This window comes from Bradyrhizobium lupini, assembly GCF_040939785.1.
Taxonomy (GTDB): domain Bacteria; phylum Pseudomonadota; class Alphaproteobacteria; order Rhizobiales; family Xanthobacteraceae; genus Bradyrhizobium; species Bradyrhizobium canariense_D.
In genome coordinates this window covers 7314586-7426602 of sequence record NZ_CP162553.1, presented here as the reverse complement: position 1 = coordinate 7426602, position 112017 = coordinate 7314586, and the positions used below count along the sequence as shown (strand labels likewise).

The 112017-nt window shown below is 64.1% G+C and carries 105 protein-coding genes, 2 tRNA genes and 8 pseudogenes (2 of these 115 cut by a window edge); 37 read left to right on the top strand and 78 right to left on the bottom strand.

The window, feature by feature from the left end:
• Window positions 1–391: the 5' portion of a hypothetical protein gene (locus tag AB3L03_RS35775; protein ID WP_204511360.1), read on the bottom strand. It extends 314 nt beyond the left edge of the window; only the first 391 of its 705 coding nucleotides appear in the window; the start codon lies at window positions 389–391; the stop codon falls past the left edge of the window.
• 136 nt (window positions 392–527) lie between these two features.
• Between AB3L03_RS35775 and AB3L03_RS35770 the strand changes: the two genes are divergently transcribed.
• Window positions 528–1664 (top strand): AI-2E family transporter, encoded by a 1137-nt coding sequence (locus AB3L03_RS35770; RefSeq protein ID WP_039799329.1) that lies wholly within the window; start codon window positions 528–530, stop codon window positions 1662–1664.
• A gap of 6 nt (window positions 1665–1670) precedes the next feature.
• Here AB3L03_RS35770 and AB3L03_RS35765 read toward each other — a convergent pair whose 3' ends face one another.
• From AB3L03_RS35765 to AB3L03_RS35740, 6 genes are all read right to left on the bottom strand, one after another.
• Entirely contained in the window at window positions 1671–1967 is a 297-nt protein-coding gene (locus tag AB3L03_RS35765) for an antibiotic biosynthesis monooxygenase (protein ID WP_085362109.1), read from the bottom strand.
• A gap of 100 nt (window positions 1968–2067) precedes the next feature.
• Complete coding sequence (locus tag AB3L03_RS35760) at window positions 2068–2304, bottom strand: hypothetical protein (protein WP_085362108.1); 237 nt, start codon at window positions 2302–2304, stop codon at window positions 2068–2070.
• A gap of 57 nt (window positions 2305–2361) precedes the next feature.
• Window positions 2362–3594: a diguanylate cyclase gene (locus AB3L03_RS35755; RefSeq protein ID WP_085362107.1), complete on the bottom strand. Its 1233-nt coding sequence runs from the start codon at window positions 3592–3594 to the stop codon at window positions 2362–2364.
• Window positions 3595–3823: 229 nt separating this feature from the next.
• Entirely contained in the window at window positions 3824–4303 is a 480-nt protein-coding gene (gene rpsI / locus AB3L03_RS35750; protein WP_007603485.1) for a 30S ribosomal protein S9, read from the bottom strand.
• A 1-nt stretch (window position 4304) separates the two neighbouring features.
• Window positions 4305–4769 (bottom strand): 50S ribosomal protein L13, encoded by a 465-nt coding sequence (rplM, locus tag AB3L03_RS35745; protein ID WP_018455120.1) that lies wholly within the window; start codon window positions 4767–4769, stop codon window positions 4305–4307.
• A gap of 157 nt (window positions 4770–4926) precedes the next feature.
• A complete protein-coding gene (locus tag AB3L03_RS35740) occupies window positions 4927–5355 on the bottom strand; it encodes a PaaI family thioesterase (RefSeq protein WP_007603483.1) in 429 nt (142 codons plus the stop codon).
• A gap of 86 nt (window positions 5356–5441) precedes the next feature.
• Here AB3L03_RS35740 and AB3L03_RS35735 point away from each other — a divergent pair, with 86 nt between their 5' ends.
• From AB3L03_RS35735 to AB3L03_RS35720, 4 genes and pseudogenes are all read left to right on the top strand, one after another.
• The gene (locus AB3L03_RS35735; RefSeq protein ID WP_204511362.1) at window positions 5442–6266 is read left to right on the top strand and encodes an enoyl-CoA hydratase; all 825 of its coding nucleotides are present in this window, start codon (window positions 5442–5444) and stop codon (window positions 6264–6266) included.
• A gap of 117 nt (window positions 6267–6383) precedes the next feature.
• On the top strand, window positions 6384–6968 hold the full coding sequence (locus tag AB3L03_RS35730; protein WP_085384765.1) for a CoA-binding protein: 585 nt from the start codon (window positions 6384–6386) through the stop codon (window positions 6966–6968).
• Window positions 6969–7106: 138 nt separating this feature from the next.
• Window positions 7107–8388 (top strand): annotated as a pseudogene (locus tag AB3L03_RS35725) (O-acetylhomoserine aminocarboxypropyltransferase).
• Between the two features lie 118 nt (window positions 8389–8506).
• Window positions 8507–8851, top strand: a complete 345-nt coding sequence (locus AB3L03_RS35720; RefSeq protein WP_085362104.1) for a hypothetical protein — start codon at window positions 8507–8509, stop codon at window positions 8849–8851.
• Window positions 8852–8864: 13 nt separating this feature from the next.
• On the opposite strand, the gene AB3L03_RS35715 is transcribed toward AB3L03_RS35720, so the two are convergent.
• Window positions 8865–9947 carry a COX15/CtaA family protein gene (locus tag AB3L03_RS35715; RefSeq protein ID WP_085362103.1) on the bottom strand — a complete coding sequence of 361 codons (1083 nt, stop codon included), beginning with the start codon at window positions 9945–9947 and terminating at the stop codon, window positions 8865–8867.
• Window positions 9948–10040: 93 nt separating this feature from the next.
• Between AB3L03_RS35715 and AB3L03_RS35710 the strand changes: the two genes are divergently transcribed.
• Window positions 10041–10262, top strand: a complete 222-nt coding sequence (locus AB3L03_RS35710) for a DUF2842 domain-containing protein (RefSeq protein WP_007603477.1) — start codon at window positions 10041–10043, stop codon at window positions 10260–10262.
• 21 nt (window positions 10263–10283) lie between these two features.
• Here AB3L03_RS35710 and AB3L03_RS35705 read toward each other — a convergent pair whose 3' ends face one another.
• Entirely contained in the window at window positions 10284–11327 is a 1044-nt protein-coding gene (locus AB3L03_RS35705; RefSeq protein WP_204511363.1) for a polysaccharide deacetylase family protein, read from the bottom strand.
• A 126-nt stretch (window positions 11328–11453) separates the two neighbouring features.
• Between AB3L03_RS35705 and AB3L03_RS35700 the strand changes: the two genes are divergently transcribed.
• Window positions 11454–12635 carry a GNAT family N-acetyltransferase gene (locus AB3L03_RS35700; protein ID WP_085353381.1) on the top strand — a complete coding sequence of 394 codons (1182 nt, stop codon included), beginning with the start codon at window positions 11454–11456 and terminating at the stop codon, window positions 12633–12635.
• 187 nt (window positions 12636–12822) lie between these two features.
• Here AB3L03_RS35700 and AB3L03_RS35695 read toward each other — a convergent pair.
• A pseudogene (locus tag AB3L03_RS35695) lies at window positions 12823–15097 on the bottom strand (GumC family protein); the annotation flags it as partial.
• Window positions 15098–15300: 203 nt separating this feature from the next.
• Here AB3L03_RS35695 and AB3L03_RS35690 point away from each other — a divergent pair.
• The 3 genes from AB3L03_RS35690 to AB3L03_RS35680 all read left to right on the top strand — a co-directional run bounded on the left by AB3L03_RS35690 (window position 15301) and on the right by AB3L03_RS35680 (window position 19542).
• A complete protein-coding gene (locus AB3L03_RS35690) occupies window positions 15301–16434 on the top strand; it encodes a glycosyltransferase family 4 protein (RefSeq protein WP_204511365.1) in 1134 nt (377 codons plus the stop codon).
• A 120-nt stretch (window positions 16435–16554) separates the two neighbouring features.
• Entirely contained in the window at window positions 16555–18105 is a 1551-nt protein-coding gene (locus AB3L03_RS35685) for an undecaprenyl-phosphate glucose phosphotransferase (RefSeq protein WP_368507972.1), read from the top strand.
• A gap of 180 nt (window positions 18106–18285) precedes the next feature.
• Window positions 18286–19542, top strand: a complete 1257-nt coding sequence (locus tag AB3L03_RS35680) for an O-antigen ligase (protein ID WP_247369842.1) — start codon at window positions 18286–18288, stop codon at window positions 19540–19542.
• Here AB3L03_RS35680 and AB3L03_RS35675 read toward each other — a convergent pair.
• A complete protein-coding gene (locus tag AB3L03_RS35675; RefSeq protein WP_051462695.1) occupies window positions 19511–19987 on the bottom strand; it encodes a MarR family winged helix-turn-helix transcriptional regulator in 477 nt (158 codons plus the stop codon). The genes AB3L03_RS35680 and AB3L03_RS35675 overlap by 32 nt on opposite strands.
• Window positions 19988–20133: 146 nt before the next feature.
• Between AB3L03_RS35675 and AB3L03_RS35670 the strand changes: the two genes are divergently transcribed.
• Window positions 20134–21330 (top strand): FAD-dependent monooxygenase, encoded by a 1197-nt coding sequence (locus tag AB3L03_RS35670; RefSeq protein ID WP_368507971.1) that lies wholly within the window; start codon window positions 20134–20136, stop codon window positions 21328–21330.
• A gap of 158 nt (window positions 21331–21488) precedes the next feature.
• Here the strand turns inward: AB3L03_RS35670 and AB3L03_RS35665 are convergent, their stop codons facing one another.
• The 3 genes from AB3L03_RS35665 to AB3L03_RS35655 are packed head-to-tail and all read right to left on the bottom strand — an operon-like array spanning window position 21489 to window position 24271.
• A complete protein-coding gene (locus AB3L03_RS35665) occupies window positions 21489–22667 on the bottom strand; it encodes a trans-acting enoyl reductase family protein (RefSeq protein ID WP_204511369.1) in 1179 nt (392 codons plus the stop codon).
• A 14-nt stretch (window positions 22668–22681) separates the two neighbouring features.
• Complete coding sequence (locus AB3L03_RS35660; protein ID WP_219682248.1) at window positions 22682–23464, bottom strand: DUF169 domain-containing protein; 783 nt, start codon at window positions 23462–23464, stop codon at window positions 22682–22684.
• A gap of 57 nt (window positions 23465–23521) precedes the next feature.
• Window positions 23522–24271: a YdcF family protein gene (locus AB3L03_RS35655; protein WP_245288410.1), complete on the bottom strand. Its 750-nt coding sequence runs from the start codon at window positions 24269–24271 to the stop codon at window positions 23522–23524.
• A gap of 182 nt (window positions 24272–24453) precedes the next feature.
• Between AB3L03_RS35655 and AB3L03_RS35650 the strand changes: the two genes are divergently transcribed.
• From AB3L03_RS35650 to AB3L03_RS35640, 3 genes are all read left to right on the top strand, one after another.
• Window positions 24454–25395: an acetamidase/formamidase family protein gene (locus AB3L03_RS35650; RefSeq protein WP_368507970.1), complete on the top strand. Its 942-nt coding sequence runs from the start codon at window positions 24454–24456 to the stop codon at window positions 25393–25395.
• A gap of 200 nt (window positions 25396–25595) precedes the next feature.
• On the top strand, window positions 25596–25793 hold the full coding sequence (locus AB3L03_RS35645; RefSeq protein ID WP_007603456.1) for a hypothetical protein: 198 nt from the start codon (window positions 25596–25598) through the stop codon (window positions 25791–25793).
• Between the two features lie 73 nt (window positions 25794–25866).
• The gene (locus tag AB3L03_RS35640; RefSeq protein WP_018455139.1) at window positions 25867–26346 is read left to right on the top strand and encodes a GcrA family cell cycle regulator; all 480 of its coding nucleotides are present in this window, start codon (window positions 25867–25869) and stop codon (window positions 26344–26346) included.
• Between the two features lie 335 nt (window positions 26347–26681).
• Here AB3L03_RS35640 and AB3L03_RS35635 read toward each other — a convergent pair whose 3' ends face one another.
• The gene (locus tag AB3L03_RS35635) at window positions 26682–28238 is read right to left on the bottom strand and encodes a porin (protein WP_368507969.1); all 1557 of its coding nucleotides are present in this window, start codon (window positions 28236–28238) and stop codon (window positions 26682–26684) included.
• A gap of 406 nt (window positions 28239–28644) precedes the next feature.
• Between AB3L03_RS35635 and AB3L03_RS35630 the strand changes: the two are divergent.
• Window positions 28645–29152, top strand: a pseudogene (locus tag AB3L03_RS35630) (MarR family winged helix-turn-helix transcriptional regulator).
• A 10-nt stretch (window positions 29153–29162) separates the two neighbouring features.
• On the opposite strand, the gene AB3L03_RS35625 reads toward AB3L03_RS35630, so the two are convergent.
• From AB3L03_RS35625 to AB3L03_RS35615, 3 genes are all read right to left on the bottom strand, one after another.
• Window positions 29163–30281, bottom strand: a complete 1119-nt coding sequence (locus AB3L03_RS35625; protein ID WP_018455141.1) for a S9 family peptidase — start codon at window positions 30279–30281, stop codon at window positions 29163–29165.
• A gap of 275 nt (window positions 30282–30556) precedes the next feature.
• Window positions 30557–31528 (bottom strand): SDR family oxidoreductase, encoded by a 972-nt coding sequence (locus AB3L03_RS35620; protein WP_085353399.1) that lies wholly within the window; start codon window positions 31526–31528, stop codon window positions 30557–30559.
• Between the two features lie 142 nt (window positions 31529–31670).
• A complete protein-coding gene (locus AB3L03_RS35615; protein ID WP_085384798.1) occupies window positions 31671–32579 on the bottom strand; it encodes a dihydrodipicolinate synthase family protein in 909 nt (302 codons plus the stop codon).
• A 330-nt stretch (window positions 32580–32909) separates the two neighbouring features.
• Here AB3L03_RS35615 and AB3L03_RS35610 point away from each other — a divergent pair, with 330 nt between their 5' ends.
• Window positions 32910–33149, top strand: coding sequence for a hypothetical protein (locus AB3L03_RS35610; RefSeq protein ID WP_162496319.1), 240 nt, complete (start codon window positions 32910–32912; stop codon window positions 33147–33149).
• Between the two features lie 284 nt (window positions 33150–33433).
• Here the strand turns inward: AB3L03_RS35610 and AB3L03_RS35605 are convergent, their stop codons facing one another.
• From AB3L03_RS35605 to AB3L03_RS35595, 3 genes are all read right to left on the bottom strand, one after another.
• On the bottom strand, window positions 33434–33883 hold the full coding sequence (locus tag AB3L03_RS35605) for a hypothetical protein (protein WP_368507968.1): 450 nt from the start codon (window positions 33881–33883) through the stop codon (window positions 33434–33436).
• A 234-nt stretch (window positions 33884–34117) separates the two neighbouring features.
• On the bottom strand, window positions 34118–34465 hold the full coding sequence (locus AB3L03_RS35600; protein ID WP_018455146.1) for a hypothetical protein: 348 nt from the start codon (window positions 34463–34465) through the stop codon (window positions 34118–34120).
• A 666-nt stretch (window positions 34466–35131) separates the two neighbouring features.
• Window positions 35132–35377 carry a hypothetical protein gene (locus AB3L03_RS35595; RefSeq protein ID WP_085364696.1) on the bottom strand — a complete coding sequence of 82 codons (246 nt, stop codon included), beginning with the start codon at window positions 35375–35377 and terminating at the stop codon, window positions 35132–35134.
• 263 nt (window positions 35378–35640) lie between these two features.
• Between AB3L03_RS35595 and AB3L03_RS35590 the strand changes: the two genes are divergently transcribed.
• Entirely contained in the window at window positions 35641–36069 is a 429-nt protein-coding gene (locus AB3L03_RS35590; protein WP_368507967.1) for a hypothetical protein, read from the top strand.
• Window positions 36070–36130: 61 nt separating this feature from the next.
• Here the strand turns inward: AB3L03_RS35590 and AB3L03_RS35585 are convergent.
• The 7 genes from AB3L03_RS35585 to AB3L03_RS35555 all read right to left on the bottom strand — a co-directional run bounded on the left by AB3L03_RS35585 (window position 36131) and on the right by AB3L03_RS35555 (window position 40847).
• Window positions 36131–36208 (bottom strand) — tRNA-Pro (locus AB3L03_RS35585).
• A gap of 110 nt (window positions 36209–36318) precedes the next feature.
• Window positions 36319–36897: a MerR family transcriptional regulator gene (locus AB3L03_RS35580; protein WP_007611070.1), complete on the bottom strand. Its 579-nt coding sequence runs from the start codon at window positions 36895–36897 to the stop codon at window positions 36319–36321.
• Between the two features lie 27 nt (window positions 36898–36924).
• Complete coding sequence (locus AB3L03_RS35575) at window positions 36925–37266, bottom strand: integration host factor subunit alpha (protein WP_018456841.1); 342 nt, start codon at window positions 37264–37266, stop codon at window positions 36925–36927.
• Between the two features lie 133 nt (window positions 37267–37399).
• Window positions 37400–38380: a beta-ketoacyl-ACP synthase III gene (locus AB3L03_RS35570; RefSeq protein WP_026233249.1), complete on the bottom strand. Its 981-nt coding sequence runs from the start codon at window positions 38378–38380 to the stop codon at window positions 37400–37402.
• Complete coding sequence (gene plsX / locus AB3L03_RS35565; protein WP_018456843.1) at window positions 38377–39438, bottom strand: phosphate acyltransferase PlsX; 1062 nt, start codon at window positions 39436–39438, stop codon at window positions 38377–38379. Before plsX ends, AB3L03_RS35570 begins: the two co-directional genes overlap by 4 nt.
• A gap of 297 nt (window positions 39439–39735) precedes the next feature.
• The gene (locus AB3L03_RS35560) at window positions 39736–40299 is read right to left on the bottom strand and encodes a DUF177 domain-containing protein (RefSeq protein WP_085353405.1); all 564 of its coding nucleotides are present in this window, start codon (window positions 40297–40299) and stop codon (window positions 39736–39738) included.
• A complete protein-coding gene (locus AB3L03_RS35555) occupies window positions 40296–40847 on the bottom strand; it encodes a ubiquinol-cytochrome C chaperone family protein (RefSeq protein ID WP_026233251.1) in 552 nt (183 codons plus the stop codon). The genes AB3L03_RS35560 and AB3L03_RS35555 overlap by 4 nt, the downstream gene beginning before the upstream one ends.
• A 98-nt stretch (window positions 40848–40945) precedes the next feature.
• Here AB3L03_RS35555 and AB3L03_RS35550 point away from each other — a divergent pair, with 98 nt between their 5' ends.
• Window positions 40946–41431 carry an outer membrane protein assembly factor BamE gene (locus tag AB3L03_RS35550; protein ID WP_018456846.1) on the top strand — a complete coding sequence of 162 codons (486 nt, stop codon included), beginning with the start codon at window positions 40946–40948 and terminating at the stop codon, window positions 41429–41431.
• Window positions 41432–41516: 85 nt separating this feature from the next.
• Window positions 41517–42518, top strand: coding sequence for a tripartite tricarboxylate transporter substrate binding protein (locus tag AB3L03_RS35545; RefSeq protein ID WP_026233252.1), 1002 nt, complete (start codon window positions 41517–41519; stop codon window positions 42516–42518).
• Window positions 42519–42590: 72 nt separating this feature from the next.
• On the opposite strand, the gene AB3L03_RS35540 is transcribed toward AB3L03_RS35545, so the two are convergent.
• The 16 genes and pseudogenes from AB3L03_RS35540 to AB3L03_RS35465 all read right to left on the bottom strand — a co-directional run bounded on the left by AB3L03_RS35540 (window position 42591) and on the right by AB3L03_RS35465 (window position 58022).
• The gene (locus AB3L03_RS35540) at window positions 42591–42863 is read right to left on the bottom strand and encodes an acyl carrier protein (RefSeq protein ID WP_368507966.1); all 273 of its coding nucleotides are present in this window, start codon (window positions 42861–42863) and stop codon (window positions 42591–42593) included.
• The gene (locus AB3L03_RS35535; protein ID WP_368507965.1) at window positions 42860–44338 is read right to left on the bottom strand and encodes a hypothetical protein; all 1479 of its coding nucleotides are present in this window, start codon (window positions 44336–44338) and stop codon (window positions 42860–42862) included. The genes AB3L03_RS35540 and AB3L03_RS35535 overlap by 4 nt, the downstream gene beginning before the upstream one ends.
• Window positions 44339–44373: 35 nt before the next feature.
• Window positions 44374–45924, bottom strand: coding sequence for an amino acid adenylation domain-containing protein (locus tag AB3L03_RS35530; RefSeq protein WP_368507964.1), 1551 nt, complete (start codon window positions 45922–45924; stop codon window positions 44374–44376).
• Window positions 45921–47090 carry a class I SAM-dependent methyltransferase gene (locus AB3L03_RS35525; protein ID WP_368507963.1) on the bottom strand — a complete coding sequence of 390 codons (1170 nt, stop codon included), beginning with the start codon at window positions 47088–47090 and terminating at the stop codon, window positions 45921–45923. The genes AB3L03_RS35530 and AB3L03_RS35525 overlap by 4 nt, the downstream gene beginning before the upstream one ends.
• 391 nt (window positions 47091–47481) lie before the next feature.
• A pseudogene (locus tag AB3L03_RS35520) lies at window positions 47482–49601 on the bottom strand (sodium-translocating pyrophosphatase).
• Window positions 49602–49836: 235 nt separating this feature from the next.
• Window positions 49837–50834: pseudogene (thiL, locus tag AB3L03_RS35515) on the bottom strand (thiamine-phosphate kinase).
• 176 nt (window positions 50835–51010) lie between these two features.
• Complete coding sequence (gene nusB, locus AB3L03_RS35510; protein WP_007611091.1) at window positions 51011–51508, bottom strand: transcription antitermination factor NusB; 498 nt, start codon at window positions 51506–51508, stop codon at window positions 51011–51013.
• A gap of 2 nt (window positions 51509–51510) precedes the next feature.
• Entirely contained in the window at window positions 51511–52002 is a 492-nt protein-coding gene (gene ribH, locus AB3L03_RS35505) for a 6,7-dimethyl-8-ribityllumazine synthase (RefSeq protein ID WP_018456854.1), read from the bottom strand.
• Window positions 52003–52074: 72 nt separating this feature from the next.
• On the bottom strand, window positions 52075–52698 hold the full coding sequence (locus tag AB3L03_RS35500; protein ID WP_368507962.1) for a riboflavin synthase: 624 nt from the start codon (window positions 52696–52698) through the stop codon (window positions 52075–52077).
• Window positions 52698–53846, bottom strand: a complete 1149-nt coding sequence (gene ribD, locus AB3L03_RS35495; protein WP_085357405.1) for a bifunctional diaminohydroxyphosphoribosylaminopyrimidine deaminase/5-amino-6-(5-phosphoribosylamino)uracil reductase RibD — start codon at window positions 53844–53846, stop codon at window positions 52698–52700. The genes AB3L03_RS35500 and ribD overlap by 1 nt, the downstream gene beginning before the upstream one ends.
• Window positions 53843–54325: a transcriptional regulator NrdR gene (gene nrdR / locus AB3L03_RS35490; RefSeq protein WP_007603426.1), complete on the bottom strand. Its 483-nt coding sequence runs from the start codon at window positions 54323–54325 to the stop codon at window positions 53843–53845. Before nrdR ends, ribD begins: the two co-directional genes overlap by 4 nt.
• Before the next feature lie 30 nt (window positions 54326–54355).
• Window positions 54356–55654 carry a serine hydroxymethyltransferase gene (gene glyA, locus AB3L03_RS35485; protein WP_368507961.1) on the bottom strand — a complete coding sequence of 433 codons (1299 nt, stop codon included), beginning with the start codon at window positions 55652–55654 and terminating at the stop codon, window positions 54356–54358.
• 247 nt (window positions 55655–55901) lie between these two features.
• On the bottom strand, window positions 55902–56123 hold the full coding sequence (locus AB3L03_RS35480; protein WP_018456859.1) for a hypothetical protein: 222 nt from the start codon (window positions 56121–56123) through the stop codon (window positions 55902–55904).
• A gap of 37 nt (window positions 56124–56160) precedes the next feature.
• Window positions 56161–56397 (bottom strand): hypothetical protein, encoded by a 237-nt coding sequence (locus tag AB3L03_RS35475; RefSeq protein WP_026233256.1) that lies wholly within the window; start codon window positions 56395–56397, stop codon window positions 56161–56163.
• Window positions 56398–56599: 202 nt separating this feature from the next.
• Window positions 56600–57118 carry a MarR family winged helix-turn-helix transcriptional regulator gene (locus tag AB3L03_RS35470; protein ID WP_018456861.1) on the bottom strand — a complete coding sequence of 173 codons (519 nt, stop codon included), beginning with the start codon at window positions 57116–57118 and terminating at the stop codon, window positions 56600–56602.
• A gap of 406 nt (window positions 57119–57524) precedes the next feature.
• Complete coding sequence (locus AB3L03_RS35465; protein WP_007611119.1) at window positions 57525–58022, bottom strand: DUF6163 family protein; 498 nt, start codon at window positions 58020–58022, stop codon at window positions 57525–57527.
• Window positions 58023–58144: 122 nt separating this feature from the next.
• Here AB3L03_RS35465 and hemB point away from each other — a divergent pair, with 122 nt between their 5' ends.
• From hemB to AB3L03_RS35450, 3 genes are all read left to right on the top strand, one after another.
• Window positions 58145–59206 (top strand): porphobilinogen synthase, encoded by a 1062-nt coding sequence (gene hemB / locus AB3L03_RS35460; protein WP_018456862.1) that lies wholly within the window; start codon window positions 58145–58147, stop codon window positions 59204–59206.
• A gap of 344 nt (window positions 59207–59550) precedes the next feature.
• The gene (locus tag AB3L03_RS35455) at window positions 59551–60090 is read left to right on the top strand and encodes an RDD family protein (protein WP_007611123.1); all 540 of its coding nucleotides are present in this window, start codon (window positions 59551–59553) and stop codon (window positions 60088–60090) included.
• 163 nt (window positions 60091–60253) lie between these two features.
• A complete protein-coding gene (locus AB3L03_RS35450) occupies window positions 60254–61030 on the top strand; it encodes an arginyltransferase (protein WP_018458387.1) in 777 nt (258 codons plus the stop codon).
• Window positions 61031–61151: 121 nt separating this feature from the next.
• Here AB3L03_RS35450 and AB3L03_RS35445 read toward each other — a convergent pair whose 3' ends face one another.
• A complete protein-coding gene (locus tag AB3L03_RS35445; RefSeq protein WP_018458388.1) occupies window positions 61152–62504 on the bottom strand; it encodes an Nramp family divalent metal transporter in 1353 nt (450 codons plus the stop codon).
• A gap of 167 nt (window positions 62505–62671) precedes the next feature.
• Here AB3L03_RS35445 and AB3L03_RS35440 point away from each other — a divergent pair, with 167 nt between their 5' ends.
• Window positions 62672–63916: an MFS transporter gene (locus tag AB3L03_RS35440; RefSeq protein ID WP_368507960.1), complete on the top strand. Its 1245-nt coding sequence runs from the start codon at window positions 62672–62674 to the stop codon at window positions 63914–63916.
• A 113-nt stretch (window positions 63917–64029) separates the two neighbouring features.
• On the opposite strand, the gene AB3L03_RS35435 is transcribed toward AB3L03_RS35440, so the two are convergent.
• The gene (locus AB3L03_RS35435) at window positions 64030–65289 is read right to left on the bottom strand and encodes an adenylate/guanylate cyclase domain-containing protein (protein WP_368507959.1); all 1260 of its coding nucleotides are present in this window, start codon (window positions 65287–65289) and stop codon (window positions 64030–64032) included.
• Between the two features lie 184 nt (window positions 65290–65473).
• Here AB3L03_RS35435 and AB3L03_RS35430 point away from each other — a divergent pair, with 184 nt between their 5' ends.
• Together AB3L03_RS35430 and AB3L03_RS35425 are read left to right on the top strand one after the other, a co-directional pair.
• On the top strand, window positions 65474–66631 hold the full coding sequence (locus tag AB3L03_RS35430) for an MFS transporter (RefSeq protein ID WP_368507958.1): 1158 nt from the start codon (window positions 65474–65476) through the stop codon (window positions 66629–66631).
• A gap of 31 nt (window positions 66632–66662) precedes the next feature.
• Window positions 66663–66854: a hypothetical protein gene (locus tag AB3L03_RS35425; RefSeq protein WP_085353412.1), complete on the top strand. Its 192-nt coding sequence runs from the start codon at window positions 66663–66665 to the stop codon at window positions 66852–66854.
• Here the strand turns inward: AB3L03_RS35425 and AB3L03_RS35420 are convergent.
• The 3 genes from AB3L03_RS35420 to dmeF form a co-directional block, all read right to left on the bottom strand.
• Entirely contained in the window at window positions 66851–67729 is an 879-nt protein-coding gene (locus AB3L03_RS35420; protein ID WP_085353414.1) for a DMT family transporter, read from the bottom strand. The genes AB3L03_RS35425 and AB3L03_RS35420 overlap by 4 nt on opposite strands.
• Before the next feature lie 83 nt (window positions 67730–67812).
• Entirely contained in the window at window positions 67813–68652 is an 840-nt protein-coding gene (locus tag AB3L03_RS35415) for an N-acyl homoserine lactonase family protein (RefSeq protein ID WP_085353415.1), read from the bottom strand.
• A gap of 89 nt (window positions 68653–68741) precedes the next feature.
• The gene (gene dmeF, locus AB3L03_RS35410; RefSeq protein WP_085357530.1) at window positions 68742–69686 is read right to left on the bottom strand and encodes a CDF family Co(II)/Ni(II) efflux transporter DmeF; all 945 of its coding nucleotides are present in this window, start codon (window positions 69684–69686) and stop codon (window positions 68742–68744) included.
• A 194-nt stretch (window positions 69687–69880) separates the two neighbouring features.
• On the opposite strand from dmeF, the gene AB3L03_RS35405 reads away from it, so the two are divergent.
• From AB3L03_RS35405 to AB3L03_RS35395, 3 genes and pseudogenes are all read left to right on the top strand, one after another.
• Window positions 69881–70699 (top strand): chromate resistance protein ChrB domain-containing protein, encoded by an 819-nt coding sequence (locus AB3L03_RS35405; RefSeq protein WP_026233570.1) that lies wholly within the window; start codon window positions 69881–69883, stop codon window positions 70697–70699.
• A complete protein-coding gene (gene chrA, locus AB3L03_RS35400) occupies window positions 70699–72084 on the top strand; it encodes a chromate efflux transporter (protein ID WP_247369758.1) in 1386 nt (461 codons plus the stop codon). Before AB3L03_RS35405 ends, chrA begins: the two co-directional genes overlap by 1 nt.
• Before the next feature lie 278 nt (window positions 72085–72362).
• Window positions 72363–73057 (top strand): annotated as a pseudogene (locus AB3L03_RS35395) (DUF899 family protein).
• A 196-nt stretch (window positions 73058–73253) separates the two neighbouring features.
• Here AB3L03_RS35395 and AB3L03_RS35390 read toward each other — a convergent pair.
• Window positions 73254–73643, bottom strand: coding sequence for a nuclear transport factor 2 family protein (locus AB3L03_RS35390; RefSeq protein WP_247298205.1), 390 nt, complete (start codon window positions 73641–73643; stop codon window positions 73254–73256).
• A gap of 1256 nt (window positions 73644–74899) precedes the next feature.
• Here AB3L03_RS35390 and AB3L03_RS35385 point away from each other — a divergent pair.
• Window positions 74900–76114: a YeeE/YedE family protein gene (locus AB3L03_RS35385; RefSeq protein WP_085353423.1), complete on the top strand. Its 1215-nt coding sequence runs from the start codon at window positions 74900–74902 to the stop codon at window positions 76112–76114.
• A 53-nt stretch (window positions 76115–76167) separates the two neighbouring features.
• Here AB3L03_RS35385 and AB3L03_RS35380 read toward each other — a convergent pair.
• From AB3L03_RS35380 to rpoZ, 12 genes and pseudogenes are all read right to left on the bottom strand, one after another.
• Window positions 76168–77711: pseudogene (locus AB3L03_RS35380) on the bottom strand (GMC family oxidoreductase).
• A gap of 84 nt (window positions 77712–77795) precedes the next feature.
• Window positions 77796–80054 (bottom strand): DNA topoisomerase IV subunit A, encoded by a 2259-nt coding sequence (gene parC / locus AB3L03_RS35375; RefSeq protein WP_018458402.1) that lies wholly within the window; start codon window positions 80052–80054, stop codon window positions 77796–77798.
• Between the two features lie 60 nt (window positions 80055–80114).
• On the bottom strand, window positions 80115–80399 hold the full coding sequence (locus AB3L03_RS35370; protein ID WP_018458403.1) for a hypothetical protein: 285 nt from the start codon (window positions 80397–80399) through the stop codon (window positions 80115–80117).
• A 100-nt stretch (window positions 80400–80499) separates the two neighbouring features.
• Window positions 80500–81252, bottom strand: coding sequence for a DNA repair protein RecO (gene recO / locus AB3L03_RS35365; RefSeq protein WP_368507957.1), 753 nt, complete (start codon window positions 81250–81252; stop codon window positions 80500–80502).
• Window positions 81253–81374: 122 nt separating this feature from the next.
• Entirely contained in the window at window positions 81375–81755 is a 381-nt protein-coding gene (locus tag AB3L03_RS35360; protein WP_018458405.1) for a hypothetical protein, read from the bottom strand.
• Window positions 81756–81776: 21 nt separating this feature from the next.
• Entirely contained in the window at window positions 81777–82703 is a 927-nt protein-coding gene (era, locus tag AB3L03_RS35355; RefSeq protein ID WP_018458406.1) for a GTPase Era, read from the bottom strand.
• Window positions 82693–83559: a ribonuclease III gene (gene rnc / locus AB3L03_RS35350; protein WP_085353426.1), complete on the bottom strand. Its 867-nt coding sequence runs from the start codon at window positions 83557–83559 to the stop codon at window positions 82693–82695. Before rnc ends, era begins: the two co-directional genes overlap by 11 nt.
• Window positions 83556–84320 carry a signal peptidase I gene (gene lepB, locus AB3L03_RS35345; protein ID WP_018458408.1) on the bottom strand — a complete coding sequence of 255 codons (765 nt, stop codon included), beginning with the start codon at window positions 84318–84320 and terminating at the stop codon, window positions 83556–83558. Before lepB ends, rnc begins: the two co-directional genes overlap by 4 nt.
• 248 nt (window positions 84321–84568) lie before the next feature.
• Window positions 84569–84988 carry a holo-ACP synthase gene (gene acpS, locus AB3L03_RS35340; protein WP_007611179.1) on the bottom strand — a complete coding sequence of 140 codons (420 nt, stop codon included), beginning with the start codon at window positions 84986–84988 and terminating at the stop codon, window positions 84569–84571.
• Complete coding sequence (locus AB3L03_RS35335; RefSeq protein WP_026233571.1) at window positions 84985–85737, bottom strand: pyridoxine 5'-phosphate synthase; 753 nt, start codon at window positions 85735–85737, stop codon at window positions 84985–84987. Before AB3L03_RS35335 ends, acpS begins: the two co-directional genes overlap by 4 nt.
• 45 nt (window positions 85738–85782) lie before the next feature.
• The gene (locus tag AB3L03_RS35330; protein ID WP_026233572.1) at window positions 85783–88068 is read right to left on the bottom strand and encodes a bifunctional (p)ppGpp synthetase/guanosine-3',5'-bis(diphosphate) 3'-pyrophosphohydrolase; all 2286 of its coding nucleotides are present in this window, start codon (window positions 88066–88068) and stop codon (window positions 85783–85785) included.
• Window positions 88069–88277: 209 nt separating this feature from the next.
• Window positions 88278–88670 (bottom strand): DNA-directed RNA polymerase subunit omega, encoded by a 393-nt coding sequence (gene rpoZ, locus AB3L03_RS35325; RefSeq protein ID WP_007603391.1) that lies wholly within the window; start codon window positions 88668–88670, stop codon window positions 88278–88280.
• A 329-nt stretch (window positions 88671–88999) separates the two neighbouring features.
• Between rpoZ and AB3L03_RS35320 the strand changes: the two genes are divergently transcribed.
• Window positions 89000–89647 (top strand): NYN domain-containing protein, encoded by a 648-nt coding sequence (locus AB3L03_RS35320; protein ID WP_007603390.1) that lies wholly within the window; start codon window positions 89000–89002, stop codon window positions 89645–89647.
• On the top strand, window positions 89628–90302 hold the full coding sequence (locus AB3L03_RS35315) for a uracil-DNA glycosylase (RefSeq protein WP_026233573.1): 675 nt from the start codon (window positions 89628–89630) through the stop codon (window positions 90300–90302). Before AB3L03_RS35320 ends, AB3L03_RS35315 begins: the two co-directional genes overlap by 20 nt.
• Here the strand turns inward: AB3L03_RS35315 and AB3L03_RS35310 are convergent.
• From AB3L03_RS35310 to dapA, 4 genes are read right to left on the bottom strand one after another with little or no spacing between them, the layout of a single operon-like run.
• Window positions 90299–90892, bottom strand: a complete 594-nt coding sequence (locus AB3L03_RS35310) for a peroxiredoxin (protein ID WP_317246347.1) — start codon at window positions 90890–90892, stop codon at window positions 90299–90301. The two genes, AB3L03_RS35315 and AB3L03_RS35310, sit on opposite strands and share 4 nt — an antisense overlap.
• Window positions 90893–90896: 4 nt before the next feature.
• Window positions 90897–91370 (bottom strand): SsrA-binding protein SmpB, encoded by a 474-nt coding sequence (gene smpB, locus AB3L03_RS35305; protein WP_368507956.1) that lies wholly within the window; start codon window positions 91368–91370, stop codon window positions 90897–90899.
• A gap of 59 nt (window positions 91371–91429) precedes the next feature.
• The gene (mscL, locus tag AB3L03_RS35300) at window positions 91430–91873 is read right to left on the bottom strand and encodes a large conductance mechanosensitive channel protein MscL (RefSeq protein ID WP_085351428.1); all 444 of its coding nucleotides are present in this window, start codon (window positions 91871–91873) and stop codon (window positions 91430–91432) included.
• Window positions 91874–91898: 25 nt separating this feature from the next.
• Window positions 91899–92789 carry a 4-hydroxy-tetrahydrodipicolinate synthase gene (dapA, locus tag AB3L03_RS35295; protein WP_368507955.1) on the bottom strand — a complete coding sequence of 297 codons (891 nt, stop codon included), beginning with the start codon at window positions 92787–92789 and terminating at the stop codon, window positions 91899–91901.
• Between the two features lie 294 nt (window positions 92790–93083).
• Here dapA and AB3L03_RS35290 point away from each other — a divergent pair, with 294 nt between their 5' ends.
• Both AB3L03_RS35290 and AB3L03_RS35285 read left to right on the top strand, forming a co-directional pair.
• Window positions 93084–95477: a transglycosylase SLT domain-containing protein gene (locus AB3L03_RS35290; protein ID WP_368509113.1), complete on the top strand. Its 2394-nt coding sequence runs from the start codon at window positions 93084–93086 to the stop codon at window positions 95475–95477.
• Between the two features lie 201 nt (window positions 95478–95678).
• Complete coding sequence (locus AB3L03_RS35285; protein ID WP_026233575.1) at window positions 95679–96497, top strand: YkgJ family cysteine cluster protein; 819 nt, start codon at window positions 95679–95681, stop codon at window positions 96495–96497.
• A 317-nt stretch (window positions 96498–96814) separates the two neighbouring features.
• On the opposite strand, the gene AB3L03_RS35280 is transcribed toward AB3L03_RS35285, so the two are convergent.
• Window positions 96815–98386, bottom strand: coding sequence for a porin (locus AB3L03_RS35280; RefSeq protein ID WP_085357377.1), 1572 nt, complete (start codon window positions 98384–98386; stop codon window positions 96815–96817).
• A gap of 1327 nt (window positions 98387–99713) precedes the next feature.
• Between AB3L03_RS35280 and AB3L03_RS35275 the strand changes: the two genes are divergently transcribed.
• Window positions 99714–99806, top strand: a tRNA-Ser gene (locus AB3L03_RS35275).
• Window positions 99807–100096: 290 nt separating this feature from the next.
• On the opposite strand, the gene AB3L03_RS35270 is transcribed toward AB3L03_RS35275, so the two are convergent.
• The 8 genes from AB3L03_RS35270 to AB3L03_RS35235 form a co-directional block, all read right to left on the bottom strand.
• Window positions 100097–100363 (bottom strand): hypothetical protein, encoded by a 267-nt coding sequence (locus AB3L03_RS35270; protein WP_085351418.1) that lies wholly within the window; start codon window positions 100361–100363, stop codon window positions 100097–100099.
• Window positions 100364–102067: 1704 nt separating this feature from the next.
• A complete protein-coding gene (gene gatB / locus AB3L03_RS35265; RefSeq protein ID WP_204511383.1) occupies window positions 102068–103552 on the bottom strand; it encodes an Asp-tRNA(Asn)/Glu-tRNA(Gln) amidotransferase subunit GatB in 1485 nt (494 codons plus the stop codon).
• Entirely contained in the window at window positions 103549–103851 is a 303-nt protein-coding gene (locus AB3L03_RS35260) for a hypothetical protein (protein WP_085383246.1), read from the bottom strand. Before AB3L03_RS35260 ends, gatB begins: the two co-directional genes overlap by 4 nt.
• Window positions 103842–105317, bottom strand: coding sequence for an Asp-tRNA(Asn)/Glu-tRNA(Gln) amidotransferase subunit GatA (gatA, locus tag AB3L03_RS35255; RefSeq protein ID WP_085351415.1), 1476 nt, complete (start codon window positions 105315–105317; stop codon window positions 103842–103844). The genes AB3L03_RS35260 and gatA overlap by 10 nt, the downstream gene beginning before the upstream one ends.
• Window positions 105314–105526 (bottom strand): hypothetical protein, encoded by a 213-nt coding sequence (locus tag AB3L03_RS35250; RefSeq protein ID WP_085351414.1) that lies wholly within the window; start codon window positions 105524–105526, stop codon window positions 105314–105316. The genes gatA and AB3L03_RS35250 overlap by 4 nt, the downstream gene beginning before the upstream one ends.
• Before the next feature lie 79 nt (window positions 105527–105605).
• Window positions 105606–105893, bottom strand: a complete 288-nt coding sequence (gatC, locus tag AB3L03_RS35245; protein WP_007611211.1) for an Asp-tRNA(Asn)/Glu-tRNA(Gln) amidotransferase subunit GatC — start codon at window positions 105891–105893, stop codon at window positions 105606–105608.
• Between the two features lie 178 nt (window positions 105894–106071).
• On the bottom strand, window positions 106072–107148 hold the full coding sequence (locus AB3L03_RS35240; RefSeq protein WP_085351413.1) for a nitronate monooxygenase family protein: 1077 nt from the start codon (window positions 107146–107148) through the stop codon (window positions 106072–106074).
• 17 nt (window positions 107149–107165) lie between these two features.
• Window positions 107166–108140 carry an NAD(P)H-dependent flavin oxidoreductase gene (locus AB3L03_RS35235; protein ID WP_368507954.1) on the bottom strand — a complete coding sequence of 325 codons (975 nt, stop codon included), beginning with the start codon at window positions 108138–108140 and terminating at the stop codon, window positions 107166–107168.
• 95 nt (window positions 108141–108235) lie between these two features.
• Between AB3L03_RS35235 and AB3L03_RS35230 the strand changes: the two genes are divergently transcribed.
• Entirely contained in the window at window positions 108236–109126 is an 891-nt protein-coding gene (locus tag AB3L03_RS35230) for a LysR family transcriptional regulator (RefSeq protein WP_085351411.1), read from the top strand.
• On the opposite strand, the gene AB3L03_RS35225 is transcribed toward AB3L03_RS35230, so the two are convergent.
• The gene (locus AB3L03_RS35225; protein WP_247338487.1) at window positions 109113–109328 is read right to left on the bottom strand and encodes a hypothetical protein; all 216 of its coding nucleotides are present in this window, start codon (window positions 109326–109328) and stop codon (window positions 109113–109115) included. The genes AB3L03_RS35230 and AB3L03_RS35225 overlap by 14 nt on opposite strands.
• A 46-nt stretch (window positions 109329–109374) precedes the next feature.
• Here AB3L03_RS35225 and ruvX point away from each other — a divergent pair, with 46 nt between their 5' ends.
• Together ruvX and AB3L03_RS35215 are read left to right on the top strand one after the other, a co-directional pair.
• Window positions 109375–109866, top strand: a complete 492-nt coding sequence (ruvX, locus tag AB3L03_RS35220; protein WP_007603328.1) for a Holliday junction resolvase RuvX — start codon at window positions 109375–109377, stop codon at window positions 109864–109866.
• Between the two features lie 3 nt (window positions 109867–109869).
• Entirely contained in the window at window positions 109870–110793 is a 924-nt protein-coding gene (locus AB3L03_RS35215) for an AEC family transporter (protein WP_247338486.1), read from the top strand.
• Here the strand turns inward: AB3L03_RS35215 and AB3L03_RS35210 are convergent.
• Together AB3L03_RS35210 and AB3L03_RS35205 are read right to left on the bottom strand one after the other, a co-directional pair.
• Window positions 110790–111056 (bottom strand): lysostaphin resistance A-like protein, encoded by a 267-nt coding sequence (locus tag AB3L03_RS35210; RefSeq protein WP_368509112.1) that lies wholly within the window; start codon window positions 111054–111056, stop codon window positions 110790–110792. The genes AB3L03_RS35215 and AB3L03_RS35210 overlap by 4 nt on opposite strands.
• A gap of 521 nt (window positions 111057–111577) precedes the next feature.
• A pseudogene (locus AB3L03_RS35205) lies at window positions 111578–112017 on the bottom strand (acyl-CoA dehydrogenase family protein) (it continues 1202 nt past the right edge of the window).

Here is a 112017-nt window from a genome sequence, read left to right as displayed (position 1 = left end):
CCTGCACCGCGACGACGCCGGTCTGCCGGTTGAGCTCGTTGAACGAGACGCGGTTGCCTCGCGCAGCGCCATAAGCGCGGAGCGCGACATAGTTGATGTCGTCGAGATCGAGCTTCGCGCCCTGCTGATGCGCGAGCAATGCCATCACATTCTTTCCCCGGCCGAGGTCGACGAACACGGCCTCGCCGCGCATCGTGGTGCGGCCGCCCCGGCTATTGCCGCGATCGGGCACGACGGACAGAATGCCCGACCCGGTCTTGATCCCGTCAGGCGTCGTCACCTCGACCGCGAGGCGATATTTGTGACCGGGCCGATTGATCCGGATCTGGTCGCCAATCACGAGCACAGCCAGAAGCCCGAGCAGACCCACCCATTTGCTGATGAAACTCAAGCGCGCCCCACCTGTTCTCTCCTCGTCGGTCTGCACCGTTCATACGGCAGCGTCAAACAAGCGCGTTGACGCGGTCTTGATCAAAAGCGTGTTTGTCGAAAGAGTGCCCCCCGGTCCACCTAAAGGACATTGCGTGATCACATTCCCGAATGAACGACCCCCGACCCGTTTTGATCTGGCTTGGGGCATTTCGGTCGGCGGCATCGGTGTGGTGCTGTTCGCCGTGCTGCTCGCTTTCTCCTGGTACTTCGCGACCACCCTGCTCCTGATCTTCGCCGGGGTGCTGCTGGGCCTTGGGCTCAACGCGCTGACCAACGCGCTTGGCCGGCACGCGCGTCTTCCGCATACGCTGCGGCTCGCGATCGTCTGCTTGGCCCTCGCGCTGATGCTCGCGGGCATCGCATATCTCGGCGGCGCCACCATCGCCGATCAGGCGGCGGGACTCAGCAAAACCATCAAATCCCAGATTGGCAACGTCAAATCATTCCTGGACAATCACGGCATCGACACCAGCTTCTTCGATTTCGGGAGCTCCGGACCCGGTTCGTCTCCCGACGCGCAACCGGAGCCGACGCCGTCGGCCGGCACGGCGTCGCGCGGGGCAATACCCGGCGCAGGCGCCCTTGCCTCCAGCGGCGGGGCGATCGTGAGCCAGACGTTCAAGCTGCTGCTTGGCACCATCCACGGCGTGGGAAACATCTTCATCGTGCTGTTTCTGGGAGTCGCCTTCGCCGCCCAACCCAGCGTCTATCGCGAGGGATTGCTGTTCATCGCGCCTGCAAAACATCGCGCGCGCACGGCCGTCATCATCGACCGCGTCAGCGAGACACTTGAACGATGGCTGATCGCACAGATGATCGTCATGCTCGCGGTCGGCGCGGTAACCTGGATCGGGCTTCTCATCATCGGCATCCCGGGCTCCTTCATTCTCGGGATTCAGGCGGGACTGCTCGGCTTCATTCCGACCGTCGGCGCCATCATAGCCGGCGTCGTGGTCGTGCTGGCGAGCCTCGCCTCAGGATGGATTCCGGCGCTGTCGGCGTTTCTCCTCTTCATGGGCGTCCACGCCATGGAGAGCTACGTGCTGACGCCCCTGCTGCAGCGGCAGGCACTGGACATTCCGCCGGCCACGCTGTTCGCGTTCCAGATCCTGCTCGGCGTCGTGTTCGGGATCTGGGGCCTGGCGCTGGCGCTGCCACTCGTCGCCATCGCCAAAGTCGTGATCGACCATTTCAAGACGTATGAAGCGCCGCCTCTGGCGGAGGCGGCCTGAGCCGCCTCAGGTGATGAGCACGGTTTCGGTGTGCTCGACCTCAGGGGGTGCCGCAAAATACTGGCCGACGAGCCCGCGCCATTCGGTAAAATTCTCGGAGCCGCGAAAATCGACGGTATGGTTCTCGAGCGTTTCCCACTTCACCATCAGACGATAGCGCTGCGGCTTCTCGATCGACTTGTGCAGCTCGAAACCGTGAAAACCCTTGGAGCGGCCGAAAGCGGCCCTCGCCTTGGCGACGGCGGCCTCAAAATCCTTCTCGCTGCCCGGCTTGACGTCGATTTGCGCGATCTCGGTGATCATCTGCTTCCACCCATTTTGTTCGATGGGCGTGTCTACCGCAGCCCGGGACAAGAAAAAGGCGCCGAAACGGCGCCCTGCCCGGTCCAAAAATGCAGATCACTCAGGCGAGCAGCAGAACGGTGCCAGCCACCATCAGCGCACAACCGGCGAACAGCGCGAGCGGCCAGTAATTGCGGCCTTGCGTGTAACGCCCCTGGGCGCGGCGCTCGGTGATCAGCGCGCTCTCGTATTCGTCCGCGGTCGAGAACAGGCACGCGAAGCCGCCGCGTGCCGAAGTCGCCGCGGCTTCGAGCGACATCAAGGCGGTCTGCGGGTTCTGTCGACGGATCGATTCCATGACCGCAATGGTAGGGATCGAATGGTAAACAGGGGATTACCGCGAGGCCTCCTTTGCCTAGGCGGTCGCCGGCTGCGCTTTGGACTGCGTGTTGGGCACGCCGATCCGCGCGGCGCTCTGGCGGCGCCAGTTCTCCAGCGAAAGTGGCAGCTCCTCCGCCGACTCGACGCGGTTTCGGCCGCCGCGCTTGGCCTGGTAGAGCGCGGTGTCGGCCGAGGCCAGCAGCACTTCGAGCTCGGTGCCGGCCGGACCGCCGGCGACGCCGATGCTGACGGTGGTGTCGACCGGGCCCTCGTCGACGACGACCCCGGAGGTCTCGAAGGCCTCGCGCACGCGCTCAGCGACCAGCACGCCCTCCTCGAGCGAACACGGCAGGAGGGCGGCGAACTCCTCGCCGCCGATGCGACCCGACATGTCGCTGATGCGCAGATTGCTGACGACGACGGTCGAGAACAGTTTCAGCATCTCGTCGCCGGCGGGATGGCCGAACCGGTCGTTGATCGACTTGAAATGATCGATATCGAAGATCATCACGGTCACGGGACGTCCGGCCTTTGCCTCGCGCTCGATCACGCGCCCGCAGGCTTCCGAGAAGCCGCGGCGGTTGAGCATGCCGGTCAGCGGATCGGTGGAGGCGGCGGTTCGGTGCGCGGTGACGGTGCGATCGGACACCAGCATGAAGATCACGAACACGGTGCCGACGGCATAAAGCACGAGCTCGACCGCGAACACGGTGACCCAGATGCTGCTGGCGAAACCCGCATCGTGCGGACGCAGGAAGCTGCCGAGCACGATCGGCAGCATCAAGACGCAGCCGTGCATCACCGGCACCACGAAGGCCGGCCAGCGCCGTTGCAGGCTCTTGCGTCGCTCGACCCAGAGCTCGCTGGCGGTCAACGCCGCATAGACCGACACGATGCCGGCGCCGACGATCATGCGCAGCATGGACGCGGGGGGATCGAGCAGCGTGGCGGCAGCGACCCAGGCGAGCGCGCCGACCAGGAGACCCGGCCAATTCGGCTTGCGGCCGTGGAAGACGCGCGCCGCATTCCACACCATGCCGCACGCGACGAAGCCGACCGCGTTCAGCGCAAGGTAAAGATGCGGCCCCAATCTGTCGCCCGCCGCCGTCCAGAGCGCGACCGATGCGGCGCCGAGGAGATAGGCGGTGCCCCACCATTTCAGCGCAGCGCTATTCTCCTGCCTTCCGAAAAACACCATCATGGCGCCGAGCAGTGCGGCGACCATGGTGGCGACCAAATAGAGCGTGATGCTATCGAGCGACATCATGTCGGCCCCCTTCTAGACATAGCAGTTACGCGATCGGATCAACCGATTTGCGCGCCCTTCCAAAAGCGACGCTATGTCCCGCGGGTTCCATTCAGGTTTTCATGCGAGCCCAAGTTTTCAGGAAACACGCCATCAATTTGCATACAAACGAACAGCAAAAAGGGCGCTGAAATCAGCGCCCTTTTGCATCTCATTGAAGCCGCTTTCGCGACGAATGCGACCGATGCGATTAACGCTTCGAGAACTGGAAGGACCGGCGGGCCTTGGCCTTGCCGTACTTCTTGCGCTCGACCACCCGGGAGTCGCGGGTGAGGAAGCCGCCCTTTTTGAGCACGGTGCGCAGCTCCGGCTCGAAATAGGTCAGTGCCTTGGAGATGCCGTGACGGACGGCACCGGCCTGGCCGGACAGACCACCGCCGGCGACGGTGCAGATCACGTCATACTGGCCGGACCGCGCGGCCACGGAGAACGGCTGCTCGATCATCATGCGCAGCACGGGACGGGCGAAATAGACCTCGACCTCGCGCGCGTTGACCGTGACCTTGCCGGCGCCTGGCTTGATCCAGACGCGGGCGACCGCGTCCTTGCGCTTGCCGGTGGCATAGGCGCGGTTGAACTTGTCGACTTTCTTCTCGTGCTTGGGCGCGTCGGGCGCGGCCGCCGTCTTGAGCTGCGAGAGCTGGTCGAGCGACTGGATGGATTCGGCCATGTTATGCGGCCCTCGTGTTCTTGCGGTTCAACTTGGCGATGTCGATCTTCTCGGGCGTCTGGGCCTCGTGCGGATGATCGGCGCCGCCATAGACGCGCAGGTTGCCCATCTGGACGCGACCGAGCGGGCCACGCGGGATCATGCGCTCGACGGCCTTCTCCAGCACGCGCTCGGGATGCTTGCCCTCGAGGATCTGGCGCGCGGTGCGCTCCTTGACGTGGCCGACATAGCCGGTGTGCTTGTAATAGGTCTTCTGCTCGCGCTTGCGGCCGGTGAGAACCGCATGCTGCGCGTTGATGATGATGATGTTGTCGCCGCAATCAACGTGCGGGGTGTAGGTCGGGAGGTGCTTGCCGCGCAGGCGCATGGCGACGATGGTGGCGAGACGGCCGACGACCAGACCCTTGGCGTCGATCAGTACCCACTTCTTCGTCACCTCAGCCGGCTTTGCCGAAAAGGTTTTCATGTCAGAGTTTCCGTGAACGGGGAGCATCGGCGCGAACACCGCACCGGACTGGCGGTTTTTTAGAGAACAGAGGCGCCGCGGTCAATGCCCAAAGGCGGAATTTACTTGTTCAATATCAACGACTTAGAAATATGGTATTAAGATACCCGTAAAAAGTTCAAACGTTTGGAATGGAATAGGTCGAGGTGACATGCGCAATCGGATCGGGCGAGGTGCCGGACAATAGCTTCACCTCACCGACTGCGAGGCGCTTGCCGAGCTTGAGCAGCCGCGCCTCCGCCAGCACGTCCTGCCCGGGCTGGCCCTTGCGCAGGAAGTTAATGTTGAGATTGGTGGTCACCGCGAGCCCGATCGGCCCGATCGCGGACAACAGCACCACGTACATCGCGAAATCGGCGAGCGCCATCAGGGTCGGGCCGGACACGGTTCCACCCGGCCGCAGCATCTTTTCGCTATAGCGCTGACGCAAAAGGCAGGCCTGACCGTCCGCGCTCTCGATCGTGATGTCGTCGCCGCTGAAGGCCTGGGGAAACTCGTTGCGGAGGAACTGCTCGAGCTCCGCCACGCTCATTTTCGCTAACGCCATGCTGCCCCTCACCCTCGCTTCACGTCCCCTGTTACATTAAGTTATCTGCGTCATCCAATCGCAATAATCCAACCGGAAACGCTTTGATGTCCGTCCAGGCCGCCCGCGCCCCCTCCCCGCAACTGCCGATCCTGCTGCGCGAGACCGTCGGCCCTATCGCGGTCCTGACCCTGAACCGCCCGGCCGCCCGCAACAGCCTGTCGGCGGCGATGATCGCAAGCCTGCATGCCGAGCTCAACGAGATCCGCGACGACAAGTCCGTCCGCGGCGTCGTGATCGCGGCCAACGGTCCCGCCTTCTCCGCCGGCCACGACATGAAGGAGCTGACCGCGCGTCGCGGCGACCCGGATCGCGGCCGTGCCTTCTTCGCCGAGATGATGACCGCCTGCAGCGCGATGATGCAGGCGATCGTGCACCTGCCCAAGCCCGTGGTCGCATCCGTTCAGGGCATCGCCACTGCCGCCGGCTGCCAGCTCGTGGCCAGCTGCGATCTCGCGATCGCCTCGGAAGCAGCACACTTCGCCACTCCGGGCGTCGACATCGGCCTGTTCTGCTCGACGCCAATGGTGGCGCTGTCGCGCAATGTGCCGCGCAAGCAGGCGATGGAGATGTTGCTGACAGGCGAGCCGATCCCGGCCGCACGCGCTCGCGAGATCGGGCTCGTCAATCGTGTCGTCGCCGCCGGCAGCGAGCGCCATGCCGCCATTGCGCTCGCCGAACAGGTCGCGCTGAAATCCGCCTATACCGTCAAGCTCGGCAAGGAGGCGTTCTACCGCCAGGCCGAGATGAACCTTGCAGATGCCTATCGCTATGCGGCAGAGGTGATGACCGAGAACATGATGGCGCGCGACGCCGAGGAAGGCATTGGCGCCTTCATCGAGAAGCGCACGCCGACATGGCGGGATGAGTAATTCGTCATTGCGAGCGAAGCGAAGCAATCCAGAATCCCTCCTCGGAGACAGACTGGATTGCTTCGTCGCTTCGCTCCTCGCAATGACGGCGAAAGATGAGCCCGAAAAGATGAGCCAATGAACCACGACGCCTATCCCGACAATTACATCCGGGGCATCCTCAACAACGTGAAATCGATCGCGATGGTCGGCGCCTCGCCGGCCAACGTGCGGCCGAGCTATTTCGCGTTCAAATATCTGGCCCAGCGTGGCTACGACATGATCCCGGTCAATCCCGGCCATGTCGGCAAGGAGCTGCTCGGAAAACCCTTCGTCGCCTCGCTGTCCGACATCGGCCGTCCCGTCGACATGATCGACATTTTCCGCAACTCCAGCCACATCATGCCCGTGGTCGAGGAAGCCCTCACGCTCGATCCGCTGCCGATGGTGATCTGGATGCAGTTGGGGGCACGCGACGACGCGGCGGCGCTGAAGGCGGAATCGGTCGGTATCAAGGTGGTGATGAACCGCTGCCCCAAGATCGAATATGGCCGCCTGTCGTCGGAGATCTCGTGGATGGGCGTCAATTCACGCACGCTGAGCTCGAAACGCGCTCCGGTGCCGACGCAGGGCATGCGGCTATCCCTCAATCGGATGAGTGTCGGCGGCGGCGAAACCGCGGCATCGGACCGCGCCGCCAAAAACAAGACCGAGCAAAGCTGACGCAGTTGCGAAGGTTTCATTTCGCGAACGCGACAATGCGTAGCACGATCGTTCCGATGTGAAGCCGCGCCTTGACGGCAGCCGCGGCGCCAATCAGCATGCCGCGCGATTTCAGACCACGACAACAGGACGCCCTCAATGAGCGATCGCCTTCCGGGATTTTCGACCCTCGCCGTGCATGCCGGTGCACAGCCCGATCCCACCACTGGTGCGCGCGCGACCTCCGATCTATCAAACGACGTCGTTCGTCTTCAACGACGCCGACCACGCCGCCTCTCTGTTCGGCCTGCAGGCCTTCGGCAACATCTATACCCGCATCGGCAATCCCACCAACGCGGTGCTGGAAGAGCGCGTCGCAGCACTCGAAGGCGGCACGGCCGCGCTGGCGGTGGCCTCGGGCCATGCCGCGCAGGTCGTGGTGTTGCAGCAATTGCTCCAGCCCGGCGACGAGTTCATCGCCGCGCGAAAGCTCTATGGCGGCTCCATCAACCAGTTCACCCACGCGTTCAAGAGCTTCGGCTGGAACGTGGTGTGGGCCGATCCCGACGACATCGCGAGCTTCGAACGCGCGGTCACGCCGCGCACGAAAGCGATCTTCATCGAGTCCATCGCCAATCCCGCCGGCAGCATCACCGACATCGAGGCGATCTCGACGGTGGCGCGCAAGGCGGGCGTCCCGCTGATCGTCGACAATACGCTGGCCTCGCCCTATCTGATCCGCCCGATCGACCACGGCGCCGACATCGTCGTGCACTCGCTGACGAAATTTCTCGGCGGCCACGGCAATTCGATCGGCGGCATCATCGTCGATGCCGGCACTTTCGACTGGTCGACAGGCGGCAAATATCCGATGCTATCGGAGCCGCGGCCCGAATATCACGGCATCCGGCTCCAGGAGACGTTTGGCAATTTCGCCTTCGCGATCGCCTGCCGCGTGCTCGGCCTGCGCGACCTCGGACCCGCGCTGTCGCCGTTCAACGCCTTCATGATCCTCACCGGCATCGAGACATTGCCGCTGCGCATGCAGAAGCACTGCGACAATGCGAAAGCGGTCGCCGAATTCCTCGCCGGCCATCCGGCGGTGGCCGCGGTGAACTATGCGGGCCTTGCAAGCGACAAGTACAACCAGCTCGCGCGCAAATACGCGCCGAAGGGTGCCGGCGCCGTGTTCACCTTCAGCCTGAAGGGCGGCTACGATGCCGGCGTCAGCCTGGTGTCGAAGTTGCAGCTGTTCTCGCATCTGGCCAATGTCGGCGACACCCGCTCGCTGGTCATCCATCCGGCCTCGACCACGCACAGCCAGCTCGACGACGCCGCTAAGGTCAAGTCCGGCGCCGGCCCCGACGTGGTGCGGCTCTCGATCGGCATCGAGGACAAGGAAGATTTGATCGCCGATCTGGAACAGGCGCTGGGCACGTAGCTGTCCTGGTCATTCCGGGGCGCCTGAGTGCGCCCCGGAATATGGCTCCAGTTAACAGTCATTAACCATATCTGCCGCATACATCGTCACTGGATCGCCCCTTTGATCGGAGCCGACGATGCTGCGCTGGATGGTGCCTGCCCTTGCGGCGATGCTGACGGTCTCAGCTGCGATTGCCGCCGATTTGCCGGCCACGCCAAAGCGGCGGGCGGCCGCTCCGCCACAGGAGCCGCCGCAGGTCTATGTCGAGACCGATCCGGATGCGCTGATCTCGCCGGCCTACGGCATCGGCAGCTACATCCGCAATTTGCCGGGTACGCCACTGCTCCCGGGCTCCCACACGCTGCCGGGCTATTACGGCCGCCCCTGGGACTACGATTACCAGGGCGCGTATTACGGCGGGAAGCAGGTCGATTATTTCTGGCGCCTGCCCTACTCGTGCGGCATCTACGGCTATTGCTGAAGAGCAGATCCGATCAGCCGGCCTGACCGACGGGAACGGCGCGCGGCTGCGCTTCGGTTGCGCCACGCGGCGCGAGCCGCTCTGTCTGCATCACCGCAAGCGTCAGCACCACGATCGCAACTGCCTGATGCGCGAGCGCGAGATCAATCGGCACCTGGTTGAGCAGCGTGAGGATGCCGAGCACGCCTTGCAGGCTGACCGCGCCCAGCAGCAAGAGCGCGCCGCTTGCCGCAGAACCCGCGCGTGAACGGACCGCATCGAACGCGTGCAACGCCGCCAGCGCGAACAGCGCATAGGCCGTCATGCGGTGCTCGAACTGCACCGTCAGCACATTGTCGAACATGTTGCGCCACCACGGCGTCTCGAACCACAGCCGTTCCGCCGAGGGAATGAACGCGCCGTCGATCTGCGGCCAGGTGTTGTAGGCGCGGCCCGCGCGCAGGCCCGCAACCAGAGCACCAAAATAGATCTGGATAAAGGTCACCGCGAGGAGCAAGGCGCTGGTAAAGCGCAGCCGCGACGATGCTGCGATCTGCGGACGCCCGGCGAGCCGCCGCACCGTCCAGACGATGCCGGCGAAGATCACGAGCGCGAGCATAAGATGTGTCGCCAGCCGATATTGCGACACCTCGACGCGTTCGGACAGCCCCGAGGCCACCATCCACCAGCCGACCGCGCCCTGGAGGCCGCCGAGCCCAAACAATAGCCACAGCCGCCGCTTCAACTCACCGGACAGGCCGCCGCGCCAGAGGAAGAACAGGAACGGCAACAGATAGGCGACGCCGATGAAACGGCCGAGCAGCCGATGGCTCCATTCCCACCAGAAGATCTCCTTGAACTCGGACAGGCTCATGCCGGCGTTGAGCTCGCGATATTGCGGGATCGTCTTGTAGGCCTCGAAGGCCGCCGTCCACTGCGCTTCCGAAAGTGGCGGCACGCTGCCCGTGACTGGCTTCCACTCGACGATCGAGAGCCCGGATTCCGTCAGCCGCGTTGCGCCTCCGACCAGTACCATCAGCGCGATCAGCGCAGCCACTGAGATCAGCCACCAGCGCACGGCGCGATACGGCTCGGACGGGGCGGAATTCGTCGTCATTCGAGGCAAAACCAGAGCTTGAACCGGACTGCGTGCCCCTTATAGTCCCCCGCTCCCGCAGCGCAAGTTACGCGAAAGCCGCGATATTCCGTCATGACGATCCGCACTCGCAAGTTCCTCGGCACCATCCTGCTCCTGGTGCTCGCCACCGTCTGGGCACTGCTCGGCATGGCGCTGGCGCAGATGCCGTGGATCGCCGAATCCGGCTGGCGGCAGGCGATCTACTACGTGGTGGTCGGCATGGGCTGGGTGCTGCCGGCGATGCCGATCGTGAGCTGGATGCAGCGGCCGGACCGGGCCAAGTCGAGTTCGTAGCGCTTCCAGTTCGTAGCGCTTCTAGGTCCCAGCAGTGCCAGTCGGCTTCACCGGCGCAAAAGCGACCCCCGACACCAGCACCCGCATCATGCGCAGCGAGCGCACCCGGCCGTCCCAGGAAATGCGCGGCAGCGCGCGCAGATTGGTGCGTCCCTCCGCGTCCACCACGCCCGGGATCGTCGTCACCGCGCTGGCAAAGCCCGCCTCCTCCGCCATGATGACATGGCTGCGCCGGAACGAGGCGCGATCACCGAACGGAAAGGCGAGATGCCGGATGTCGCGATCGAAGGCCGCCTCCGCCACCGCCTTGCCCATCGTCATCTCGCGCAGTGCGACCGCATCCTTCATGTTGGCGAGAACGGGATAGTTCACGGTCGCACTGCCGATTGTCACCAGCGGATCGGCCGAAAGCCTTGCCAGATCCTCCCAATTCATCGATGCCTCGCGTGAGAGCGCGGCAAGGTCGACCCGGTAGCGCGTGCAGAGGTCTGCGATCGCAGCCGACACATCCGCCGGCGGCAGCGAGCGCAGCCAGGCCTCGAGGAACGAAAACAGCGCCTGCTTCTCCGCGTTGCCAGTCACAGTGAAGCGCTGCTCCTTCTCGCCCATCAAGAGACTGACACGGCTCTCGCGCGCGATCACCTGTTCGAGTCCGAGCCACCAGGCCTCACCGACGCCGTCGGGAAACGCCGTGGGCACATAGATCGTGAAGGGCACGGCGTGGCGCGCCAGCACCGGATAGGCAAAGTCGATCAGATCCTTGCCGGCGCCGTCGAAGGTGAGTGCCACGAAGCGCCGCTGTTCCGACAGCGTCACCGCGCGCCGGCAGACCTCGTCCATGCCGACGAAATCATAGTTCCACCGCTTCAGCGCGCGAATGGCGCGATCGAGGAAATGCGGCGTGATCTCGTTCTCGCGCAGCGGCTGAAACCCGCCGCGCCGGCGCGACCGCACATGCGCAAAGCGCAGGATGGCGCCGGCTCCACGACTGCGCAGCGCAGCCTGGCCCGTGAACCAGGTCAGCTCAAGTCGCAGCCGTTCCAGCCATCTGTCGTCGGATGCCAATGTCCCACCTCGCGCCCGTCGGCGGCCGGTCCCCTCTTATAGTCATTACCCTTTGTTGACATTTCTTTGCAAAGGTCGGCCACAGGCCGAATTACGCATATTTTTGATTTCTCGACAGGTTCGCGAATGACCATGGCTGCGGCGATGCAAAGCCGGACGGCAGAATTGCCAGCGCAGTCGAAAGCGGGCCGCATCGCGCATGTCGATATCGTGACCGATCTCGGCGCGGCCGAGGCCGTCTGGCGCGCCTTCGAGCAGCCCGGTCATCTCTTCACGCCCTATCAGCGATTTGATCTGCTCAGTCCCTGGCAGCGTCTGGTCGGCGAGCAGGAACGCGCCCGCCCCTTTATCGTCATTGCCCGCGACTCCGAGCATCGGCCGCTGCTGCTGCTGCCGCTCTCGCTGCGCCAAAGCCACGGCGTGCGCACCGCCTGCTTCATGGGCGGCAAGCATACGACCTTCAACATGGGCTTGTGGAACGCCGAATTTGCAGCGCAGGTCGCCAGCGGTGATCTCGACGCGCTGCTTGCGCCGCTCAACGAACATGCCGACGTGCTCGCACTGACGCAGCAGCCGCTGCACTGGAACGACCAGCAGAACCCGTTCGCGCATTTGCCACGCCAAAGCGCGATCAACGGCTGCCCGCTGCTCACGATGGAACCGGGCGGTCCGCCGGCATCGCGGATCAGCAACTCCTTCCGCCGCCGCCTCAAGAGCAAGGAGAAGAAGCTCCAGGCGCTCGCCGGCTATCGCTATCATTTGGCGACCACCGATGCGGACATCACCCGCCTGCTCGACTGGTTCTTCCGTATCAAGCCGGCTCGGATGGCCGAACAGAAGCTGCCCAACGTCTTCGCAGAGCCCGGCGTCGAGCAATTCGTCCGCAGCGCCTGCCTTGCACCACGCGGCGACGGCCGCGTCATCGACATCCACGCGCTCGAATGCGACGACGAGGTGATCGCAATCTTCGCTGGCGTCGCCGACGGCCAGCGCTTCTCGATGATGTTCAACACCTACACGATGTCCGAGCACGCCCGCTACAGCCCCGGGCTGATCCTGATGCGCTACATCATCGACCGCTGCGCCGAGCGCGGCTACCGCTCGCTCGACCTCGGCATCGGCTCGGACGAGTACAAGCGGATGTTCTGCAAGGACGACCAGGACATCTTCGACAGTTTCGTTCCGCTGACGTCACGCGGAAAGCTCGCGGCCATGGCGATGTCCTCGCTGAGCCACGGCAAGCGGCTGGTGAAACAGAACCAGATGTTGTTCGACCTGGCGCAGCGGCTGCGGCGAGCGTTCGGGTAGCTCTCGCCATTGCACGACTGCCCACCTTCTCCCCTTGTGGGAGAAGGTGGCACGAAGCGCCGGATGAGGGGTTGTATCAGCAAGTCAAAATGCGAGAGGCACGCGCGGAGAGAGACCCCTCACCCGTCTCGCCGCTATCGCGGCGAGCCACCCTCTCCCACAGGGGGAGAGGGTAAGAAAACGCCTGCGCCGCCACGACGCGCGGCGCGTCCCTCGCATCCGACGGCTGCACCGGTCTGTTCAGCATCGTCACTTCATTGAATCCGACGGCGCTGAGCTGCTCGCACATCAGTGCGCGCGCATCCGGCGCCATCGACGCGTCGGGCACGACGACGGCGCGGGCATTCGCCGTCAGGAGCTCCGCAGGAAGGTCGGAGGCACTGCCGGCATCGAGCAGCACGTGGTCGTAGGCGCGCAGCAGCGCGTCGATCGCGAGCGTCACGCGGGGCGACTGCAACAGGCTGCGATCGAAGCCGGGGCGGCCTGCCATGACCAGATGCAGCCGCGAGAGCTTGTCCCGGGTGATGATCTGCGCGAACGACGCCTCGCCCTGCATCAGTTCGGCGAGGCCGGGTGCCGAGGCATCGACGGACACGGCGGCCATGGTCGGCGAGGACGCGGCGAGATCGACCACGACGACCCGCGCATCGCGCGCCAGGTGCCGGGCCAATGTCAGCGTCGACAGCGTGATGGCTTCGCCGCTCGCAGTGCCGAGCACCGTGACCTTCTTCGCCATGGCTCCGGCGGCGCGCAGGCTGTCGGCCAGATGCTCGATCTCCGCGAATTCGGCGACATCGGCATCGGCCGTCATCTCCGGCTGCAGCGGCGCGGGTTCTGCCATGACCGGATCGACGACCGGATCGGCGAAGGGCTCGACGACCTCCGGTTGGACGATTTGTTCCTGGCGAGCCGACGCCCGCATGAGCGTTGGCGTGAACACCGCCACCGCACGGGGCGCGGTCTGGCGCAACAACTCTCCGGTGACGACGACGCCCGACGAGAGCAGCAGTGTCGCGATCGTCGCGATCAGCACGATCGGCAGCTTCTTCGGATAGGCCGGCGTGTTCGAGACGACGGCGCGCGAGATGATGCGGCCATCCGTCGGCGCGGTGTCGATGGTCTCGCGGGTGTTGGCCTCACGGTACTTCGCGAGATAGGTTTCGAGCAGGTCGCGCTGCGCCTTGGCCTCACGCTCGAGGGCACGGAGCTGCACGTCCTGGCCGTTGGTGGCCGTCGCCTGCTTCTTGAGCTGCTCGAGGCTCGCCGACAATTCCTGAACGCGCCCGCTGGCGGCGCGCGCATCGTTTTCGAGCGTGCGGGCGAGCTTGGCGGCCTCGTCGCGGATCTGGGTGTCGAGGTCGGCGAGCTGCGCCTTCAACTCCTTGATGCGCGGATGGTTGCCGAGCAACGTCGACGATTGCTCGGCCAGCTGGGCCCGCAACGCCACGCGCTGCTGCGAAGGCGTGCGCATCGATTCCGAGTTCAAAATTTCCGACGATCTCGATCGGTTTGCCGCTCTGGATCATCTCGCGGATCAGGCGCGCCTTGGACTCGGCATCGGCCTTGAGCGCGCGCGCATTGTTGAGCTGGGTGTTGACCTCGCCCATCTGCTGGTTCGATAGCGTCGTGTTGTTGGTGCCGACGAACAGGCTCGACTTGGAGCGGAAGTCCTCGGCCTTCGCTTCGGCCTCGGAGACATTCCGTCGCAGCTCGTCGATCCTGCCGGCATACCACTGGCTGGCGTTTCGGGCCTGGTCCTGGCGCGCATCCTGCTGGAGCACGAGATAGCCGTCGGCGATCGAATTGGCGACGCGCACGGCGAGATCGGGATCGGCAGACTGGAATTCGATCACGATCACGCGTGACTTGTCGACAGCGTAGGCCTGGAGGCGCTCGTAATAGGCGTCCAGCACCCGCTCTTCCGGCGTCATCGAGAACGGATCGCGGCCCATGCCGACCAGCGCCGCAAGAGACTTCAGCGGCGAAACGCCTTGCAGCACCGGATCGAACTCGGGCCGCTCCGCAAGCTTGTTCTTCCTGATGATCTCGCGCGCGAGATCGCGCGACAGCACGAGCTGCACCTGGCTGGTGACGGCTTCGGCGTCGAGCGCCTGCCGTTCCTCGGCGCGATCGCTATTGGGCCGCAGAAACACGTTCTCACGGCCGTCGATCAGGATACGGGATTCAGACTTGTAGCGCGGCGTGATGAGATTGACGATTGCGATGGATGCGACGAGCGCCAGCACCGTCGGAACGATGATCCAGCCGCGCTTGCGCGCCAATGCCGCGCCGAGCGCGTGCAGGTCGATGTCGCCGGATTCGACTGGCGCCGGCCGCGGAGCAACGGGCGCAGGCTTTGCTTCAATGCTGGACTCGAGTTCAGCCCGCTTGGCTGCTGCCTTCGAGACAGCCCGCTTGACCACCGCCTTGTCCTTGCCGGCACGCCAGAACGCTAAACGCATCGAACACTCCCGCAGGCGCAACGCCACGAACCTACCTCAACCAGGGCGATTACACTCCATTAAGGTTGCCGCTGGGTTAATCGCAGCGTCGGGCGGCTCGCGCAGGTGCGTCCGTCACCGTTTGTTAACCACGAGGCCTCTTAATCCGTCTCGATATTTCGTCAGATTGTTCGAGCATTCGCCGTCGAGCGCTGGTTTTGATCATGCCCCCCTTTCCCGACCAGCCGCTTCGCATCCTGCACGCCGTGCGCGCTCCGGTCGGCGGCATCTTCCGCCACATCCTCGACGTCGCCAACGGCCAGGTCGATCGTGGCCATCATGTCGGCATCCTCGCCGACAGTCTCACCGGCGGTGAGCGCGCCGACAAGGCCCTTGCCGAGCTCGCACCGCGGCTGAAGCTCGGCGTGCACCGGATGGCGATCCGCCGCGAACCGTCGCCCGACGATGTGCTGGTCTGGTTCCGCTTGCGGCGCCTGATCGCCACGCTCAAGCCCGACGTCATGCATGGCCACGGCGCCAAGGCCGGCGCTTTCATCCGCATGCGGCGGCGATCCGACGACACCATCCGCATCTACACCCCGCATGGCGGCTCGCTGCATTATCCCCTCAACACCCTCAAGGGCGAGTTTTACGCGCGGCTCGAGCGTGCGCTGATGGACGCGACCGACCTGTTCCTGTTCGAAAGCGCGTTTGCCCGCGACACCTATCAGCGCATCGTCGGCAAGCCGAAGGGCGTGGTGCATTGCGTCTTCAACGGCGTGACGCCGGAGGAATTCGAACCTGTCGTCATGGCCGACGACGCCACCGACCTCGCTTATGTCGGTGAGTTCAGGCACATCAAGGGCGCCGATCTGCTGGTCGACGCGGTGGCGCGCCTGCACGAGGGCGGTAAGAAGGTCACGCTGACGCTCGGCGGTGACGGCGAGGAGACCGCGGCGCTCAAAGCGCAAGTCGAGAGGCTCGGCCTCTCCAGCGCCATCCGCTTCATCGGTCACGTCAAGGCACGCTACGGCTTTTCCAAGGGGCGGCTGCTGGTCGTTCCCTCGCGTGGCGATTCCATGCCCTATGTCGTGATCGAGGCCGGTGCCGCCGGGATACCGATGATTGCGTCCAAGATCGGCGGCATTCCCGAGATTTTCGGCGCGGAGAACCCGGCTCTGTTTGCGCCGAGCAACGCGGAAGCCATGGCGGAGGCGATCGCGGCCGCGCTCGACAATCCGCTGGGAACAGCGCAGCGCGCCTTGTCGCTTCGCGAGCGCATCTCCGCGCATTTCTCGCAGCAGGCGATGGTCGAGGGCGTGCTCGCGGGCTATCGCGACGCATTTACCAATCACTAACCATTCTTAAGACCCGCTTTAGAGAATCTTCCGATTTGTCCGATAACCCAAGCGCCAGGGGATGCTCGCCCGGGACGCAAGGACGCGGCCCGCGGGTTTTTGGAATGGACGTGGACGCCCGTGGAACCGCTCAACGCACGCTCGATGCTCGATGCCGCGACCAGCGCCGCGGCGAAGCCGGCTGACCGGCCCTTTGTGGAGCGGCGTCAACGGCTCTCGGCCGCCGCGCTCGACGTCGTCAACCAGAAGGTCGCCCGCGCCTATTCGCCGATCGTGATCACCGGCTTCGTGCGCCTCGCCGATTTCGCGCTGCTGAGCCTCGTCGGCATCGTACTCTATCTCGGCTATGTCATGCCGCACGCCGGCTCCTTCAGCTGGATCTATCCCGCGCAGATCATCGCCGTCGCGGTCTCCGCCGTGGTCTGCTTCCAGGCCGCCGATATCTATCAGGTGCAGTTGTTCCGCGGTCAGCTCCGGCAGATGACGCGGATGATCTCGTCCTGGTCGTTCGTCTTCCTGTTGTTCATCGGCATCTCCTTCTTCGCCAAGTTCGGCAGCGAAATATCGCGGCTCTGGCTTGCCGCCTTTTACGTCCTCGGGCTCGCCGCGCTCCTCTGCGAGCGTCTGGTGCTGCGCTCGCTGGTGCGCGCCTGGGGGCGCGAGGGCCGGCTCGACCGCCGCACCATCATCGTCGGCTCCGACCGCAACGGCGAACAATTGGTCGAGGCGCTGAAGCAGCAGGAGGATTCCGACATCCATGTGCTCGGCGTGTTCGACGACCGCAACGACAGCCGCGCGCTCGACACCTGTGCCGGCGCGCGCAAGCTCGGCAAGGTCGACGACATCGTCGAATTCGCCCGCCGCACCCGCGTCGATCTCGTGCTGTTCGCGCTGCCGATCTCCGCCGAGACGCGCATCCTGGAGATGCTGAAGAAGCTCTGGGTGCTGCCGGTGGACATCCGCCTCTCCGCACACACCAACAAGCTGCGCTTCCGCCCCCGCTCCTATTCCTATATCGGCGAGGTGCCGACGCTGGACGTGTTCGAGGCGCCGATCACCGACTGGGACCTGGTGATGAAATGGCTGTTCGACCGCATGGTCGGCACCCTCGCGCTGCTCGTGGCCTTGCCGGTGATGGGATTGGTAGCGCTGGCCGTGAAGCTCGACAGCCCCGGACCCGTGCTGTTCCGCCAAAAGCGCTTCGGCTTCAACAACGAGCGCATCGACGTCTACAAGTTCCGCTCAATGTACCATCATCAGGCCGATCCGACGGCCTCGAAGGTCGTGACCAAGAACGACTCGCGCGTCACCCGCGTCGGCCGCTTCATCCGCAAGACCAGCCTCGACGAGCTGCCGCAGCTCTTCAACGTGGTCTTCTCCGGCGATCTCTCTTTGGTCGGCCCACGTCCGCATGCGGTACAGGGCAAGCTGCAGAGCCGCCTGTTCGACGAAGCCGTCGACGGCTATTTCGCCCGCCACCGGGTCAAGCCCGGCATCACCGGCTGGGCCCAGATCAACGGCTGGCGCGGTGAGATCGACAACGAAGAGAAGATCCAGAAGCGCGTCGAGTTCGACCTCTATTACATCGAGAACTGGTCGGTGCTGTTCGATCTCGTCATTCTGCTGAAGACGCCGATCTCGCTGCTGACCAAGAACGAGAACGCGTATTGAGTTGAATATTTCCGTCATGCCCCTCCTTGTGCGCTGTTGCGCACTGGGGCGGGGCATCCGGTACTCCGCGGCGCCGGCCGTTTCCGCAATAGACGCCGCGGAGTACTGGATCGCCCGGTCAAGCCGGGCGATGACAGCGGTATTTGTGGCGTACCAGTTGCGTAAACGTGTGAGCGTGTGATGGCGTATGCGGCAACAGCCGGGGAGATGAATGCAGCGGTTCGGGCCGCGCCCGGCGTGTTGGCGCTCCAGCGCGCGCTGGTATGGCTGGTCGGCGCCTCCGGCGCGATCGTGTTCATCGAGCCGAGCCCCTACGAGATCGTGACGCTGCTGGCCACCGTCACCTTCTTCGCCACCGGACTGCGTCTGCGGCTCGCTTTGATGCCGCTGGTGCTGATGCTGGTCCTGCTCAATATCGGCTATACGATCAGCGCGATCCCGCTGTTCGAGCAGTCCGAGGTGGTCAGCTGGATTGCGACCTCCTGGTACATGGCGGTGACGGTCGTGTTCTTCGCCATGGTCACGTCGGAGGACACCGCTGCCCGGCTCGACATGCTCCGCCGCGGGCTCGTGATCGGCGCGATGGTCGCCTCGCTGTCGGCGGTCGCCGGCTACTTCCACCTGGTTCCCGGCGGCGACGACCTCCTGACACTGTACGGACGCGCGCGCGGCACCTTCAAGGATCCGAACGTGCTCGGCGCCTTCCTGATCCTGCCGGCGCTGTTCTCGCTGCAGAGCGTCGTCTCCGACAAGTTCGGCAAGGCCCTCCGCAACGTCATCGCCTTCGGCATCATGTCGCTCGCGATCCTGCTCGCGTTCTCCCGGGCCGCCTGGGGCGGGCTGGTGCTGACATCCGCCTTCATGCTGGCGCTGATGGTGCTGACCAGCCGCACCAACGCGCAGCGCTCGCGCATCATCGTCATGGCGATTTTGGCCGCGGTGCTGGGCCTCGCGCTGATCGCGGTGTTGATGTCGTTCGATTCCACCGCCGAAATGTTCAAGCAGCGCGCGAGCTTCGACCAGAGCTACGACGAAGGCAGGTTCGGCCGGTTCGGCCGGCACATCCTGGGAGCGGAGATGGCGCTCGACCTGCCGTTCGGCATCGGCCCGCTGCAATTCCACCGCTTCTTCCCCGAGGACACCCACAACTCTTATCTCAACGCCTTCATGTCGGGCGGCTGGCTGTCCGGCATCTGCTACCCCGCGCTGGTCTTCACGACCGTCATCATGGGCGTCAGGCACATCTTCGTGCCGGTGCCCTGGCAGCGCGCTTATCTGGCGGTGTTCTCCGCCTTCGTCGGCACCGTCGGAGAAAGTTTCGTGATCGACACCGACCACTGGCGGCATTTCTGGATGATGCTGGGCGCGATGTGGGGCATGATCGCGGCTGCGCAGATCTACAAGATCAGGGCTGGCGACGAAGCTTCTTCAGCTTGAGATCGGGGCGTTTCTCGGGCGGCGTGTCGAGCAGGCCTTTCAGCGCCGCGGTCGCCGCCAGCACGCCCTTGTAGCCCTCATTGGCGAAGCGCAGCAGCAGGCGCAATTCCTGGTCGGAATAGCCGCCAAAAACCTTCTCCATCGCCTGCTGCATCGGCACGTAGAACTGGCCGAGCCTTTCGATCGCCTCCGGCACGACCGCAATGAAGACCTTGCGACGATCGGCATCGTCGCGCTCACGACGGACCAGGCCCGCCTTTTCGAGCCGGTCGACCACGCCGGTGATGGCGCCGGTCGTGAGCCCCGTGACTTCGGCGAGCCGGCCGGCGGTGACGCGGCCTTCGAGGTACAGGATGTCCATGCATTCCAGGTCGGAATTGGCGATTCCGGCAACGTTCGCAACGGTCTGGCCATAAAGCACGCCCTGCGCGGACGACCTGCGCATCGCTTCCTCGAGCTCCTGCAGCAGCGCGGCGCGCGCCTTCGTCCTTGACAAGGCAAACCTCATATCTTAGTCGATATATATCTTAGTCACTAAGAGATTTAGCGACTGTAATTCTCCTAGCACCAGGGAAACGTCGGGAGCAAGCCATGTCCTATCGTCCTCGCAAGGCCCTGATCATCGGCGCCGGCATCGCCGGCCCCGTCGCGGCGGTCCTGCTGCGCCGCGCCGGCATCGAGTCCGCGATCTACGAAGGCTGGCCCTATTCGAAAGGCATCGGCGGCGGCCTTCAGATCGCGCCGAACGGCATGCAAGTCATGGACGAGATTGGCCTTTCGAATGAGCTGATCAGCCGCGGCTCGATCGCGGAATCGTTCGACTTCTATTCGCAAGGCGGAGAGAGGCTCGGATCGATCAACCGCGACATGGCGCGACGTTTCGGCCAGCCCGCGGTCAATGTCTGCCGCGCCACGCTGAACGAGATGCTGATCGACAAGGCCTGGTGCGCATGCGTTTCACTTTATTTCGAGAAGCGCCTGATCAAGATCGAGGATCGCGCCGACCAGCCGATCATCGCCTACTTCGCCGACGGTACCACGGCCGAAGGCGACTTCCTGATCGGCGCCGACGGCGTGCATTCGGTGACGCGACGCCAAGTGGTGCCGGACGGGCCGCAGCCGTTCGATACCGGACTGATCGGCTTCGGCGGCTTCGTGCCGCACGCCGTCCTGGATGGCCGGCCGATCGGCCGGCACGTCGAAACCACGTTCGGACAGAGCGGCTTCTTTGGCTACGGCTATTGCAGCCCCGATCCGAACGACGGCGTGATGTGGTGGAGCACGCAACCCGCGCACGGCATGGACGCGGCGATGTTTCGCGCGCTCGACCATGCAACGCTGAAGCAGCACCTGCGCGGCTTCCACCGCGGCTGGCACGATCCGATCCCTGGCATCATCGAGGCAGCCGAGAACATCGTGGTCACCGACACGCTCGACGTCGCCACCCTGCCGACCTGGTCGCGCAAGCGCTCGCTGCTGATCGGCGATGCCGCCCATGCGACCAGCCCCCATGCCGGCCAGGGCGCCTCGCTCGCGCTGGAGGATGCGATGCGCCTCGCCCGGTTGATGCAGCAAGGCCGGGAGCTCGGCGCCACCTTCCAGGCCTTCGAGGCCGAACGGCGCCCGCGCACGGAAAAGATCGTCTCCATGGCCCGCCGCAACGGCAACAACAAGCGCGAGTTCAGCGCCACCGGCGCGTGGATCCGCAATCAGATGATGAAGTGGCTGCTGCCGCTGGGCGCGAAAAGCATGGAGTTCATGTACGCCTACGACGCGCGGGCGGTGTAGTGGCACGAACGCTGTCATGCCCGCCTTGTGCGCACTTGCGCACCGGGGCGGGCATCCAGTACGCCGCGGCCTCTCGATTCAATCGGTGCCGTCTCTGGAATACTGGATCGTCCGGTCGAGCCGGACGATGACACCGTGATTGCGGCAAGTGACCGCCTCTACTTCTCCACCGCGAACGTCAGCCCGGCATTCTCGACCAGCCGCTTGATCAGCTTGTGCTGCATCGCCGCGCCCGGGGTCCAGAAGCCGGCTGCGACGTCAGTCGTGTCCCGCAGCATGCAGATGGCGCATTCGGAGATCATCTTCGAGGTCGAGCCGTAGCCGGGATCGCGGTCGCCGGTGACGCCGGCGCGAACCATGCGGCCATCGGGTGCGATCGCGACATAGAGCAGATCGAACAGACCGTTTTCACGCTCTTCCTTCGACGGCCCCTCGCCCGGCTTCGGTGCGTCGGGGCCGGTCTTGCCCGCATTGGCAGCCATCACGAGCTTGGCGTTGGCCTCGCCCTTCTCGCCGGGACCGGTCAGGACCATCTCGTCGTAGACGAAGTCCTGGCCGTAGGGGAATCCCATCAGCATGTTGGAGCGGTGAACGTTGCGCGTGTTGATCAGCGCCATCGTGAACGGCGCGGCCCAGGATTGCAGATCCTCCTCGAAGGCGGCCCTGTTGCCTTTCGGCTGCTTCGGGCCGGTGAAGCCGGGCGTCAGCGCAAAATGATCGTTGAGAATGGCGACAAGGCTGAGATCCTTGGCCACCGCATCGAAGGTCGCCTTAGCGCTGGCGGCGGTGCCGCCCGAGAGCGTGCCCCGCATGTCGCGCACACGCCCTTTCACCCGCGGGGCCGGCGCGCCGAAGACACGTTTAGCCTCTTCCTGGACGAAGAATGTACCGAGCTCGAACGGCACGGAATCGTAGCCGCACGACAACACGATCCGCGCGCCGCTCTCTTTTGCAGCCGCCTCGTACTTGTCGATCATCTGGCGCATCCAGATCGGCTCGCCGCAGAGATCGAAATAATCCGTGCCCGTGGCCACGCAGGCCGCGAGCAACTCCTCGCCGTAGAGCTGATACGGGCCGACGGTGGTGATCACCGACATGGTCTGCTCCGCCATCGCCTTCAGCGAAGCCGCATCCGACGCATCCGCGACAATCAACGCCGTATTCCCGGGCGCGCCGATCGCATCGCGGACCGATTTCAGCTTGCCGAGGCTGCGGCCTGCCATCGCCCATTTGAGCGCGTGGTCGCTCTTGTAACGCTGGGTCAGGTATTCGGCGACGAGCTGGCCGGTAAAACCGGTCGCGCCATAAACGACGATGTCGAATTTCGCAGAGCTCATGATCCGCCTTTGCTTTACTTCTTCGCGTAGCTCACGCCCATGCCGGCACGGACGTCGCTTTGAATACCATAGGGCGGGATCGGATAACGCAGGCCGTTCTTCGCCAGCGCCTTCATGCCCACAACCGCCTTGGCGAGATGTTCCGGCTTCAGGGCCATCAGCATCTCCTCGTCCGGCACGCCGCCATAGCGCCGTTCGGCGTAGCATGGCAAGGACAGGCTGGGCTCACCGCTCTTGAGCGCCCTGCCCCAGGAATCGGCGCAAGCGGTCTCGCCGACCACGCCCCATTCGAACTTCTTGTAGCCGGTGTATTGCAGCCCGTTGATCAGGATGATCATCTGCCCCGGGGTCGCATAGACGAGACAGATGTCCGGCGGATCGAGCCGGCCGCTCGCCAGCGGACTGACTGCGAGCGCCTGATATTGCCCGAACGGAACCACATCCAGCGCCTCCTGGCGCTTGCGTGCGTCCTCGGCCGTGCCGTGCCAGACCCCGACATAGTTTTCGCCGGCGAGCCATTTCTCGTCCTGCGGTGCAAGGCCGATCACCGCGCGGCATTGCGCGCCGACGAGATCGTCGGCCGTGATGCCCACTGTCCAGCCCAGACGCGCCGCCATGCTGACGATCTGGTCGGTGGTGTGGACCGCGTTCGGCCGCCGGATTTTCGGGATTGCCTCCATGTCCGCGGTCCGCGCGAACAGCTTCATGCCGATCACCGTGGTCTTCAGCCGCAACAGGCTGTTGAGATCGGCGACGAGGCCGGCAAGATCGATGCTGTCTGCACTCTGCTGTTGCATGGCGTCCTCCGGGGCCGGCGACCGTGAGCCGGTGCTGTTATTGCTTCTTGAACGGTTCTAGTCCTTCGCCGGCCCCGGGAGCAACTCGCCAGTCCGGCCCATCAGGCGGTAGGCGACGAGCCCGATCCATTCGCGCACGGCGACCTCGGTTCGGCCGAGCCCGTCCGTGCCGACATTGGTGAAAGAGAAGAGATCGTCACGCCCGCCCATTCGCCAGTCCACGGGATAGGCTTCGACGTCGAATCCCGCCTTGCGAAAGATTCCCATCGAACGCGGCATGTGAAAGGCCGACGTGACCAGGAGCCAGCGTTCGCCCGCCTTCGGCGCCACCAATTGTTTGGTGAAGATGGCATTCTCGTAGGTGTTGCGGGAGTCCCGCTCCAGGATCAGGCGCTGCTTCGCGATGCCCAGATTCTCCAGGATCGGCGCGGAGTAGTCGGCCTCCCGGGAGTCCGTCGAAACCAGGTTCGCGGTGCCCCCGGTGAAGACAATGCGCGTGTTCGGATAGCGGCGCGCGAGCTCGGCCGGCGCAAACAGGCGATCGGCCGCGTGCGCGACGACCGGCGTGCGGTGCGCCGCCGACAGATCGGTGTCGATCGAGCCGCCGAGCACGATGATGCCATCGGGCGCACCGCGCGACGGATCCCACGGCGGAAAACGCGACTCCAGCGGATAGAGCAAGAGGTTGCCGAGCGGCGAAAACGCGGCGAGCGCCAGCAGGATCAGCGTGGCCGCGGCGAGCTTGCGGCCGAAGGCGGCAAAGCGCGTCGCCATCAGGACGACCGAGACGATTCCGAGCTCGATCATCAAGTTGATCGGCAGCACCGCTGCGCCGAGGGTCTTGGACAGGACAAAAAGCAGGGGAGCCTCGCTGGAATGATCGTGCCCGTTGCGCGCGGGCTTGACCCGCCCGTCGATCTTCAGAAAGCTTCTTGGAAGAGGATCGATTGCCTGGTCAAGCCCGGGCCTGTGAAACGGACGGACGCCACATGACCCATCACCACCTGCATTCCAGCCCCGAGACCTGTCATTGGGGCTTCTTCGAGGCTGCGCTCAAGCCCGTCCTCACCATCGCGAGCGGTGACGAGGTCACGGTCGACACCATCAGCGGCGGTCCGGACATGCTGCCCGACCGCAGCAAATTTCACATTCCGCCCGAGATGCACGAGGTTCATGCCAAGAACGAGCGCATGCTGCCCGGCCACATCCTCACCGGCCCGATCGCGGTGGAGCGCGCCGAGCCCGGCGACGTGCTCGCGGTCGAGATCCTCGACGTCCAGCTCCGGCAGGATTGGGGCTGGAACATGATCAAGCCGCTGTCCGGCACCCTGCCCGACGATTTCCACGAGACGCGCATTCTGAACATCCCGCTCGACCGTTCCCGGATGGTCGCCCGCATGCCGTGGGGGCTGGACCTGCCGCTCAAGCCGTTCTTCGGCGTGATGGGCGTTTCGCCGCCGCCGGCCTGGGGCCGCATTTCCTCACTCGTTCCTCGCGCCATGGGTGGCAATCTCGACAACAAGGAGCTTGGCGCCGGCGCGACGTTGTACCTACCGGTGTTCGTCCCGGGCGCGCTGTTCTCCTGCGGCGACGGCCATGGCGTGCAGGGCGACGGCGAGGTTTGCGTCACCGCGATCGAGACAGCACTCCAGGGCCGCTTTCGCCTGACGCTGCGCAAGGACCTCAGGCTCGATTATCCCCGCGGCGAGACGGCGACGCATTACATGACCATGGCGATGGACCCCGATCTGGACCAGTGCGTGGTGCGGGCACTGCGCGACATGATCGTGCTGCTCGGCGAGAGGCGCAATTTGTCGCGCGAGGACGCCTATACGCTGTGCAGCCTGGCGGCCGATCTGCGGGTGACCCAGACCGTCAACGGCTCCAAGGGCATCCATTGCATGATCGAAAAGACGATCGTGCACGGCTGAGCCGACCGGCCCACTCCTGACCGGTCGAAGCCACGCCGCCGCCGGCCTGCCGCGCGGCGTGCCTTGTCATGCCTAAATTTCCCTCGCGATTCCAACGGGCTGACCAGGCGCCGCAGCCTGCATTTGACTTCTGCCTCCAAACCTAAATAGAGTCTTAATCGTAACTTTTATGTACCCGAGTAAGAGGCTAGCGTTCGGCCATGGCCACCGAAAAAGCCGAGACTGACCGCATTCCCGTAACCTTGGCGCTCTCGACCATCACCTATCTGGAGAAGCTGGTGAGACAGGGCACCCACGGCACCAGCGTTCCCGGCGTCGCACGTACCTTGATCGAGGAAGGCATCCGTCTCGCCATCAAGGACGGGCTTTTGTCGATTCGCGACAATGGCAGGACGTGAGCGCGCGCCGAACGTGAGGCGGACGGATCTCGAGAGGCGGATGGCCGACATCTGCAACCTGGGACCGTTACACATGCCTGTTCTCTCACCCACCTGGACCGACGAACGCATCGAACTTCTGAGGCAGCATTTCGAGGCCGGGCTCTCCTGCCGCGAGATCGCCGCCGACATTGGCGTCAGCCGCAACGCCGTGATCGGCAAGCTGTCTCGCCTCAATCTCACGCGCGGCCGAACCATCGACGATCGCAAGGTTCACGACAGGGGCCTGGCGCCGGCGCGCGCGCCGCGGACCGTGCCGCGGCTGCAATATGAGATGCTCGCCACGATCTACGGCGAGACCGGTGCGCCGATGGTCACCGGTCCGATCGACGACGCCAATCGCTGCTCGCTACTCGAGCTTGCCGAGAACCGCTGCCGCTGGCCGATCTCGACACCTGGCGCCGACGATTTCTGCTTCTGCGGCAACTCCGCACCCGACGGCCAGTCCTATTGCGCCGGCCACAGCCGCCTCGCCTACCGGCCGAATTCCCGCGCGCGCGTCATGCGCGGCTAGAGCCAAGTCCTGGAGGCGAGTCCTGGAGCCATGCCCAAAACGAAAAACCTCCGGCAGGGCATTGCCGGAGGTTTCTGGAGGTTTAGCATCAAGTCAGAGCCGCAACTTTCGTCATCGGCTGGAAGTAATATAGCTTAGTAGCTCAGGTAAGTAAATAAATTTGGGCCCATCGATTCGCATGGCTCGTCTTCGCCGCCCGCACGTGCCGCCGGATTTTCCGAAGGCCATCTTCGTAAAAAAAGCTCATCTCAGTAAAAAAGCCCCGGCGGTGTCCCGCCGGGGCTGCGTTCTATCCGAAGACCCAGGTGTGAAGACCCAAGTCCGAGGACCAAGGCTTACCAGTTGCGCTGGGCGCGAACCAACAGGCTGTAGGTGTCCTGGTCCTTTAGCTCATAGGTCGCCGCGGGCTTGGCAACGCTGGTGAGCGCCGGCGTCGTGATCACGCCCGAGTACTTCTGGTCAAGATGGCTGTAGGTGAAGTCAGCCGAGAAGGTCAGGTTCTTGATCGGGGTCCAGCGGGTGATGACACCGATCTGGCCGATGTTGAAGTCCGGGTTGCAGGTGCCGGTCAGGGTCGCGAACGCGGCGCTGCCGCAGATCATGCCCTTGGCGGTGCCGCTGTAGTTGACGGCAGCCCACGCACCATAAAGCGCCGAATTCCAGTACGGGCTCCAGTTGTGAGTGTAGGCACCACGGAAGCCGTAGGTCTTGGTCAGCTCGAGGCCGCTGCCGGGTGCGAACACCGCGTCAGACACGCCGGCGAAGCCGATGCTCTGATACGCGCCGCCCGAACCGCCGAACATCGAGTAGCTGGTCGCTGCCAGCTCCTGGAAGTTGTAGCGGCTCGCGCCGTCGGTGTAGACGCCCGAGATGTTGATCACGTCGCCTGCACCGGTCGGGATGTTCTTGATCGACAGCGCCAGCTGGACGGCCCAGCCCCACTTGTCTTCAGGATGACCGGTAACTTCGCTCGCGCCGTAATAGCCGACGTGGTTGTCGTGCGCAGCGACCGAGGCCTGGAACAGGCCCCAGGCCTGGTCGACGCGGAGCGTGCCGACGAGATCGGGGGAGCGGGTGCCGCCGAGATCGTTGGAGCCGTAGGCACCGCCGAGGACGCCGGCGGTGGACATGCCGGCCGTATTCCAGAGCGCGGTCTGGAACACCTGCGTCTGGTCCTGGGCCGAGACGATCGCCGTCACGCCCTGGCCGAGATCGGCAGTGTAGGTGAACTGGGCAACACCGTTGGTGGTGCCGCTGCCGCCGACGAGCTGGTCGAAGTTGTTGCCGGGATAGTTGATCCAGGGCGCGTCGAACTGCGACACGGCCTTACCCATGGTGAAGCCGGCGAACTGGATGAAGGCGTAGTAGACGCCGAGCGCGCCGCCCGAGATCGTGCCGTCGGTGCCGTTGACGGCGCCGCCGCTGGAGCCGATCAGGCTCGTGCCTGCGGCGTTGAGGCCGAGCGTACCGCTGTACTGGGTCGCACCCGTTCCCGAACCGGCGCCGACATAGTTGCCGGTCGTCCAGGTGAAGACCGCATCGAAATAGGTGCGGACCACGCCGTACTCGGTTGCGGTGCGGGTGTCGATGTTGAGATCTTCACGAGCGCGCATCGAGTAATAGTTGGTCAGGCGGTTGTTGGCCGCGAAGACGTTGTTGTACTGGGCGCTGTAATTGCCGCCGGCATTGAGCGCCACTTCGGCACGCAGATAGCCGCCCAGCTTGATGCAGGTGTCGCTGCCCGGGATGTAATAGAAACCCGCGCCGTAGAGCGAGCAGACCTTCACATACTCGACCGCCTTGGCCTTGACCGGAAGATCAGCCGCCTGAGCTCCACCGATGGCGATCAGACCCGCCGCAGTGCCGAGCAAAAGGCTCTTCACCACTTTCATATTAAAACCTCCAAGTTGCTCATTTTACGAAGACCGGACCGTGAGGCCCCCCAAGATCCCCGTCTTTGAAATCCGCTCGGCCGCTTTGCGCTTCGGACACACCCTCTTTCGACGCGAGGGACGTGAGCAAACCACCTGCAACGGGACGATCGAGTACCCCCCACCGCCACGAAGCAATATGCCTGCGCCTTTCGGTAATCAAAATACCTTATTTAGTCAGCTTTGTTGGTTTTGCTAAACCTGTGCCCCGTTCGCAACACCATTGCGAACCGATTCCGTGAGCTGATCATCTTTGTAGTTTTACTGACAAAATTACCCTGCTCTGCACTTGCGTCAGAGCAGGCTTGCGTGGACTATGGCTTGCACGACACCGGCCGCATACAAATCAGATCACGGGAGTGACGCTGTGTCAGCGACGAGGAAAGAAGGGGCGCGCCTCCGCACCATCGGCAATCTGGATATCATCAGGCGCTTCACCTGGGAGATATCGTCGATCAACATGTATCTGGAGGAGCTGCGTCAGTTCTGGGCGAGAACGCTCGGCATCAGCGGCCCGCAATGGCTGATCCTGATGGCGATCTCCGACCTCGACAAGGACGACGGCATTCCGGTCAACGTCGTCTCGAAACTGCTCCACGTCGATCCGTCGTTCGTCACCACCCAGTCCAAGCTGCTCGAGAAGAAGGGCCTGTTGCGCCGCCGCCCCTCGCCAACCGACGCAAGGGTGGTCCGACTATCACTGACCGAGAAGACGCAAAAGCACCTGGCGAGCCTCAACGAGCAGTACAAGACGATCAAGGAATTCGTCTTCCAGGAGTTCGACGAGAAAGAGCTGACGGAATTCACCACCAAGCTCGCGATGTTGAAGACCCGTCTCGAAAAAGGCCTGCGTCCGCCTGACCCTCGACTTCTGAGGCGACGTCCTCAGATGCGCCCCGCGGCGCCGAGCCGCGATTCCAGCCAATCGAAGATGTATTCATTGGCAAGGCTCGGATTGTCCGCATGGGCCTGCGCCGCGCCAGTTTCGGCCGCGGTGAACACCTTCAACATGACATCCGAACTGCCGAGCCGGGAGGTCTGGACGATCTGACGCGCCCGATCGGCCTTGAGCCAGCCGTCCTCGCCGAGCGTGATCAGCACCGGACAGTCGGCGCTGGAGGCCATCAGCGGAGCATGCGGCACCGGAACGATGCTGACGTCGCTCATCGCGAATCGGCTGGCAAAGAAGGCCCGCTCGTGCAGGTCCCACAGGCCGCCATCGCAGACGGCGGCGGCAAGCCGCGGCTCCTGCAGCACCGCGCGCGCCACGAAGGAAGAGCCCCAGCCATCGGCGACGATCGCGACGCGCTCGAAATCGACCTCGCTGCACGTCTCCAGATAGTCCATGACGCACGGAATCGCACTCTCGAGATCCCGGCGCCGCAACAGCGCGTCGAGATAATCGTCGCGCTGGTCGCCGAACAGGTCCAGCGCCAGCAGCGAAAAGCCGCGCTCGCGCGCGTGCGGCGCGAGCTTGAACAGAAACTCTTCCTTGCGATGGCCGGGCTCGCCGATGCAGATCACGGTCGGGGCTCGCACGCGTCCCAACGGCGCGTGCGCGGGCAGGAAATAGCCCTGCAACGAATGTCCGTCGAGCCAGGGTATCGTCACGACTTCCCCGGCAGGGTCGCGCGCGGCGAGGAAGCGGCGGGCGCAATCCTGCATCGCGAGGACCGCGACCCAGCGGCGCTCGTCCGCCTGATCGAGCGGCATTGCGGCCGCGCTGTAGTAATTCATGGCGCGGAGCCAATTGCGCTGCGCGGTCGCCCTGTGACCTTCCGCGAACGCGGCCTCGGCACGATGGCGATTGGCCTGCGCCAGCTTCTTCCACTCGCGATGCCAGGACTGGTCGTCGCCCCGCTTCAGCTGCCGCGCGATCATCAGGCATTCGGCGATCGTGGCGCCGCCGTCCTGGGCCGCGGTGAGGAGCCGCGTGAACTCAGCGGAGATGTCCTCTCGCTCCGGGCAAAGGATCCAGTCGTCGGAGAGGCATGCGGGTATCATCGGGAGCTACGCTCTGGTCATCGCCTTACACGTGACTGAATAAACTATTTTGGTTCCCTGACCAAGCTGCGGCGCGCCCAATGAGAGCCGTTCGAGATCACCATCGCTTGAACGCAGGGATGTGTCGCATGCGTGACATTCCAATGCGTCAGGAGTGGCCGACACGGCCAAGAAACGCCGGCAGCGAACTGGCAAGAGGTGGCACGTGAAATTGCCTGCGCGCCTCTTGCCATGATGCGCATCATACCTATATCGGCGCGCGCTCGTCGCCTGCGTCAGCCGAGCCGCCAGCCGACCTCCTGCGTGAAACTTTCGTAGAAGGCGCGGTCGTAGGCCTGCTCCGGCGTAGCACGAACGCGCTCGTCAAGGCGCTTTGCATCCTCACCCACGAGAATGCGCCATTGCTCCGCCTTGACCCCGTCGAGGATGATCCTGGCGGCCTGAGCCGCCGTCGTCGGCGCATCCTCGAGGAAGCTGCGGGCGCGCTCGGCGAACGCCGCCTGGATGTCCTCGTCCGACATTTTGTCGGCATCCGGCACGCCGGCCGCGACCATGCGCTTGCGGGTCAGCGCGATCTCGTCGGCGTTGAGCCGCTCCGAGCCGTCGGCGCTCTGCACCTTGCGCGAATTGGAGACGATCGAGGTGCCGATATGGCCGGGCATCACCACCGAGCATTTGACATGCGGCGCGTGCAGGCGGAGGTCGTTGATGAGCGCTTCGGTAAATCCCTTCACGGCGAACTTCGCCGCGCTGTAGGCGGTGTGCGACTGGTTCATGCCGATGGAGGCCCAGAAGCCGTTGACGCTCGCGGTGTTGACGATGTGGGCCTCGTCGGCCGCGACCAGCATCGGCAGGAAGGTGCGGACGCCGAGATAGACGCCGCCCCAGCAGATGTTGAAGGTGCGCTCCCACTGCTCGCGTGTGTTGGTGAACAGGCTGCCGCCGCCGCCGATGCCGGCGTTGTTGAACAGAAGGTGGATCCGGTCGGTCTTCTGCTGCTCGGCGAGCTCGTCGCGGAATCGCTTGAGATGATCCTCGATCGAGACGTCGGCGACATGCGTCGTGACGCGCAAGCCCTGCGGCAGCTTCTCGACCTCGCACAGCCGCTTGGTCTCGGCCATCGCGGCTTCCGAGACGTCGCACATCGCGACATTGCAGCCCTCGGCGACGAGCTGCCGCGCGAGCTCGCGTCCCATTCCCGTACCGCCGCCGGTGATGACGGCGATCTTTCCTGCAAAATCATTCATGGGACTTTCGGCCCCTCCCTTGTCGGTATGTTTCTTCATGGCTACGCCACGCATCGGTGCGCGCGCAAAATGTAGCAGCGCCGCATCCGCAGGTAAAAGCGGATCGGCGCTGCCATGTTCATCAGGGATTTCGGGGCGCGGACTATTCGGCCGCCTCGACGCGCCGCCCGTTCAACGCGCCGAGGCCGTCCAGCGCCTTGCGGATCGCCGCCTGCTGCGCGCTTGAGGGCTCCGGCATCGGCGCGCGCGGGTAAGTCCTGGGCAAGCCCTGCAGCGTCTGCGCATAGCGCGTGCAGGCCGGGAGATTGTCGGCGATGACAGCGTTCCACAGCGTCAACAGCTTCTTGTGCAGATCGAGCGCGCGCGGATGGTCACCCGCCTTCACCGCATCCCACAGCGCGACGGAGGCATGCGGCGCGGCGGTCAGGATCGCGGCGATCGAGCCATGGGCCCCCAATGTGTAGGACGGATACATCAGGGCATCGACCGCGCTGTAGATCAGCTTCTCCGGCGCCATCATCATGAGGTCCGCGAACAGTTTCAGATCGCCCGCACTCTGCTTGACGCCGACCACCAGCGGCACCTCGGTCATGATCCGCGTCAGCAGCGCCGGGGAAAGATAGGACCACGGCACCACGTTGTAGATGATGATGGGCATGCCGGTCTCGTCCGCCATGGCGCGGAAATGCGCCACCATCGCCTCGTCGTCTGGCTTGAACAGATAATGCACCGGCGTGACCTGGAGCGCTGCGACATTCATGTCGCGCACCAGCTTGCCGCGGCGGATCGCATCGCGGGTGGAGTCGACGATGATGCCGGCGATGACGGGAATGCGCCCCTTCACCGCGGCTACCGTCGCCTCCATCAGGTCGCGATATTCCTCGTGATCGAGCGTATGCCCCTCGCCGGTCGAGCCGCCGGCCGCGACGCCGTGTGCGCCGGCGCCGATCATCCAGTCGACCTGGGCTGCTACGAGGGTGTAGTCGATTTCGCCATCCTTCCGGAACGGCGTCGTCATCGGCGGGATTACGCCGGTCGGTCGTGTCTTCATGGTCTGCCCTCGCGTTTCCATATCCCTTGTGGCGGTCCCGATCTTTTGGCGGGTGGCCGCGGTCTGAAAGACTAGCGGTTACAAGCGGCCTGTGAAGCGCCACCGGCGCGGCGCTGCTCCCAGCATTCGACATCCCTGCGGTTATTATTGACCCGGTTCCCCGTATTTGCCCGGCTTCGGTTTAGGGGCAATTTTTTTACAATCCGAATCGTTAAATGGAGTCCGGACGCTGGGTCGAGTCGGCCAGGTCAGCGTGTTGTTTGCGTCACAGGCTCTGGCACTCCGCTTGCATCCTCTTCGTGGTCAGAAACTACCGATGAGGTGACTGGAATGTTCGTGACCGTCGTTGCCGTGCTCTGCCGGCTGAGTGCAGCCAGCTCAGGCAGTTGCATCGAGGAAATCGTGACCGACAGCAACATGACGCCCGAGATGTCGATGATGCAGTGTGCGATCGGCGCACAGGCTCCATTGGCGAAATGGATGGGCGAGCATCCGATCTACCACGCCAACTGGCGGCTCGATCGCTACAAATGCGTTCCGGGTCGCTACGAGGTCAAGGGCCACGCCTAAGGGCCCGCAAAACTACTGATACCAAGACGACGGACCAAGACTAAAAACGAGGAAACGCCCCGGAGGCCGACTGGTCTTTCCGTGCGGGCATCGACAGCGCCAGCCCCCATTGCGGCGGCGCGCTTTGTGACAACGATCACACCTTCCCCTTAAGCCACCGCCCGCAGAATGATCGCACGCGCGCCTCGCCCCTCCGGCGTCGGCATCAGCGCGTAATTGTGCGGCTGGTCACGGAGCAGATGCAGCTCGACCGGCACGCCCGCCGCCCGCGCCCCGGCATCAAACTACAGAGTGGCTGATCCAGGTTTGAGTCGAGGGAGCCCATCAATTACTCGAGCGACGACGCTCAGCATGCTAGTCGCAAAGATTCGAGCCTCGACCAGTCTTTCGTCTTGTTCAAGGTCCAGCTGTAAGACTGACGCTAACCATTCGGCCTTGTTTCTGCGGGAAAAGCTCCTGCAAAAGCCTTCTAGCTCTCCCTCCCTTAAGATCAGAAGACCTTTGGCCTGCGACGCAACACATATCTTCTCGAAGGCATTGATCAAATCTGAATCGGCAAATCCTCGATACCCGTCTTCTTTGATCCTTTGCCAAGGTGAAGCGCTCTTTCCCATCTCAGCTATTTGCTTCCGAGATTGGTCCGCAATGGCTTGGCTATTCCGCAACACAGCAGCGATCCGTTCAAGCTCCAGCGCGACTTCTATGGTTGAAGGCTCCAATCGTTTTGATTTCACTTTGGTTATCCCTATAGGTGAACCAGTGAACCAACGACATGAGTCAACTTGGAAGTGAATTGAAATGGACAGGACACTAATGTGTAGACAGGAAAAAGAGAGAGAAAATAGAGCACAAGAGAGACCGCGCCCAACTGCCCGGGGTACGGCGACGGTGGTAAATGGTAAGGGCGGGGCTACAACGCAACAAATAGAAAGAAATCGCTGCGCCGCCCGACGTAGGCTTCACAATCGTTATCGCCTGGGCCAGCCTATCAAGAAGCCAGTGGCCTTGTTTCTGAAGGTAGAAAGGGTAGGAGCAGCGAGCACACCCCGAAGCGGATCCATAATCGCGATGTAGTCGGTGTTGTCCCGCTGAATCCCATAAGCGACGACTACATGAGCTGGGTTTTTCCCTTCCATTACTATGTAGAGATGGTTCCCGGACGTCCCCGCCAGAGGAAACATCTTTTCGTATACATAGTCGAACGTGAGGTCGGCTCTGTCGATTTCCTCGTAATCCATGTTGATCGAGAGGCTGTTTGCAATCTCACCAAAGTACGCAAGATCGAGCGCATTTCCATTGCAGTACATCTGAAACATTTGGATGATTGAGCTATATGACCAACTGACCCCGCGAGTGGCTTCAAGCCAGGAGCTAAGGGCGCAAGCCCAACACACGGGCAGTGAAACTTCGTCGTCGCCAGTTCCTACCGATGGTTGCTTTACAATTCGGGGTTTCGATAGACGATACGTGACCATCTGATACCCTCATTCCCGACAGCATGATCCCCAGATCAAAGCCCGTACTAATGTGTCTTCATTGTTGCTGCTAAGTTCAAGCGCAGGCAAGAATTGTATTGCGGCCAACCGAAGCCGTTCTTCAATCCGCTCGAAGCCCTCGAAGCCGTCCATTAATCCGCGCGCTCGTTCGCACCGAATCGCAGCGCCCTCGCGCGCTGGATTGCAGCGCCTTAGTTCTGCTGACTAGTGCTCCGTTACGCTGCGTTACGCTAATTGCAGCACTTTTTCATGGATTCGAACCCCTTCTTTTCGAGGGCTTCCAGAGTTGCGTAAATCGTCGCCATCGGAACCGCCTTGCGCACCGCAGAAGGGCATACGTCGCCTGGCCGTTTGCCGTTTAGGGCCGCCTCCAATGCGGCAACCTTTTCCTCAAGCGCCTTCGTCCGATCAGGTATCGTCCCGAGTTCCTTCCATAGCGGTACGTCGTTTAGCCACTTACGGACGTCGTCGATTACTCCGATTGCCCTACCGCCTGGTGTGCGACTTGGAAATCAGATAGGTGAGGAACGATGCGCATGCTCCGATAAAGAAGATCGCGTCAGCTTCATCAACGTCCGCTTCAGCCTCACTTAAGAGCGCATGTCGGATGCCCTTCTCATCGCTCGTATATCCATAGAGTGATAGGAACGCCTTTTTAAGCGCCGGATGGAGAGCAATCCTCTGTTCTAATCCCGACAATGCCTTCGAAAGATCGCCAGTAGGTTCGAGCACGCGCGCAACTGACTCCGCTGCGCTGATACTTTCACGAACGCTTGCTGGGTAATCTCCTTCGGTGAGTTTCGAAGCAGCATTTTTTAAGTGAGTTTTGCGCCACCGAATTGCGAAGCAGATAATGCTGCGTTCGCCTGGATAAGCGCGTCGGCTTCCTCTGTTGAGGCAGTCGGCCAGAACACACCGTCTTCAATGCGGTAAGCCGCGCGGCAGTTCTCTAATACCAACTGAACTGCTGGACCGAGATCAGGCGGACAATTTGGGTGCCGAAGAACAGCCTAAAGCCAACCGTACACCTTGTGGCATTCGGCTTTTTCGAACAAGTCACCGATCTTGGTGACGATCCCGTTCGGATTGAATTTGTCGATGCGAACGTGGTGGTGGTCGACATGCAGATCCTTCAGAATTCTGGACCAGTTTCCACGATAATGGAGAATGTCGGTGTAGGCTCGATCAAGCCTTGCATGAATGCAGGCCCAAAGCTTCGCCCGAAGTTCTCGACTAAGTTCCTTGCGGTCGAGCTGCGCCGGGAGAGGTGCCAAACCCTCGCTTGTTCAAAGGTCAGCGATCTACGATCCGAGGTGCCCATGTGCCTGGCTCCGGGCAGATCAACGCGCGATGGTGGTACGCCCCACGTACACGCGGGCAAGCTGTCGTTGGTTATCCGGGCTATTCACATCCCGGCGACATAAGCCCGTTACCCTATCCGTTACCCTTGAGAAAATCCGGACGCCCTGAAATCCGGCTAAGTTTTGGTCGGAGCGAGAGGATTTGAACCTCCGACCCCTAGTCTCCCAGACTAGTGCGCTAACCGGGCTGCGCCACGCTCCGAACGTCGTTCCATTAGCTAGGATCGCCGCTTTGCGCAAGGCGAGGTGACACCATTTTGCTGTCTCCGCCGAAAGGCCTCGGAACTGGCCCAAAGCCGACGGAGTCCGGCGTCAGGCGTCCTTCAATGCCTGATCCAGCATTTCGCGGCAGGCGATGAGCTCGGCGAGCACCCGTCCGAGGCGCTCCCGGTCGATGGCGCTGGGGCCTGCGGGCGCGGCGGGGGTGCCGCCCTTGCGGAAGGTGGTGAGGATTTCCTCGTCGTCGGTCTCGGAGAAGCGGAAGTCGATGCCCTCCTCCTCCTCGCCCTGGTAGTCGTCATCGTCGCTGTCGCGGGCGCCGCGGACGCCGGTCTCCTCCTCGGGCTCCATCAGGCTGGCGCCTACGGCGTCCTCGATGGCGCCGAACGAGACCGCGGCCGCGCTGTCGGCGAGGCCCTGCACCGATTTGACGCCGTGCTCTTTCAGGATCCGCTGCACCCCGCGGATGGTGTAGCCCTCCCCGTAGAGCAGACGGCGGATGCCCTTGAGCAGGTCGACGTCGTCGGGGCGGTAATAGCGGCGGCCGCCGCTGCGCTTCATCGGCTTGATCTGGGAGAATCGGGTCTCCCAGAACCGCAGCACGTGCTGCGGAATGTCGAGTTCCTGCGCTACTTCGCTGATGGTTCGGAACGCATCCGGCGCCTTGTCCAAATGCCAAATCCTTATCCAGAGGGCGGATTACGCCTCGGGTTGCGCCTTGCTGGCGTCGCCATTGGTGCGGTGCTGGGCGTTGATCCGCTGCTTCAGGATCGCCGACGGCTTGAACACCATGACCCGGCGCGGCGAGATCGGCACCTCGGTGCCGGTCTTCGGGTTGCGACCGATGCGCTGACCCTTCTTGCGGACCATGAAGGAGCCGAACGAGGACAGCTTCACCGTCTCGCCCTTCTCAAGGCAATCGGTGATCTCCTTCAGCACGAGTTCCACGAAGGCAGACGATTCCGTGCGCGACAGCCCCACCTTCTGGTAGACGGCTTCGCACAGATCGACACGCGTTACGGTTTTACTTTGATCGGTCATCGCCCTGCCCCACATCACGGCGAACAATTGTTGTCTGAAATTATGAGCTTACGATACAGCGGTCAACAGCGCTCATCAATGCAGGCGCATCGATAATCCGCGCTGATTCGGGCAAAATTTTACCGAGTGTGGCTTACCAGCGCACCAGCGCGGAGCCCCAGGTGAAGCCGCCGCCCATGGCTTCGAGCAGAACCAGGTCGCCGCGCTTGATGCGGCCGTCCTTGCGCGCCACCGACAGCGCCAGCGGGATCGAGGCCGCCGAGGTGTTGCCGTGAAGGTCCACCGTCAGCACCACCTTCTCCGGCGCGATATGGAGCTTGTGCGCGGACGCATCGATGATTCGCTTGTTGGCCTGGTGCGGCACGAACCAGTCGATGCTGTCGGCATTGAGCCCGGTCGCCTTGAAGGCGTCGACGATCACGTCGGTGATCATGCCGACCGCGTGCTTGAAGACCTCGCGGCCCTCCATGCGCAGATGGCCGACAGTCTGGGTCGAGGACGGGCCGCCGTCGACGAACAGCTTCGCCTTGTGACGGCCGTCGGAGCGCAGATGCGTGGTCACGATCCCGCGGTCGGTCGCGGCATTGCCCGGCTGCTCCTGCGCCTCCAGCACCACCGCGCCGGCACCGTCGCCGAACAGCACGCAGGTGCCGCGATCGGTCCAGTCGAGGATGCGCGAGAAGGTTTCCGCGCCGATCACCAGCGCGCGCTTGAAGGCGCCGGTGCGCAGGAAATTATCGGCGGTGGCGAGCCCGAACACGAAGCCCGAGCACACCGCCTGAAGGTCGAAGGCCGCGCCATGGTTGATGCCGAGCCCGTGCTGCACGGCGACCGCGCTTGCGGGGAAGGTGTTGTCAGGCGTCGAGGTCGCGAGCACGATCAGGTCGATCGACTGCGCGTCCACGCCAGCGTCCGCGAGCGCAGCCTGCGCCGCCTTCAGCGCCAGATGCGAGGTGAACTCGCCCTCGGCCGCGATATGCCGCTCGCGAATGCCGGTGCGTTGCACGATCCACTCGTCGGACGTGTCAATGCGCGCCGCCAATTGGGCGTTGGTCACCACCTGCTCCGGCAAATAAGAGCCGCAGCCCAGCACGACCGAACGAATTTGAGTCACGAAACAGCCTCCTGCGCGGCCTGCACGGAACTGAGTGCACCACCTTCGCGATTGAGCATCTGATTGATCTTGTTGAGGAGATCGAATTTGACCATCTCATAGCCAACATCGATCGCATAGGCAAAGCCTTCGGCAGCGATTCCGCCATGGCTCTTGACCACGATCCCGTTCAACCCCAGCAACACGCCGCCGTTGGATTTGTTCGGATCCATCTTGTTGCGCAGGGCCTGGAAGGCGTTGCGCGCAAAGAGATAGCCGAGCTTTGACAGCCAGCCCCGCTTCATCTCGTCCCGGAGCAATTCCGCCATCTGCCGCGCGGTTCCCTCCGCGGCCTTCAGCGCGATGTTGCCGCTGTAGCCCTCGGTGACGATGACATCCGCCACCCCCTTGCCGATGCCGTCGCCCTCCACGAACCCGAGATAGTCGAGCTCGGGCAGGTTCCTGGCGCGCAGGATTTCGCCGGCCTCGCGAATCTCCTCATGCCCCTTGATCTCCTCGACCCCGATATTGAGCAGGCCGACCGTGGGACGCTTTTTGTTGAACAACACGCTGGCCATCGCCGCGCCCATGATGGCGAGCGACACCAGATGATGCGTATCGCCGCCGATGCTGGCGCCGAGGTCGAGGACGACGGAATCGCCGCGCCTGGTCGGCCACATGCCGGCAATGGCCGGACGGTCGATGCCCGGCAGCGTGCGCAGGTGGAAGCGCGACATCGCCATCAGCGCCCCGGTATTCCCGGCGGAGACCGCAACATCCGCCTCGCCCTTTTTCACCGCATCGATGGCAAGCCACATGGACGAGGTCCTGCGGCCGCGCCGCAGCGCCTGGCTCGGCTTTTCCTCGCCGCTGACCGCGACATCGGTGTGGATGATCTTCGAGGCCGCCTTCAGCGCGGGGTGGCGGTCGAGCTCGGGTTCGATCTTGGCGCGGTCCCCGATCAGCAGGAATTCGATCTCGCGATGCCTTTGGAGCGAGATGGCGGCGCCTGGGATGACCACCGCGGCGCCGGCGTCGCCCCCCATGGCGTCAAGCGCGATGCGAACCTTGCTTGGCATAAAAGTCCTGGAAACCTGGGTCTGGTGCGGTCTTGAACGAGCGGGGCCGCAAATGGGTTCGCCACGAACATGGCGGTCGGTCAAGCGCCACGCCGCACCCGGACCGGGGCGCGACAATAGCGTTTTGTTATCCCGAAACAACCTCTTGCCCCCAGCCTTTTGCATTCGGGAGCATCGGGCTGCGGACGGACTAATTCACAAGAAGTACATCAAAATCAAACGGATAATCGAGCTTTTCAAACCACCGCCGCAAACATCTCGCCCCGTCCCGAAGCGGTCCTCTGGAGAAGGTGGCACCTATTTGTCTTTCTTCCCGTCCTGAAGTGCCTTCAGGACCGCAAAGGGGTGGTCCTCCGGATCGGGGGCGATAACCTCGGGCTCAAACACGACCCCCGGCTTGCGCGGATAGGGATCGACCGCCAGGAACAGGGCATCGGTGGCAAGCCTCCCAAGGTCGATGATGCCATTGACGATCGCCTCCGGCGGGTCGGCGACCTGCTCCTGATCGTCGTGCCCCTCCTCCATCAGGTCGGCCAGGCGGCGGACCTCGGCCTCGGGGGCGAATATCAGGTCCACCTCCTCGTCGATGTCGCTCTCCATCGGGTCAAGCGTGACCACACAGGTCTGGCCGATCCGGGCGCGAACGTGCCCCGTGACCTGGATCCGGTTGCCGCTTTTCGGCACGACATCGAAATCGGCCTGGACCGAGATAACCTCGCGCAAGCCTGCCGTCTCAGCCATGGCCTGCCGCTCGGCGGCCGAGGCCTCGAGCTTGCGATGCAGGCCGGTATCCGGGATCTGTGCAACGATGACGGGCACCCGCCAGGGATCGGGCCCGGATGCTGGTATCGGTCGGGTCATGGCGTCACATCCTCAGGAAGCGCTGGAGGAAACTTGAAGGACGCACCCAGCAGTGCGGCCTCGCCGGTCTGGGCGAGGTTGGCCTCGGCCGCCCTGGCATAGGCTGCGAGCTGCTGCGCCTGGTCCATGCCGGCCCCATTCAAGATATTCTTGCAGATCGCGGATGCCAGCGCCTCGCCGCCGCCTTCCATGGCCTGATCGTAGGCCTGGACCCGGCCGTAAAACGCCTCGCCGAAGGCCCGCATCCGCTTCGGCACGGTCTGGTCGCCTATCCCCATCTCGCGCAGATTGTCGTCCATGTCCTCGCAGAAACGGTCGAACAGCGCCTGCGACAGCTCGGTGGCGCTCTGGACCGTGCGCAGGCGGCGCAGCAGCAGCCAGAGGTGCAGCAGCAACAGATCGAAACGCCCGTTAACGGTATCCGGCACGCCCAAGTCGCGGTAAAACATGGGTTCTCGCGCCTGCGTCACGATCATGCCATAGATGGCTTCAATGGTGCCCGGCGAGGCTAGGCGGGGTTTCCTGAAGTGATTGAACGGCCAAAGCATTGTGGTTTCCGCAAGCGGGCGCGCGCGTGTTGCATTCAGAGCCTCCGCCCGGTACTTCAGCGCCTCGCGCGACGCAAGGGGACGGAATCAGTTCCGCTATGACGATAACGAACCAGACCAGCCTGCGTGCAGACAAGCCGCGCGGCCTTCATGCACGTTGGCGCGGCTTGCGCCTGTTCGCGGCCGCGGCCCTGGTTGGCGCCGCGCTTGCGGGCTGCACCGGCGAGCAGTTCCAGAAGGGTTACATCCTGCCGCCCGGCGCACTGGAGCAGATCCCGATCGGTGCGAGCCAGGACCAGGTGCTGATCGTGATGGGCACCCCCTCCACCGTCGCAACCCTCGACGGCGAGGTGTTCTATTACATCTCCCAGCGCTCCGAGCGCATTGTCGCCTTCATGAACCAGAGGGTGGTCGATCAGCGCGTCATCGCGGTCTATTTCGACAAGAACCGGCGTGTGCGCCGGCTTGCGAATTACGGTCTCCAGGACGGCAAGATCTTCGATTTCATCAGCCGGACGACGCCGACCTCGGGCCAGGAGATGAGCTACCTCACGCCGATCTTCAAGCTGCTCAGCTTTAACTGAGCCTTCAGCCTGCGGCTTCGTGCGGCTTGCCGTTGCGCATACGCTTCCATACGCTCCTGCAAAATAAGATGCAGGGAGTGGATCTGTGCCCAATCAATTGCTGTCCCGCCGTCGCGTGCTCACTGGCGCTGCCGCTATCTCGGCCGCAGCGATCCTGCCGCGATCGAGCTTGGCGGACTGGAAGCCGACCGAAAACGTCCGCCTCGTCGTGCCGGCTGCCGCCGGCGGTTCGACCGACGTGATGGGTCGGCTTCTGGCGGCGCATCTGCAGGCCGCCTGGGGCCAATCGGCCGTGGTGGAAAACCGGTCCGGCGGCGGCGGTACGATCGGCACGGCCGAGGTGGTCCGCGCCAAGCCGGACGGCCACACCATCCTGATCGGCAATCCCGGCCCGAACGCGATCGCCTACAGCATTTTCAAGAACCTCACCTACAAGCCGGACCAGCTCCAGCCGGTCTCCAACATGATCCGGATCCCGAACATCGTCTCGGCGCATCCCAAGACCGGCATCAAGTCGATCGCCGAGCTGGTCGCCTATCTCAAGGCCAATCCGGACAAGCTCAGCTACGCCTCCTCCGGCGTCGGCCAGAGCCCTCACCTCACCGGCGCCTGGTTCCTGCAGCTCACCGGGCTGAAGATGACACACATCCCGTTCCGCGGCGCCGGTCCCGCGCTCCAGGCGGCGCTCGCCGGCGACATCCAGATCCTGTTCGACAACCTCTATCCGAGCCTGCCGCAGGTACAGAACGGCACCCTCACCGGCCTCTGCGTCACCACGACCGAGCGCAGCGACCTCGCGCCGAACCTGCCGACCATGCGCGAGAGCGCGCCGGAGCTTGCGGCTTTCGACGTCTCGTCGTGGTTCTCCGTGTTCCTGCCGAAGGGTGTGCAGCCTGCCGTTCTCGAAGCGCTCAACCTTCAAGTGAAGGCGATGCTCGAGCGCGACGACATCAAGAAGAACATCCTGGCCATGGGCGCCCGCGCCGACTACGGCACGCCCGACCAGTTTGCCGCCTTCGTGGACGCCGAGACGAAGAAGTTCGCCGGCATCATCCAGAAGGAAGGGCTGCAGATGGACGTGCAGTAGCCTTCGCATCCGCGGACCAACATGCAGCGCCGGGCCGCGCTTTCGCGTTGAGTGCGTGGCGACCCTCGGTTGCTATGCAAGCTCGGCCGACGGCTGTCCCACCAAAGCGGCAATCGCCGAAATCGAGTCCAGGCGCGTCAAATCGAAGCCGATGTCGGAGAAGTTGATCCCGTGGTCGGTCTCAATGCTCATGATCAGCTCGACCGCGTCGAGCAGATCGAGGCGGCCGCTGGTGAACAGCAGATCATCGTCACCAAGCGGCGCGCTGTCGCCCTTCATCAGCAGCCGCTGCACGATGTAGCGTCGCATCTGCGATCTGACTTCAGGGCCGGCTTTCGTGGTCATGTCGAGACTCCCAGGAGATAGAACAGGAATTCGGCGCGTTGCCCGAGCGAATGCTCGCGGTCGAGCGGCGCATCGAAGACGTGAATGAGACAAAAGAAGCTCGACACCCACAGGCAAGGCAGCAAGCGGCCACGCAGCCATCCTCGCGGCGCCAGTTGCGGGACGCGGCGCATCTGCGAGAGCCCGACACTGATGGCCAAGACAAACGTGTAGAACGCGTGCGATTGCTGACCGACCACCGCCCGCCAAAGGCCCATTTCGCCGACGAAATGAATATCGCGGATGAAGTGAAACAGCAGGTTGCCGACACAGGCCGCGGCAAAGGTGGCGAAGAACATGCGAAGCCGGCGATGGCCGCGGAGGCAGCGAACAAAGGTGGGGTAGAAGAAATGGTCGACGAGCAGTTCTTTGTAATAGAAATAGTAGCGATTCCAGAATTCCGCGAGCGTCGTTGACTCCAGAGGCCGGTAGGTGTTGCGCAGCAGGCGAAAGCCGGCAAGTCGCGCCGTGGCGATGATGACGCCGCCGAACACGGTCATGCTCAGCAAGTCCTCGACGAAGAAGCTGACGAGGCTCGCCCATCCGACGAAACGCGGCCAGGGATGGCGCGCGAGATATTGCAGCAGGTTGTCGTCGAACATTGGAAGCTGCAAACGTCCGTGGACGATCTCGACGAGACAGACTCTGACGATGGCGAGCACAAGGATCCAGACCGCAAGCTTGACGCCCTTGAGCTGCGTCACTGCAAGCTCCTCGGGTGTCTTGGCCTCGAAGCGGTCGAGATAAGACAGCCCCTTCCCGAACGGCGTCAGCGACGATCCCCAGAAGGGGTGGAAAACGCTCAGGTGCCGCCACACCGGAGATCGCTTCCTGCCCGCATCGGCCAAACCATAGGCAAGAAACCACAAATAGGGCTGGAACGTCATCAGAAACGACCACAGCAGAACACGCGGCAGGCCGGCCATCATCGTGGCCTGCGTCAGCGCGACGAGTGCCAGGAACGCCAGCAACAGGCTGAGCGTCGGGCGGCGGAAGACCACCGTCCCTGGCCCCTGCATGATCAGCAGGCCCGCGAACAGCGCAAACACGACGACCAGCATGACCGCTTCCAGCAGCGGCTGATGGATCCGGTCGCCGACGCCTTCGTCGATCGTCAGCCGTTCGAGAAAACCACGGTCGATCAGGAAGCCGCTGCGATAGAGCAGCAACAAGGTTGCGAGCAAGATCAGGACGCGCCGGTACCGGCCGGCATAGGCGCACACCAGCGCGAGTCCCGCCGCTGAAAAATCGATACCTATCTGCCGAAACAAAACCGCGAGCAGTCCGACCGCGCAGCAGAGCAGCAGGCGGCCACCGATGTCCTGGACCCCCGCCACGAGCCTCGGGTCCCGATCGATCTTGGGGATCAACCGCCACGACGGCTTCGCAGGAAGACCCGATGGCGCGTAGCCGTAGGGCTGGCTTTCAACACTCATCGGACAACGCGCGCGATCACTACGAGCTGTTGCATCTACGAGGCCCTTGTAACAGCTTCGCCGAGCAGTGACGCTACCGAGCGCCGGTCTGCCTTGCCATTGGCATTGACGGGAATGTCTTCCATCCAGATGAACCGGCCCGGCACCATGTAGGCGGGAAGGTGCGCAGTGCAGTGCTGGCGCAGATCGCTTTCCGCCATTCTTGCACCCGAATACGCGGCCAGCAGCCGACTGGCGCCACTGGCGTCGTGCTGCACCACGGCGAGCGCACGGGTTATTCCCCTACACGCCATCAGCGCGTGGTCGATCTCCTCCAGCTCGACCCGATACCCCCGAAGCTTGACCTGATTATCCGCGCGACCGCGGAAACGCAGGATGCCGGTTTCAAGGTCGGCCTCCACGAGGTCGCCGCTCCGATAGAGGATCGACCGATAGCCGTCGATCAGAGGGTCCTGACAGAAACGGCGGGCGGTCTCTTGCGGGTTGTTGATGTAGCCGAGCCCTACCCCAGGGCCTCCCAGCCACAACTCGCCGGCAGTGCCCGCAAGCGCCGGCTTCATCTCTTCGTCCAGGATCCGGTAGCTGAAATTGGGATTGAGCCGCCCCAGTGGCGCCAACCCGTCCTTGGTCTCAAAAACGGATTCGACGATCTCGAAACCGCTGCAAATGCAGCTCGTCTCGGTCGGGCCGTAGCAATTGATCAGCTTCGCCTTGCCGGCAAACGCGTCGTGGAACCGACGAAGCCGGGCCAGCGGAAACCCTTCACCGCCGAACATGAACCGGCTGACGCTCGGCAGCCAATTCGGGCTCAGAAGGTGCATGGAGTCCAGGAACATGAAGAGGGTCGGCACGGCGAAGAAGAACGTGCACTGATGCTTGGTGATCTCCGACACCAGCTCTGCAGGGGGCCGCCCCTTCTGCGCGTCCAGCGCGACGACCGCCGCTCCGTTCAGGAAGCCGGCATAGATGTCGAAGACCGAATTGTCGAAATAGATCGGGTTGACATTCGTCAGCCGGTCACCGGGTCCAATTCCAAGATCGCTCTTCGCCCAGGCGATCAGGTGAAGCACCCCTTGATGGGGGATGACCACGCCCTTCGGTTCGCCCGTCGATCCCGAGGTGAACATGACATAGGCCGGATCGGCCCCGGTGATCAGGGATGTCAGCGGCAGATTGTCGTCTTCAAGCTGCGACAGGGCATGATGCAAGGCAGCCCGGGCAATTGCATCGCCGATCAATGTCCGCGGCCCAGCTCCCTCGCGCACGCTGACGATCAGCGCGGGCCGGCATCGCTCCAGCATCAGCCGGGCACGTTCCTCGGGGGCCGCAGGATCGAGGAAGGCATAGGGTGCTCCGATCTTGATGCAGGCGATCGCGAGCGCATAGGCCTCGGCGATTTTCGGCAATTCAAGGCACACCACGGCGCCCTTGTTGACGCCCCGCGATGTCAACCAACGCGCCAACCGGTTTGCCAACCGGTTGAGCTCCGAAAAGGCAAAGCTGTCGCCTTCGCACAACAGGGCGACGGCGTCCGGCGAGGACGCAACGGTCTCTTCGAAATGCAGCGCCAGATTATGGGCGGTCATACCGACGCCTCGATCAATTCATTGTCGCCGCGATCGCCCGACGCGTTCGACGAGGCCTGTACGATCTCGGCAAAATCTCGCTGGTTGAGCGCGATCACGGCCGCCGGCAATTTCGCCTCCGGAAACTGGGCCTGCAACACGTCCCCCAGCTCCATGCCGAGATGCTGAAGGAACGCGGCGGCCATCGGATCGGTCGCCAGCGGCCTGCCCTCACTTTCCCCTTGCTTCATGTCCGGCACGAGGCTGCTGTTCTCGCTGTCAGCTGAAGCAGCTTCGCCATCGACACGCAGCACCACGTCGTAGCGATAGCGGGTCAGTTCGTAGCTTGATCCGCGCTTGAGCAGGATTTCCGCACCCGATATCCGCGGGATGGATCCGAAAATACCCTGAAAGTAGCGGGGGTCGATCACCAACTCGCGCTCCTGGGCGATCGACAGGAAGATCTTTCGCGCGAGCGCGGCATCCGTGGCTCCCGAAACTTTCGCGGATTGAACTTCGCGATGGAAGACCGGCAGGAGCTCGAGGTTACGAACGTCGCCGACGAAGATGTGCCCCCCAGGAGCCACCAGGCCTGCGGCTTGCTCCAAGACTAAGTGCAGGTATTCGATGCCGGGAAAGTATTGCACGACGGAATTGAGCACCACTGCATCGAACGAATTCAGCGGCAAGCCGCTCAAATCGGCGGCTTCCCGCTCTAGAAACTCGACATGCCGAAGCTCGGGCTTCGGCTGCGCGAACGCACGCAGCCGCTGAACGGCCACCGGCGAGAGGTCGGTCCCGCAATATACGTCACAGCCGGGCGCGAGCTTTTCGACGAGCAAGCCGACGCCGCACCCGATCTCCAACACCCGCCTTGCGCCAAGAGCACGAATTTGCAGGATCGTATGATCGAGCCAATGGACCATATCGGGTTCGGGAATGGGCCTGTTGGTGAAGTTGCTGGTCCAACCGACGAATGACGGCACAACACCGCCGGCGTCATGGCGATATGCTTGATCGAAAGCGCGACGCCATTGCGCAACTCTGCGATCCGACTCGGCCTGGAGACGCTTCGCCTTGCCGGCGCTCAGATGATCGGGGTCAATTGCGACGAAAGCGACCTCGGACTGACCGCCGTGGCCAGGCTCGGCGCTGAGGAAAGCATCCGCCACGCCCGGATGCGCCATCAATGCCCGCTCAATCTCGTTCACAGGCCGTGCAGGCAACGGAACCTCCCTCTCGCGGACGGCGGGCAGCGAACCCCTGAGCATGTCGAGAGCGCGCCGCGCGCGGAGCACCACACGCGTGCTGCGGAGCTCCCTAAGATGCCGCTGACAGTCTCTCGTATTTCTAGAACTCGGCCGGTTAAGCAACCCTAAATGTGCGCACGCGTAGGGTGCACATTTTCGGGCGGCTTACGCCCCCGGCATTGATGGATCGCTCTGATGACCGGATTGTTGCGTTCCGCGTCCCGCCGGGCGGGTTTCATGTTCAGATGATGCGCCGGCCTCCGGCAGCACACGCAAAGAAAGACCCCGCAGGCCTGCGCCGCGGGGTCTTCGTTCAGCAACGTCTACCTCAGTGCGCGAGGACTGCCAGCAGCAGCAACGCCACGATGTTGGTGATCTTGATCATCGGGTTCACCGCCGGGCCGGCCGTGTCCTTGTAGGGATCGCCGACGGTGTCGCCGGTCACGGCCGCCTTGTGGGCGTCACTGCCCTTGCCGCCGAAATGACCGTCTTCGATGTACTTCTTGGCGTTGTCCCAGGCGCCCCCGCCCGAGGTCATCGAGATCGCGACGAACAGGCCCGTCACGATCACGCCGAGCAGCATCGCGCCCACCGCCGAGAACGCCGCCGACTTGCCGGCCGCCCCGCCCCCGCGATCGCATAGATCACGAAGTAGACGAAGATCGGTGACAGCACCGGAAGCAGCGAGGGGATGATCATTTCCTTGATCGCCGCTTTGGTCAGAAGGTCGACCGCCTTGCCGTAATCCGGCTTGTCGGTGCCTTGCATAATGCCCGGCTTCTCGCGGAATTGTCGGCGGACCTCCTCGACGATCGCGCTCGCCGCGCGGCCCACGGCGGTCATGCCCATCGCGCCGAACAGATACGGCAAGAGACCGCCGAACAACAGGCCTACCACGACGTAGGGATTGTTGAGCGAGAAGTCCGGTTTGACGCCGGCGAAGTAGGCGTGGTGCGCGGAGTCCGCAATGAAGAACTTGAGATCCTCGTTGTAGGCCGCGAACAGCACCAGGGCGCCGAGACCGGCGGAGCCGATCGCGTAGCCCTTGGTCACCGCCTTGGTGGTGTTGCCGACTGCATCGAGCGCGTCGGTCGACTTGCGAACCTCCTTCGGCAGGCCCGCCATCTCGGCAATACCGCCGGCGTTGTCGGTCACCGGACCGAACGCGTCGAGCGCGACGACCATGCCGGCGAGCGCCAGCATCGTGGCGGTCGCGATCGCGATGCCGAACAGGCCGGCGAGGCTGTGGGTGACCAGGATGCCGGCGATGATGACGATCGCGGGCAGCGCGGTCGCTTCCATCGAGATGGCGAGGCCCTGGATCACGTTGGTGCCGTGGCCGGTCACCGAGGCCTGGGCGATCGACTTCACCGGACGATAGTCGGTGCCGGTGTAGTATTCGGTGATCCAGATGATCAGCGCGGTGACGGCAAGGCCGACCACGCCGCACTCGAACAGCGCCATGCCGGTATAGTCGACGCCGGCGAGCTTGCCGAAGCCGATCAGGTAATGGATCACACCGGCGATGCCGACCAGCGAGAGGACGCCGGTTGCGATCAGACCCTTGTAAAGCGCGCCCATGATCGACTGGCTCGGCCCGAGCTTCACGAAGAAGGTGCCGATAATCGAGGTGATGATGCAGATGCCGCCGATGGCGAGCGGCAACGTCATCATGTCGGCGAGGATCGGCGTCTTGGCGAAGAAGATCGCCGCCAGGACCATGGTGGCGACCGCGGTCACCGCATAGGTTTCGAACAGGTCGGCGGCCATGCCGGCGCAGTCGCCGACATTGTCGCCCACGTTGTCGGCGATGGTGGCCGGGTTGCGCGGATCGTCCTCGGGGATGCCGGCCTCGACCTTGCCGACGAGGTCGCCGCCGACGTCCGCACCCTTGGTGAAGATGCCGCCGCCGAGACGAGCGAAGATCGAGATCAGCGAGGCGCCGAAGCCGAGCGCCACCATGGCGTCGATGACGACGCGGCTGTCAGGCGCAAGCTTCAGCGAATGGACCAGGAAGCCGAAATAGAGGGTCACGCCAAGCAGCGCGAGACCCGCCACCAGCATGCCGGTGATGGCGCCCGCCTTGAAGGCGAGCTCGAGACCACCCGCGAGCGACGTGGTCGCCGCCTGGGCGGTGCGCACATTGGCGCGGACCGAGACGTTCATGCCGATGAAGCCGGCCGCCCCCGACAGGATCGCGCCGATGGCAAAACCGATCGCGACGTAGAGTCCCAGGAAATAGGCAAGCAGCACGAAGATGACGATGCCGACCATCCCGATCGTGGTGTATTGACGCCGCAGGTAGGCCTGGGCGCCTTCGCGCACCGCTGCCGCGATTTCCTGCATGCGCGGAGACCCCGCATCCGCGCTCAACACCGAAGACGTCGCCCAGATCGCGTAGACGACGGAAAGCACTCCGCAGAGCACAATCAACCATAATGCTGTCATGTGATTTTTTGCCTCAGATCCTTGATGAACGTACCCCCGGCGCCTTTTGTTTTCCGTCGTGCGGTGCGGCGCCTTGATTTTGAAGAAGGCCGCTCCTTGCCCGAAGGCGCGGCCTTAGTCGGTCACGACCTTGCCAAAATCAAATTGAGGGTGCAACGCCAGATAAGGCCGAAAAGCCGATCTCGGCAGGTATTTAGCCTGTCTTGGCAGCCGGGACGCCGGTTTGGAGCAATTCCTAGAAGTGGCTGTAGGAGAGCCGCTTCAAGACCAGCTCCTGGCCCTGCCCGTCCAGGAAGCGCGGCCGCTCATGGCCCGCGACGATCGTGCCGATGGCCGTGACGGCAAGGCCTGCCGCACGCCCCAAGGCAATCAGCGCGTTGGCTTGCGCTGGCGGAGCGGTGCACAGCACCTCGTAATCGTCCCCTCCGGCCAGCAGCGTCTCGACGGAAACGACCTTGCCTGCGATCAGGCCGGCGGCAGCGGCCGAGAGCGGCACGCTCGTCACGTCGATCGTGGCCGAGACGCCTGATGCCGCACAGAGCTTGGTCATATCTCCAGCAAGGCCGTCGGAGACATCCATCGCAGCCGTCGCATGGTCACGCACGGACTGCGCGAGAGCATTGCGCGGCTGCGGCACGCGATAGCGCGAGATCAGCGTCTCGCGCGCGTGCGGATCGGAGGCCAGCGCATTCGCGACCGCGCCGCCCTTGAGCACGTCAAGGCCAAGCGCGGCGTCGCCGATCGTCCCCGTCACCAGGATACGGTCGCCCGGTTGGGCGCCGGTGCGGCCGACCATCCGCCCCTGCGGCACGCGGCCAAAGGCGGTAATCGAGATCATTTGCGGCCCCGGCGTCGACACCGTGTCGCCGCCGAGCAGCGGACAGACGAAGGTTTTCGCATCCTCGCCGAGCGCGTCCGCGAACGGCCTGAGCCAAGCGTCTTCCTTGCTGCGCAGCGCCAATGTCAGCACGAAGCCGGCCGGCACGGCCCCTTGGCGGCGAGATCGGACAGGTTCACCCGCAGCGCCTTGCGCGCGATGGTATCGGGCGGATCGGTGGCAAGATAATGCACGCCCTCGACCACCGCGTCGGTGGTGACGACGATGTCGCTGCCGAGCGCCTGCAGGATGGCGGCATCGTCCACCAGCCCCAAGGCGCCGGGATCAGTCGCCAGCGGCTTGAAATAGCGCGCGATGAGGGAGTCTTCGGCGGAGGGATTGTGCGGGTTTGTCATCAGCGTCAGCCACACACTTCGCTGTCATCGCCGGGCTTGACCGGGCGATCCAGTATTCCAGAGACGATCGTGTGACATCGATAGGCCGCGGCGTACTGGATCACCCGCCTTCGCGGGTGATGACGGCGGAATATGGGGCAGCCACATCGCATCAATTCACCGCCCTGCGCCTCAATTCACCCCCGCCCGAACTCGTCACCGCGAAACTGGCGGCCGATCTGGTCGAGCACCGCGTTGACCATGCCGGTCTCCTCGCGGTCGACGAAGGCATTGGCGACGTCGACATATTCGGACACGACGACGCGGCCCGGCACGTCCTTGCGGTGTTCCAATTCGTAGGCCCCTGCCCGCAGCACCGCGCGCAGGATCGCTTCGATGCGCTTCAATGGCCAGCCCTTCGACAGCGCCTCGTCGATCAGCGGATCGAGTTTCTTCTGGTCGCGCACGACGCCGGAGACGACGTCGCGGAAGAACGCCGCTTCCGCCGGGAGATATGTGTCGCCCTCGACCTCGTTGCCGAGCCAGTGGCTCTCGAACTCCGCAAAAATGTCGTTGATGCCGGCACCGCCGATATCCATCTGGTACAGCGCCTGCACGGCTGCGAGCCGCGCCGCACCGCGCCGGTTCGCCTTCTTCTCCGTGCCGGCCGGCGGCTTCTTGTTGTTATCGGCCATGATCAAGCCCGCGCCAGCCGGCGCTTTATGCGCAGCATCGCAATCGCGGCCCGCGCGGCATCGCCGCCCTTGTTCAGCTCGCTGGCGCGCGCCCGCGCCCAGGCCTGCGCCTCGGTGTTGACGGTGAGGATGCCGTTGCCGAGCGGCAGCTTTCGCGCCACCGCCAGGTCCATCAGCGCGCGCGAGGATTCCTGCGAGACGATCTCGAAATGGATGGTGTCGCCACGGATCACGCAGCCGAGCGCGATCGCGGCATCATAGGGCTTGCCATTGGTCGCCGCGGCGTCAACCGCGATGGCGATCGCCGCAGGAATCTCCAGTGCACCGGGAACCGTGATGACGTCGTGGGTCAGACCGGCCGCCTTCAGCTCGGCCACCGCGCCTTCGAGCATCGCGTCCTGGAGATCGTCATAGAACCGCGCCTCGACGATCAGCGCGCGTGCGCCGGAAACGTCGGTCTGGTCCTTCAGGGGTGCGCGCCGCGCGTCTGCCATCGTCAAATCCGTTCCACAGGGGTTGGCGCTATGTAGTCGCCACCAGCGGGTAAGCCAAGTTTAAAGACGCCGTCACTTCATTTCCGTCAGCCGCGCCGCGCAGCGGGCCATCAGATCGACCTCGATATTGACCTCATCTCCCGCCTTCCAGCCGCCGATCGTCGTGACCGTCAGGGTGTGCGGGATGATCAGCACCGAAAAGGTCACGTCCTTCACCGTATTAACCGTCAGCGAGACGCCGTCGAGCGTGATCGAGCCCTTGGTCGCGATGAACCGCGCCAGCTCCCGCGTCGTGGAGAGCTCGAACCGCGCCATGTCGGGCAGGTCCTCGCGGCTGACGAGGGTCGCGATGCCATCGGCATGGCCGGCGACGATATGCCCGCCAAGCTCGTCGCCGATCTTGAGCGCACGCTCGAGATTGAGCCTGGTGCCGACCCTCCAATGCTTTGCGGTCGTCAGCGCCAACGTCTCGGCCGCGGCATCGACGTCGAACCAGGTCCTTTGAGCAGAGTCCTTGCCGCCTTCGACGCCGGAAGCAACCACCGTCAGGCAGACGCCGTTGCAGGCGATCGAGGCGCCGTCCGCAATGGTGGTCTGCTCGTAGCGGCAGGCGATGCGCAGCCGGTGCAACTGGCCCTGCGCCGTCGGCGTGAAGCCGACGATCTCGCCGATATCGGTGACAATGCCGGTGAACATCACGCGCGCTCGTAGATGGTGAGAGTATCCTGATCGAAGGTCTCGCTAGCATGAACCTTGTAGGCCTGCGACTGCGTGATTTTCGACAGGGGCAATGCAGCGAGCGCATCCACCCCGTCGGCGCCCACCGCTTCCGCGCCGTGGAACAGCCAGATCTCGTCAACGAGGTCCGCGGCGATGAAGGACGCCGCGACGCGGCTGCCGCCCTCGACCATCAGCCGCGTGATGCCCTTGCCGGCCAATGCATGCAGCACGGCCGCAAGATCGAGTCCCGAGGCATTGCCGGGCGGCACGCGGATCACCTGCGCACCGGCCGCACCGAGCCGCGTGGCGGCCGCGGCCTCCGCGAGTTCAGAACCCACCACCCATAGCGGAATCTCGCGCGCGGAGCCCACGAGCCTGCTTGCGCCGGGAATACGCAGATTCTGGTCGAGCACCACCCGCACCGGCGAGCGCACCGCCATGCCCGGCAGGCGGCAGTCGAGCTGCGGATCGTCCGCCAGCACGGTGCCGATGCCGACCAGGATGGCGTCGCTTTGCGCGCGGAGGAGATGCACCCGGTTGCGCGCCGCCTCGCCGGTGATCGCGACCGGCTTGCCGCCGGCCGCGCCGATCTTGCCGTCGGGCGAGACCGCGAGCTTCAGGATCACATGCGGGCGGCGATCCCTGATGCGACGGAAATGCCCGGCGTGATCGAAGGCGGCTTCGCGCGCGCACAGACCCACATCCACCATGATGCCGGCGGCGCGCAGGCGTGCGTGGCCCTGACCGGCGACTTCCGGATTGGGATCCTCGATCGCGGCCACCACGCGTTTGATGCCGGCGGCGATCACGGCGTCCGCGCACGGTGGCGACTTGCCGAAATGCGAGCACGGCTCCAGCGTGACGTAGAGCGTGGCGCCTCGCGCGGCCTCGCCTGCGCGCCGCAGCGCTTCAGGCTCGCCATGCGGCCGTCCGCCAGGTTGGGTCCAACCGCGGCCGACGATCACGCCGTCCTTGACGATGACGGCGCCGACGGCGGGATTGGGCCAGGTACTTCCCTGCCCGCGCCGGCCGAGCGCCAGCGCAAGCTCCATGAAGCGCCGGTCGGCATCCCTGGACTCGCGCGCCTTCTGCGCGAATTGATCCTCCAGGATGCGGAAGATCATTTGCGGATCGCGGCGAGCCGCGCTTCCTCCTCGCCGGAGAGCTCGCCGAGCACGTCGGCGAAATCCTTGGCCTCGCGGAAATTGCGGTAGACCGAGGCGAAGCGGACATAGGCGACGTCGTCGAGCGTGCGCAGATGCTCCATCACGGTCTCGCCGATCACCTCCGAGGAGATTTCAGCCTCGCCCCCCGTCTCGAGCTCGCGCACGATGGTGGAGACCATCTTCTCCACCCGTTCCGGCTCGACCTGCCGCTTGCGCAAGCTGATCGACACCGAGCGCATCAGCTTGTCGCGGTCAAACGGCACGCGGCGGCCGTTGCGCTTGATCACCGTGAGCTCGCGCAGCTGCACGCGCTCGAAGGTGGTGAAGCGGAAATTGCAGGCGACGCACACGCGCCGCCTGCGTATCACGGAAGAGTCCTCGGTCGGACGCGAGTCCTTCACCTGCGTATCGAGACTGTTGCAGTTCGGGCAGCGCATCCGTTGACCTTGACCGGTTTTTCTTGAGCCTTACTGATAGATCGGGAAACGGTCGGTGAGCACCTTGACCCGTTCCTTGATCGCGGCTTCCACCAGCGGCGCCTTGCCGTCGTCGGACTGCGCGATCGCGTTGAGGACTTCGGCGATCATGCCGCCGACCTGCTGGAATTCAGCGACACCAAAGCCGCGCGTGGTCGCAGCCGGCGTGCCCAGACGAATACCGGAGGTGACGAACGGTGACTCGGGATCGAACGGAATGCCGTTCTTGTTGCAAGTGATGGCGGCGCGAACCAGCGCCTTCTCCGAGGCGTTGCCCTTCAGGCCCTTCGGCCGGAGGTCAACCAGCATCAGATGATTATCGGTGCCGCCCGAGACAATGTCGAACCCGTGGCCCTTCATCGCCTCCGCCAGAGCCTTGGCGTTCTCGACGACGTTCTTGGCATAGACCTTGAAGTCCGGCCGCAGCGCCTCGGCGAAGGCGACCGCCTTGGCCGCGATGACATGCATCAGTGGGCCGCCCTGCAGGCCCGGGAAGATCGCCGAGTTGAATCTCTTGGTCAGCGCCTCATCATTCCACAGCATCAGGCCGCCACGCGGACCGCGCAGCGACTTGTGGGTCGTGGTGGTGGTGATGTGCGCGTGAGGCACGGGCGAGGCATGCACGCCGCCGGCGACGAGACCGGCGAAGTGCGCCATGTCGACCAGGAGATACGCGCCGACGCTGTCCGCGATCTCGCGGAAGCGCTTGAAGTCCCAGGCGCGCGAATAAGCCGAGCCGCCGGCCACGATCAGCTTCGGCTTGACCTCCTCGGCCTGCTTGGCGACCGCGTCCATGTCGATGATCTGGTCCTCGCGGCGCACGGTGTAGTGCGCGGCCTTGAACCACTTGCCGCTCATGTTGACCGGGGAGCCGTGGGTGAGATGGCCGCCGGCCGCGAGATCGAGGCCCATGAAGGTGTCGCCGGGCTGAAGCAGCGCCAGAAACACCGCCTGGTTCATCTGGCTGCCGGAGTTCGGCTGCACGTTGGCGAAGTTGGCGCCGAACAGCTTCTTGGCACGATCGATCGCGAGGTTCTCGGCGACGTCGACCCACTCACAACCGCCGTAGTAGCGCGCGCCCGGATAGCCTTCCGCGTATTTGTTGGTCATCACCGAACCCTGCGCTTCCAGCACGGCACGGCTGACGATGTTCTCGGAGGCGATCAGCTCGACCTCGTGGCGCTGGCGGCCGAGCTCGCCCTTGATGGCGGCTGCGATTTCCGGGTCAGCCTGCTCGAGCGAGGCGGTGAAAAACGAATCGGGCGCGGAGGCGGTTTTGGCGAAGGTCATCTTGCGAATATCTCCACCGCCGCAGCCTTTTGGCGGGCTACGGACGGGTCTGGTGTGGCGATCGGAAGCGGCGAGCGCGATCTACCACATCGCCCGCAACAGGCCAAGGGTTTGCGGGTCGGACTTGTGATTTATGCAAGATATGGTGGGATCGGAGGATTTGGATGACGGGGTGGTATCCGGCGTCCATGTCCAGGAAAGGTCCGCTTTGGCCCCGAAAGGCCGCGCGGGTGCGAGCGGCCGGCCTCTACAGCCCGGTATACCCCGCCTTCACGGGATCCACGCTGCCGTCGAGCTGCCGCAGATAGGTCAGGCCGCAAACCGTCAACCTGTGGGTGTCCTTCTCGCCGGCTTCCATCAAGGTGGTGATGTAGTTCGTGACCTTTTCCCGCGCCTCCGCGCTCGCCGCGGACGTGCGGTTGGCGAGCAAATCGTAGGTATGCATGATCCGGTCGATGGCAGCTTCCATGGCACCCTCTGGTTCTTGCCGCGTTTGGGAGTTGAGATCAGGCAACCGCTTTGGCCTCGGACTGCGCCTCGAACCTGACAATGGCCTTGTTGGCCAGCCTGATCTTGTTGAATTCGCCGTGCTGGAGCAACTTGATGACGATCTCGAGCAGGCGCTCGTCGGTGACGAGGGTGTCCCGGATCGCGCCGGAGCGGCGAAGATAGTTCGCGGCGATGGCGTAGGCCTCGCTCACGAGTTCCACGTTCATCACCCCCACGCCACGCTCGACCAGCATCGTCAGCCTCCGATCCGGAGGAGATAAGCATCGAACCGGGAACTCGTTCCCTGGTGTCGGGGATTTTTTTCGCAACCGCGAAATGGAAAAACGCACCGGTCCGGACACAGCCGGGCCGGCGCGCTTGGGGAAGCTCAGGCACGTTCGGGAGGCTTGCCGGTCTTGTTGCGGGCCGGCTTGGCCTTGTCCCGTCGAAAAGAACTCAGAGACGATACAGGATTTGGTCGGTCCAGAACCGCTCGAGGCGGTGCAGCGATTTGTTCAGGGTCGAGAACTCCTCGCCCGAGATGCCGCCGACCTGTTCGACCGTCTTGACGTGCTTCTGGTAGAGCGAGTCGACGATGCGGCGGATTTCCTGGCCCTGCGGCGTCAGGCGGATGCGCACCGAGCGGCGATCGACGCGCGAGCGCTGATGGTCGAGGAAGCCGAGCTCGACGAGCTTCTTCAGATTGTAGGAAACGTTGGAGCCGAGGTAATAACCGCGCGTGCGCAGTTCGCCCGCGGTCAGCTCCTTGTCGCCGATGTTGTAGAGCAGCAGCGCCTGCACCGAGTTGATGTCCGCACGGCCGCGGCGATCGAACTCGTCCTTGATGACGTCGAGCAGCCGGCGATGCAGCCGCTCCACCAGAGTCAAAGCTTCCAGATAGAGCGTCTGCACCGAACCCTGCTGGCCGGAGACGCGCTCTGCGGTATCTGCCGCAGTTGCGACGGCTTTCATCATGACACTTCCCCTGTTGTCGTTTTTATCGACACTCATTCGACGAAACTTGTGTCCCGTCTGATAGGTGCAACTTAAGGGGCTCGTTTGAAGATCGGCTTAAATAAGAGAATAAAGAGATCATGAATTTAAGACAGTGAATTGCGGATTAAGCCTGTCCCACAAGCACTTTACGCAACAGTCTGTTGACTCTCGCAAGGTCCTGTTCACCCTCCGTCCGCCCCGATTGTCGCATTCCAGAACAGCCTCGCCCCGTTTCGAAACGGCCGCGTAAGAGCTGTGGCGGAACACGCTGGTTAGCGAAAACTTACGTCGAATTTTACGCAACCAGCCGTCAACCAAGCGCGACAATCTCGTGTCCCGGACCAGCACAGCGAAGCCGAGCGCAGAGTCGGGGCAAGAGAGTTTGCTATGGCGGTCGTTCGCGTGCGGCCATCCAGGCGAGCGCGAGATAGGCCGCCAGCATGAAGGCTTCGACGCCGACCACGACCAGGCTGCCGCCGTAGATGCCGGGGAACATCAGCTCGATCACCGCCATCGACACCACGGTCGTCAGCCACACCACGGCGCCCCAAGGCGTCGCCAGCCACAGCCCGACCGCGGCAACGAGTTCGATCACGGCGAAGTAAATGGTCGAGGCCTGCCAGGCCATCGACTGGTTCTCGAAGGCCTCGTCCTCGCCGCCCACGAAGCCCGTCACCTGCGCCCAATGATAGAGGCCCTTGAGGATCGAGAGCAGCGCCATCACCCGCAGGAACAGCACGAGCCGGCGCGTCCAGACATTGTCGTCGGATTCAGCCCGCTCCGACGAGATCGCCGCCACCGACATGGCGCTGTCTCTGGCATTGTCTCGGACGGCATCCCTGGTGCTGTCGCGGGCCGCATCGCGGGTGGAGATCTCGGACATGCCCCCTTCTGGCTGCTTTGCCCCGCAAAATCAATCGGCTGCCATCTTTTGCGACAGGTCAACCCGCGGTGACGGGAACCATGCGAGCTGGTATAAGAATAATTCCAGCCGGAGGAAAAGTAATGGCGATCAAATACGGACGTCCGATCGAGTTGCGCGAGGTCTCGCGCCGGGATGGCACTGGGGCCTCCCCTGCCCTCGATCTGACCGTCCGCCCGCGCCGCAACCGCAAGGCCGAATGGGCCCGGCGCATGGTGCGCGAGAACGTGCTCACGACGGACGATCTGATCTGGCCGCTGTTTCTGATCGACGGCAACAACAAGCGCGAGCAGATCGCCTCGATGCCGGGTGTCGAGCGTCTCAGTGTCGACCAGGCCGTGCGCGACGCCGAGCGGGCGATGAAGCTCACCATCCCGTGCCTCGCGTTGTTTCCCTACACCGATCCGTCCCTGCGCGACGAGGAGGGCTCGGAAGCCACCAACCCGAACAATCTGGTCTGCCAGGCGGTGCGCGCGATCAAGAAGGAATTCCCGGAGATCGGCATTCTCTGCGACGTCGCGCTCGATCCCTTCACCAGCCACGGCCATGACGGCCTGATCTCCGACGGCAAGATCCTGAACGACGAGACGGTCGCTGTGCTCGTGCGTCAGGCCCTGGTGCAGGCCGAAGCCGGCTGCGACATCATCGCGCCCTCCGACATGATGGACGGCCGCGTTGCCGCGATCCGCGAGGGCCTGGATCGCACCGGCCTGCTCGACGTGCAGATCATGGCCTATGCCGCAAAATACGCCTCCGCCTTTTACGGCCCGTTCCGCGACGCCATCGGCTCGGCCAAGACGCTCACCGGTGACAAGCGCACTTACCAGATGGACAGCGCCAACACCGACGAGGCGCTCCGCGAGGTCGAGCTCGACATCGCCGAGGGCGCCGACATGGTGATGGTCAAGCCCGGCATGCCCTATCTCGACGTCGTCCGTCGCGTGAAGGACACGTTCGCGATGCCGACCTTCGCCTATCAGGTGTCCGGCGAATACGCGATGATCGCGGCCGCCGCCAACAACGGCTGGCTCGACGGCGACCGCGCCATGATGGAGAGCCTGCTCGCCTTCAAGCGCGCCGGCGCCGACGGTGTGCTGAGTTATTTCGCACCGAAGGCGGCGGAGAAGCTGCGGACGCAGGGGTAGGCCCCAAGGTCGTCCCGGCGAAGGCCGAGCGCCCCTGTCTCTAATCGTCGTCCTGGCGAAAGCCAGGACCCATACCGGGTGATCTAGCGACAGCACGCGGTATCGATACCGGCGAACGTACTAACTTCCAGTTTTCGCCAAGCTTGTCCCTGGGGTAACGGGTCCTGGCTTTCGCCAGGACGACACTGAGGTGTGGCGCCGCGTCCTTTCCTCCCGCCTCCGCCGCCCCCGAATCGCCGGAATATTTCGGCTTGTTAATCTCGGCGCCCTTGGCACGCGGACGGCCTGTTCCCATGTCCTTCCACGGGAGTCCTGCCACGGGAGTTTCCCTCGGGAGAATGGTCATGTCGTATTCGGACTCGGGCAATGCCTGGCGCAATGACGGTGGGGCGCAGCCACATGCCTACGATCCCTATCTGCACCCGGAACTGTTCCGCGGCGTTGCGACGCGGCGGGTCTTCGCCTTCCTGATCGACATGGTTGTGATCTCGGTGCCGGTGATCCTCGGCTACCTCTTCATCGCGGTGTTCGGCGTGGTCACGCTCGGCATCGGCTGGGCGCTGTTCTGGCTGGCCTGGCCGGCCTCCGTGATCTGGGCCATCGTCTATTACGGCGCCTGCATCGGCGGTCCGTCGTCCGCGACCATCGGCATGCGCGTGATGGATCTTGAGTTGCGCACCTGGTACGGCGCGCCCGGCTATTTCGTGCTCGGGGCCACCCACGCCGTGCTGTTCTGGGTGACCGTCTCGTTCCTGTCGCCTTTCGTCGTCCTGGTCGGCCTCTTCAACGGCCGCAGGCGCTTGCTGCAGGATTTCGTGTTGGGGACGGTCGTGATCAACAATTCCGTTCGTGCGCCGGTGCCCCAGGGCGCCAGGACCTACTGATCAGCGACCTTTCGATCAAGGACCTACTCATCAACCAACCTGGATCAAGAACCTATCAACCTGGACCCGCTATGCTGTCCGATCTGACCTGCCGAGTAGACCGATTGACCGGGGGCTTTCGTAGCGCGATGCTGATGCACATTTTGGAGGCCCACGACGTCCCTTGACCCAGCACTCGCGCGACACCCCGCAATTTTACCTCACGGCGCCCTCCCCCTGCCCCTATCTGCCGGGCCGGCACGAGCGCAAGGTGTTTACGCACCTCGTAGGTGAGCGCGCCGGTGACCTCAACGACCTCCTGACCCATGGCGGCTTTCGTCGCAGCCAGTCGATCGCCTACCGTCCCGCCTGCGACCAGTGTCGCGCCTGCGTCTCGGTCCGGGTGATCGCCAACGAGTTCCGCCCCTCCCGCAACTTCCGCAAAGTCATCGCGCGCAACGCCGACATCATCGGCGAGCAGCGCAGCGCGGTGCCGACCTCCGAGCAATATTCGGTGTTCCGCGCCTATCTCGATTCCCGTCACCGCCATGGCGGCATGGCCGACATGACCGTGCTCGACTACGCCATGATGGTCGAGGACAGCCACGTCGAGACCCGTATCATCGAGTACCGCAAGCGCGGTCCCGACAGCGGCATCACCGGCCGCGGCGAGGAGTTGATCGCGGTGGCGCTGACCGACGTGCTCAGCGACGGCCTGTCGATGGTCTATTCGTTCTTCGAGCCGGGCGAAGTCAGCCGCTCGATGGGCACCTTCATGATCCTCGACCACATTGCCCGCGCCCGGCGGCAGGGATTGCCTTACGTCTATCTCGGCTACTGGATCGAGGGCTCCAAGAAGATGGACTACAAGGCCCGCTTCCTGCCGCAGCAGCGCCTCGCGCCGTCAGGTTGGCTGCGCATCGACGCGCAAGGCGATGCGACGTCCGAGCCGCAGGATTAGCTCTCCGTCATGCCCCGCGAAAGCGGGGCATCCAGTACGCCGCGGCGCCTCGGCTCAGTCACTACTGTCTCTGGAATACTGGGTCGTCCGGTCAAGCCGGACGACGACAGCCGTGGTGTGGTCACCCGAACAGCGTGTCCGCGAGCAGCTTCAAGTTCAAAACCACGATGATGCCGGCGACGATCCACGCGATCGCCGCGACCCATACCGGTATGACGAACTTGCCCATCTTGCGGCGGTCGGAGACGAAGCGGACCAGCGGGATGACGGCGAAGGGCAATTGCATCGACAACACGACCTGGCTGAATACCAGCAGATCAGCCGTGCCGCGCTCGCCATAGATCGCGGTGACGACGATCACGGGAATGATCGCGATGCCGCGGGTCAGCAACCGCCGCGCCCAGCTCGGCAGGCGCAGGTCGAGAAAGCCCTCCATCACGATCTGGCCGGCGAGCGTCGCCGTCACCGTTGAATTCAGGCCCGAGGCGAGTAGCGCCACTGCGAACAGCGTCGAGGCGATGCCGAGGCCGAGCAACGGAGACAGCAGCTCGAAGGCCTGGCCGATCTCGGCGACGTCGGAATGGCCGCTCTTGTGGAAGGTTGCAGCAGCCACCACGAGGATCGCGGCATTGATGAACAGCGCCAGCATCAGGGCGATGGTCGAATCCGTCGTCGCCCATTTGATCGCCTCGCGCCGGCCTTCGTCGTTGCGCTCATAGGCGCGCGTCTGCACGATCGAGGAGTGCAGATAGAGATTATGCGGCATCACGGTGGCGCCGATGATGCCGATCGCGATGTAGAGCATTTCGGGGTTGGTGAAGATCTCGGTCTTCGGCACAAATCCCCTCAGCATCTCGGCGACCGGCGGGGCTGCCGCGGCAAGCTGGACGGTGAAGCAGACTGCGATCACGACGAGCAGCGCGATGACGAAGGCTTCGAGGAAACGGAAGCCCCGATTCATCAGGATGAGCAGCAAAAAGGCATCCAGCGCGGCGATCAGCGCGCCGCCAATCAGGGGAATGCCGAACAGCAGCTTGAGCGCGATCGCGGTGCCGATGACCTCGGCGAGATCGCAGGCGATGATCGCCGCCTCGCAGGCAAGCCAGAGTAGAAAGTTCACGGCCGGCGAATAGGTCCCGCGGCAGGCCTGCGCGAGGTCGCGGTCGGTGACGATGCCGAGCCGTGCCGCCAGCGATTGCAGCAGGATCGCCATCAAATTCGAGAGCAGGATGACGGAGAGCAGCGTGTAGCCGAACTTGGACCCGCCGGCGAGATCCGTCGCCCAATTGCCGGGGTCCATGTAGCCGACCGAAACCAGATAGCCCGGGCCGACGAAGGCGAGCAGGCGCCGCCACCACACCCCCGCGATGGGGAGGGCGACCGAGGCATTCACCTCGGCCAGGCTCTTTGTCATCGGCGCGTCATTGCGCCAGCCGGCAGCATCTCGGGTCAGATCGGGAGAGCGAGCATCCATGCGGCGAGAATACCGAAGTCGAGCCTTATTGCAACTCATTTGCAACTGCATCTAGCCGCGTCGGTCCCTCGGCGGTCGCTATGTGTCGCCCCTGTCGGGAAGCGGGTGGGTTTGGGAGCCTCCCGAGGCGGATACTGGCGCCAACCCGACTTTGCAGGAAACGAGCCATGTCAATTCCCCCGCGCCTCCCCGAGACATTCAACCGCCTCGCCTGGTCCAATTTGGCGGCACAGTCGGCCGAACAGATCGCGCTGGCCGCGGCCCCCATCGTCGCGGTGCTGACGCTCGGCGTGGCAGAAGGCCAGACCGGCCTGCTCCAGACCGCGCTGACTCTGCCCTTCGTCCTCTTCGCCATCCCGGCCGGCCTGCTGGCCGACCGCATCTCCCGCCGTTCGCTGATGGCGGGCGCCGAGGCGCTGCGGGCGGCGGCCCTTGCAGCGATCGTGCTGCTGCTCGCACTCGGCGCGCTCAATCTGCCGCTGCTGGCGCTGCTCGGCTTCGCCGCCGTGTGCGGCACCGTCGTCTACAGCGTGGCCGCGCCGGCGCTAGTGCCCTCGCTGGTGAGTTCGGACCTGTTGCCGGCGGCCAATGCGCGGATCGAGCTCGCACGCACCATCGCCTTCGCCAGCGGGCCTGCGCTCGGCGGCGCGCTGGTGGGCTGGTGGGGCGCGAGCCCGGCCTTCGGCTTTGCGGCAGCGCTCTCGGCCGTCGCCGTCGTGCTGCTCTCCGGCATCTACGAGCCCGCACGCACGCCGGCCCTACGGCGGCATCCGTTCCAGGACATCCGCGAGGGCGCGGCCTTCGTGTTTCATCATCCGCTGCTGCGGCCGGTGTTCATCACCCAGTTCATCTTCAACACCGGATGGTTCCTGCAGATCGCGGTGTTCGTGCCCTATGCGGTACGTCACCTCGGCCTAAACGCGGTCGGCGTCGGCACCGTGCTGACGATGTACGGTGTCGGCATGGTGATCGGCGCGCTGTTCGCGATGCGGGTGATGAAGCGCATCGCGTTCGGCACGGTCGTCGGCCTCGGCCCCGTTACCGGCTTCGTCGCGGCGGTGGTGATGGCGCTGACGGTGCTGGTCCCCTCGCCCTGGCTTGCGGCCTTGAGCTTCTTTCTGCTCGGCGTCGGGCCGATCCTGTGGGTGATCTCGACCACGACGCTGCGCCAGTCGGTGACGCCGCCTCGCCTGCTCGGCCGCGTCTCCGCCATCAACATCATGAGCTATGGCGCCCGTCCGGTCGGCTCGGCGCTGGGTGCGATCGTCGGCGGCCTCTGGAGCGCGGAAGCGTGCCTCTATCTCGCGGCGGCGGTGTTCGGCGTGCAGGCGCTGGTCATTTGGCTCTCGCCCGCGGTGGCGCTGGACCGGCAGCCAGACATGGTGGGCGATGAGGCGGTGGCGCGGTGTTAGCTGCACTGTCATTGCGAGCGAAGCGAAGCAATCCAGAATCCGTCCGCGGAGCAGTCTGGATTGCTTGGTCGCAAGAGCTCCTCGCAATGACGGAGTATGTTGAAGCAGCCAGCCTAGTTCGCCAGATACCGCTCGTAGCTGCCTGTCACCGGCTCGCTCGCGTCCACCTCCGGATCAAGCGTGTAGAGATCCTGCGCACGGCCGATGCCACGCAGCGCGTAGCGGCCGGTGGAGACGAGATAGCGGCGGCCGGCGGCGTCGAGGCCCTTGTAGAATTCCGCCGAGGCCAGCAGCTCGCGATCGACCGAACGGCTCATCGAGGCGATGCGACTGACCTCGTTCACGGTCGGACCGACCACGGTGAAGTCGAGCCGATCCTCGCTGCCGATATTGCCGTAGAAGACCTCGCCGACATGCAGGCCGATATAGGCGGACGTGGTGGGACGGCCCTCCGCGCCCCGCCTCAGGTTCAGCGCAGCGACGTTCTTGCGGAACAGATGCTCGGCGCGCAGCGCCGCGCGCCGAGAATGCGCCATGTCCTCGCCGGTGAACATCGCGAGGACACCGTCGCCGATCAGCTTCAGCACGTCGCCGCCGGCGTCGTGGATCGCGTCGATCACGGCCTGCGCATAGTCGTTGAGGAACGGGATGATCTCGTCGGGGCCGATGCTCTCGCTGATTCCGGTCGAGCCGCGCAGATCCGAATACCACAGCACGGCGTTGATGCGCTCGGTGACGCCGCGCGAGATACGTCCGCTCAAGACCTGCTCTGACGCATCGCGGCCGAGATAGACGCGGCCGAGCGTGCGCGCGATGTCGACCTGCTGCGCCGACTTGATCGCGAGCCCCAGCACCGGCACGAGATCGCGCAGCGCGGCGAGTTCGGCGTCGGCGAAGCCGCTGTCGCGTCGCGTTGTCCAGGAGGAGTAGAGGCAGTCCATCTGCCCCAGCGCTCCGGTCTCCCCGAAGCGGTGCACAAAGGCCAGGAAATGGCGATGACCGGTTTCGGCGAGCTCGCCGATTTGCGAAAAATCGAGCGAGGGCGCGTCGGCGAGGTCGATCACCATCTCGTCGTGACCGTGCTCGAGCAAATGATAGAAAACCGACCGGCGCCAATTGTTGGCCGCGTCGCCCTCGGCCGTCGAGCCGTATTCGACGACGTCGCTCTCGTTGGTCGGTGTATCGCTCCAGCGGAAGGCGCGACCCTCGTAGATCGGGTGCAGCGTATCGATGACGACAAGGCCACGCGAGAGTTCCAGCCCCTCGGCGCGGCAGCGCTCGCAGAAGCCGCGCAGCAGTTCGGGTTCGGGCAGGCCGGTGAGCCCCTGGCCGGCCAACCAGTTCATCAGCGCAAGGCGAGAGGTCAATTGCATGCGCCATTATGGCGTGCATTCGTGACGAGCGAAAGGCGGCGCGCGGAGCTTGCGTCGCCAAAGCTCCGCTCACGGCCAAGGCTCCCGCCCGCGGCAGGTCGCATATGTCGCGGACGCTGTTGACGCGCTCCCGCCTCGGGCGGCAAATGCGAATGATGACACCGCCGATCAGAAATACGGGGATATGAGCCAGCGCCAGCTTCCGATCATCCTGGCGCTCGGTACCACGCAGACCCTGGCCTGGGCCTCGAGCTACTATCTGCCGGCGCTGCTCGCCGATCCCATGGCGCGCGATCTCGGTATCTCCTCCAACTGGGTGTTTGGCGCGTTCTCGGCCTCGCTGGTGATTTCGGCGCTGCTCGGGCCGCGCATCGGGCGACAGATCGATCTGGTCGGCGGCCGGCAGGTCCTCTCGGTGTCGAACCTGACGATCGCCGCCGGCCTCGTTCTGCTCGGCCTCTCGCAATCGGTGGCGGTGATGGCAATGGCCTGGCTCGTGCTCGGCATCGGCATGGCGATGGGTCTCTACGACGCCGCCTTCGCCGCGCTCGGGCGCATCTACGGCACCGAGGCGCGCAGGCCGATCACCGGCATCACGCTGATGGCGGGCTTTGCATCGACCGTCGGCTGGCCGCTCACCGCCTGGGGCCTGTCGCATTTTGGCTGGCGCGACACCTGCTTCGCCTGGGCCGCTGCCAATATCCTGATCGGCCTGCCGCTCAATTTCTTCCTGCTGCCGACGATCAAGGGCGCCAAGCAAGCAGCGGCGACAGCGGCGAAGCCGCATCTGCCGCTCGACCGCACCATGGTGCTGCTCGCCTTCATCTTTGCCGCGGTCTGGACCGTCACCGGCGCGATGGCCGCGCATTTCCCGCGCATCCTGGAGGCAACCGGCGCGACGCCGGTCGAGGCGATCGCGGCCGGTGCGCTGATCGGCCCCGCGCAAGTGGCCGCACGGGTTCTGGAGGCAGGCTTCCTCAGCCGCTTTCATCCGCTGTGGTCGACGCGGCTCGCCTGCCTCACTCACCCGATCGGCGCGGTGGTCGTGGCGATCTTCGGCGGCGCCGCGGCCAGTGCGTTTGCGCTATTCCACGGCTCCGGCAACGGCATCCTGACCATCGCGCGCGGCACGCTGCCGCTGTCGATCTTCGGCCCCAAGGATTTCGGCTATCGCCTCGGCGTCATCGGCGCGCCGGCACGGATGGCGCAGGCCGTGGCGCCGCTGGCCTTTGGCCTGCTCATCGACGTCATGGGCGCCAAGGTGCTGATCGTCTCCTCCGCGCTCAGCCTCTCGGCGCTGGCCGCGCTGTTCATGATCCGCGCGCAACCGCGGCCGGATTGACCGGGCCGGAGCTTTCGCGCACAAGCGCAGCATGACCGAAGACACGCGCCCACCCCGCACATTCAAAGGCCTCCTGCGCTGGGCGACTACGCCGCCGCAGGCCTGGGGTGTCTATCTCCTCGCCGTCATCCTGGTCTGGCTGATCTCCTTCTACGCCGGCTCGCTGAAACCGAAGAAGGCGCCGGAAGCGAGCCCACCGCCGGTCACGGCACCGCGCACCTAGGCCGGCTTCGTTTCGCCGGTCGCGATCCAGATGCCGGCGAACACGGCGACCAGCCCGATCAGTAGATTTGGCGTGATCGGCTCGCCGATCAGCAGCGCGGCGAGCAAGGTGGCGGCGATCGGATTGACCGTCATCGTATTGGCGACCCGGGTCGGCGTCGCGCGCGCCAGCGCCATGACCCAGAGGATGAAGGCGAGCGCACCGCCGCCGATGCCGAGATAGATGCCGGCAATCCACTGCGCCGTCGTGAACTGCCCCAGCGCTGCAAAGCTGCCCTTCACGATACCCGCAAGCACCAGCACGGCGGCGCCTGCTCCCATGCCGACCGTGAGAAAGCCGAGCGGGCTGGAGCGCTGCATCAGCGGGCGCGACAGCACGTTGTAGAACGCCATGCAGAACACGGCACCGGTCATGATCAGCTCGCCGCGCCAGGCCTCGGGCGGGCTTTGCGCCAGGCCCGCGGCCAGTGCCGCCGCCACGCCGAGCACCGCGATGCCGACGCCGGTGATCTTGCGCGCCGTCAGCCGCTCGACGCCGAGGATGGCGCCGACCACCATGGTGTGGAGCGGCAGCGTCGCCAGCGCGAGACTGGCGCGCGCGGCGGTCGTGTAGGACACCGCGATGTTGTAGAGGATGAAGAACACGCCGAAAAAGCAGATGCCGAGCAGCGCCACGGCCGGCCAGTCGGACCGCTGCGGCCAGCGCACGCCGAGCAGAAGCGCGCACGGCAGCAGGCAGAGAAAGCCGATCCCCCAGCGCAGGATCGCGAGCAGGATCGGATCGGCGCCGCCGACCAGATAGCGGGTGATCGCCGCGGCAGTGCCGCCAAGGCTGCTCGACGCCAGCGCGATCGCAACCCCGGCCCACTCACCCACAATCGTCTCCCGTTGCGGAGCTTGCTGAGGGCGCTAGCACGCCCCTGCTGCCACCGTAGTGGCAACAGGGGCGTCGCGGGAAGCTAGTCGTAAAACTCGGGCGACATCTTCTGGCTGTCGCGCTGGATCTTGTCGTGGTTGATCCAGAGTTGCGCCTTCTCCTTGCCGAGCGTGTCGGCGATCTTCTGCATCGAGGCCGCGCTCTGGTCCTTGTTGGCGTTCATGCTCGGCACACGGCGGTTGTCCCAGTTGTCTTTGAAGTGCACCGCATCGCCCGACAGCACGACGGCGCCGGTCTTCGGCAGCTTCACCAGCAGCGATTGGTGTCCCGGCGTATGGCCGGGCGTCGACAGGATGGTCACGCTGCCGTCGCCGAACACGTCCTTGTCGCCCGCAAGCAGCTCGACCGGATGCGACGGCTTGAAGCGCGGCTCGTTGTTGGCGCCGGGCCAGTCATACTCGGCCTTCTGCACATAGAGCATGGCCTGCGGGAACAGCTCGACATTGCCGGTATGGTCGGGATGGGTGTGCGAGACGGCCATCATCTTGACGTCACCGGGCTTGAGGCCGAGCTGTTCGAGCTGCGCGGCAAGCGTCTTCGGCCGGCGCCAGGTCACGGCTTTGGGATCGGCGGGCGCAAGGCCATTCGGCATCGCGGCGACTGCGTCGGCGATGCCGGTATCCCACAGGAACCAGCCCTTGGCGTGCTTCACGAGATAGCAGCTGTCGACGAAGTCCATCGTCTTGCCCTCATTGAGACCGGGCGTCCAGCGCGAGATGTCGCCGGCGGTGCCCTCGCCGCAATTGAGCACGTAGAGTTTTTCGACACCGGTCTTTTCGGACTGCGCGAGCACCGCATGACCGGACAGAACGAGTGCAGCGACAACGACGGCGAGCTTGATCTTTTTGATCTTTGGCATCATTCGTTCCTCCCTTGCAGCCAGGTCGGCTGTCTTGTCGGCTGTGACCGAGGATCAACCCTGGTCCGTTCGCAGAATTCCCGCAGACCGCTTCAGTGCGGGCAGGTCTCGACCTCGACGGTGACGTGGCTGAGCCCCTTCAGTCCGGCGAGCCGCTTCTTGTAGACCGCCGGCTGCTTCGGCTGGTCCGACACCACCGACACCAGCACGGCGCAATGGCCGGGGCCGACCTGCCAGAGATGCAAATCCGTGACGCGGTCGTCGCCGATCTCCATGCGCGCCCGGATCACACGCTCGAGCTTCTCGTCGGCGCGCACGTCAAGCAGCACCGCGCCTGATGTCTTGATCAGGCCGAACGCCCAGCTCGCGATCACGGCGCTGCCGATCAGGCCGACCGCCGGATCGGCCCAGGCCCATCCCGAATACATGGCGACGACGAGCGCGGCGATCGCCAGCACCGAGGTCGCTGCGTCCGCCATGACGTGGACATAGGCAGCACGGAGATTGTTGTCGTGGTGGTGGTGATCATGGTCATGATCATCGTGATCATCATGCGCATGGCCATGATGGTGATGACCATGGTTGTCGCGGAGCAGCCAGGCACTGGCGAGGTTGACGCACAGGCCGAGGGCAGCGACCACGATCGCCTCGCCATAGACGATCGGCACCGGATTGATCAGCCGCAGCACGCTCTCATAGGCGATCTCGACCGCGATCAGGCCGAGGATGATCGCGCTGGCGAAGGCGGCAAGATCGCCGAATTTGCCGGTGCCGAAGCTGAAATGCGAGCTCCCCAGGTGCCGCCGTGCAAAGCGATACGCGAACGCGGCAATCCCTAGCGCTGCCGCATGCGTGCCCATGTGCCAGCCGTCGGCGAGCAGTGCCATCGAGCCGAACAGCGAGCCGGCGACGATCTCGCCGACCATCATGACCAGCGTCAGGATGACGACGAGCCAGGTGCGCCGCTCGTTCTCGTCGTGCTTCTCGCCCAGGAAGGCGTGGTCATGGGTCCATTGTTCGACGGAATGGGAATGCATCGCAAAGTCTCCGAAAGGCCCGGGCCGTTAACCCCTATATAGACCTGCGAGTCTTCTGGGCAAAATCGCCGGAATGAGCCGATTGACAGGTAGGTGCCGTTTCGGTGTAATGGACGCCATGGGGATTTGAGCGATCTCCCCACGAGGCGACATGCCCAAGTATCGCGTCCCGTTGTTTTTCACGAGGGCGCATCATGTCTTCCTACACGACGATATCATCTGACAAGCTGGCACGGTTGATCGGCACGGCAAACGCCCCTGCCCTGATCGACGTGCGCACCGACGAGGATTTTGCCGCCGACCGGCGGTTGATCCCAGGTTCGATCAAGCTCAGCCACGACAATGTTCCGGAATGGGGTGCCGAATTCGCCGGCCGCACCGCCATCGTCTCCTGCCTGCGCGGCGCAAAGCTGGCGCAGGGCACGGCGGCCTGGCTTAGGCAGCTTGGGGTCCAGGCCGAGACGCTGGAAGGCGGATTCGAGGGCTGGAAGGACGCAAAGCTGCCGCTGCTCGATACCCGCAAGCTGCCGCCGCGCGACGCCAAGGGACGCACCGTCTGGGTGACGCGGGCGCGGCCCAAGGTCGACCGCATTGCCTGCCCCTGGCTGATCCGACGCTTCGTCGATCCCAATGCGGTGTTCCTGTTCGTGGCACCGTCCGAAGTGGTCGCCGTCGGCGAACGCTTCAAGGCAGCCCCGTTCGACATCGAGAACGTGTTCTGGAGCCACCGTGGCGAGCTCTGCACCTTCGACGTGATGATCGAGGAGTTCGGGATTGCTGCGCCGGCGCTGCTCCGGCTCGCAACGCTGGTGCGCGGCGCCGACACCGGGCGGCCCGACCTTGCGCCGGAGGCTCCCGGTCTGCTCGCGGCTTCGCTCGGGCTGTCGCGGATGTATGATGACGACCTCGAACAGCTCGAGGCCGGTATGCTGCTCTACGACGCGTTCTATCGCTGGTGCCGCGACGCGACGTCTGAGACCCATAACTGGCCGACCAACAAGGCAAAGGCTTGATGGATACGCGTACGATCGAAACCGGAGCTGATGCCGGTCACGGCGTCAGCTTCAGTGAAGCCTTTCGCGTCTGGCTCCGTGTCGCCTGCCTGAGTTTTGGCGGGCCCGCGGGCCAGATCGCGGTGATGCACCGCATCCTGGTCGAGGAAAAGAAGTGGATCTCGGAAGGCCGCTTCCTCCATGCGCTGAACTACTGCATGCTCTTGCCGGGCCCGGAGGCGCAGCAGCTCGCAACCTATATCGGCTGGCTGATGCATCGCACTGCCGGCGGGCTGATGGCGGGCGGACTGTTCATCCTGCCCGGCATCATCGCCATCATGGGCCTCAGCTACGTCTACGCCGCCTACGGCAATGTCAGCTTCGTCGAGGCGCTGTTCTTCGGCTTGAAAGCCGCCGTGCTCGCCATCGTCGTCGAGGCCGTGGTGCGCGTCGGCAAGCGCGCGCTGAAGAACCGCATCATGATCGCGCTCGCCGCGATGGCCTTCGTCGCGATCTTCTTCTTTGCCGTCCCCTTCCCCATCATCATCATCGCCGCAGGCATCATCGGCTATGCCGGCGCGAGAAGCGGCCGTCCGGAGTTCGCGCCGGCCGGTCATGGTCACGGCGGCAGCAGCGCCTTGATCGACAGCATGCTGGGCGACGCCGTGCCCGATCATGTCCGACCCAACACCGCCCGCACCATTCGCGTCGGCGCGCTGTGGCTTGCGCTCTGGGTGGTGCCGGTGATCGCGCTCGTGCTTGTGCTCGGGCAGGCCAATGTCTTCAGTCACATCGCGCTGTTCTTCTCGAAAATGGCGATGGTCACCTTCGGCGGCGCCTACGCAGTGCTGGCCTATGTCGCCCAGCAGGCGGTCGAGCACTATCACTGGCTCAAGCCGCACGAGATGCTCGACGGCCTCGGCATGGCCGAGACCACGCCGGGTCCGCTGATCATGGTGCTCCAGTTCGTGGGCTTCATGGCCGCCTACCGCGACGCCAGCGGCCTGTCGCCGATGCTTGCGGCCACGCTCGGCGGATTGCTCGCGACCTGGGTCACCTTCACGCCCTGCTTCCTCTGGATCTTTGTCGGTGCTCCCTACATCGAACGGCTGCGCGGCAACACCGGGCTTGCGGGCGCGCTGAGCGCTATCACCGCCGCCGTCGTCGGCGTGATCCTCAACCTCTCGATTTGGTTCGCGCTGCACACGCTGTTCCGCGACACCGTGCCGGTGCATGCGTTTCCGCTGGACTTCGACATGCCGGTGCTGACCAGCATCGACATCCCCGCGCTGCTGCTGTCGATCGCGGCGGCAACTGCGATCTTCCGGTTCAAGCTGGGGATGTTGACGGTGCTGGCCGGCAGTTGCGCGGCGGGCGTGGCGTTGCGGCTGGCGGGGGTGATCTAGGACACCGACTGATTGGTTCGTCACGTCCGGTTTGCCAATGGAAGGCATCGCTAAGCGGTCAGGGTTGCATGGCGACTATGCTCAGGGGCAAGGACCCAAGGACCGACCTTGATGAGCAGGCGTTTGGCCTAGAGGCCACGCGCGCTCGAAACACCGCAGCGACCCGCAGCAGGATCTTTTGGACCAACCGAGCGCTTTCCAAATAGTTGAGCGAAGGTGTCGGAACGAGGTGCCGCCGGACGTCTTCCCAGATATCGGCCCCAACCAGAGGTCATGCAATGGATAGTTCCATCCTGAAGCCTGCTTCGGAGCTTGCTGGTACGAACAAGGCTCATTTTCCCAACGAAAGCGTCGATTATCGCCGCGCCCGGCAAGACCTCCTGACGAAGGAGATCGAGCTGCGTCGTCAGATCGAGCGTGTCGCTGAACTGCGCCGGGCGCTTCCGCCCGGCGGCGAGGTGAAGAAAAACTACGTGTTTGAAGGCGAGAATGGCGAAGTGAATTTCGCCGATTTGTTCGAGGGCAAGCAGACGGTCGCGGTCTACAGCTACATGTTCGGGCCGCAGCGGCAGACGCCCTGCCCGATGTGCACCTCATTCATGAGCACATGGGAGCACAAATTACCCGACATCGAGCAGCGTATCGGGTTCGTCTTCATCGCGCGGTCGCCGATCGCCAGGTTGATCGAGGCAAAGAAGGCGCGCGGCTGGACGCGGCACAAGGTCTTCTCTGACATCTCCGGCGATTACACGCGCGACTATGTCAGCGCCGAGGATGCCGACGTGCCCGGCTACAGCGTGTTCACGCAGCGCGACGGCACGATCCGACATTTTTGGTCCGGCGAGATGAGCGGCACGATGGCCGACCCCCAACAGGATCCGCGCGGCGCGCCGACTTCGATCCGCTCTGGACCATCCTCGATACCACGCCAGAAGGCCGCGGCACCGACTGGTACCCAAAGCTCGCTTACTGAGCCTCCTGCCGTCAGTGATAGTGATAATGCGCGCGCGGCTTCGCTAGTAGGTTGCAATGCCATCCGCGCGAAAGCGATGCCTGTGATCCTGACGAACCCGGACGAGGTCGAGACGTGCATGACCGCGCATGGGATGAGACCAAGGGCCTACAAATGCCAAAGCTGCGTTGTTGATCGTAGCTCGACCGGCATCCCGCTAAGCGTGACCCTCGCCGTCATTTTCGACGGAGCCGCCTTTCGGCGCTTTGTGAGGCATATCCCATCCAAAGTAGACTTCCACCCGAACGATCTTGTCTCCGCGAGCGGTGGTTACCTCGCAATTACGAAACCTGTGCCCCCCTGCGGCAGCTGCCTCATAGACGATGACTGCTCGGCTTCCATCCTCGGTCGCGATGACTTCATCGAACGAATTGGTCTTCTCGCTGTTGGGCCAGCAACGGCGCAGATAAGTCGCACGATCCAACTCATTGTCGATTGGACTTGAGAAGTGATAGTCGTCCGCAAGAAGCGCTTCGATCGCTGTCCGATCCTTATCGACGTATGCCTTTAACCTGGCACGTGCCAGATCGAGCGTGCTTTTCGTCATGCCGTTTTTCCTTTTAGAGTTCGACCGAACGTAAGGCCGACCGCGACTCCTCAACAAAGAGCTCGGGGCCTCAAGCTGGGCGAAAGCGCCCTCCCTTGCTGGCGTCATGCCACGATAGAAGCGACATCAGATAATTTGAGCCTTAACAACCTTCGGTAAAAATCGTTCCGGGCTCGCGCTGCACGCGCTTGGCCAGAATTCCATGAGGAATTTCGAGGTTTCCGTTGAATGTCCGTCCAGGGGCCCAAGCCGTCGATGATGACCGCGCTGGCGGACTTACTCTCTGTCCTCCAAAGCTGCCGTCTCAACTCTTTGGGCGAAGCCGTCATCCTCGCCTGCCCGTGCCCTTCGGGCAAAACAGCGACGACCACTTCCGCCACATCGCCCGTCAAGCCCACCTCGTAAAATATTCCACTTTACCGAAATTCGGATTTGACGTATAAGCGGCACACCCTGGCCCGAGACAAGGGGCGGATCGCGATCGTCACGAACCGCGGGCTGGGCAGCGATGGACGCGACGGCTTCGGGCACGATAGGCATTGCAGGGCGGCTTTGGCTGTGAGCAATGGCCTTCGTGCCTGCGACACGATGCCGAAAGCGTCTTCGCATGGCTTCGGGTGTGAGCACACGCCAGCACTCGAAGTCCCAGCGAGGACGTGCGCGGACGAACAAGTCGTGTGGTCCTGACGCCCGGGGTCTGTGCGTCAAGTCCTGCGGTGATGTGGCGGCCCGACCGGGCACGTGCATCAGTTATCCGCAAGGCGACGGGGGCAATAGTGCATCGCTCCCCGGGGAGAGCACGAAGGACACGTTAAAACCATCGTGCAGGGAAGGCCGGGCGATCCGGCGAACCTGTGGTCCACCCCGTGTGCATTTCTATCGCGCACGGACCTGCGGGTGCCAGCCGGCGCCCGGCCTTCCCTGCGCCCTTGTCTCAATGAGGGCGATGCGACGACGCAAGACTCGGGCGGCACGCGCCGCGAGATCGCGAACTCTCGTCCGCCGTTTGAAACGTGCATCGGCGCGACGACTAATCTTGCCCACTCTCGCTGTCGTCGCCCGGCTTGACCGGGCGACCCGGTAGCCCAAGACAGTCGAGATTTGAGAGGAGAGGCCGCGGCGTACTGAATGCCCCGGTCGAGCCTGGGCATGACAGGCTAGCGCTATCGCATCAGTTCCAAGGTGGGAAGATTGGAACGGGGAGAATTCGCCCCGGTTAGCTCTCACTGCCGAAGAAATCCGCTTTTGGATGAGCCATGACCGATCTATCTATCGATGCGCGGCTGCTTGCCCCTGACAATGACCGGCACGGCGCCAATCTCACGGTCGTCGCTGTCGCGGCGGCAATTCTTCTGGCGGGCGCAGCGGCCTTGTCAGGCACGATTTCGTGGCAACAGGGATTGTTGTTTCTTCTCGGAGGCGCACTTGGCCTGACGCTGTACCATGCGCTGTTCGGGTTCACCTCGGCTTGGCGCGTCTTCATTGTCGCACGACGAGGCGCCGGCCTTCGCGCCCAAATGGTCATGCTTGCGCTGGCAACCGCCCTCTTCTTCCCGGCCCTGGCGCAAGGCACGCTGTTCGGCGTCGCCGTGCGTGGCGAGCTCGGCGCGGTGGGCGTGGGCATGCTCACCGGGGCATTCCTGTTCGGCCTTGGAATGCAGCTTGGCGGCGGCTGCGCGTCGGGAACGCTTTATACCGCCGGCGGCGGCAACACCCGCATGCTGGTGACACTGGCGGCCTTCATCGCCGGATCGACGCTCGGTGCATTGCATCTGCCGTGGTGGAGCGCGCTGCCGAACATCGGCGCCGTCTCGTTGATCGAACGGCTCGGATGGCTGCCGGCGCTCGTGCTCTGCTGGGCTGTTATGGCTGCAATTTATCTCATCACCCTCAGGGCCGAGATCGGCCGCCACGGCGAACTCGAGCCGGGAGCGCGGACGAAGCTCCGCGGCGCGCGCCGCTTCATGCAGGGGCCATGGCCGCTGCTGTGGGGCGCGATCCTGCTCGCGATCGGAAATTTCGCCACGCTGTATCTTGCGGGACGTCCCTGGGGCATCACCTCCGCTTTCGCGCTCTGGGGATCGAAGATCCTGATGAGCCTCGGCGTCGACGTCGCGTCATGGCCCTATTGGCAGGGTGCTCGCGCGACCTCGCTGCACCAAAGCGTCTTCGCCGACATCACCTCCGTCATGGATTTCGGCATCATCCTGGGAGCGTTGCTGGCCGCAGGCCTCGCCGGCAAATTCCATCCGACATGGCGCATCTCCGCATCCTCGCTCCTCGCCGCCATCATCGGCGGCCTGCTTCTCGGCTATGGCGCCCGGCTCGCCTATGGCTGCAATATCGGCGCTTATTTCAGCGGGATCGCATCGGGCAGCCTGCATGGCTGGTGCTGGCTGGTGGCGGCTTTCGTCGGCAACATTCTGGGGACACATCTCCGACCGCTGTTCGGCTTGGCCGTCGAGCGGTAGGTTTTCGTCTGCGCGCCGTTTCATCAGACCGCCATGGCGGACGACGATTGAACCTAACGCATCATCATCCGCGCGATCGCCTCGCCAATCACCACGGTCGTGAAATGCGTGTTGGCCCGGCAATCCGATGGCATGATCGAGGCGTCGGCGATGCGCAGGCCGGAGATGCCCTTCACGGTGCCGTCAGGGTTGACCACGCCGTCGGCGCTCTCAAAGCCGGTCATACGACAACTGCCGGCGGCGTGCTGGATATCGCCGGTCTCACGGCGCAGCAGCGCATCCAGTTCATGCTCCGGCAAGGCCGCGGCTTGCGGCAGCGTCAGATCGGTGTCCGCGAGCCGGATCCAGTCGGCGATGCCTGATAGCGCCGGCTGGGAGGTGATCACGGCGAGCCGCTTCACCGCATCCTTCATGCGCAGCATGTCGCGGGGATCGGCCAGCATGTTTTCCTCGACGACGGGATCGATCGTGGGATCGGTCGAGGCCAGCTTGAGCGTTCCACGCGAATACGCGTTGAACAGCCCGGCGCCGATCGCGCCCGGCACGCCGATGCCGCGGTGATTGAAGGCGATCAGGATCATGTCGCGCTTGCCGCCCTCGGCGAGGCCCGACGAATAGGTCACGCAGCAATTGGTGTGGCGGGTGTCCGGATCGGTCGGCCGCAGGTCTTGGTGGAGCTGGATCGTGGCACGGAACAGCGGATGATCGAAGAAGTGCTTGCCGACCGGCAGGTTGCGCTCGACCGCGATCCCCATCGCCTTCAGCTCCTCCGCAGGACCGATGCCCGAGCGCAGCAGGATCGCTGGACTGTGGATGGCGCCGGCGCACAGCACGATCTGGCGCGCGCTGATCTCGCTGGTGCCCTGCCCCTCGATGTGAACGCGGAGGCCGGTTGCCCGGCCCTCGCTGATCAGCACGCGGTCGACCAGCGCATGCCCGCGAATTTCCAGATTGGCGCGGCCCCGCGCGGGCTCCAGATAACCCTCATTGGTCGTGATGCGGCGGCTGTCGCGGCTGTTGATGGGATAGCAGGCGACGCCCTCGCCGTCAGGGCCGTTGACGTCGGCGCACCAGGGATAGCCGCTCGCCAACGCCGCATCGCGCAAGCCGCGGTCGATCGGCCCCCATTTTCCGGCGGCGCCCGATAGACCGGCAGCGGTCCACCGCGGCCGTGGCCGGCGGCGTCGCCGAATTCCAGATCATCCTCGATCACCGAGAACAACGGCATCACGTCCGTGGCCGACCAGCCGGTGCAGCCATTGGCGGCCCATTCGTCGAACGCAGCAGCGACGCCGCGGATGGCGATCTGGCCGTTCATCATCGACGAGCCGCCGAGCCCCTTGCCGCGCCAGTAGAAGCGCGGCTCCTGGCCGGCCACACGGCGCGTCAGAAGATCCGGCCATTGCCACTTCTCCTGGTACTCGCGCTTGTGGATGATCGGGATGGGATTTGGCGTCATCACCTCCCAGGGCGCCTCGTCGGCGCGCCAGTCCAGACCCGCCTCCAGCAGCAGGACGCGCCGTGCGGGATCTTCCGAGAGCCGCGCCGCAACAGCAGCGCCGGCCGAGCCGCCGCCGACAACAATGACATCGTACATCGCGCTACTTCTCAACGTTCCACAACACCGGGATGGCGGACGGTATCAGACCGCGCGCACCGGCGGAACCAGACTGTCGCCCGACTACCCGATCCCCCTGCCGAACTTGTTCGACTTCGGGAATCCCTTCGGCGGCAGACGGCCGGCGTCCGCGCGAGAGCCTTTCCACTCGGCGAGCTCCTTCATGGTCGCGGAGAATTCGCGGCCGGCGGAGTCCTTCCAGGTCAGGCCCGTCTTGGCGTCGAACACTGCAATGTCGGAGAGGCCGCCGTCCTTGTACTTCTGCAGACGCACACCGCGGCCACGCGCCATCTCCGGCACCTGGTCGAGCGGGAACACCAGCATCTTGCGGTTCTCGCCGATGACCGCGACGGTGTCGCCGATCACCTCGGTGACTGTGCGCGCCTCGTTCGGCATGTCGACGTTGAGGACCTGCTTGCCCTTCTTGGTGGTGCCGACGCAATCGTCCTCGCTGACGACGAACCCTTGGCCCTCGTGGCTCGCGACCAGGAATCTGCGTCCGCCCTTGTTGACGAACAGCGTGACCGGCGCGGCCTCCGGCTCGAGATCGATGAACTGGCGGATCGGCTCGCCATGACCGCGGCCGCCCGGAAGTTTTGCGACATCGAGCGAGTAGAATTTTCCGTTGGTGGCGAACAGCAGCAGCTTCGAGGTCGTTTCCGCGAAGAACGCGAATCCGAGCTTGTCGTCCTGCTTGAAGGCCAGCCCCGAGAGATCCTCGACATGGCCCTTGAGAGTGCGGATCCAGCCCTTGTCGGAGACCACCACCGTCACCGGCTCGCGCTCGACCAGTGCCTCCTCGATCGCAGCGAGATCATGCTCTGGCGCGTCGGCAAAGGTGGTGCGGCGCTTGCCGAGCGGGGTCTTCGGTCCGAACATGTCGCGAACCTTGCCGACCTGCTCGCCGACTTTCTTCCACTGCTCGGGTTCGGACGCCAGCAGTCCCTCGATGCCCTTCAGCTCCTTGCGAAGATCCTTGTCCTCGCCACGGATCTCCATCTCCTCGAGCTTGCGCAGGCTTCGGAGCCGCATGTTGAGGATGGCTTCGGCCTGCACCTCGGTGAGCTTGAACGCCTTGATCAGCGCCGGCTTCGGCTCGTCCTCATTGCGGATGATCCTGATCACCTCGTCGATGTTCAGATAGGCAATCAGCAAGCCGCCGAGGATCTCCAGCCGGCGCTCGATCTCGGCCTTGCGATGGTTGGTGCGACGGATCAGCACGTCGCGCAGATGGTCGAGCCATTCGCGCAAGCACTCCGCGAGCCCCACGACTTTGGGAATGCGGCCCTTGATCAGCACGTTGAGGTTCAGCGGAATCTTGTTTTCGAGCTCGGTCAGCCGGAACAGCGATTCCATCATCAGCGCGGGATCGACGTTCTTCGATTTCGGCTCGATCACGATGCGAACGTCTTCGGCCGACTCGTCCCTGATATCGCCGACCAGCGGCAGCTTCTTCTGGTCCAGCAGCTCGGCGATCTTCTCGATCAGCCGGGACTTCTGCACCAGAAAGGGTATCTCGGTGACGACGACGACCCAGGTGCCGCGCGCGCCCTCTTCCTGCTCCCATCGGGAGCGGACGCGAAACGAACCGCGACCGGTGGTGTAGGCTTCAGCGATCGCCTGCTTGGAATCGACGCAGATGCCGCCGGTTGGAAAGTCCGGACCCTTGACCCATTTCAGCAAGGCCTTCGACTTCGCGTCGGGCTTCTCGATCAGATGCAGCGCGGCGTCGCAGAGCTCGGCGGCGTTGTGCGGCGGGATCGAGGTCGCCATGCCGACTGCGATACCTTGCGCGCCATTGGCGAGCAGATTCGGGAAGCCGCCGGGCAGCACGATCGGCTCTTTCGACTGGCCGTCGTAATTGGGGCGGAATTCGACCCCGTCCTCATCGATTCCGTCGAGCAGAAGCCGCGCGACGTCGGTCATGCGCGCTTCGGTGTAGCGATAGGCGGCGGGATTATCGCCGTCGATATTGCCGAAATTGCCCTGGCCGTCGACCAGCGGGTAGCGCGAGGAGAAGTCCTGCGCCAGGCGCACCATGGCGTCGTAGATCGCCTGGTCGCCATGCGGATGGAACGAGCCCATCACGTCGCCGACGATTTTGGCGGACTTCTTGAATGCCGTGCCCGGGTCGAGCCGGAGCAGCCGCATGCCATACAGGATGCGCCGGTGTACCGGCTTCAGGCCGTCGCGCGCATCCGGCAGCGCGCGGTGCATGATGGTGGAGAGCGCGTAGGCGAGATAGCGCTCTTCCAACGCCTCACGCAGCGGCACCTCGTGAATTTCGGCCGGTTCCTCCGGCGGAATCAATCGTTTTCCCATGCCGCCCGGTTAAACCGTGGAAGCGAATCGGGCAAGGATCGATTGGTTCCCTGTGGCGGCCTACTGGCCGGCCCAGCCTGCGGTGAAGGTCTGGGTGGGTGGCGCGGCTTTAGCCTGCGTGGTGGCCGGGGCATTGGTCAGGCACCGCCGCGCGGTGTCGATCTCGGCCTCCGTCGCGCCTTTGGACCGTGCCCATGCCTCTGCGGCTGCAGCGGAATATTTAGCCACATAGAATCTGACGACGGTACAGGAAGCACGGCGAAAGACGCCCGGCTGCTCACCCGCGAGGGCGTCCGGCGCCAGCGCAATCAGCGCTGCCGATATCACAAGTCCCTTGATCAGCATGAGGCTATCCCCGGTTGGAACCCAAAATGGCAAGTCCGGGGAACCGAGTTTTGTTCCAGCAAGGGCTGGTCCACTGAGGCAACGCAGAGCCGCGCCAAGCTCATGGCGCGGGAATGGCGGCCTTTGCCTGCTGTCGCGTCAGCGCGTTGATGAAGCCTGCCCGCGCATCGGAATGGCCTTGCCCGCGTGGTTCCAGCACGTGGCGCAGCAGGAACAGGCCGGTCAGTCGAAAGCCGTCCTGGAGATCCTGATCGGTGAGGTCGCCCTGCACCTCGCTTTGGCGCAGGAACGGCGGCAGCCGCAACAGGCGGTCGCGCCACGGCTCGCCCGCCCCGCGGGACACCGCGCCGCCGGATTTGGGCGAGACGTAGATCAGGTCGGTGGTCTCTCCTGTCACCGCGCAGTTTTCCAGCGCCATCCCGAAGCCGAGTTCGGTGAGCATTGCCAGTTCGAAATGGATCACGTGCACGGCCGCGCTGCCGATGTCGTCGAAATCGTCCAGCGAATGTTCGAGCAGCGCCAGGAGGTTTTCGTGCGGATCGCGCTCCGGCAGCAACCGCGCGATCGAGGCGAGATGGGTGATGCCGTAGACGCCGTGGGATGATCCCAGCAGCGTCGCCGCCCGCAGCTTGAGGCCCTCGATGGCATAGGTGCCGAGATGCTCGTCGAGCCGCGCCCGCCATACCACGCGGAGGCTGTTGCCGGGCTGCAGCAACGGACGCATCCGAGAGCCGGCGCCGCCGCGGACGAGACCGAGATGGCGGCCGTGGGCACGGGTTAGCAACTCGACGATGGCGCTGCTCTCGCCATGCCGCCGCACCCCCAGCACGATGCCTTCGTCGGTCCATTCCATCGGTGAAGTCTAGCGGATTCCGGTCTTCAATCGTAGGGCGGATTGGCCGAAGGCCTAATCGGCCAATCGCGGGGGCACGCCTGGAAGGTGAATTGCGCGCCGCCAATCCACCCGACACGGCCTCACGCGTTGAACCAGCCCTGCGCGTCGCCGCGGAACGAGAAATACAATCCCATCGCGGTCAGCACGCAGGAGACGATCTCGATGGCGCTGTCGAGTTCCATGCCTTTCTCGCCGATGATCTGGCCGAGCGAGATCACCGACAGCACGAGCGCTGCCGCCAGCACCCAGCGCGGCCAGTTCTTGCGCCCGTGCGCGGCCAGCCGGACGAAATACACCAGCAGCAGGATCATGCCGCCGGCGAGCAGCGACGACGTCATGATCATCTGTTCGGTCATCTCGGCAGTCGGCGTGCGGTCCTGCACCGCCACCGACAAGGCATCCAGCATCAACGATGCATAGAGCAACGCTTCGAAGCGCCGTACGTTGCTGGGTACGCTCATCGTCGACCGATCTTTTCTTGGTTATTCTTTGGGAAATTCCAGGCCCATCTCGCGGTAGCGATCGGGATCGTCGCTCCAGTTCTCGCGCACCTTGACGAACAGGAACAGGTGCACCGGCACGCCCAGGATCTCGCCGATCTCCTTGCGCGAGTCCGCGCCGATCGACTTGATGGTGGCGCCACCGGCGCCGAGCACGATCTTGCGCTGGCTTTCGCGCTCGACGAAAATCGTCTGCTCGATGCGCACCGACTTGTCCTTGCGTTCTTCCCACTTGTCGGTCTCGACGGTGGACTGGTAGGGCAGTTCCTGGTGCAGTTTGCGAAAGATCTTCTCGCGCGTGATCTCGGCCGCGAGCTGCCGCATCGGCGCGTCCGACATCTGGTCTTCGGGATAGAGGAACGGCCCCGGCGGTACGATCTCGGACAGTGTACGCCTGAGGTCATCGACGCCGTCGCCGGAGATCGCCGCGATCATGAACGTCTTTGCGAAGGCCATGCGCTCGTTGGCAGCCTGCGCCAGCGCCAGCAGCTTCTCGCGCTGGACCAGGTCGACTTTGTTGATGACCAAAATCTTCTCGTGCTTGACGCTGGCGACCTTGGTGAGGATTGCCTCCGCTTCCTCGTCGATGCCGGCCTTGGCATCCAGCAGCACGCAGACGAGGTCGGCGTCATGCGCGCCGCTCCAGGCGGTCGAGACCATGGCGCGGTCGAGCCGGCGCTTGGGCAGGAAGATTCCGGGCGTATCGACCAGGATGATCTGCGCGTTGTTCTCGATCACGATGCCGCGGATCAGCGCGCGCGTGGTCTGCACCTTACGCGAGACGATCGTGACCTTGGCCCCGACCAGCGCATTGACCAGCGTGGATTTGCCGACATTCGGCGCGCCGATCAGCGCGACGAAGCCGCAGCGCGTGGCAGTGGGCGCCTCGCCGCTTGCTTCAACCGTCATTGCCGCCGCCAACGCCTTCACGTTCGATCATCACTGAAGCTGCCACTTTCTCTGCCGCGCGCTTGCTGCCGCCGATGCCTTCCGCCGGTGCCAGCCCCGGCAGGTCGACCGCGACGCGGAATTGCGGATCGTGATGCGGGCCGGTGCGCTCGACCTCGCGATAAACCGGCGTCGGCAATCCCTTGCCCTGTGCCCATTCCTGGAGAACGGTCTTGGGATCGCGCAAGGGACGTCGCGGCTTGTGCATGCGCTCGGTCCAGTTGCGCTTGACGAAATCGGCCGCTGCCGCGTAGCCGCCGTCTAGGAACACGGCGCCGATCACGGCTTCGCAGATGTCGCCGAGCACGCTCTTGCGCAGGCGCGCGTCGGCGCTGGAGCCGACCGAGCCGAGCTTGATGTCGTCGAGCAGACCGAGCGACTTGGCGACATCGGCGCAGCTCTCCTTGCGCACCAGTTCGGCAAGTCGCTTGGACAGCTCGCCTTCGTCGGCGTTCGGGAAGGCGTGATAGAGCATGTCGGAGACGACGAGCCCGAGCACATGGTCGCCGAGGAATTCCAGTCGCTGATAGCTGTCGCCGCGCTTGCGCCCGGACTTCAGCGCGGAGACATGCGTGACGCCCTGCATCAAGAGGTTCGGATCGGCAAAGCTGTAGCCGATGCGTGCCTCGAGCCCCGCATTCGCATCCGAGCCCCTGACCTTGCTGCTCCGCACCCGCTTCTTCTTTGCGGGCGTCTTGATCTCAGGCGTCTTGACCTCAAGGGTCTTGGTATCAAGAGTCTTGGTCGCAGCTTCGCCGTCGGGGCCCGCTTGCGCCTCGGTCGGTAGGATCGCGATGTCCTTGGCTTCGTCTTTCATCGGACGATTTTGAAGAAGCGATTCCAGCGCACCGCCCAGGGCCAGCGCCAGAACATCCAGGCATGCTCGCCTTCGGCGATCGAGAAGAAGATCATCTGGGCGCGCCCGATCAAATTCTCCTGCGGCACGTAGCCGACCTGGCCGAGGAAGCGACTGTCGGTGGAGTTGTCGCGGTTGTCGCCCATCATGAAGAAGTGGCCGGTCGGCACGGTGTAGACGTTGGTGTTGTCGACGTAGCCGTTGTCGGCGCAGTCCAGCGTCTCGTAGGACACGCCATTCGGGAGCGTTTCCTTCCAGCGCTTCACCCGGGAGACGCCGCTGCCTTCGGCGCCGCAGGGGTCCTCGCCGACAAATTCGCTCATGCGCTGCCGCTCGACCGGCGTGTCGTTGATGTAGAGCAGCCCGTCCCGCATCTGGATGCGGTCGCCGGGCAGGCCGATCACGCGCTTGATGTAGTCGGTGGAATCGTCCTTCGGCAGGCGGAATACGACGATGTCGCCGCGGTTCGGGTCCGAGCCCCAGATCCGCCCCGAGAACAGCGGCGGCGAGAACGGGATCGAGTAATGGCTGTAGCCGTAGGAATATTTCGAGACGAACAGATAGTCGCCGACCAGCAGTGTCGCCTTCATCGAGCCGGATGGGATGTTGAACGGCTGAAACAGGAAGGTTCGGATCACCAGAGCGATCAGGAGAGCGTGGATCACGACCCGGATCGTTTCGCCGATGCCGCTCTCAGTTTTCGTTCCTGAAGTCACGCTCATTGCTCTCTCAATTCCGGCGGGCGGTCACAGCGCGCCCTCCTCCCGCGAACAGCCCATCGCTCGCGGCCCAAGGAGATTGTCCTGATTCTGATAATGAGGGCCAATTCCGGCGTAAAGCCGAATTCGCCCAGCCTGATTTGCGTCCGCGGACTTTTAGACGGTTGTCGGAGGCCACGCAATCAAGGATCGCGTCAAAACTGCATAAGCGCTTGATTTTGAATGCGAATTATAAAATTATCGGAGCACCGTCAGGGTTTGGCCAGCGGCACGGCCGAAATGATGACGAAGGCCTGTGCCAGCGGCCAGTCATCGGTGATCGACAGGTCGATCTGCGCCGCGAACCCTTCGGGCGTCAGGGCCTGGAGCCGGGCCAGCGCCCCGCCCGTCAATTGCATGGTTGGCCGCCCTCCCGGCAGGTTGACCACCCCCATGTCGCGCCACCACACGCCGCGCCTGATGCCGGTGCCGAGTGCCTTGGAGCAGGCCTCCTTGGCGGCGAAGCGCTTGGCGTAGGTTGCCACCACCATCTTCTCGTTCTTGGCGCGCCGCTCCGCCTTGGCCCGCTCGGCCGCGGTGAAGATGCGGTCGAGGAAGCGCTCGCCATGGCGGTCGATCACCTTGCCGACCCGGGTGATGTCGATCAGATCGGAGCCGATGCCGATGATCATGCCCGGCTCCGGCCGCGGTCCATCGCCGCGCGCATGCTGCGAACCGTCTCGGCGAGACCGACGAACAGGGCTTCGCCGATCATGTAGTAGCCGATGTTGAGTTCCATGATGTCCGGCAAGCCGGCGATCGTCTCCGCTGTCGCGTAGTCCAGCCCGTGTCCGGCGTGAACCTCCAGCCCTGCTTCTTTCGCCAGCTTCGCCCCTGCCACGATCCGCCGCCATTCGGCCTCGGCCTTGTCGGCGTGACCCTCGACGACGGCGTCGCACCAGGCGCCGGTGTGGATCTCGATCACGGGTGCGCGCAGCCGCGCCGCCGTCTCGATCTGGGCGGGATCGGCCGCGATGAACAGCGACACCCGGATGCCGGCATCGTTCAGCCGCGCGATATAAGGCGCCAGCGCATTGTGCTGGCCGACGACGTCGAGCCCGCCTTCGGTCGTCACCTCCTGGCGCCGCTCCGGCACGAGGCACACCGCATGCGGCCTGGTGGCGAGCGAAATACGCATCATGTCCTCGGTCGCCGCCATCTCGAAATTAAGCGGCTTGGAGATCTCGGCTTTCAGCCGCGCCATGTCCTCGTCGCGGATGTGCCGGCGATCCTCGCGCAAATGAGCGGTGATGCCGTCGGCGCCGGCCTCGATCGCCAGCAGCGCCGCGCGCACCGGATCGGGATTGCGGCCGCTGCGCGCGTTACGCAGGGTCGCGACATGGTCGACATTGACGCCGAGGCGGAGCGGAGGTGCAGGCATTTCAGGACTCACGGAATCATAGGAATGGACCATGACGGAAGGCGTCTATCCATTAACACGTTCGGCGCGGGCGACGACCGCCTTCGCGCGCAGCTGGGCCAGGATCGCGCTCAAATGCTTGAGATCGTAGACTTCGAGATCGATCGTCGTCTCCGTGAAGTCCGGTGAGCGGCGCTGCATGCTGATGTTGTCGATGTTGCCGTCGTGCTCGGCGATCACGGTCGCGATCTGCGCCAGCGCGCCGGGTTCGTTGACATTCTCGACCTTGATGCGGGCCGGGAAGCGCTGCGGCGCGGAGTCCTCGATGTCCCAGCGCACGTCGAGCCAGCGCTCCGGCTCTTCTTCGAAATCCTTCAGGGCCGGCGCCTGGATTGGGTAGATGGTGATGCCCTCGCCCGGCGTGACGATGCCGACGATGCGGTCGCCGGGCACTGCGCCGCCATTCGGCGCAAACTTCACCGGCAGGTCGGAATTGATGCCGCGGATCGGAATCGCGACCGGGGTGCGCGGCGGTTCGAACGACTTCTCCTTGAGCTTGCCGGCAAGCCCCTTCTTGACGCCGTAGCGCGCGATGCGCTCCTCCTTGTAGTCGGGATACATCGCACGCGCGACGTGGGAGGCCTTGATCTCGCCGCGTCCCACAGCCGCCATGACGTCCTCGATCGAGGTTCGTGCCAGCCGCGGCAGCGCGCCCTTGAGCTTGTCGTCGGCATATTCGATCTTGGCGCGCTCGAACAGGCGCTCGACGATGCGCCGGCCGAGACCGACATATTGATCGCGCACCGCAGTCCTGGTGGCGCGGCGGATTGCGGCGCGCGCCTTGCCGGTGACCGCGAGCGTTTCCCAGGCGGACGGCGGCGCCGCTTGCGCTTCGGAGGTCAGCACCTCGACCTCGTCGCCATTCTGGAGCTCCGAGGACAGCGGCGCAAACTGGCCGTTGATCTTGCAGCCCACCGCGCTGTTGCCGACGTCGGTATGCACGGCATAGGCGAAGTCGATCACGTTGGCATGGCGCGGCAGCGCAATCAGCTTGCCCTTTGGGGTGAAGCAGAACACCTGGTCGTGGAACAGCTCGAGCTTGGTGTGCTCGAGGAATTCCTCGGGGTTGGCGCTCTCCGAGAGGATGCCGATGGTGTGGCGCAACCAGGCGAACGCATTGGACTCGCGCTTGAGGAATTCGGTCGGCGAGCCCACGCCTTCCTTGTAGAACACGTGCGCGGCGATGCCGCGCTCGGCGATCTGGTCCATCGCCTCGGTGCGGATTTGCAACTCGACGCGCTGGTTGCCGGGGCCGATCACGGTGGTGTGGATCGAGCGATAGTCGTTCTGCTTCGGCGTCGAGATGTAGTCCTTGAACCGCCCGGGCACGACCGGCCAGTTCGTGTGGACGATGCCGAGCGCGCGGTAGCAGGCCTCGATGTCGTTGACGACGACGCGGAAGCCGAAGATGTCGGACAATTGCTCGAAGCCGACCGACTTCCGCTCCATCTTGGTCCAGATCGAGAATGGCTTCTTGCGGCGGCCATAGACCCGCGCGCCCAAGCCCCGGTGGCGCAGATTGTTGGAGAGCTGGTCCTCGATTTCGCCGATCAGATTGCGGTTGCGCTCCGCCAGCGCATCGAGCCGCTGCATCACCACCGAATAGGCTTCCGGGTCGAGGGTCCGGAACGACAGGTCCTCCAGCTCCTCGCGCATTTCCTGCATGCCCATGCGCCCGGCCAGCGGCGCATAGATATCGAGCGTCTCCTCGGCAATGCGCCGTCGCGATTCCGTCGGCACGAAGTCCAGCGTGCGCATGTTGTGCAGGCGATCGGCGAGCTTCACCAGGAGCACGCGGACGTCGTCGGCAATGGCCAGCAACAATTTGCGCAGATTCTCGGCCTGTTTGGCCTCCCGCGACACCAGCTCCAGCCGCTTCAGCTTGGTCAGCCCTTCGACCAGCGCGCCGATCTCGGGCCCGAAGATCTGGTCGATCTCGGCCCGCGTCGCTTCGGTGTCCTCGATCGTGTCGTGGAGCAGCGCAGCCACGATGGTGGCGTCGTCGAGTTTCAGGTCGGTGAGAATCGCCGCCACTTCGAGCGGATGGGAGAAGTACGGGTCGCCCGAGGCGCGGGTCTGCGAGCCGTGCGCCTTCATGGCGTAGACATAGGCGCGGTTCAGCAGATCTTCGTCGGTGTTGGGATTGTAGGACCTGACGCGCTCGACGAGGTCATATTGACGCATCATGCGTGCGCGAGGCTTCGCCGGGCGCGCCACCGGCGCAGTCGGGGCCACGGCAACCGATTCGGTTGCGGCCTGCATCTGCGTTGGTGTGCGGCGTCGATATACCATGCCGTCCTGCCTTCAAACGGACCACGACAGAGCCCGTTGTATACATCTTAGCTCCGATCGCGCGCGTGTCCGATCAATTCAGTGACAGGGACAGGCGCGAACCGACGACGCTATGGTAACCACGAAAACGCCAACAAAAGCAAAGGCCCGAACAACGGTTCGGGCCTTTGATCAGATCACAAAGAAGTCGATGAGCGCGACGGGACGATTTACTCGTCTTCCTCGGGTTGCTCCTCGGGCGGCGCGAGGCCTTCGAGACCCTTCAGGAGCTCTTCTTCCGTCATGCGCTCAACGGCGACTTCGGTATCGTCTGCATCCACGCTTGCACCGGCGGAACCGATCAGCGGCACAGTGTCAGGCTCGGGCTCGTCGACCTCGACGAACTTCTGCAGCGAGTGCACCAGCTCCTCGCGGAGGTCCTCCGGCGAAATGGTGGTCTCAGCAATTTCGCGCAAAGACACAACAGGGTTCTTGTCGTTATCACGGTCAACCGTTAGTTGTGAACCAGACGAAATCATGCGGGCGCGGTGGGCGGCCAGCAGGACCAGGTCAAACCGGTTGTCGACCTTGTCGATACAATCTTCTACGGTGACGCGAGCCATCGACTGTCGCTCCGTTGTGGGTGGGACGAAATATGTGGATGAATGCCGGTAGTTATAGGGACCGGGAGGGTTTCGCAAGGCCAATTTGTGATTTGGCCTCGCCAAACGGCTCTGCTACCCCCACATTGGCGCTGGGATGGGTGGTTACCCGGGCCGCCGGCGAGGGCGGCGCCGGGTATGTGCAAGTTGGCCATAACTATACCTTGATTGCCCCGACTTCTCCGGATTTGCGGTTTCGACGGGTTTCGGCGGGACTTTAGAAGCGCGCGGCTTGCTGTCGCCGCGCCAACAATAAACGATCAATCACGAACTCTACGCGAGCAAACTGAATGTCACCTTCCTCTACCGACAAGATCGCGCTCTTCATCGATGGAGCCAATCTCTACGCGACGGCAAAAACTCTGGGCTTCGACATCGATTACAAGCGCCTGCTGAAGGAGTTTCAGAGCCGCGGGACGCTACTTAGGGCGTTCTACTACACCGCGATCATCGAGGATCAGGAGTACTCCTCGATCCGGCCGCTGATCGACTGGCTCGACTACAACGGCTACACCGTCGTCACCAAGGCGACCAAGGAGTTCATCGACGCCTCCGGCCGCCGCAAGGTCAAGGGCAACATGGACATCGAGCTCGCCGTGAACGCCATGGAGCTCGCCGAGCACATCGACCAGATGGTGCTGTTCTCGGGCGACGGCGACTTCCGCTCTCTGGTCGAGGCCGTTCAGCGCCGCGGCGTGCGGGTCACCGTGATTTCCACGATCGCCAGCCAGCCGCCGATGATCGCCGACGAGCTGCGCCGGCAGGCCGACGTCTTCACCGACCTCGTCGAGCTGCAGTCCAAGCTCGGTCGCGACCCGTCCGAACGCCCCGCCCCGCGTGACCGCGGCGACCGCGAGGCGCGCCACCACGCTCCGCAGTTCCTCCAGCGCGCAACCACGATGGCGCCGGCGAGGGGCGATGACGACTTCGAGGAGTGAGGCGGCCCGGTCAAGCCGCCAGCCTCTCAGCCTCGTCCCCGACCGTGACTGTCCGCTCTGTCCGCGCCTGGTCGCCTTTCGCGAGGCGAACCGCGCGCGCGAGCCATTGTGGCACAATGCACCGGTTGCGCCTTTCGGCGACATCAAGGCGCGCCTGCTGATCGTCGGCCTTGCGCCGGGGATGCAGGGCGCCAACCGCACCGGCCGTCCCTTCACCGGCGATTATGCCGGCGACCTGCTCTACACCACGCTGCTCGAATACGGATTCGCCAAGGGCCAATATCGGGCGCGTCCCGACGACGGCCTGAAGCTGGTCGACTGCCGGATCGCCAATGCGGTGCATTGCGTGCCGCCCCAGAACAAGCCGCTGCCGGTCGAGATCAACACCTGCCGGCAGTTTCTCGCCGCGAATCTCGCAACGATGCCGAACCTGCGCGCGATCGTCGCCCTCGGGCGCATTGCGCACGACACCGTGCTCAAGCCGCTGAACCTGAAGGGATCGCAAGCCCCCTTCGGCCACGGCGCCGTGCATCAGGCCGGCGCATTCAGGCTCTACGACAGCTATCACTGCTCCCGCTACAACACGAACACCCGCGTGCTGACGCCGGACATGTTCCGCTCCGTGTTCGCGAAGGTGAAGGCCGACCTCGACTAATCCCTAGACAAGCCTTTGGCCGGATTGGCCTTCAGCCAGTCCAGCACATCGCCGGCGTTCCGGTCGGGCGGAAACACCGGATAGAACACATGCGTGATCCTGGCGTCGTCGACGATCAGCGCAAGGCGCTTGATCAGCGTCAGGCCCGCAACCTCCATGGTCGGCAAATTCAGGGCGCGCGTGAGCGCCAGCTTCTCGTCCGAGAGCACCGGGAACGGCAGATGCAGCCGCGAGGCCATCTCGGTCTGGTACGCGTTGCTCTGGGTCGAGAGGCCGAACACCTGCGCGGCGCCGGCGGCCTTCAGCTCGGCGAACAGATCGCGAAACGCGCAAGTCTGCGGCGTGCAGCCGCGCGCGCCCGGGATGATGTCCCAATCGTCGACCAGCGCGATCTTGCCGGGCTCGCCGGTGCGCGGATAGGCGAACACCACGGTCCGGCCACGCAGCGCCGACAGCGCGACTGACGTGTCGTCAGTGGCGAGCAGGCTGACCGGCGGCAGCGTCATGCCTTTCAGGTGCGCGGCGCCGCCGTCATCCGCGGGGGCGGGAATCCGGGTCCAATCAACCTCGAGCAGGTTTCTCTGAGTCATCCCGCTATCCCCTCGCCCGCATCAGGCGGCCCTTCTCCCGGCTCCACTCGCGCTTCTTCTCGGACTCGCGCTTGTCGTGCAGCTTCTTGCCTTTTGCAACCGCGAGCTGCAATTTCGCGCGACCACGCTCGTTGAAGTAAAGCTTGAGCGGGATCAGCGTCATGCCTTCGCGGTCGACCGCTCCCATCAGCTTGTTGATCTGCTTGCGATGCAGCAGCAGTTTTCGCGGCCGCTTGGGCTCGTGATTGAAGCGGTTGCCCTGAAGATATTCCGGAATGGTGGCGTTGATCAGCCAGATCTCGCCGTCCTTGGAATCGGCGTAGGATTCCGCGATCGTGCTCTTGCCGTTGCGGATCGACTTGACCTCGGTGCCGGTCAGGGCAATGCCGACCTCGATCGTATCCTCGATCGCATAGTTGAAGCGGGCCTTGCGATTTTCCGCCATGACCTTGATCGGACGTTCATTCTTGTCGGCCATGGGGGACAAACCTGATCGAGATGCGCGAGGACGCTAACAGTTTGGATGAAGCGCGCGCGTCAAGACTTCTTGAGGAGATCGCGGATCTCGGTCAGCAGCTCGACCTCGGCCGACGGCTTCGGCGGAGCGGCAGGCTCCGCCTCGTCCTTGCGCTTCAACTTGTTCATGGCACGGATCACCAGGAACAGCACGAAGGCAATGATGATGAAGTTGATCGTCAGCGTGAGGAAGTTGCCCCAAGCCAAGACGGCACCCTGCTTTTTCGCGTCCGCGAGATTTGCGGCGGTGACCTTGCTCGAAAGCGGCGTGAAGTAGTTCGAGAAGTCGAGGCCGCCGGTAACTGCGCCGATGATGGGCATGATCACGTCGCCGACCAGCGACGTCACGATGGCGCCGAAGGCCGCACCGATGATGACGCCGACCGCGAGGTCAACGACGTTGCCCTTCATGGCGAATTCGCGGAACTCCGTGAGCATCCGCGTGCCTCTTTCCTCGATCGCCATGAAAGCTCCCCGATCGGCCAGCGCGTCAGTTGATGAGGCCGGCATGAACCATTGCGCTGCGCACGGCAACGCGGGTCGGCTCGGTGACCGGCACCATCGGCAGCCGCAGCGTCTCGTCCAGCTTGCCGAGCAGCGACAGCGCGTACTTGATCGGCGCCGGATTGCTCTCGATGAAGAGGTTGTTGTGCAGCGGCATCAGCTTGTCGTGCAGCTTCAGCGCGGTGGCATGATCGCCCTTCGCCCAGGCGGCCTGGAACTCCGAGCACAGCCGCGGCGCGACGTTCGAGGTCACCGAGATGCAGCCATGGCCGCCATGGGCCATGTAACCCAGGATGGTCGCATCCTCGCCCGAGAGCTGGTTGAAGTCCTCGCCCATTGCCGCGCGCTGCTGCGAGACGCGAACCATGCTGGCGGTGGCGTCCTTGACGCCGGCGATGTTCTTCAGCTCCCACAGCCGCGACATGGTGTCGACCGACATGTCGATCACGGAACGCGGCGGGATGTTGTAGATGATGATCGGAATCCCGATCGCGTCGTTGATCGCCTTGAAGTGCTGGTACATGCCTTCCTGGGTCGGCTTGTTGTAGTAGGGCGTCACGACCAGAACCGCGTTGGCGCCCGCCTTTTCAGCGTGCTGGGCGAGCTCGATCGCCTCCTTGGTCGAGTTGGAGCCAGCGCCGGCGACGACAGGCACGCGGCCTTTCGCTTCCTCGATGCACCATTCGACGACCTTCTTGTGCTCGTCATGGCTCAGCGTCGGGCTCTCGCCGGTGGTGCCGACCGGGACCAGGCCGTTGGTGCCCTCCGAAATCTGCCAGTTGACCAGGGAGCGGAACGCCGCCTCGTCCAGCGAGCCGTTCTTGAACGGCGTGACCAAGGCGGTGAACGATCCCCGGAATTTCGTCTTGGCTGCCATGGACTTCCTCCGTACGCGGCGATCTCGAGCAAGCCGCATTCATATCGGGTCTATCCCGCCGGTAAAAGACCCGCTTCCGTGTGACGCACGGGTTTAGGCCGCGATTTTGCCGCGGTGGTGGTGCAAACCCGGCAAAGGTAAGCGGCTGTTGGTATTTTGTCCGCATATTCAATCAAATATAGCCAGATCTTGTACAGCTAGGTCTTGAGCCAATTGACTGATTCGGGGCGACGAAACGCCGTGATCTCCTTTCCGCGCGCCGCATGGCGATCCACCGGTCTGGTCGTGTGCCTGATGGCAGGGCTGTCGGCCGGCTGCGCCGCCTGGGCCAAATCCAATGAAACAACCGCGGAGACCGTGAAGGAAACCGCGAAGGAAATCGCAAAGCCAGCCGCCAAGGACACCGCGAAGGGGGCGTCCAAGGGAACCGGCAAGGACATTTCGAAGGACGCCGCCAAGGGCGCAAGCAAGGGCGCGACCAGTCCACCCGCCAAGGATGCCGCGAAGAAGCCTGCCAAGGACGCTGGCAAGGATGCTGGCAAGAACGCAGGCAAGGAACCTGCGAAGGACAAGCTGAAGCCTGCGGCTGTCGCGCCGAAACCTCAGCCGGCCGCGGGCGGCTCGGTCCCGAAGACCGCACCCGCACCGGCAGCAACGGCCATCGTCAGACCGACCGCCCCGGCCTCCGCCAAGCCCGTCGCGGCTCCTGTCCTGGCTCCGGCGACCCGCCAGCATGCCGCCCCGCGCAAGCCGGTCACACCGGCTGCGGTTGCTGCGACCTCCTCGACGCCGCAAGCCGACAAGGACACGCTGGAGACCGTGATCGAGCTCGTGCGCAAGCGCAAGGCGGGCGACGCCACCAGTGCCGCGGCCACGATCTCGGATCCGGTCGCGCGAAAACTCGCGGAATGGATCATCCTTCGCAGCGAGGACAATGCCGCGACTGTGGAGCGCTACCGCGCCTTCCTGTCCGCCAATCCGAGCTGGCCCTCGCAGACCTTCCTGCGCCGGCGCCTGGAGGCCGCGATGTGGGACGACAGGCGCGACGACCAGGTCGCGTGGTCGTGGTTCGAGAACGAATCCCCCGTGTCCGCCAAGGGCCGCTTCACGCTCGCCAAGGCGATGCTGGCGCGCGGCGACCGTGCCAACGCCGAACGTCTGGTGCGCGATGCCTGGCGCAGCGACCCGATGTCGGAAGAGACCGAAAACAACGCACTCGACCAGTTCGGCGCGCTGCTGACGCCCGGCGATCAGAAGGCGCGGATGGATACGCTGCTCTACGGCAGCGAGAACGAGGCCGCATTGCGGGCTGCAAAGCGCCTCGGGGCCGGCTATGTCGCACTCGCCAAAGCCCGCATCGCCTCCCTCAAGAAAGCGCCGAACGCTCGTGCGCTGCTCGAAGCCGTGCCGCGCGAGCTGCACGGCGATCCGGGCTTCATCTTCAGCAAGATCCAGCTGCTGCGCCGCGAGGAGAAATTTGCGGAAGCCGCCCAGCTCATGCTGTCGGCACCGAAGGATCCGGGCCGGCTCTACAATCTCGACGAATGGTGGATCGAACGGCGCCTCCTGGCGCGCAAGATGATCGACACCGAGGAATTCCGCAGCGCCTATCTGATCGCGCGCGATGCGGCCCTGCCCTCGCGCGACATCTACAAGACCGAGCAAGAGTTCACCGCCGGCTGGATCGCGCTGCGCTTCCTCAACGATCCCGCGGCCGCCACCCAGCACTTTGCCCGCATCGGGATCGGCAGCGTCAATCCGACCACGCTGGCGCGCGCCGGCTATTGGCAGGGCCGCGCCGCCGAAGCTGCAGGCCGCCAGCAGGAGGCGCGCAACGCCTACGCGCGGGCCGCCGAGCAATCCACCAGCTATTACGGCCAGCTCGCACGCGCCAAGCTCGGCCTGCCGCAGATCGAGCTCAACGTTCAGCCGCGCAGCCGCGGTGCCGAACGGCTGGAGATCGTGCGCGCCGCGCAGCTGCTCTACGAGCTCGACGAGCGCGAGATGGTGATACCGTTGCTCGCCGACATGGGCGAGAACGGCGATCCCGAAGCGCTAGCCGGCCTCGGCGAGCTCACCCAGCGCCACAGCGACGCGCGCGGCATGCTGCTGCTCGGCAAGGCCGCGCTCAATCGCGGGCTGCCGTTCGATTTCTATGCCTATCCCGTCAACGGCATTCCGCAATTCACGCCGATCGGACCCGAGGTCGAGCGCAGCATCATCTACGCCATCGCGCGGCAGGAGAGCGCCTTCAATCCCTCGGTCGTCTCGCCGGCGCAGGCCTATGGGCTGATGCAGGTGACGCCGGACGCTGCGCGCTATGTCTGCAAGCGGCACGGCGGGACCTACGATCTGGGGCGTCTGAAGAACGATTCGGCCTACAACGCCACGCTCGGCTCGGCCGAGCTCGGTGGACTGCTCGAAGACTATCGCGGCTCCTACATCATGACCTTCGCCGCTTACAATGCCGGCCGCGGCAGTGTGAAGAAGTGGATCGACCGCTACGGCGATCCGCGTGACCCCAAGGTCGACGCGGTCGACTGGGTCGAGCTGATCCCGTTCTCCGAGACGCGCAACTATGTGCAGCGGATCATGGAGAACCTTCAGGTCTACCGCGCCCGCTTCGGCGGCGGCACCCGGTTGCAGATCGAGGCTGATTTGCGCCGTGGCGCCGGCAGCGTGGAATAGCGGCGTGCCTATGAGACTCGCTTGCGGCGATCCGATAACAAGGTATCCGCGCGAGGGGGTAACGCGGTCAGCTCCCGGCGTTTGAGGCGGGGCCATCAACATGGGCCGGAGTGCTCCAGACCGTACGGTGAGAAGCTGAACGAGAAGATCGTGCAGGGCGGATCGGGCGCGCCTCAATAAGAGAAGAAAAGAACTACAAACATGGATCAGGCAATGTTGAGCGTCGCCCGTGCAGTAGAGGCAGGCGCGACGACGATGAAGGGTGTGATCGACGCCACGGGACTATCTCGTCTCAAAATCGAACGTGCGTTGAATGCGCTGGAAAAGCAGAAGCTGCTGGTCCGCGACGGGCAGGGTTTTCGCGGAACCAGCCCGACGAGGACAGCCCAGCCAGCCCGGCAATGCGGCTCGTGCAATGCCTGCTGCGATATCCTCGAAGTGGCGGCCGTCGACAAGCCGGTGAACCAGCTGTGCAGGCATTGGCAGACGGGCACTGGATGCACCATCTACGAGCGCCGTCCGCAGATGTGCCGTTCCTTCGTCTGCGCCTGGCTGCAGGGCCATCTGGATGACGACTGGTTTCCGGCGAAATCGGGCATCATCGTGCATTTCAGCCAGGACGCGGTCAACGTTACCGTCGATGACCATTGCCCCGATCGCTGGCGGGAGGAGCCCTATTTCAGCAAGCTCGCCGAATGGTCGCTGAATGGCATCAAGAGGATCGGAAACCGCGGCTACGCGACCCTCGTCGTCTCCGGTGCCGGGCGGTTCCTGCTGCTCGGGCGAACCGTCGTTCCGGAGCCGACGCTGTTCGGCACCGCGTTCCTCCCGCTCACCGCCGACACATTTCGATTCTGGCGGGCGAAATCCCCGGAGCATCTGCAGCGGCTGCACGAGCGCATCGCCGAGATCGAGCGGATCAGACAGGAATTCGGCTCCTGCACAATTCCCTCGAATGAGGACGACGATCCGCAAGCCCCCTATCGGCCGGCGCTTCTACGGCTGTCGCACCACGCCTAAACTCCGACGTCGTCGACGCGGCCTAACCCGCTCTATGCCGCTCGACTCGCGCTGGTTGCGGTCTAGACGGGCAGACCACGTTGGACGCCGTGGTGGCCATGAATCTCAAGGACCTGCCGGCGCCTCCGCCTCTTGCCACGGCGGCTGAAGTGGTCTTGATCGCGCGATCCGAACCCAGCTCTTGATCACCCAAAGCTACTCATCATTCCACACTCCACTCGTTCTTCAGAACATGTCGGAGATCCGTGGTCCGCCTGGTGCAAAAAAAGCCCCGGCGGTTTCCCGCCGGGGCTCTCTGTCAGGTCGTTAGACCGAACTTACCAGTTGCGCTGAGCGCGGAGGAGCAGAACGAGCGTGTCCTGATCCTTCAGCTCGTACACGGCGGCCGGCTTGGCCGTCGTGCCGGCACCAGCGTAAGCAACCGTACCAGCGTACTTCTGGTCCAGATGGGTCCAGGAGAGGTCGGCCGAGAACGTCAGGTTCTTGACCGGGGTCCAGCGGGTGATGACACCGACTTGGCCGATGGCGAAGTCAGGATTACAACCCGTCACGCCCGCCAGGCCGCCGAACACGCCGCCAGCACCGCCAGCGCCGCAGAGGGTGGTCTTGGCAAGAGTGCCGTACTGCGCCTGAGCGTAAGCACCGTAGATCGCGGTGTTCCAGTATGGATCCCAGTTATGGGTGTAGGCACCGCGGAAGCCCCAGGTCTTGACGGTTTCCTGACCGCTGCCGGTCACGAACACGGTGTCCGGAGCGATGGCGAAGCCGACGCTCTGGTAGGCAACGCCGGAGCTGCCGAACATCGAGTAGCTGCCGCCCGCCAGGTTCTGGAAGTTGTAGCGGGATGCGCCGTCGGTGTAGACGCCCTGGATGTTGATCACGTCACCCGCGCCAGTCGGGATGTTCTTGATCGACAAAGCGAGCTGAGCAGCCCAACCCCACTTGTCGTCGGGATGGCCAGTCGGCTCGGTGGCGCCGTAGTAGGCAACGTGGTTGTCATGCGCAGCGACCGACGCCTGGAACAGACCCCAAGCCTGGTCGACACGGACCATACCGACGAGGTTCGGCGAACGCGAACCGCCGATGGCGTTGGAGCCATACGAACCGCCGATCATGCCGGCCGCAGTCGCGCCAGTCATGTTCAGGTTGCCAGCCTGGTAATAGGCCGTCGCATCTTCAGCCGAGAACGACGCCGTCACGCCCTGACCGAAGTCAGCGGTGTAGGTGAACTGGTTGACACCAGTGACCGTGCCGGAACCGCCGACGAGGCTGTCGAAGTTGTTGCCGGGATAGTTGGTCCAGGGCGCGTCGAACTGCGACACGGCCTTACCCATGGTGAAGCCAGCGAACTGGATGAAGGCGTAGTACACGCCGAGCGAACCGCCGGAGGTCGCGCCGTCGGTGCCGTTGACGGCCGAACCAACGAGCGCCGGGGCGGCGCCGGAGGTGTTGAGCGCCAGCGTGCTGCTGTAGGCAGTGGTACCGGTCGCGCTGCCGGTGCCGGCGTAGTTGCCGGTGGTCCAGGAGAACACGCCGTCGAAGAAGGTACGGACGACGCCGTACTCGGTCGCGGTGCGCGTGTCGATGTTGAGATCTTCACGAGCGCGCATGGTGTAGTAGTTCGTCAGACGGTTGCGCGCGCCGTTGTTCGACGTGAGCTGACCGCTGAAGTCCGAGTTGGTGTTCAGCGCGACTTCAGCGCGCAGATAACCACCCAGCTTGATGCAGGTGTCGGTGCCGGGGATGTAGTAGAAACCCGCACCGTACAGGGAGCAGATCTTCACGTATTCGACCGCTTTGGCCTTCACGGGGAGATCGGCTGCCTGCGCTCCGCCAACAGCGAGCAGACCCGCCGCGGAACCGAGCAAAAGGCTCTTAACCAACTTCATGTTAAACCTCCAAGTTTGCCATAGGGAAGGTTCCGGATCCGCTGGGTGAAGACACCCTAAGGTTGGTTCCCTTGTCCCTTAAATTCACCGCTTAGTCGCTTCGCGCCTTCGGACACACCCGCTGAACGCGAGGGACTTAAGCGAACCACCTAAGACGGGACGACCTCGGGATGCCCCCCTCCGTCGCTCAGTCACAATTACCGAACCCCCTTGCACACACAACAACAGAACGCTTCAGAACCGGCCGATCGAGCGTGTTTTCCAACGGGTGTTGCACAAATAACACGCAGATGTGACCATGGCGACTTTGTAACACTTTGACTCTGCTGATCTTTTTCGACGGGTTTAATCTGCCATCAAAAGTTCCGGCACCAGCCCCTCACATTCGTGGAGACGCCTCGCTGTGGGTCTGGGGCGGCCGAATCGTGGAATCAACCAGGGACTCGCCGTGCGCCAGTCCTTCGGGAACTGGCTGGCCTAACCATCAAGCGGCTGCAAGATCGACAAAATATCGATCTGCGCATCGTCGATCGCTTGCAGGACTTCACCGTCGAGCTTGTCTCGCAATCGACAAAGCGATGAAATGACTCTTCGAGCCGCTTGCGGAGATCGCTGTTGTCGCCAGGACCGATTGAAAACGCGTACGTCTCGAAGCGATCGGGATATTGCCTATCGATATCTCGCAGTGAGCTACCCAGCTGGATGCTCTACGTCCTGACTATTATAAGATGAGATCCGTAGCGGCGGAGTCCTGACAGTTGAAGAATGAAACAGCGTGCCAGATCGTCCCTGCTTTGATTTCCAAGGGCCGTTTCCACGGAAAGAGAAATCGCCAGACAAGGCCCTCCCTGATTGCGGCGACGCCTGGCGCGACGGGGCAGATCCTCGGCCGGCGAGCGAATGATCCCACTAATAGTGAGAGCGCCCTCCCCGCAGCCTATAACACGGGACCCCGTCAGCCGATCTGAGGGGCAATCACCGCTCATAGTTTGTGGCAGATCGCGGAAAGAGACAATCAAATCAATCGCTTGCAAATGAATCACTGATGAGGCGGTCGGCGACGAAGGCAGTCGTCCCACACGCGGGCCATTCGATCCAATTTGAAAGCAAAATCAATCGTTTATATGGATGAAGGGACCCTTTGTCCGCGCCAGAACCACTCTCAATACAAGCGCCAGAACCTCCAGCTTGGCGTCCGTTATCGCGGCGTTACGTTCTCGGCCCGAGAGCAAACCGCTTGGTTTCGGAATTCGCTGGGAATATTCGAGCAAAAACACACGCTTCCAAATTGACCAGCCCAAGTAATTAGATGCATAAGGCTCGCACCGGAGAGGTGGCCGAGTGGCTGAAGGCAACGCTTTGCTAAAGCGTCATACGGTCTCAAGCTGTATCGAGGGTTCAGATCCCTCCCTCTCCGCCACTCCGCAGCTGTCCGGCCCGAACACATGGGTAACGGAACGTACCTAAGACATGGGTGACAGCCTCGTGCCGAACGGGTTGTCGAGAGGTTGCAGGGTTTTCTGCTCCGGGTCGAAGTATCCCAGATCATAGTGCAAGGGCGCGATCTAAATCCGCCGCCTCTGATCTGCGCCCAGTCATCTCGTCGGGATCGCTCACGCCGCTCCAGATCCGGATGGCGGACCACGAGGGAACCGATTAGCGAAAATCAGGTTCGCCTGCGAAAACGACCGCCGGGACGTGATTCACCGCTCAGTGGGCGGAGACCCAGGCCCTCGCCTCGCGCTGGGCGGCTGAGATATCGGCATCCGACATCTGCCCGGCGACTTCCTGGCGCAGCGTCACGGCGTCCTTGCGGCCCTTGAGCGCGGCGAGGTTGAACCATTTGTGCGCGGCGACGAGATCGACGAGGCCGGCGCGTCCGCTCGCCCAATAGAGGCCGCGCTCGAACAGCACGTCCGACAGCGCGCCTGCGTCGATCGGCGTCGCGGTCTCCAGATCGAAAGTACCCTGAAACATAACGCATCCCCTTTTTTCTTATGCCGTCTCGCCCCCCGAGCGCGGCTCCCGTCCGATCAACTGTTCAACTCATCCGAGGCTTTTTGCCCGTGCCGTTTGCCGGCTTGTTGGAGGTAATGATGGCGGGCAAATTTGAATGGCAGTTTAAGTATCGCGATGAAGCAGACGTAAACGCGCCCGCGCCAGGCGCGCACGACAAATGCAAGAAATCCCTATTTTGCAGGGACTTCTGCAATTCGTCAGATTCGGTTTACCTTGGGATTTTGGGAGAACGATAACCATTGCGCACGGTGACGCGCGTCCTGTGGTGTCCCCGCCTGCTGTCGTCACCGTATTCCAGAGACAGCAATGGTCCCACGAGAAGCTGCGGGGTACTGGATCGCCCGGTCGGAGCCGGGCGATGACACCGCGAATGGAGAAGAGGTGCGCGAACTGCCTGCAATTGCGCTGCAGCCTCCCTGCTCAAGCAGGGCGCGCATATGAAGAAGTATATGGCTGGAAGCTCGACTGCGGCCATCCTTCGAGACGCCCGCCTGCGGCGGGCCCTCAGGATGAGGGATGAGGATGCGGCAGCATCAACGTAGATGGATGCAGCCGAGCCTCATCCGGAGGGGACCGCTAAGCGGTCCTCTCGAAGGACGAGGTGCTCGCTCAGGCGCCGCTGACGTCATATGCGACAACCCTGACTGCTCAAGGGCAGAACGGCCACATCGCGGTCAGATCAACAATGTCGGGATATGGGAATGCCGGCAATACCCCGGCCTCATGAGAACGAGGGCGTCGGCGAACACGTCAGGACCAGATTCCACGTTGGCCGAAGGCCGCCTGTGAAATTGCGGAGCCCCTTACGGAGAGCCGCACCGAACGAAGAAAACTTGGTTTCTTCTGCCGGACCGGGCTTAGCGAGCGAACCCGCGAAGAGAACGATCCGACCGTTGACCTGATGTCTCGCCGACACCCTCTATCGTCGACCAGAACCTTTTGAGAGGCGCTGATGACGTGCCGGCTCTCTAGGAGCCGGCAACTTCAAAAAGCGAAGTTACTTCTTCTTGGCGACCTTGCGGGTCTTCTTCGCAGTCTTCTTCACTGCGCTCTTCGCCTTCTTCGCCTTCTTTGCCTTCTTAGCTTTCTTGGCCATGTTGCCCTCCGATGTGTGAGATGGCTTAATCGCTGCATGCAGTCGGGGATCGAGTGCACACTCATCCCGAATACACCAACACAACGAAAAAAACAGCGTCTCGCTTAAAGAAGTGTTGACGGCGAAACGCGCCTGCGCTGGCGAACGCGATGCAAACGGACTGCATGAGGTGTGCTTGCGATCGCAGAGAGTGCCTGCTGCATCGACGTTTGCAACAGATGCGATTGTAGAAAAACACTATGCAGCAAGTATTTTCTTGCACGCGTGCATCGCGCACGATCGTTGCAATGATGCATCCTGCCGATCGCCCGAGCGCCTCGCGAAGGCGCTTCGCGGACTCTGAGTCGCGACTTTTGGCAACGAAAATATTTTCATGATTAACGGCGCGAGCGCTCGTCAGAGCGCGTGCAAGTCGCCGTTTTGCGCGAATCGCGTGACGGCGATTCGGTCGGCGTGTCGCGTTCGATCGGGATGAAGTTCGTCGCAGAGGATGTGCGCGAGCGTCGCATCGCGAACCGAAAGCGAGGTGACGACGCCTGTCCGTCACCTCGTTCGAACGCGCGAGGTCAGATGCCGAGCTTGGACTTGAGCAGCTCGTTGACGCTCTGCGGGTTGGCCTTGCCGCCGGATGCCTTCATCACCTGGCCGACGAACCAGCCGAGTGACTGCGGCTTGTCCTTGACCTGCGCCGCCTTGTCGGGATTGGCCGCGATGATGTCGTCGACAACCTTTTCGATCGCCGAAAGATCCGTGACCTGCTTCATGCCGCGGCTTTCGACCAGTGCGCGGGGATCGCCGCCCTCCTGCCAGACGATCTCGAACAGATCCTTGGCGATCTTGCCGGAGATCGTACCCTCGCCGATCAGGTCGATGATCCCTGAGAGCTGTGCGGCATCGACCGGAGAGTCCGTAATATCCCGGCCTTCCTTGTTGAGACGACCGAACAGCTCGTTGATCACCCAGTTCGCGGCGACCTTGCCGTCGCGCGCGCGGTTGGCGAGTTTCTCCAACACGGTCTCGTAGAACACGGCACTCTCGCGCTCGGCGACCAGCACGCTGGCGTCGTAGGCCGACAGGCCGAGATCCGCGACGAAGCGCGTCTTCTTCTGGTCCGGCAGCTCGGGCAGCTCAGCCTTCAACTCGTCGACGAAGCTTTGCGAAAACTCCAGCGGCAGCAGGTCGGGATCGGGGAAGTAGCGATAGTCGTGCGCCTCTTCCTTGGACCGCATCGACCGCGTCTCGCCCTTGTTGGGGTCGTAGAGCCGGGTCTCCTGGTCGATCGCGCCGCCGTCCTCGAGGATTTCGATCTGGCGCCGGGCCTCGTACTCGATCGCCTGGCCGATGAAATTGATCGAGTTCATGTTCTTGATCTCGCAGCGGGTGCCCAGCGGCGCGCCGGGCTTGCGCACGGAGACGTTGACGTCGGCGCGCAAGGATCCCTTCTCCATGTCGCCGTCGCAGGTGCCGAGATAGCGCAGGATCGAGCGCAGCTTGGTCACATAGGCCTTGGCCTGCTCGGCATCGCGGATGTCGGGTTTCGACACGATCTCCATCAGCGCTACGCCGCAGCGGTTGAGATCGACATAGGACATGGTCGGCGACTGATCGTGCAGCAATTTGCCGGCGTCCTGTTCCAGATGCAGCCGCTCGATGCCGATGGTGGCGGTCTTGCCGCCGTCCAGTTCGACCACGACCTCGCCTTCGCCGACGATCGGCGACTTGTACTGGCTGATCTGGTAGCCCTGCGGCGAGTCTGGATAGAAATAGTTCTTGCGGTCGAACACCGAGCGCAGATTGATCTGCGCGTTCAGCCCGAGGCCGGTCCGGACAGCTTGTCTGACGCATTCCTCATTGATCACAGGCAGCATGCCCGGCATCGCCGCGTCAACCAGCGACACATGCGAGTTCGGCTCGCCGCCGAATGCGGTGGGGGCGCCGGAGAACAGCTTCGCGTTCGACGTCACCTGAGCGTGGACCTCCAGGCCGATGACCATCTCCCAGTCACCGGTTGAGCCCTTGAGAAGTTTGTGGGGTGCGGCAGGTGCGTTCATGGCTTGCTCCCGAGCAGCGTGGCAGCGATCCGCTCCCACTCTGCCTGTAATGAATCCGTTGCCACGGGCTGGCCGGCCTGGCGGTACCAATAGCCGGCGTTGCCGAGGTCGCCCTCGACCCGGTGCAGATAGGCGTGCACCCAAGCGGCCGCGCGGCCGCTCTCGTCCTGGACGATCTTGTGCGCCTCGTCCCAGTCGCCCTTGGCGGCCCACCATAGTGCGGCAAGTGGAGCGCTGAGGTCCGGCGGCGGCGCGGCGCCGTCGAGGCTGGCGATATACGCCGCCATCTTCACCACCATTTCGCCGGCGTGAAGCGGCCGGCGGCCTGCTCGATCACCTCGCCGAGCGAGAACAGCGTCTCCTCGTCGAAGGGACGGCCGATCAGCTGCAGGCCGAGCGGCAGGCCCTGCGCATCCTTGCCGGCGGGCACAGCGATGCCCGGCAGGCCCGCCATGTTCACGGTCACCGTGAAGATGTCGTTGAGGTACATCTCGACGGGGTCCGCGCCGCCTTTCTCGCCGATGCCGAAGGCCGCCGACGGCGTCGCCGGCGTCAGGATCGCGTCGACGCCCTTGGCGAAGCAATCCTCAAAGTCCTTCTTGATCAGCGTGCGCACCTTCTGGGCGCGCAAATAATAGGCGTCGTAATAGCCGGCCGAGAGCACGTAGGTGCCGATCATGACGCGGCGCTTCACCTCAGCGCCAAAACCTTCTGCACGGGTGTTCTCGTAGAGTTCGTTGACGTTCCGGCCCTGCTCGCGCAGGCCGAAGCGCACGCCGTCATAGCGCGCGAGGTTGGAGGACGCCTCCGCCGGCGCCACGATGTAATAGGCCGGCAGCGCGTATTTGGTGTGCGGCAGTGACACTTCAACGAGCTCGGCCCCGGCCGCTTTCAGCCAGGCCGCGCCCGCTTCCCAAAGCTTTTCGATCTCGGCCGGCATGCCGTCGAGACGGTATTCCTTGGGAATGCCGATCTTCATGCCCTTCACGGACTTGCCGATCGCGGCCTCGTAGTCCGGCACGGCTATGTCGACCGAGGTCGTGTCCTTGGGATCGTGGCCAGCCATCGAGCGCAGCAGCATCGCGGCATCGCGCGTGCTGCGCGCGATCGGACCAGCCTGGTCCAGCGAGGAGGCAAAGGCGACGATGCCCCAGCGCGAGCAGCGGCCATAGGTCGGCTTGATGCCGACGGTCGCGGTGAACGCCGCCGGCTGGCGGATCGAGCCGCCGGTGTCGGTCGCGGTCGCGCCCATGCAGAGCAGAGCCGCCACGGCGGAGGCCGAGCCGCCAGACGAGCCGCCCGGCACCAGCGTCGTGTTGGAGCCATCACGCCGCCAGGGATTGCCGACCGGGCCGAAGCACGAGGTCTCGTTCGACGAGCCCATCGCGAACTCATCATTGTTGAGCTTGCCCAGCATCACCGCGCCATCGCGCCACAGCTGCGAGGTGATCGTGGACTCGTAAGTCGGCACGAAGTTGCCGAGGATTTTCGAGCACGCCGTGGTGCGCACGCCCTTGGTCGCGAACAGGTCCTTGATCCCGAGCGGAATGCCGGCAAGCGGCCCCGCGTCACCCTTGGCGATCTTCTCGTCGACGGCCTTCGCCATGTCGCGCGCGCGGTCGGGCGTCTCCATGACGAAAGCATTGAGCACGCGGGCGGCTTCGATCGCGTTCAGATGCGCGTCGGTCAGCTCGAGGGACGTGAAAGTCTTTGCCGCGAGGCCCTTGCGGGCCTCCGCGAGCGTCAGCGATGTCAAATCGGTCATTTATTGATCGGGCTGCAGAAGAACGGAGACAGGGATTTGTCGTTGGCCGGGTCGTCTTTCTTGGTGGCCGCTTTCGCAGCCGCCTCGATCTCGTCGAGCACGGCATTGACGGCGACGTTGGGGTCGGCAGCCTTGCCCTGCCGCTCCATCTTGTCGAGATAGTTCATGTAAGCCTGATAGGCCTTCTCGTCGTCGCAAAGCATGCACATCGGACTTCGTCCTGAGACTCTTTTGACGCGTTTTCTTTACGCGAACCGGCTTCCACTTCGCTCGAAAACGCTACGTAAATTACTCAACAACCTTCGGCACCAGGAAGAAGTGGCCTTCGGTCGCAGGTGCGTTGGCAACGATATCGTCGGCGATCTCGCCGTCATTGACCACATCCTGCCGCTTCTTCATCTGCATCGGGGTGACCGAGGTCATGGGCTCCACGCCCTCGACATTGACCTCCGAGAGCTGCTCGACAAAGGCGAGCATGGCGTTGAGCTCGCCCTGCAGATGCGGAACCTCGCCCTCGGAAACCGCAATGCGCGCCAGATGCGCGATGCGGCGGACGGTAGCGGCGTCGACGGACATTATATAAGGCCTCTCACGGCAAAACCTATGTGCCGTATAGCAGAGGCCGCTTTTGCGCCGCAACCGGCGCCAGCGCATGATCCGGAAAAGTGTGGAGCGGTTTTCCGAAAAGATCATGCGCAAACAAGAACCTAAAGCACGATGAGGCTTCGCCCGAAGCTCATCGCGCTTTAGGGACCTATCCGCCCAACGCCTTCATCCGGGCAAGCGCCGATTTGGCGAGATCCCGGGTCAGTTCAGCTGCCGGGACCTCGCGGCCCAGGGCGATCGCCTGCCCGGCCCAGAGATTGGTGAAATCCACCCTGCCCTGCTTCTCGGCCGCAGCCTTGAGCGGTCCCAGCGCCGTTGCGGCATGGGGAAATGGCGGCGCGTCCGGCGAAATCGGGCCGGCCTCGCGCATCAGGCGGTTCTGAACGCCGCGCGCCGGCCGCCCGGTCATGACATTGGTAATGACGGTGGAATCATCCTGTCCCTCGGCGAGCGCCGCACGGGCCGCCGCACTGACCTTGGATTCCGGGCAGCGCAGATAGGCACTTCCGATCTGCACGCCGGCCGCGCCGAGCGCGAAGGCGGCTGCAATGCCGCGGCCATCCGCAACGCCGCCGGCCGCAATCACTGGGACCTTCACCGCGTCGACCACCTGCGGCACCAGCGCAAAGGTGCCGGGCTGTTCCGAGATCTTGTCGGTCAGGAACATGCCGCGATGGCCGCCGGCCTCCGCGCCTTGGGCAATGACGGCATCAGCTCCGTGCTGCTCGAGCCAGACCGCTTCGCTCACAGTGGTCGCCGACGAGATGACGAGACATCCTGCCGCCTTGACCCGCTTGAGCAGCGCGGCCTCGGGCAGACCGAAATGGAAGCTGACGATCTCCGGCTTCAGCTCCTCCACAACCTCGCAGAAGCCGGCGTCGAACGGCGCGCGGTTCGCGGCATTGATGGGTGCGGCGGGATCGAGGCCATGCTCATTGTAGTAGCCCGCGAGGCGCTGCTTCCAGCGCGCCTCCGCCTCGGCCGTGAGCTCGACCGGTGTGTGGCAGAAGAAATTCATGTTCACCGGCGCGGAGACGCGCTGCCGGATGATGTTGACCTGCTCGCGCGCTTTCTCCGGCGACAGCATCGCGCTCGGCAGCGAGCCGAGGCCCCCGCCTTGCGCAACGGCGATCACCAGCTCCGCGTCCATCACGCCGGCCATCGGCGCCAGCACGATCGGGAATTCGGTCTTGAAGAGATCGATCAATCGACGGTTCGGCCACATGGTTGTTCTCTCGCAGTTTAGGCGGACGCGCTGGAATTACGCCGGCCGGTTAGCAGTTGCTCGGCCTCGGTCGCGATCCGTTCGACGATTTCGGCGGCGGACGGAATATCATTGATCAGGCCGACGGCCTCGCCGGCAAAGACCGCGGCGACCTCGAAATTGCCAGCGGCCCTTGCCGCGGCATATTCGACGGTCACCTCGGCGGCGCGCTGCATCAGCTCGACCTCGCGGCCGGTCCAGCGCCTGATATGATCGTTGACCAGCGTTCGCGCGGTGAACGGGGCCGGCCAGAACAGGCTGCGTGACCAGTCGACGATGACGCCGCGCACCGTGTCATTGGGATCAGCGTCGCGAATGCGCTGCTTGGCTTCCTCCGCGCCATTGGCCTCCACGCTCGCATAGAAGCGCGTGCCGATCAGCACGCCGGAGGCGCCCAGCATCATCATCGCGGCGAGCCCGCGACCATCGGCAATTCCGCCGGCGGCAACCACCGGCACGCGCCCGGCCGTGAGATCGACGATCGCAGGTACGATATCGACGGTTGTGCGCGATGCGCCGTGACCGCCGGCTTCGGTACCCTGCGCGATCAGGATGTCCGCACCGGCATCCAGTGCCTGCTTCGCCATGTCCTCGCTCTGCACCTGGCAGATCAAGCGCGCCCCGCACGTCCTGATGCGCGCTGCAAATTGTGCAGGATCGCCGAATGACAGCATGATCGCTTGCGGATTGGCGTCGAGTGCGATGTCGAGAAGTCTTGGCTGTCTTGCCAGGCTCCACGTGATGAAGCCGATACCGAACGAAGCAAAGCCGCTTAGTTGCCTGGTCTCGGCCTCGAGCCGTTCCTGATCGCCGTAGCCACCACCCAGGATCCCGAAGCCGCCGGCCTCGCTGACAGCCCGTGTCAGCCGGCTGCCGGCGATCGTGTCCATTGGAGCCAGCAGGATCGGATGCTTGATCCCCAGGAGCTGGGTCAGCGGCGTGGTGATCGGCATGGCTCCTCCGCTCTCGACACGAATATTAGTCTAGAATACCATTCTCCAAAATTGATTTCTTACGAACGCTGCCATCTCAAAAGAGAAACGATATTATGGAACTCAGCGACCTCCAGACCTTCGCTGCCGTCGCCCGGACCGGGGGGATCACCCGCGCGGCGGAAGAGCTCAACACGGTGCAGTCGAACGTCACCCAGCGCGTGAAGGCACTGGAAGCCGAGATCGGCACGCCGCTGTTCGAACGGCACAGCCGCGGCATGACCTTGACCGGTGCGGGCAAGCGCCTTTTGCCCTACGCGCAACGGATGTCCGCATTAGCGCGCGAGGCCGTGCTCGCCGCCTGCGACGACGGCGAGCCCAAGGGACCGCTCGCGATCGGCTCGATGGAAACGACCGCAGCGGTGCGGCTGCCGCCGCTGTTGGCCGATTTTCATCGCCGCTTTCCCGCCGTCCGGCTGAGCCTGCGCACCGCACCCACCGCCGACCTCGTCGCCTGCGTGCTCGAAGGCACCCTCGACGGCGCCTTCGTCGCAGGTCCGATCGTGCATGCCGATCTCACCGCGACAAGCGCGTTCCGCGAAGAGCTGGTGCTGGTCAGTGCGCGGCGCTGGGCCACGCTCGCCGAGCTGCGCGCCGGCACGCCGGAGTCGGGCCCGACCGCACTGACGTTCCGCACCGGCTGCACCTACCGGCAGCGGCTGGAACAGATCTTTGTCGAGCTCGGCTGGCCGTCAGCCGCACGCTTCGAACTCGGCACGCTCGACGGCATGATCGGCTGTGTCGCCGCCGACATGGGCGTGACACTGCTGCCGCGCGCCGTGGTCGAACGCAGTGCGATCAACGGCAGCGTCTCGATCCACGCGCTGAGCCATTCGCACGCGCAGGTCGAGACGCTCTTCATCCAGCGTCGTGCCGGACATCAAACCAGTGCACTGAACGGATTTGCCGCCTGCCTGAAGCAAGACGACGACGTCATCGCGGCCTGAGATGCCAGCGCCGCAGCGCCACGACGGCCCAGATCGCCTCGACCACGCCAAACGGCCAGGCTCCTTGCAGGAAGCCGTAAGCCGAACCGAGCACGCAGGCCATTGCGAACGTCAGCACGAACCAGTGGCTGCGGTCTTCCAGGGCGTAAGCGACCAGCATCGCTGTCACGGCGAACAAGCCGAATAATGTCAGCGCATCCATGTTCCGGGTTCACTCCGTAGCGCGACGCGTGATATGCGCTAACACCATGCCGGCTCTTATCCTGCCTCTCGTCGATGCTGCAACCCACTGGCCCGAACGCGGCGGGTTGGTCGGCCTTGATCTCGGCACCAAGACAATTGGCGTTGCCGTCTCCAATCCAGACCGCCGGTTAGCTACCGGCGTCGAAACGATCCAGCGCAAGGCGTTCAAGCAGGATGCCGCCCGGCTGCTCGCGATCGCCAGTGAACGCAAGGCCGTCGGCTTCGTGCTCGGCCTGCCCATCAACATGGACGGCAGCGAGGGCCCGCGCGCGCAATCGACCCGGGCGTTTGCCCGCAACCTCGCCGGTCTGACCGCGCTGCCCATCGGCCTCTGGGACGAGCGCCTGTCGACCGCCGCGGTCGAGCGCGAGCTGATCGGCATGGATGTCAGCCGCGCCAAGCGCGCCGAAGTGATCGACGAGCACGCCGCGATCTTCATCCTGCAAGGCGCGCTCGACCGCCTCGCCAATCTGCGCGCAGCCCCGGGGCCTGACTGATCCATGGCCGTCGTGATCGCGGCGCTCCTCCCCGTCTTTATTCTGATCGTGCTCGGCGTGGTGCTGAAGCGCACCCTGATGCGGCTCGATACGCAATGGAACGGGCTGGAGCGGCTGACCTATTTCGTGCTGTTTCCGATGCTGCTGATCCAGACGCTGGTGAAGGCCGACCTGTCCAAGGTCCCGGTCGCAGGCGTCGGCGGCGCGCTGCTGCTCTCGGCGCTCGCGATGTCGCTGCTCTGCCTCGCGCTCCGCCCGGCCCTGTCGCGGCTCGATATCGACGGCCCCGCCTTCACCTCGATCTTCCAGGGCGCGATCCGCTGGCAGACCTATGTGGCGCTGTCCGTCTCCGCCAATATGTTCGGCGAGGTCGGGCTGGCGCTCGCCTCCGTCGCGATGGTGGCGATCATTCCGCTGGTCAACGTCCTCAGCGTCGCGGTGCTCGCCCACTACGCAGCGCCGAAGAAGCAATCCGCGCGCACCGTTGTCATGACGGTTGTCCGCAATCCCCTGATCTGGGCCTGCGTGATCGGGCTCGTCGTCAACGTCATCCACCTGCCGCTGCCGAAGATCTGGCATGAGGTGGCAGACGCACTCGGCCGCTCCTCGCTCGCCATCGGCCTGCTCGTCACCGGCGCCGGACTGCATCTTGAAGGCCTGCTCCGCCCCAGCACGGGTGCCGCTATCGGCGTGGTGTTCAAGCTGGTGCTGATGCCGATGGTCGCGCTGGGGCTCGCCGTCTGGTTCGGACTGTCCGGCGACAGCCTTGCGATCGTCGCGATCTGCGCCGCGGTGCCGACCTCGACCAGCGCCTACGTGCTGGCCCGCCAGATGGGCGGCGATGCACCGCTGCTGGCGCAGATCATCACGCTTCAGACGATTTTGGCGGCGATCACCATGCCGATCGCGATCGCGCTGGTGGCCTAACTCCCCAGCCACATCGTCAGCACCACTGCCGTCAGATTGTTAAGCGCGTGCAGCACGATCGTGAGCCAGAGCGAGCTGCTGCGGTAGCGCATGTAGCCGAACCACAGGCCGATGGAGAAGACCTCGGCGAGGAAGTACAGGTCGTATTGTAGATGCACGACCGTCCACACCAGCGACGACAGGATGATGGCGCCGGGCACGCGCAGGAAGCTCGCCGACCAGCCGCGAAACAGAAAGCCGCGGGCGAGGACCTCTTCGGACATCGGAGCGGCCACGCTGAAGGCGAACAGCAGCATCAGCGCCGCGCCCTTGTCGCGACCGGATTTCAACAGGTCGGTCATGAAGCCCGGCGTCGCCTCGCGGCCCAGACTCCGCGACATCGTCTCCCAGGCGACCACGATCAGGATCAGCCCGACGGCGCCGAACAGGAGTTGCTTCCAGGACGGCCAATAGAACGCGAGATAGTCGACGAAGGAGGCCTTCTTGATGCGGATGGCCAGCCACACGGCGGCCAGCGTCGCCGGCAGGCCCATCGTGACCGAAAACGCGAGCGACGCCGGCTCGCGACCGATGTGCTGCATCGATGCGAGGTCGATTGGGTCACGGGCGACCCAGACCAGATAGACGATGGCCCCGATCTGCCCGACGAACATGGCTGCGAAGATGGCGATGCCCCACAGCGCCGTGCCCCAGAACTTCCAGACTCGCGGCGGCGCCGGCGTCTCGGTGAGCGGCGGCAGATCGGGATTGAGGGAGTCCATCAGGAGGCTTTCGTTTGGCAGGCTCACGGCAGCGCCCGCTCCAGCAGCGTGCGCACGTCGCCGCTCTCGAGCTCGACCGCGCCGTACATGCTGGCGTGGTTCGTGGCGAGGCGCGTGGCAGCGAACAGTTCTGCTTGACGCGGTGACACGCCGTTGAGCGCGGCGGCGGCCGCAAGCAGCGCCAGCTTCTCGACCGCAAGGCGCGCTACGCGCTCGCCGTCCGGGCGGCCGAAGGTCTTGCCGATGAATCCCGCAGTCTCGCCTGCCCCTGGCAGACCTTTGGTCTCGGCAGCAAGCGCTTGCAGGACCGATACCGCTGCCTCCGGCTCGCGCGAGCGCGCGCAGCACGTCGAGACACATGACGTTGCCCGAGCCCTCCCAGATCGCGTTGACCGGCGACTCCCGGTAGTGCCGCGCCAGAATGCCGTCCTCGACATAGCCGTTGCCGCCGAGGCATTCCATA

Excerpts from the sequence above, each read along its gene's own strand:
- AB3L03_RS35765 (WP_085362109.1), bottom strand. The coding sequence starts at position 1,967 with ATGATCACCGAGATCGCGCAAATCGACGTCAAGCCGGGCAGCGAGAAG.
- AB3L03_RS35760 (WP_085362108.1), bottom strand. The coding sequence starts at position 2,304 with ATGGAATCGATCCGTCGACAGAACCCGCAGACCGCCTTGATGTCGCTC.
- AB3L03_RS35755 (WP_085362107.1), bottom strand. The coding sequence starts at position 3,594 with ATGATGTCGCTCGATAGCATCACGCTCTATTTGGTCGCCACCATGGTC.
- rpsI (WP_007603485.1), bottom strand. The coding sequence starts at position 4,303 with ATGGCCGAATCCATCCAGTCGCTCGACCAGCTCTCGCAGCTCAAGACG.
- rplM (WP_018455120.1), bottom strand. The coding sequence starts at position 4,769 with ATGAAAACCTTTTCGGCAAAGCCGGCTGAGGTGACGAAGAAGTGGGTA.
- AB3L03_RS35740 (WP_007603483.1), bottom strand. The coding sequence starts at position 5,355 with ATGGCGTTAGCGAAAATGAGCGTGGCGGAGCTCGAGCAGTTCCTCCGC.
- AB3L03_RS35735 (WP_204511362.1), top strand. The coding sequence starts at position 5,442 with ATGTCCGTCCAGGCCGCCCGCGCCCCCTCCCCGCAACTGCCGATCCTG.
- AB3L03_RS35730 (WP_085384765.1), top strand. The coding sequence starts at position 6,384 with ATGAACCACGACGCCTATCCCGACAATTACATCCGGGGCATCCTCAAC.
- AB3L03_RS35720 (WP_085362104.1), top strand. The coding sequence starts at position 8,507 with ATGCTGCGCTGGATGGTGCCTGCCCTTGCGGCGATGCTGACGGTCTCA.
- AB3L03_RS35715 (WP_085362103.1), bottom strand. The coding sequence starts at position 9,947 with ATGACGACGAATTCCGCCCCGTCCGAGCCGTATCGCGCCGTGCGCTGG.
- AB3L03_RS35710 (WP_007603477.1), top strand. The coding sequence starts at position 10,041 with ATGACGATCCGCACTCGCAAGTTCCTCGGCACCATCCTGCTCCTGGTG.
- AB3L03_RS35700 (WP_085353381.1), top strand. The coding sequence starts at position 11,454 with ATGACCATGGCTGCGGCGATGCAAAGCCGGACGGCAGAATTGCCAGCG.
- AB3L03_RS35690 (WP_204511365.1), top strand. The coding sequence starts at position 15,301 with ATGCCCCCCTTTCCCGACCAGCCGCTTCGCATCCTGCACGCCGTGCGC.
- AB3L03_RS35680 (WP_247369842.1), top strand. The coding sequence starts at position 18,286 with ATGGCGTATGCGGCAACAGCCGGGGAGATGAATGCAGCGGTTCGGGCC.
- AB3L03_RS35675 (WP_051462695.1), bottom strand. The coding sequence starts at position 19,987 with ATGCGCAGGTCGTCCGCGCAGGGCGTGCTTTATGGCCAGACCGTTGCG.
- AB3L03_RS35670 (WP_368507971.1), top strand. The coding sequence starts at position 20,134 with ATGTCCTATCGTCCTCGCAAGGCCCTGATCATCGGCGCCGGCATCGCC.
- AB3L03_RS35665 (WP_204511369.1), bottom strand. The coding sequence starts at position 22,667 with ATGAGCTCTGCGAAATTCGACATCGTCGTTTATGGCGCGACCGGTTTT.
- AB3L03_RS35660 (WP_219682248.1), bottom strand. The coding sequence starts at position 23,464 with ATGCAACAGCAGAGTGCAGACAGCATCGATCTTGCCGGCCTCGTCGCC.
- AB3L03_RS35655 (WP_245288410.1), bottom strand. The coding sequence starts at position 24,271 with ATGATCGAGCTCGGAATCGTCTCGGTCGTCCTGATGGCGACGCGCTTT.
- AB3L03_RS35650 (WP_368507970.1), top strand. The coding sequence starts at position 24,454 with ATGACCCATCACCACCTGCATTCCAGCCCCGAGACCTGTCATTGGGGC.
- AB3L03_RS35645 (WP_007603456.1), top strand. The coding sequence starts at position 25,596 with ATGGCCACCGAAAAAGCCGAGACTGACCGCATTCCCGTAACCTTGGCG.
- AB3L03_RS35640 (WP_018455139.1), top strand. The coding sequence starts at position 25,867 with ATGCCTGTTCTCTCACCCACCTGGACCGACGAACGCATCGAACTTCTG.
- AB3L03_RS35635 (WP_368507969.1), bottom strand. The coding sequence starts at position 28,238 with ATGAAAGTGGTGAAGAGCCTTTTGCTCGGCACTGCGGCGGGTCTGATC.
- AB3L03_RS35625 (WP_018455141.1), bottom strand. The coding sequence starts at position 30,281 with ATGATACCCGCATGCCTCTCCGACGACTGGATCCTTTGCCCGGAGCGA.
- AB3L03_RS35620 (WP_085353399.1), bottom strand. The coding sequence starts at position 31,528 with ATGAATGATTTTGCAGGAAAGATCGCCGTCATCACCGGCGGCGGTACG.
- AB3L03_RS35615 (WP_085384798.1), bottom strand. The coding sequence starts at position 32,579 with ATGAAGACACGACCGACCGGCGTAATCCCGCCGATGACGACGCCGTTC.
- AB3L03_RS35610 (WP_162496319.1), top strand. The coding sequence starts at position 32,910 with ATGTTCGTGACCGTCGTTGCCGTGCTCTGCCGGCTGAGTGCAGCCAGC.
- AB3L03_RS35600 (WP_018455146.1), bottom strand. The coding sequence starts at position 34,465 with ATGTTTCAGATGTACTGCAATGGAAATGCGCTCGATCTTGCGTACTTT.
- AB3L03_RS35575 (WP_018456841.1), bottom strand. The coding sequence starts at position 37,266 with ATGACCGATCAAAGTAAAACCGTAACGCGTGTCGATCTGTGCGAAGCC.
- plsX (WP_018456843.1), bottom strand. The coding sequence starts at position 39,438 with ATGCCAAGCAAGGTTCGCATCGCGCTTGACGCCATGGGGGGCGACGCC.
- AB3L03_RS35560 (WP_085353405.1), bottom strand. The coding sequence starts at position 40,299 with ATGACCCGACCGATACCAGCATCCGGGCCCGATCCCTGGCGGGTGCCC.
- AB3L03_RS35555 (WP_026233251.1), bottom strand. The coding sequence starts at position 40,847 with ATGCTTTGGCCGTTCAATCACTTCAGGAAACCCCGCCTAGCCTCGCCG.
- AB3L03_RS35550 (WP_018456846.1), top strand. The coding sequence starts at position 40,946 with ATGACGATAACGAACCAGACCAGCCTGCGTGCAGACAAGCCGCGCGGC.
- AB3L03_RS35540 (WP_368507966.1), bottom strand. The coding sequence starts at position 42,863 with ATGACCACGAAAGCCGGCCCTGAAGTCAGATCGCAGATGCGACGCTAC.
- AB3L03_RS35535 (WP_368507965.1), bottom strand. The coding sequence starts at position 44,338 with ATGAGTGTTGAAAGCCAGCCCTACGGCTACGCGCCATCGGGTCTTCCT.
- AB3L03_RS35530 (WP_368507964.1), bottom strand. The coding sequence starts at position 45,924 with ATGACCGCCCATAATCTGGCGCTGCATTTCGAAGAGACCGTTGCGTCC.
- AB3L03_RS35525 (WP_368507963.1), bottom strand. The coding sequence starts at position 47,090 with ATGGCGCATCCGGGCGTGGCGGATGCTTTCCTCAGCGCCGAGCCTGGC.
- nusB (WP_007611091.1), bottom strand. The coding sequence starts at position 51,508 with ATGGCCGATAACAACAAGAAGCCGCCGGCCGGCACGGAGAAGAAGGCG.
- ribH (WP_018456854.1), bottom strand. The coding sequence starts at position 52,002 with ATGGCAGACGCGCGGCGCGCACCCCTGAAGGACCAGACCGACGTTTCC.
- AB3L03_RS35500 (WP_368507962.1), bottom strand. The coding sequence starts at position 52,698 with ATGTTCACCGGCATTGTCACCGATATCGGCGAGATCGTCGGCTTCACG.
- ribD (WP_085357405.1), bottom strand. The coding sequence starts at position 53,846 with ATGATCTTCCGCATCCTGGAGGATCAATTCGCGCAGAAGGCGCGCGAG.
- nrdR (WP_007603426.1), bottom strand. The coding sequence starts at position 54,325 with ATGCGCTGCCCGAACTGCAACAGTCTCGATACGCAGGTGAAGGACTCG.
- glyA (WP_368507961.1), bottom strand. The coding sequence starts at position 55,654 with ATGACCTTCGCCAAAACCGCCTCCGCGCCCGATTCGTTTTTCACCGCC.
- AB3L03_RS35480 (WP_018456859.1), bottom strand. The coding sequence starts at position 56,123 with ATGGAAGCTGCCATCGACCGGATCATGCATACCTACGATTTGCTCGCC.
- AB3L03_RS35475 (WP_026233256.1), bottom strand. The coding sequence starts at position 56,397 with ATGCTGGTCGAGCGTGGCGTGGGGGTGATGAACGTGGAACTCGTGAGC.
- AB3L03_RS35470 (WP_018456861.1), bottom strand. The coding sequence starts at position 57,118 with ATGATGAAAGCCGTCGCAACTGCGGCAGATACCGCAGAGCGCGTCTCC.
- AB3L03_RS35465 (WP_007611119.1), bottom strand. The coding sequence starts at position 58,022 with ATGTCCGAGATCTCCACCCGCGATGCGGCCCGCGACAGCACCAGGGAT.
- hemB (WP_018456862.1), top strand. The coding sequence starts at position 58,145 with ATGGCGATCAAATACGGACGTCCGATCGAGTTGCGCGAGGTCTCGCGC.
- AB3L03_RS35455 (WP_007611123.1), top strand. The coding sequence starts at position 59,551 with ATGTCGTATTCGGACTCGGGCAATGCCTGGCGCAATGACGGTGGGGCG.
- AB3L03_RS35445 (WP_018458388.1), bottom strand. The coding sequence starts at position 62,504 with ATGGATGCTCGCTCTCCCGATCTGACCCGAGATGCTGCCGGCTGGCGC.
- AB3L03_RS35440 (WP_368507960.1), top strand. The coding sequence starts at position 62,672 with ATGTCAATTCCCCCGCGCCTCCCCGAGACATTCAACCGCCTCGCCTGG.
- AB3L03_RS35435 (WP_368507959.1), bottom strand. The coding sequence starts at position 65,289 with ATGCAATTGACCTCTCGCCTTGCGCTGATGAACTGGTTGGCCGGCCAG.
- AB3L03_RS35430 (WP_368507958.1), top strand. The coding sequence starts at position 65,474 with ATGAGCCAGCGCCAGCTTCCGATCATCCTGGCGCTCGGTACCACGCAG.
- AB3L03_RS35425 (WP_085353412.1), top strand. The coding sequence starts at position 66,663 with ATGACCGAAGACACGCGCCCACCCCGCACATTCAAAGGCCTCCTGCGC.
- AB3L03_RS35415 (WP_085353415.1), bottom strand. The coding sequence starts at position 68,652 with ATGATGCCAAAGATCAAAAAGATCAAGCTCGCCGTCGTTGTCGCTGCA.
- dmeF (WP_085357530.1), bottom strand. The coding sequence starts at position 69,686 with ATGCATTCCCATTCCGTCGAACAATGGACCCATGACCACGCCTTCCTG.
- AB3L03_RS35405 (WP_026233570.1), top strand. The coding sequence starts at position 69,881 with ATGTCTTCCTACACGACGATATCATCTGACAAGCTGGCACGGTTGATC.
- chrA (WP_247369758.1), top strand. The coding sequence starts at position 70,699 with ATGGATACGCGTACGATCGAAACCGGAGCTGATGCCGGTCACGGCGTC.
- AB3L03_RS35390 (WP_247298205.1), bottom strand. The coding sequence starts at position 73,643 with ATGACGAAAAGCACGCTCGATCTGGCACGTGCCAGGTTAAAGGCATAC.
- AB3L03_RS35385 (WP_085353423.1), top strand. The coding sequence starts at position 74,900 with ATGACCGATCTATCTATCGATGCGCGGCTGCTTGCCCCTGACAATGAC.
- parC (WP_018458402.1), bottom strand. The coding sequence starts at position 80,054 with ATGGGAAAACGATTGATTCCGCCGGAGGAACCGGCCGAAATTCACGAG.
- AB3L03_RS35370 (WP_018458403.1), bottom strand. The coding sequence starts at position 80,399 with ATGCTGATCAAGGGACTTGTGATATCGGCAGCGCTGATTGCGCTGGCG.
- recO (WP_368507957.1), bottom strand. The coding sequence starts at position 81,252 with ATGGAATGGACCGACGAAGGCATCGTGCTGGGGGTGCGGCGGCATGGC.
- AB3L03_RS35360 (WP_018458405.1), bottom strand. The coding sequence starts at position 81,755 with ATGAGCGTACCCAGCAACGTACGGCGCTTCGAAGCGTTGCTCTATGCA.
- era (WP_018458406.1), bottom strand. The coding sequence starts at position 82,703 with ATGACGGTTGAAGCAAGCGGCGAGGCGCCCACTGCCACGCGCTGCGGC.
- rnc (WP_085353426.1), bottom strand. The coding sequence starts at position 83,559 with ATGAAAGACGAAGCCAAGGACATCGCGATCCTACCGACCGAGGCGCAA.
- lepB (WP_018458408.1), bottom strand. The coding sequence starts at position 84,320 with ATGAGCGTGACTTCAGGAACGAAAACTGAGAGCGGCATCGGCGAAACG.
- acpS (WP_007611179.1), bottom strand. The coding sequence starts at position 84,988 with ATGATCATCGGCATCGGCTCCGATCTGATCGACATCACCCGGGTCGGC.
- AB3L03_RS35335 (WP_026233571.1), bottom strand. The coding sequence starts at position 85,737 with ATGCCTGCACCTCCGCTCCGCCTCGGCGTCAATGTCGACCATGTCGCG.
- AB3L03_RS35330 (WP_026233572.1), bottom strand. The coding sequence starts at position 88,068 with ATGGTATATCGACGCCGCACACCAACGCAGATGCAGGCCGCAACCGAA.
- rpoZ (WP_007603391.1), bottom strand. The coding sequence starts at position 88,670 with ATGGCTCGCGTCACCGTAGAAGATTGTATCGACAAGGTCGACAACCGG.
- AB3L03_RS35320 (WP_007603390.1), top strand. The coding sequence starts at position 89,000 with ATGTCACCTTCCTCTACCGACAAGATCGCGCTCTTCATCGATGGAGCC.
- AB3L03_RS35315 (WP_026233573.1), top strand. The coding sequence starts at position 89,628 with ATGACGACTTCGAGGAGTGAGGCGGCCCGGTCAAGCCGCCAGCCTCTC.
- AB3L03_RS35310 (WP_317246347.1), bottom strand. The coding sequence starts at position 90,892 with ATGACTCAGAGAAACCTGCTCGAGGTTGATTGGACCCGGATTCCCGCC.
- smpB (WP_368507956.1), bottom strand. The coding sequence starts at position 91,370 with ATGGCCGACAAGAATGAACGTCCGATCAAGGTCATGGCGGAAAATCGC.
- mscL (WP_085351428.1), bottom strand. The coding sequence starts at position 91,873 with ATGGCGATCGAGGAAAGAGGCACGCGGATGCTCACGGAGTTCCGCGAA.
- dapA (WP_368507955.1), bottom strand. The coding sequence starts at position 92,789 with ATGGCAGCCAAGACGAAATTCCGGGGATCGTTCACCGCCTTGGTCACG.
- AB3L03_RS35290 (WP_368509113.1), top strand. The coding sequence starts at position 93,084 with ATGGCAGGGCTGTCGGCCGGCTGCGCCGCCTGGGCCAAATCCAATGAA.
- AB3L03_RS35285 (WP_026233575.1), top strand. The coding sequence starts at position 95,679 with ATGGATCAGGCAATGTTGAGCGTCGCCCGTGCAGTAGAGGCAGGCGCG.
- AB3L03_RS35280 (WP_085357377.1), bottom strand. The coding sequence starts at position 98,386 with ATGAAGTTGGTTAAGAGCCTTTTGCTCGGTTCCGCGGCGGGTCTGCTC.
- AB3L03_RS35270 (WP_085351418.1), bottom strand. The coding sequence starts at position 100,363 with ATGTTTCAGGGTACTTTCGATCTGGAGACCGCGACGCCGATCGACGCA.
- gatB (WP_204511383.1), bottom strand. The coding sequence starts at position 103,552 with ATGAACGCACCTGCCGCACCCCACAAACTTCTCAAGGGCTCAACCGGT.
- AB3L03_RS35260 (WP_085383246.1), bottom strand. The coding sequence starts at position 103,851 with ATGGTGGTGAAGATGGCGGCGTATATCGCCAGCCTCGACGGCGCCGCG.
- gatA (WP_085351415.1), bottom strand. The coding sequence starts at position 105,317 with ATGACCGATTTGACATCGCTGACGCTCGCGGAGGCCCGCAAGGGCCTC.
- AB3L03_RS35250 (WP_085351414.1), bottom strand. The coding sequence starts at position 105,526 with ATGTGCATGCTTTGCGACGACGAGAAGGCCTATCAGGCTTACATGAAC.
- gatC (WP_007611211.1), bottom strand. The coding sequence starts at position 105,893 with ATGTCCGTCGACGCCGCTACCGTCCGCCGCATCGCGCATCTGGCGCGC.
- AB3L03_RS35240 (WP_085351413.1), bottom strand. The coding sequence starts at position 107,148 with ATGTGGCCGAACCGTCGATTGATCGATCTCTTCAAGACCGAATTCCCG.
- AB3L03_RS35235 (WP_368507954.1), bottom strand. The coding sequence starts at position 108,140 with ATGCCGATCACCACGCCGCTGACCCAGCTCCTGGGGATCAAGCATCCG.
- AB3L03_RS35230 (WP_085351411.1), top strand. The coding sequence starts at position 108,236 with ATGGAACTCAGCGACCTCCAGACCTTCGCTGCCGTCGCCCGGACCGGG.
- AB3L03_RS35225 (WP_247338487.1), bottom strand. The coding sequence starts at position 109,328 with ATGGATGCGCTGACATTATTCGGCTTGTTCGCCGTGACAGCGATGCTG.
- ruvX (WP_007603328.1), top strand. The coding sequence starts at position 109,375 with ATGCCGGCTCTTATCCTGCCTCTCGTCGATGCTGCAACCCACTGGCCC.
- AB3L03_RS35215 (WP_247338486.1), top strand. The coding sequence starts at position 109,870 with ATGGCCGTCGTGATCGCGGCGCTCCTCCCCGTCTTTATTCTGATCGTG.
- AB3L03_RS35210 (WP_368509112.1), bottom strand. The coding sequence starts at position 111,056 with ATGTCCGAAGAGGTCCTCGCCCGCGGCTTTCTGTTTCGCGGCTGGTCG.